A 114056-nucleotide genomic window follows, 5' to 3' on the forward strand; every position below is an offset into this window, starting at 1 on the left:
ACCTCGACGACGCCGTCAAACGCCTCGCACAGCAAGCCCACGGGCGCATTCTCGACCTGCCCGGGCTCGCGCTGATCTACTGAAAGGCCGCGTCTGCGGGCCTTTTGACATCATTCATATATAAAACGCGATACATAGACCATATCGATCTATCGCGTTTTGACTGCTGCTGCGTTTCTACTACATGTGAATAACTCTTATTTGCTTTAGTGAGGCCGGTTTTGCAGATGCAACAGAACCACAAGAAGCGCAAGGCAACCCATCGCACTCGGCTGAGCCTGGGGATTCAGCTCGCCGTGTTCGCGCTGGCCGCCGACGCCGCCGACATCCATCCGCTGCAAACTCGCCCGGCCAACAGCGCGGCCCAGGTGCAACCCCAAAGTACGTATCACGACTTCGACGTTCCCGCCCTGTCACTGGACGAAGGCCTGGTCCTGCTGGCGCGCCAAGCCGGCGTCGAGGTGTACCTGGGCAGCAATGACCTCACCGGCACCTACGGCAACCCGGTCAAGGGCCGGCTATCGCTGGAAGCCGCGCTGCAACAACTGCTCGCCAACCAGGCGCTGACCTACAGCCTGGGCAACCAGCCCGAGCGGCCGATCATCCAGGTGCAACCCGCGCCGGGCATGAGCGGCATCCAGCAAGGCGACCTGCACCCGATCTACGTGCACGGCCTGGATGGCAAGGAGTCCCGCGACGAAAAAGGCTACAACGACATCTACGATCAGGACGTGTCCTCGGTGTATTCCGGCAAGGAACAGATCGAACGCTACAAAGGCGCCGCCCCCGCCGATATGTTCAAGGGCATGCTCAACGTCTACAGCGGTGACGGTCGCAACAGCGGCGCACTGGACCCGAACGTGCGTGGCATCCAGGGCCCCGGCCGCGTGCCGCTGACCATCGATGGCACCGAGCAGGCGCTGACGGTGTATCGCGGCTACATGGGCGCCAACAACCGCAATTACATCGACCCCAACCTGATCGGCAGTATCAAGGTGCTCAAGGGCCCGAACCTGGAGCGCAACGTCTATAGCGGCGTGGGTGGCGCGGTAGTTGCCAACACCCTGAACGTGGATGACATCCTCAAGGACGGCCAGGCATTCGGCGGCGAGCTGAAGGTGGAAGGCAGCAACAACTCGGTGTCGCCCAAGCTGCCGCACTTGATGACCGGCCAAAGCCCGCCCGCCGACTATCAGTACATCCCGATCTCGTCCTACTACGACCCGTCGTTGTACAAGCACCCACGCACCAGCCGCGACAACAACCTGATCACCGGCGGCGACTCGGCCTATCGCCTGGCCCTCGGCACCCGCCAGGAAAAATTCGAACTGCTCGCCGCCTACGCCTACCGCGAAAAGGGCAACCACTACGCGGGCAAGAACAAAAGCGGGTTCTACGCCACCGGCGAACAGGTCAACGGCCAGTTCGACTACATCCCCAATCTGGCCAACATCTACAAGCCGGGCGATGAAGTGCCCAACACCTCCAGCAAGATGGAGTCCTGGCTGGCCAAGGCCAAGCTCAAGATCGACGACGACCAATCCCTGGAGTTCGGCTACCGCGACACCGATTCGCTGTACGGCGAAATCCTGCCGTCACGCATTTCGTTCTTCCGCCCCGGCGACCAGTTCGATGCCGAATCCAGCGGCGTGCCGCAGTGGCCCCTGAGCCATGTGCAGAGCAAAGCCTACAACCTGGAATACAACCTCAAGCCCGAGGGCAACCCGTGGGTGGATTTCTATTCCAACCTCTGGGCCACCAATACCCAAAGCGACACCTACTCAAGTGGCGGCGTGCCCAACGCCACCAGCGCCGCCGACCCGGTGTTCAGGAATACCGCTGTCGCCAATGCCCAACATGACCGGGCCGGGGTGACCGTCAGCAACAAACTCAAGTTGATCGACAGCCTGAACCTGACCCTGGGCGCGAGCTACCAACATGAGAAGTTGGGTTCCAAAGACAACTATTACGACGCAGCGATCTTCGACACCTTGCGCATGAACCCGCGCGCGGGACGCCGTGAAGAAAAGGAATACAACTTCAATTTCGAGTGGCGACCGGTGAGTTTTGCCAAGTTCACCGCAGGCGCGCGCTATTCATCGTATTGGGCGTTTGATGACTACTTGAAAGAAACCCAAGACAAAAGCGGCGCAACCACGCAGTGGGTCAATACGGCCTATCGCGTGGATTACACCACGCGCAAAACATTGACGGATGCTGAATGGAATGCCGCCGTTGATAAGAAAGTTGCCGACCTCAACGCCGCATTTGATCTGTTTGGCATTCCGCCGGAGTTCCGCATCATTGATGTAAAGCAGTTGCAGGCAGAAACGCCGCGGGTTGAAGACACCCAACTTCGGGCTGTGTGGAATGCGGATGATAAAGGGCGCCTCGCCCGTTATAACGACCCGTGCATTCTGGCGGCCAATGCGGGCCAGAATGTCGTGTCTTGCGGCGTGTCCGATACCGGCATTGGCTACCAAAAAGACGTGACGGCCAAACATCAGAAAGACAGCGCCTGGGCGCCGACACTTTCCGGTACGTTCTACACCTCCGACAACGGTCGGGTTTACATCCGCTACAGCGAGGCCATCCGCTACCCGAGCATGTTTGAAAGTACCTTGGGCTTTTCCTCCTCTCTCAACCCATGGGGGCTTGAACCCGAACACGCCTATAACTATGAGGCCGCGTATATCCATAACCTGGCCGGGTGGGGCGGCAGTGAACGCGCCGACGTCAAACTGACCTATTACCACAACACCACCAAAAACGTGATTGAACGCAGCCCGGAACTGGTGTTCAGCAACGTTGAAAAACAGACCACATCCGGCCTTGAGTTTCAGGGGCGTTATGACAGTGGGCGGTTCTTCACTGACCTGAGCGTCGCCCATGTGTTGAAGAACCGGGTGTGCGATGAGAGGTCGGCCATCACTATTACACCCGACGGCAGTACACCAAACTGCGTAGATGACGGCTTTGTCGGTGGTTACCTGGCGAGCATGTCGCAACCCGAATGGTCGGCCAACCTCGGGCTGGGCGGTCGATTTTTCAACCGTAAGCTGGAAGTTGGCGGGCGCGCCATTTATTACCGCCAACACGAAAACAAGTTTAATAAAAACTACCCCAACAGCCCCATGGTCAGTTACTACATCAATACACCGATGTCGTGGGACAAGATTGTCACGTATGACGCTTATATCAATTACAAGTTAACCGACGACGCCTCGATCGAACTCACCGGCACCAACTTGAGCAATCTCTATTACGTCGACCCACTGACACGCTCGGCCATGCCCGCGCCGGGGCGCACATTAAAACTCGGCTTTACCACTACGTTCTAACTTATGAGGTGCACCATGGGAGGCTAAAGAAGAAATTGGCAAATGCTCTACGTGTTGACTTAATTAAATTCACTCAATGGAACATGAAATGAAAACTTTTAACTACACCGTACTGGCAGTGGCTTTTCTTGGTTTGGCTGGCGTTGCTCAAGCAGATACTTCTTCCGGTCAAAGTTATGACGGCACCATCGTTGTAGATGGCTCCAGCGGCACGGGCACTACCAATCACCCGGGTGCAGCGGGCCAACCTGCCGTGGGCGTAAAAGCCTTTTACAACGGCGCAAAAGTGACGTTTGCCGGCCTGAAAGGCATGGTCCCCACCGACACCAACGGCGTCACCACCATTACCCCGGCAATGATGCCAGCCTCCCACTCTGCACTGGGCAATTTCGACTTCAAGCAAGTCGCCAGCCAGCAGGTGTACTACGGCGAGTGGTCGCAGAACGGCACCCACAACGATCCGACTCGCGTCGTGTACTACTCCGGCGACACCACCGGCCGTGTGCTGCCCACCACCAGCGTGACCTACGCGGTGCAGGGCATCAACAACTACTCCGGGGCTAACCTGCTGTCCGGCGACCTGACCGCTACCTTCGGCACCGCATCGCCCACGCTCACCGGTTCGCTGACCAACGCCGCGCTGAAAGTCGGGATTTCGGCCAACATCAACACCGCCACCGCCGGTTTCAGCGGCAGCGCCATTGCCCAGAACCCGACCACCAGCGCAGTGCTGGCAGCCGGCACCACCCAAGGCAGCTTCTTCGGTGCAGGCTCCACCGCGTCGCTGGCCGGTATCGCCAAGTTCACCAACCGCAACTACGACACCGCTTTCGGCGGCGTAGCCAAGTAACTGCGGCTTGCACTGACGTAGCACCACGAAGCAAGTGCCTGGCCTCCAGGCACTTGCTTTTGGCGTTTTGAAGCGATCTCGAGAGCCCGGTAATGCCCCAGCCCTACTGCAAGCGATCCCTCACGTTGCATGTTTTGCCCCTTTCCCTGCTGCTGTTCACGGCCCCGACGGTGTTCGCCGCCGACCAGGACACCAACCTGCGCCTGAACCAGAGCATCGAATACCGCGCCAACAAGCAAGAGCGCGAGTTGCTCAAGGATGAACTGCCGAGTGACGGTGCCGCGCCGTCGCTGACTATCGACGGCCAGGTCTACAGCGTCGGCAACAACCTCGACGAGCTGGGCCGCGCGGTGTACCTGAGCGTCGAGCGCCAGCAATGGCCGCAAGCCCGCGACTATCTCAAGCGCTACACCGCCCTGCCCGGCCACGACCCGATGCTCACCGCCTACGCCAACGGCGGCCTGGCCCGCGCCGATGGCGACCTGGAAACCGCCGAACGCTATTACCAGGACCTGCTGGCTATCCAGCCCGATTTCCTGCCCGGTCGCCTGGAGTTGGCACGGGTACAGTTCGAGAACCGCAAGGATCGCGACTCCAAAGCCGTGTTCGAACAGATCAGCAGCAGCCTCAGCCCGTCGGACGCCCAAGCCATGGGCCTGGGCAAGACCGTCGACAGTTTCATCCAGGCCCTGGACCATCGCGAAGACTGGCAAGGCTCATTCGCCATCGGCCCGACCTGGAGCGACAACCTCAACCAGTCCTCCGAAGGCAGCGTGACCTACCGCTATGAGACCGCTGAAGAGACCTACGTGGTCAAGCAATCCCTGCCCAAGGCGGTGTCGGCCCACGGCCAGGACTATGAGGCCACGCTCAACAAACGCATCTCCATCAGCGGCCATCACGGGCTGTTCGTGCGTTCGCTGCTGTACGGCCAAGCGTACGAAAAAGAGAGCAAGTACAACGAAGCCACCGTGATCAACAACGCCGGCTACAGCTACCACGATGCGCGCAACCAGTACGCATTCGGGCCCTCGTACGAGTTCAACACAATCGGCGACAACGCCATGTACAGCGCCTGGGGCCTGCGCGGCGAGTGGATTCACACACTCTCGGCCACACGTATGTTCAAACTCGAAGGCGAGTACAAGGACATGACGTACAAACACTCGATCAACAGTAACCTCGACGGCGGTATCAGCTCGGTCTACGCCACCCTGTGGCAAGTCTTGCCCCAGCAATGGACGCTGTTCGGCGGCGTCGACATCACCGAACGCGACGCCCGGGACCGCGTCGCGGCGTACCTGCAAAAAGGTGTGCGCCTGGGCATCACCAAGGACTTCGATATAGGCGTGAGTGCCGTGCTGTTTGCCTCGTACCGTAAGCGTCAATACGATGCCTACAGCGCAATCGTCGATGGCACACGGGAAGAGAATGAGCAGGGCTACACCTTCATCCTACGTGCGCCAAGACTGGCGGTGTACGACGTGGTTCCCAGCATCACCGTCAAGTACAACAAGGTGCAGAGCAACATCGACTGGATTTATTCCTACGACAAAAACAGCATTAGCCTAAAGCTGGAGAAACAGTTCTAATCCGCCGCTGTCACAGGGATTGTGCTTGTGCCGGAATATCTATTTCACGGTTGCACTTATAGCGAGCTACTGTATAAAACGCCCCTATAAACCGCGCCATCAGCAAGAGGATCCCGGCCGTGGAAGAAATCATCGAACAATTGCGTGAAGCCAACGAACCGGTCCCGGTTCCTCTGGAACTGCCTGACGAAGACCAACTGGTGGAAATCGAAGAACAACTGTTCATCGACATCCCGTTTGTCTTCCGTGAATTCCTGCTGACCGTCAGCGACGTGGTGTACGGCAGCCTGGAGCCGGTGACCGTCACCGACCCGCAGTCCCACACCTACCTGCCGGACGTGGCCGCCAACGCCTGGGACGCCGGCGTCGATCGCAGCATGATCCCGATCTGCCAGGACGGCGACGACTACTACTGCGTCGAGGAAGACGGCACCGTGGTGCTGTGGTCCGGCGAAGAAGAACTGGTCACCGAAGAAACCTGGGAATCGGTCTGGCACTGGGCGCGGGACGTCTGGCTGGAAAGCTGATCCAGAGCGTGCTTGTGGCGAGGGAGCTTGCTCCCGCTGGGCTGCTTTGCAGCCCCCCGACATTAGCCACTAGTGCTGCGCCGTATCCTTATGGTTATCCAGCGTCTCCAGCAAGGCGACCTGCATCCGCGTATGCACGCGGATGAACCAACGCCAGAGCACGGCCGCCACCGCCGCCGTGACTACGGCGATCAACACCAGCAACTTGTTGGTTGGCAGAATACTGGCCGATAAGGCTGCCAATAGCAGGAAGATCACCAGCAGCGACAGGATCGGGATCAACTCCGCAATCACCCGCCGCACGCGCTGGGTATGCCGCCCGGCCATTTCCGGCTTCACGCTCATCTCCGCCAACAGCATCGACAGCGCCTTGAGCTTGCGATAAGCCGCAATCAAAAACGGCAGCGATAACAGCAACGCCCCGCCCCAGATCAACGCCTTCTGCCAGCTTGGATCACTGATCCAGCTTTGCAGATAACCGCCAATGCGCACTGCAAAAAAGCTGCCGGCGAAGAAGATCGCCACCACCAGCGCCAGGTTCACCCCCACTTGCAGGATGATCTTGCGGATCATCGACGCCAGCATCGCGCCCTCACCCTGGGGCTGAATGCTGCGCAGCCACTCGCCGTACAGGCCGAACACCCGGCTCATGCGCTTGGGCATCACCGCCGCGATCTTCAACGACAGTGGGTCGGCACCCCGGATCAGGTAAGGCGTCAGCAAGGTTGTGATCGCCGAAACCGCCACCGCCACCGGGTAGAGGAAGTCGCTGGTCACCTGCAGCGTCATCCCCAACGCCGCGATAATGAAGGAAAACTCACCAATCTGTGACAGCCCCATACCTACTCGCAACGAGGTTCGGCCATCATTGCCGGCGATAAATGCCCCCAGGCCGCAGGACAACATCTTGCCCAGCACCACCGCCACCGTGATCACCGCAATCGGCCAGGCGTATTGCAGGAGGATCTGCGGGTCGATCATCAGGCCGATGGCGACAAAGAAGATCGCACTGAACATGTCGCGAACCGGCTCGATCAGGCGCTCGATGTCAAGCAACTGCTTCGATTCGGCCATGATCGCGCCAATCAGGAACGCGCCCAGCACCATGCTGTATTCCAGCTTGACCACCAGCAGACAGAAACCGAAACACAGGCCCAATACGGTGATCAGCAACATCTCGTTGCTTTCGAACTTGGCCACGTAGGCCAGCAGGCGCGGTACCAGCAGGATGCCAATGACCAGCGCGACGATCATGAACAGCGACAGCTTGCCAACGGTGGAGAACACCTCGCCGGAGCTGACCGTGCCACTGACGGCGATGCTCGACAGCAAGGCAATGATGCCGATGCCAAGGATGTCTTCGACGATCAGCACGCCGAAAATCAACTGGGCAAAGCGTTGGTTCTTCATCTTCAGGTCGTTGAGCGCCTTGACGATGATGGTGGTGGAAGAGATTGCCAGGATCGCGCCGAGGAATAGCGAGTCCATGGTCTTCCAGTCGAACCAGCGGCCGATCTCGTAGCCGATCCAGATCATCAGGATGATCTCCAGGAACGCCGCGATAAACGCCGTGGCCCCGACCTTGAACAGCTTGCGCAGGCTGAACTCCAGGCCCAGGCAGAACATCAGGAAGATCACCCCCAGCTCGGCGAGGGTCTTGATCGTGTCTTCGTCGTGGATCAGGCCAAACGGCGGGGTATGCGGGCCGATGATGAAGCCGGCGACGATGTAGCCCAGCACCACCGGCTGCTTGAAGCGATGAAACAGGATGGTGACCACCCCTGCCACCAGCATGATCACGGCCAGGTCCTGGATAAAGCTGATGGCGTGCATGGCGAGGGGCTCCTTGAGGGTACTGGTGCTTTTCCCACTTCCGTTCGCGCCGCTGAAATGTCGCAAAGCGCGGAAGGAAAAGTCTGCCGAAATCGTAAGAAATGCCCTGAGACGGGCTTTTGCAGGTTAACACCGCGACTTCCGGCAGAAAGCCGGTGCAATATATGGAAACAGATCGGCCAGCGCGTGACGGCAAGCCGCCCGCCGGCGTCCCGTTATGGATGGCGCAGTAAAGATTCCAGCACCCGCAGAGGTGCCCCCCAACAGATGCCTACAACCCGTGAGTGTGCTATGGAACCCGGAAACGCCCAGCTGTCGATGACGGTGCTGATGACCCCTGATATGGCCAACTTCTCTGGCAATGTCCACGGTGGCACCCTGCTCAAGTACCTCGACGAAGTGGCCTACGCCTGCGCGAGCCGTTATGCCGGTCGCTACGTAGTGACATTGTCCGTAGACCAAGTGATTTTTCGCGAGCCGATCCATGTCGGTGAGCTGGTGACCTTCCTCGCCTCGGTCAACTACACCGGCAACACCTCGATGGAGGTCGGTATCAAGGTGGTGACCGAAAACATCCGCGAGCGCTCAGTGCGCCACACCAACAGCTGCTTTTTCACCATGGTGGCTGTGGACGACCAGCGCAAACCGGCCGCCGTGCCGCCGCTGCAACCGCACAACAGCGAAGACAAGCGCCGTTTCGTGCAGGCCCAGCAACGTCGGCAGATTCGCCAGGAGCTGGAAAAGCGTTATCAGGAAATCAAAGGCTGAGGCGCTGACAATCCCAGGGTGTAAACCGGGTCAAATGTGGGAGCGGGCTTGCTCGCGAATACGGTGGTTCAGTTGGAACATCTTTGACTGACACACCGCTTTCGCGAGCAAGCCCGCTCCCACATTTTTGCTGTGCGGTGTTACAGGCCTATCGGCGTGGCTTCAAAACGCACACGCGGATGCGCAATCCGATCCTGAGCCCGCACCAGTTCCAACTCGTAACTGGCACACGCCTGGGTTTCCAGCAGCACTTCATGCACCGCCGCTGCGGTGAACTCGAAGGCCGCCACCAGGCTGTCACCCAACAGCACCCGAGCCAGGAACAACCCGGAAGTCAGATCCCCCACCCCCACCGGCTGACGCGGAAACGCCAGCAATGGCCGACGCAGGTGCCAGCTGCCATCAGTCGTCACCAACAACATCTCGAAACCGTCCGGCAACTTGCCCGGGTAATCCAAATGTTTCACCAGCACAGCCTTTGGCCCGCGTGCCAGCAACGCCTTGGCCATTGCCAGGCAGTCGAACAGCGATTGCGGCTTGCGCCCGGCAAAACTGTCCAGCTCCAGTTGGTTGGGGCACAGGAAGTCGGCCATGGCAGCCGCTTCGTCGAGCAGGAAATCGCTGACTTCCTGGGGCACGATGCAACCTTTCTCCGGGTGACCCATCACCGGGTCGCACAGGTAAAGGGCCTTGGGGTTGATGGCCTTGATGCGCGCCACGCCGGTCAGAATCGCCCGGCCCTGATCCGCACTGCCCAGGTAGCCAGACAGCACCGCATCGCAGTTGCCCAGTTCGCCAATCGCGGCGATGCCTTCCACCAGCGCCGGAATTTGCTGCGGCGCCAACACTTCGCCGGCCCACTGGCCATACTGAGTGTGGTTGGAGAACTGCACCGTGTTCAACGGCCAGACGTTTACCCCGACCCGCTGCATGGGGAACACGGCGGCGCTGTTTCCGGCATGGCCAAAAACCACATGAGACTGGATCGCAAGCAGATGAGGTGTGCGTTTCATGCAGGGGATTTCCGTAAAACCGATGAAATTCTGGCCGCGCAGTATGCGACTAAACGCAGCCTGTACGACAGACCGGCGACACAGTTAAGCTGCTCTCACTTTGTTGGAGTTTTTCGCATGCTGACCCTGGGAAATATCTTCGTGTTGATGCTGCTGGCGACCGCTGCCGCCTGGGTGTGGCACAACCACGGCCTGCGCGAGCGCGCGTTGGAGCGGGTCAAGCAGCATTGCGCCAAGCTCGACATCGAACTGCTCGATGGCGCCGTGGCGCTCAAGCGCATCGGGTTTGTGAAGGATGCCAAGGGGCGGCGACGCTTGGCGCGCATCTACAATTTTGAATTCACCGTGACCGGCGAAACCCGCCATCCGGGGACCATCACCCAATTCGGCGCCCACAGTGCGCAGATCGAACTGGCCCCCTACCCGTTCGAGATCAAGACGCCGCTGCCCAGCGCCGATGTGATCGAGCTCAGCCAATGGCGCCAGGACCACGCGAGCAAGAACCGTCACTGACGGCAGGCAGCCAGCGCGGCCTGTAGCGTCGCCACGTCCTGTGGCGCGCTGAAGATCAATTCGATACGTGAATCGCGGCGCCATTCGCTGGGCTGCCAGGCGACTGGGCTGTTATCCACAGCGTTGGCGCTGACCCAGCCTTCGGCGCTGTGGATAACCAGCTTGGCACGACGCCAGCTCAGGGATGACAGCCATTGATCAAGGCGCTCGGCACTGAATATCTGACTCGGATGCCAGCGCCAGCCGATACTCCAGCCGCCTTCTTGAGCCTGGCTGAGGCAGATGGGCAGCGTCGGGTCGCTCCAGATCGCCGGCATTTGCGCGAGCCCCTTGGGCACAGTGAAGTTATCCACAGCCGCGCCAGCCTTGATAGTCAGCCCCGGCAACTGCGCCAGCGGCAACTGCGCCTGGCGGGTCCAGTAGCGTGCGCAGTCGGGCAATTGCCGTTCGATGGCCTCACGCTGTGCAGCGTCCAACCCTTCATCCTTGTTCAAGACCAACAGCCCGGCACCGGCCAGCGCTTGCTGCTGGGCTTGCGGCAAAGGTTTGCCCGCGGCCAGGGCTTGGGCATCCAGCACCAGTACGCAGGGCTGCACCGCCAGCACGTTTTGCCACGGCGCCTCCTGTAGCTGCTTGAGCAACTGCGCGGGATGGCCCAGGCCCGACGGCTCGATAAACAACCGATCCGGCTTGGCCTTACGCAGCAAGCGGCCCAGGCCTACCTGGAACGGCGCACCATTCACACAACACAAGCAGCCGCCGGCCACTTCGCCCAGGGCAATGCCATCGTCATCCAGGGTCAACAGCGCAGCGTCCAGGCCGATCTGCCCGAACTCATTGATCAGCACGGCCCAGCGCTCGTCCGCCGGGCGCTGGGTGAGCAGGTGCTTGATCAGGCTGGTCTTGCCGGCCCCCAAAGGGCCGGCAATCACGTGGGTGGGAATGTTCTGCAACATGGAGGGCATCGTTCAGGCCGTGTAGAGGGTTTGATCCTACGCGGTTATGCGAGCCAATCCAGCGTCAGGATCAAGCGTCGCTCATCGGCTTTTAATGCCGGCGAACGGTGGATCAAACCGTAGCCTTCGTTACCGTGCCATTTGGTGCCCTTGAGCAGGGCGACTTCGCCGCAGTGGATCTGCTCGATGCGCTCGCTGGGCTCGGCGTCCGCCTGGCTCAGTTTGCGGCGATCCATCACGCCTTCGCGCAACCACTGGCTGCCGATGCCAGCGTAGGTGGTGATCAGCCGCACCGGCACGTGATCGACGTGAAAACGCGGGCACATGGCCTTGTCCAACAGGCGCAGGCGCACGCCAATGCGCTTGGCGCCCAGCAGGCAGGCAAACGCGCTGATCAGCCATGACACGTCGGCGATAAAACCTTCGTAGCCTTCAAGATCGCGACAACTGGCCGCCAAACCGTGCAAGTTCACCGTGGCATCTTCGCTGTTGAGCTCGATGACCATGGAATCCGCCAAGGGCTCGTTGAGCGCCACCAGCAAGGCGCCGAATTCGGCGATGTGCAGCGGCAACTGCCGCTGCCACAGCGCCAGGTTGACGCCATCTTCAAGGATTTCAGCGAGCACCAGCGGGGTTTCACCAGCGGTCTGGCGAATCACGGGGCGCAGGGCAATTACCGGGGCCAGCATCAGGCTGCCTGCTCAAACCAAGGGCCAAAAGGGTCGGCCAGCAAGCGCCAACCTTCGACGCCCAGGGCCATTTCTTCGTCAGTGAGCAAGCACGCGTCCAGCTCGGCGCGCATGTGTGCGAAGTCGATGTTCTGGCCGATAAACACCAGTTCCTGGCGGCAGTCGCCGGTGCTCGGCTGCCAGTTACCCATGATCGCCGCGACGCTTTCTTCGTCCTGGGGCCACTGGCTTTTTGGCACGAAGCGCCACCAGCGCCCGGCAAACCCATGGCGCATCAAGCCACCGGCCTGGGACCAACTGCCGGCGTCCTGGTGCTTGCTGGCCAGCCAGAAAAACCCCTTGGAGCGCAGCAGTTTGCCGTTCACCCAAGGGCGGTCGATGAAGTCGAAAAAACGCTGCGGATGGAACGGCCGACGCGCACGGTAGGCGGTGGAGGCGATGCCGTACTCTTCGGTTTCCGGCACATGTTCACCACGCAGTTCCTGCAACCAACCCGGAGCCTGGGCGGCGCGTTCAAAGTCGAAACGGCCGGTGTTGAGGATCTTGTGCAACGGCACTTCACCCATGACCATCGGGATGATCTCGGCCTGGGCGTTGAGGCGTTCAAGGATCGCCATCAGCTCTTCGCGTTCGCGACTGCTGATCAGGTCGATCTTGCTGATGAGGATCACATCGGCGAACTCGATCTGCTCGATCAGCAGGTCGGTGATCGAGCGTTCATCCTCTTCACCGAGGGTTTCACCGCGCGAGGCGAGGCTTTCGGCGGCCTGGTAGTCGAGCAGGAAGTTCATGCCGTCGACCACGGTGACCATGGTGTCCAGGCGGGCGATATCGGCCAGGCTTTGTTCGTTTTCATCGCGAAAGGTGAAGGTTTCGGCCACGGGCAGCGGTTCGGAGATGCCGGTGGATTCGATCAGCAGGTAATCGAAGCGACCTTCCTTGGCGAGTTTTCCGACTTCCAGCAGCAAGTCTTCGCGCAAGGTGCAGCAGATGCAGCCGTTGCTCATCTCGACCAGTTTCTCTTCGGAACGGTTGAGGGTGACGTCGCGCTGAACTTCGCTGCCGTCGATGTTGATTTCACTCATGTCGTTGACGATCACCGCCACCCGCAGGTTTTCGCGATTGCGCAGGACGTAGTTGAGCAGCGTGCTTTTACCGGCGCCGAGAAAGCCGGACAACACAGTCACGGGGAGACGATTGGACATCAGGTATTCCTCATCAGGGTTGGCCGGTCAAATCGCCCGTTTATGGCGTTCGCGCAGCTCTTCACGTTCTTTGGCTTCGATACACAGGGTGGCGGTAGGACGTAACAACAAGCGCTGTAGGCCGATAGGCTCGCCGGTTTCACGGCACCAGCCGTATTCACCGCGGGCCAGCCGTTCGAAGGCCTCGTCGATCTTGTCCAACAGCTTCTTTTCCCGCTCCAGCAGGCGCAGTTGCCATTGGCGCTGTTCTTCGGCGCTGCCGACGTCCGCCGGGTCGCTGTTGGGTTCCTGCTCGCGCAGCAGCTGGAACTCGGCGTCGATGCGCGCTTGCAGCTCATTGCGCTGAGCCAGCAACAGCTCGCGGAAGAAGCCTTGCTGGACTTCGTTCATGTAGTCGGCGGGCGGTTGGGCCAGCAGGTCTTGTTCAGTCATGGGGAGCGGTTCACGGGTCAGGCTGTGGCTTAATGTTATAGTATAACAATACAAATAAGCCAATCCCCCTTGCTCGACATGACGAAGGGCGCAATGCTTGAGCATCTGCGCCCCTGAGAAGCCTTATGAAATATCTGGTATGCGCCCTGTTGTTGGCAGCGGCAGGACCTGCCTGCGCCCAAGCGCCGAGCCTGCTGGCGAAATGCTCGCGCAGCGCCAATCTGCTGGCCTGTGTAGACCCCCAGGGCAACGCCTATAGCGTGGCGACGGTCGGCAGCACCACCTATCTGCGCGGCTTCGAGGTGATCGGCAAACGTCGGTGGGCACAGACCAACAGCCGTTATGGGCAACTGACGTTTTTTACCGGGCTGGCTTCGGATGGTGAGGCGTGGGTCGGCTACACGCGGCGCGTGGGCTGGACCACCATAAACAGGTTCTCCAGTTCCGGTGGGAGCAGCGCCAAATTCACCTGTAGCCGGATAACGGGCTGTTAGACCTGGCCACTCTTCTGTTCCTGGGCCCAGGCCATGTAGCTGTTCATCGGCGGGTTCTTCTCGAAGTACTTTTTCAAGCCGTCGAACAAGCCGTCTGCAACCGCCTGTTGATGACGCGCCGTGACCAGCCGCTCAGCGTCCCTGGCATTGGAGATAAACCCGGTCTCCACCAGGATCGACGGCACGTCCGGTGATTTGAGCACCGCAAACCCGGCCTGCTCCACGCGCTTCTGATGCAGGGTGGTGATGCCTTCCAGGCTGCCCAGGATCGAGCTGCCCAGTTGCAGGCTGGAGGCGATGGTGGCGTTCATCGACATATCCAGAATCACCCCGGCCAGCATCGGGTCCTTGTCCTTGAGATTGAGCAGGGTGGTAGCCCCCAACAGGTCGGCACCGTTTTCGCGCTGGGCCATGAAACGTGCGGTGGCAGACGTCGCGCCGCCTTCAGACAACGCATACACCGAGGCGCCCGAGGCGGTGAGCCGTGGCGCCGCATCCGCATGCACCGAGATGAACATGTCGGCCTTGTGCTGACGGGCGATGTCCACACGTTTGCGCAGCGGCACGAAGAAGTCGTCGTTGCGTACCAGCTTTACGTCGAAACCTTTCTCACGCTTCAAACGCTTGGCCAGCAGTTGGGCGATGGACAGCACCACGTCTTTTTCACGCTGGCCTTTGGAGCCGATGGCGCCGGGGTCTTTGCCGCCGTGGCCGGGGTCGACCACCACGATGATGTCGCGCTTGGGGTGTGCCTTATCTACGGACCGTGCCGGTTCGGCGGCGATTTGACGAGGTGCCTGGGTGGCGCTGGTCAGGTCCAGCACCAGGCGATGGCCCTGGCCGTCCTGCGGCGGCAGTAGAAAGCTGTTGAGCCGCATCGGTGCCGCCAGGTCCAGCACGATGCGGGTATCGGCCTTGCCGAAATGCCCCGAGCGGATCGAGGTGATGCCGCTGTTCTTCAAGGCCAACTGCGAGAAATCTCCGCTCAGCCCCGCGCCACTGAGGTCGATGATCAAGCGTTCCGGCGAGGTCAGGGAAAAGGTCTTGTACTGCACCGGACCGCTGAGGTCGAACACCAGCCGCAGCTTGTCTTCCGAGCGCCATAGGCGTGCATTGCTGATCTGCGTGGCGTGGGCCGTAAACGGCAAGGTGAACAACGGGCTGACCAGCAGCAGGTTAAGGAGCTGACGTCTGTGCATGAAAAATACCGCAGATAAAAGGAGCGTCCCTACTCGACATGACTGAAAAAAGACCGGAGCAGAAAAATCATCGTCGACTCAATAGTTATAATATAACATGTCTTTTTACTTCCAACGATGGACCTGCCCATGAATGCGCTGACTCTGCCGGATATTGCCGCGCAGGCTTCACGCCAAGCCGTGCCACTCGACTGGGTCGGCATGTGCGGCATCGCCCTGCCGATCCTCGTCGACGGCCAACGCCTCACCGCCAGCGCGGATGCCGGCGTCAGCCTGGACGATGGCGAGGCCCGTGGCATTCATATGTCACGTCTGTACCTGGCGCTGGAGATGCTTGAGCAGCAGCCCCTTACGCCGGCACTTCTGCGTAATGTACTGCAGCGTTTCCTCGACACACATGAAGGTTTATCTAAGAACGCCTACCTGCGCATCCACAGCGATTTGCTGCTCAAACGCCCGGCATTGGTCAGCCCGCTGGCGGGCTGGAAAGGCTACCCGGTAAGCATCGAAGCGCGCCTGGAAAACCAGATGTTCCACGTGGAACTAAAAATTGACGTTACTTACTCCTCAACCTGCCCCTGCTCCGCCGCCCTCGCCAGGCAGTTGATTCAGCAGCAATTTCTTGAGGATTTCGGCAACGCCCCGCTCAAGCACGAAGACCTACTGACCTGGCTCGGCAGCGCCAACGGCATCGTCGCCACACCCCATAGCCAGCGCAGCAGCGCGCAACTGCACATCCATCTGCAAGGCGATCAACTGCCCTTCACCGACCTGATCGACAGCGCCGAAGCCGCCCTCGGCACCGCTGTGCAAACCGCCGTAAAACGTGCGGACGAACAAGCCTTCGCCCTGGCCAACGGGCAGAACCTGATGTTCTGCGAAGACGCCGCACGCCGCCTGAACCTCGCCTTGAAACGCTCGGATGCCGTCAAAGCCTTCCACCTGAAAGTGATCCATGCCGAAAGCCTGCACGCGCACGATGCCGTGGCTGAAAGCCGCTGGACGAGACACCCCGCATGATTACCTGCACCGCATTACGTTGGGGCGCCCCAGGCCAGCCGCTGACTCCCGCCCTGGACCTCACCCTGGAAAAAGGCAGCCTCACCGGGATCATCGGCGCCAACGGCACCGGCAAAAGCAGCCTGCTCAAAGTCATCGCCGGCCTGCAAAAACCGCTGGCGGGCAAAGTCAGCGTGGAGGTTCCACGGCGCGGTGGCCTGTCGTTCCTGCCGCAGCAACAACACCTCGACCGCCAGTTCCCCATCAGCCTGCAAGAGCTGGTCGCCGCCGGCTTCTGGGGCTCGCAGCTCACCCCGCAACAACGCAGCCAACGCCTTGAGGCGGTCCTGGAAGACTGGTGCCTCAGCGGCCTGCAACAGCGCCCGTTGATGGCGTTGTCCGGCGGCGAATTGCAGCGCGCCCTGCTTGCCCGCATGAGCCTCGCCGAAGCGCCCATCCTGCTGCTCGACGAACCCCACGCCGCCCTCGACGAAGACGGCCAGGCACTATGCTGGAAACACATCCACGCCTGGCACGCTGCGGGCCGCACGCTGATCGTGGTCTGTCACGACCTGGCCTCCGTGCGCCAACACACCCAGCACGTGGTGCAAATCAAAAGCAGCGGCTGCGTGTTCGGCGACAGCAAAACCCTGATCCGCCCCCAAGCGCATATGCAGGTGGCCTGATGCACCTCGCCGCCCACCTGTGGATGCCCTTCGTCGACTTCGTATTCATGCGCCGCGCACTGCTCGGCGGGCTCGTCCTCGCCTGCAGCACCGCGCCGCTCGGTGTGTTCCTGATCCTGCGGCGCATGAGCCTGATCGGTGACGCCGTGGCCCACGGCATCCTGCCCGGCGCGGCCCTTGGTTTCTGGTTCGCCGGCCTCAGCCTACCCGCGTTGACGATCGGCGGCCTCGGCGCCGGGCTGAGCATGGCTGGCCTGTCCGCGTGGATCACCCGCCGCACCGGCCTGCGCGAAGACGCCAGCCTCGCCGCCATCTACCCCATCTCCCTGGCCGCCGGTGTGCTCATCCTCGGTCTGGCGGGCAAACGCCTGGACCTGCTGCACCTGCTGTTCGGCTCCGCCCTGGCGGTGGATCAGACCACCCTCACCGGCATGCTCTGGGTCACAGGCTTCAGCCTGATCGCCATGGCGGCGATCTACAAACCGCTACTGCTGGACACCCTCGACCCGCTGTTCCTGCAAACCGTCAGCCGCCTCGGCCCACTCGCCCACGGGCTGTTCCTCACGCTGGTGGTGCTGAACCTGGTCATCGGTTTCCAGGCCATCGGCGCCTTGATGGTGGTGGGCCTGATGATGTTGCCGGCCATTGCTTCACGTTTCTGGAGCCGGCGCCTGCCGGTGTTGATCGCGGTATCGGCGGTGCTGGGATGCCTGTCGGTGTGGCTTGGCTTGTTGCTGTCGTTCTACTACTCGTTGCCCAGCGGCCCGGCCATCGTGCTGGTGGCTGGCGCCGGGTATCTGCTGTCCGTGGTCTTCGGTCCGGTGCACGGCCTGCTGCGCCGCCCGCCCTTGCTGTCATCCCAATGAGGTGTTTCCCGATGCGCGCTTTACTCGTACTGTTCAGCCTTCTGCTGCCGCTGTCGATGGCCCAGGCGGCCGACAAACTCCAGGTGGTCACCAGCTTCAGTATTCTCGATGACATCACCCACCAGATCGGTGGCGAGCACATCCAGATCAGCAACATGGTCGGCCCGGACGCCGATGCCCACACCTACGAGCCGTCACCGGACGACGCCAAGGCGCTGCTCAAGGCCAAGATCATCATCAAGAACGGCCTGGGCTTCGAGCCGTGGCTGGACCGCCTGGTGACCAGCACCGAAACCAAAGCCACCGTAGTGACCGCCAGCAAAGGCGTGATTTCCCACACCATGGACGAAGACGGCGAAACCATCCCCGACCCGCACGCCTGGCACAACCTGGCCAACGCTGAAATCTATGTGAACAACATCACCAAGGCCCTGATCGCCGCCGACCCGGCCAACAAAGCCGACTACCAGCGCAACAGCCAAACCTACCTGAAAGAAATCTACCGCCTGCTCGCCGAAGCCAAGGCCAAGTTCGGCGCGCTGCCAGCCGGCAACCGCCGCATCGTCACCTCCCACGACGCCTTCGGCTACCTGGGCCAGGCCTACGGGATTCAGTTCCTCGCGCCCCAAGGCCTGTCCACCGAACGTGAGCCATCCGCCGCCGAAGTTGCCGCGCTGATTACCCAGATCCGCAAAGACAAGGTCAAGGCCGTGTTCATGGAAAACATCAAGGACTCGCGCCTGCTCAAGCAGATCGCTGACGAAAGCGGCGCGCAGATCGGCGGCACGCTGTACTCCGACGCCCTCGCCGCCGAAGGCCCGGCCAGCACCTTCACCGGGCTGTTCGAATACAACCTCGACACCCTGTGCGCCGCCCTGGGCAAGCCATGAGCCTGCGCATGCTCGACCTGGAAGGGGCTGCCCTCGGCAGCCGCTTTCCACTCGATCAGGTGCTCGATGCGTTAGCGTGGAACAGCGACGGCCTGATCGCGGCCATCGCCCAGCAATACGGCAGCGGCGAAGTGCTGATGCTGGCCTGGATGAACCGCCAGGCCCTCGACGAAACCCTCGCCACCGGCCAGGTCTGCTACTGGTCGCGCTCGCGCCGGCGGCTGTGGCGCAAAGGCGAATCTTCCGGCCACAGGCAACAGTTGGTGCAAGCGCGCCTGGACTGCGACGGCGATGCCGTGCTGCTGATCGTCGATCAACAAGGCCCGGCCTGTCACACCGGTCGACCCAGTTGCTTCTACAACGCTATCGACGGCGACCACATCCACATCATCACGGAGCCCTCAGCATGATCCGCAAAAACCCTTCCGGCGATCTGCCAGTGATTGCCGAATCGGCCTACGTCGACAAGACCGCCATCATCTGCGGCAAGGTGATCATCGGTGAGAACGTCTTCGTCGGCCCCTACGCCGTGATCCGCGCCGACGAGGTCGACGCCAGCGGCGCCATGGACCCGATCACCATCGGCGCCAACTCCAACATCCAGGACGGCGTGGTGATCCACTCCAAGTCCGGCGCCGCCGTGACCATCGGCGAGTTCACCTCCATCGCCCACCGCTCCATCGTCCACGGCCCCTGCACCGTCGGCGACCGCGTGTTCATCGGCTTCAACAGCGTGCTGTTCAACTGCGCCGTGGGCGATGGCTGCGTGGTGCGCCACAACTCGGTGGTCGACGGTCGCGACTTGCCCGACACGTTCTACGTACCCTCCACCACTCGTATCGGGCCGAACACCGACCTGTCGCAGTTTCCGCCAGTGAGCGTCAGCGCCTCGGAATTTTCCGAAGACGTCGCGCGCACCAACGTCGACCTGGTGCGCGGCTACAAAGCCCTGCAAAACGAGTTCTGAGCCATGAGCCGCCTGCTGATCCGCAACGCCCGCCTGGTGAATGAAGGCCAGCAATTCGACGCCGATGTGCTGATCGCCAATGGCCGCATCGAGAAAATCGCCGGCAGCATCGAAGGCTGCAACGCGCCCGTGGCCATCGATGCCCAGGGCCAGTGGCTGCTGCCGGGCATGATCGATGACCAGGTGCACTTTCGCGAACCCGGCGCGCCGGACAAAGGCAGCTTCTACAGTGAATCCCGCGCGGCGGTGGCCGGCGGTATCACCAGCTTCATGGACATGCCCAACACCAACCCGGCCACCCTCACCCTCGAGGCCCTGGCCGATAAAAAACGCCGCGCCGCGCTGCACTCGGTGGCCAACTACGCCTTTCACTTCGGCGTAAGCAACGACAACCTCGACACCGTCGCCGCCCTCGACCCGCGTGAAGTGGCCGGCGTCAAAGTGTTCATGGGTGCCTCCACCGGCAATATGCTGGTGGACGATCCGCGTATCCTCGAGCGCCTGTTTGCCGAAGTACCGACCCTCCTGCTGGCCCACTGCGAACACACGCCAAGCATCCTGGCCAACGAACAGCGCCTGCGCGAGCGCTTTGGCGAGCACATCCCCGCCGTCGCCCACGCGCTGATCCGCGATGCGCATGCCTGCTATCGCTCGTCGTCCTTTGCGGTGGAATTGGCCAAGCGCCACGGCACCCGCCTGCATGTGCTGCACCTGACCAGCGCCCGTGAGCTGGCGTTGTTCGAAGACAAACCGCTGTCGGAAAAGCGCATTAGCGCTGAAGTCTGCATCCACCACTTGCTGTTCGACGACCGCGACTATCACCGCCTCGGCCACCAGATCAAATGCAACCCGGCGATCAAGACCCGCGCCGACCGTGACGCGCTGCGCCTGGCCTTGTTGAGTGAACGTCTGGATGTGATCGGCACTGACCATGCGCCGCATACCTGGGCGCAAAAACAGTTGGGGTATCGTGAGGCGCCGTCGGGTTTGCCCCTGGTGCAGCATGCACTGCCGGCGTTATTGGAGTTGGTGGCCGATGGGCATCTGCCCCTGACCACCCTGGTGGCGAAGACCAGTCATCGCGTGGCCGACCTGTTTGCCATCCCCGATCGCGGCTACCTGCGTGAAGGTTATTGGGCCGACCTGGTGTTGATCCAGCCCGAACCTGCCGGCAAGCCGGTGAGCAGCCAAGCGATCCTTGGCCGCTGCGGCTGGACGCCCTTCGCCGGGCGCAGCTTTCGCCACAGCGTCAGCACCACCCTGGTCTCGGGCCACCTGGCGTGGCACAACGGCCAGGTGGTCGACAGCTGCCAGGGCTTGCCCCTGCACTTTTTGCGTTAAGCGCGGGGTTTGACCGTACCGCAATCGTTGCCCAGCCACTGTGCGTGGCTGTCCAGGCTGCCCTTCTGCTGGATGCCGGTAGCATTGAAGGTGCCATTGACGGTGGTGGTGAATTCCTTCTGGCTCTGGAAGGTCGCCACGCCAGTGCCCTGGGCTTTCGGGCAACTGAAGCGGAACTTCCACTGGTTGCCGGTCTTGTCGGTCACTTGCTGCTTGCAGCCCGATTGCGGGTCGGTCAGGGGGATCGAATCCGAGGCGACCTGCGCCGGAGTCAGGCACACCTGCACGCCTTTGCCGGCCATGGTGATGCCCTGCTTTTCCAGCATGGCGCGCTGTTCGGGGGTCATCTGTTGCTTGAGCTGACCGAGGATCAGCGACAAGTCCGGCAGCTCCTGGTTATCGACTTTCATATTGCTGGTGGTCAATTCCCACAAGCCTGGCGCCAGCATCTGCGCCTGTGCTGCCACCGGCAGCGACAAACCAACAACCATGGCTAAGCAGAGCAGACGTGCATTCATCGGGTAACTCCTGGGTAATTGTGGGCGTTAGACGCCGCAAAGCGGTCAGTGTTGCACGGCAAAGAAAATAGCGACATTCGGCACCAGACATGGTCTGTTAGGCATTGGATTGTCTGGAGTAACGTCGTCCATGGATTTCTTTGGCCCACACCTGCTCGCCTACGTCATCGCCACGCTGCACTTTCTCGGGACCCTCGCCGCGCTCCACGCGGTGCTGACCGTCCGGACCGCGCAAGGCTCGATCGCCTGGGCCTTGTCGCTGATGTTCATGCCTTATCTCACGCTGATCCCCTACCTGATCTTTGGCCGCAGCACCTTCGACGCCTACATCCAGGCACGCCGCCAGGCCAACCAGGAAATGCACACCGCCATCACCGAGCTGAACTGGCGCCCGTGGGTCGAGGAAGCCCTCGCCGCGCGCAACTCCAGCGCCTACGCCTCGCTGCGCGCCATGCCCAAACTGGGACGCATGCCGTGCCTGGCCAACAACGAAGTGCGCTTGTTGATCAATGGCGACGCCACATTCAGCGCGATTTTCGACGCCATCCGCCAGGCAAAAACGGCGGTGCTGTTCCAGTTCTTCATCATTCATGACGACGAGCTTGGCAGGCAGTTGCACGCTCTATTGAAGGAAAAGTCCGCTCAGGGCGTAGCCATTTACGTGCTGTACGACCGCATCGGCAGCCACGCCTTGCCCCACCGCTATGTGCAATCCCTGCGTGACGCCGGGGTACAGGTCAAGGCCTTCGCCACCCGCAGCGGCTGGCTCAATCGCTTCCAGGTCAACTTCCGCAACCATCGCAAGATCGTGGTGGTGGACGGTGTCACCGGGTTTGTCGGCGGGCATAACGTCGGCGATGAATACCTCGGCCAAAAGCCGCCGCTGGCACCCTGGCGCGATACCCACGTGCAGGTCACCGGCCCGGTGGTGGCGTGCATGCAGGAGTCGTTTGCCGAAGACTGGTTCTGGGCCGCACGGGAACTGCCGCCATTGATCCTGCCGGACACCTACCCGGAAGACGGCGTGCTTTGCCAACTGCTCGCCAGCGGCCCGGCCGACCCGTATGAAACCTGCTCGCTGTTCTTCGTCGAGGCCATCCACGCCGCCACCGAACGCGTGTGGATCACCAGCCCGTACTTCATCCCCGACGAAGCGGTGTTCGCCGCCCTGCGCCTGGCGGTATTGCGCGGCGTCGACGTGCGCCTGCTGCTGCCGTCGCGCCCCGACCACCGCATCGTCTACGCGGCCTCCAGCCTGTATGCGATCGAAGCGGTACGCGCCGGCGTGCGTGTGTTCCGCTACACGCCGGGTTTTCTGCATCAGAAGGTGGTGTTGGTGGACAGCGAAATCAGCGCCATCGGCAGTGCGAATATGGACAACCGTTCATTCCGGCTGAATTTTGAAGTGATGTTGCTGACGGTGGATGAAGCCTTCGCCCATGAAGTAGAACGGATGCTGCTGGACGACTTTGCCCTGGCTCACGAGGTCAGCCAGGAAGAAAGCCGCGAGACTCGGCGCCTGCAACAATTGGGCATGCGGGTGGCGCGGCTGATTTCGCCCATTTTGTAAGTGACAGCGGCAATTGGCCTGGAAAATGTCTCGATACGACAAACGGCGTCTTCTCCAGCCTCCTCTGCTCTAGGCTTCAACCTGTCACTTATGACAATTGGAGCCCTTCATGAAAGCCACCCAAAGCGCCCCCTCGATCGTCGTGGAGATCGGCAAGCCAACCGACATCCTGTATTTGCACTACAAAGTGCTGTACCCAGACAAGCCCTTCGACCGGGCAGCGGTCTATCTCTACGACAATGGCATCTACCTGATCCTCTCACCCGGCGAACGCCATTGGGGCGTCTTCGTGATCGTCGGCGATATGAGCGATCCACGCTGGGGAATATCTTTTATCTCACTGCCGTCCACCGACTGGGGCGCATACCTGGCTCGCCATGATTTAACCTTCAGCCAGGCAACCAACGTATTTACCCAGCAGCTGTATATACAAAACGATCAAAACCCAGCCAAACAGCACGGCGTCTTCCACCGTTACAAAAATACCGTGGAAGACCCCACAACATTGACCTGGGAAAACATCCCTCACCCTCGATAAATATCGTCACGCGTCCAAGGCAGTTCATGGCTGCCATCTGCATGGGGCTTGAGTGCAAGGATTTGATGCAGATTTATCCAGCCCCGGGCAAACGCATAGGCGCACCCGGCCAGGTACAACCGCCAGATCCGCAACGCCTGCTCCGGCACCATCTTCGCCGCGGCCTCCAGGTTGTCCTCCAGGCGCTCGCTCCAATGGTCCAGCGTGCGTGCGTAGTGCAAGCGCAGGCTTTCGACATCGACCACTTCCAGCCCGGCCTCACTAAGCTCGGCGGTCATCATCGCCAAATGCGGCAACTCGCCATTGGGGAACACATACCGCTCGATAAACTCGCCGGCGCCGCGCCCCACCGGGCGGCCGTCGGTGTGCTTGGCGGTGATGCCGTGGTTCATCACCAAGCCGCCTTCGCGCACCGCGCCAAACAGGGTCTGGCAGTACTGCGCCAGGTTGGCGTGGCCGACGTGTTCAAACATGCCCACGCTGACCACTTTGTCGAAACGCCCGTCCTGGGGCAGGTCGCGGTAATCGAGCAGTTGCAGGTCGACCTGGTCCGCCAGGCCTTCGGCGCTCACCCGCTCGCGGGCCAGTTCCAGTTGCTCTTTGCTCAGGGTGATGCCAAATACCTTGACCCCGAACTCCCGCGCCGCAAACCGCGCAAGCCCGCCCCAGCCACAGCCGACGTCGAGCAAGTATTCGCCCGGCTGCAAGCGCAACTTGCGGCACAGGTGGCGGAATTTGTCTTGCTGGGCCTGATCGATGGATTCGCTGCCGGTTTCGAAATAACCGCAGGAGTACGCCATGTCCTGGTCCAGCCACAGCTGGTAGAACGCGTTGGACAGGTCGTAATGGTAGGAAATCGCCGCCGCGTCTGTAGCCTTATCGTGGATCGAGCGCACCGGGCGGGTGCCCTCGTCATCGTCGACCAGGGCAGAACTCAACTCATCGCATACCCGGATCACTTCGCTGATGGAGCCTTCCAGCTCCAGTTTGCCCTCGATAAAAGCTTCGCCCAACAGGTCGAGCGTCGGATGGGTCAGTTTCGGCACGACCGTGGGGTCCTTCACCACGATGGTCACACTGGGCTCGGGGCCCAAGTTGAATTCATGGCCATCCCAGAGTCGAAGACGCAGCGGCAGCTGAAGATTCTGTAAGGCCGGTGGAAGTTGCGCGAGCATGAGTAGTCCCCCCTTGTTTCAGACGTCTGAAAAGAGGGTAGACCATCCCAAGACAAGTAGGAGGCTATCGATCTGATAGTCCGTCGCTATGGCGCCCGGCGCTCGAGCAAGCCCTCCTCGACCCACTGTTTCAACCATGTAACAGCCTGTAGCGGCGCGCCCTCCGAGTAGGTGACAGCCAACTCGCCGCACAGCTCGGAAAAGCTCCAGCCGGTGCTCACCATCCCCGCCAAGGCGCACGCTTCGGCCGGTTCCAGGCTGCGATAGCGGCACACATTCTGGTGGCGCCACACCAGGCAGATGTGCGCCGTGTCCAAGGCTTGGCTGCCAGGGAAATCCCCTTGATCCTTGCTCGCACGCCAGATCGCCACGCTATTGAAGTGGCAAATCAGCTGTTGCACCGAAGGCGCCAGGCTGACGCGCAAATCCGGCCAGTCCTCAGGTGGCAGCAGCGCCATCGTATTCAGGCTCAGCGGTTCGCCCTGGGGCGCATCGAACGCCAGGGTGAACGCCCATTCCAAACGCGCCAGCTCGGCCAGTGGCGCACTCTGTTCGGCCACCAAGTGCTCGACGATAAACGCGGCAAAACGCTCGCCAAACCAACGCAGGCTGTAATGGGCCGATGGATAGCGCCGTACGTAGGCCTCGGCGAGCAACACAAACTCCTCATCCCCCAGCCAATACCAGATTGCGCCGAAGTCATGGCGCAACACTTCGTGCAACCGCGCACGATAGGCGTTGTGATAAATCGCCAGGCCCGTGTCTACGTCCAGGCTCGGCCCGCCCAGCAACGTGGCGGCGAAGCCGGTGTCGGCGACTGAAGTGTCGGCAAGCAGGTGCTGCTCAAAGGCCAATTGCCATTCGGTCAGGCGCATAGCGGCCTCCCGGCCAGGGCGCTGGCCCCCAGTTCACGGGCCTTGCCCAGCTCGGTGAGCAGTTCTTCGAACGGCGGGAAATGATCGTCGCGCTCCAACAGCGTCGAAACCGGCCCCAAGTGCTGCAGAGTCTGCTGATACAGCGCCCATACCGGATCGCACACCGGATGATCATGGGTATCGACCACATAGTCGCCGTAGTCCATATGCCCGGCCAGGTGCAATTGCCGGATACTCTGCGGCGGCAGGTTGCGAATAAACGTCCACGGGTCAAAGCCATGGTTACGCGAGCTGACATACACATTGTTCACGTCCAGCAACAACTGGCAGCCCGACATGTGGGCCAGGGCATTGAGGAATTCCCACTCGGTCAACTCATCCGCCTGGGCGCGCACATAGCTGGAGACATTTTCCAGCACCAGCGGACGCTGCAACACATCCTGCACTTGGCGCACGCGGGCGGCGACGTGGTAGAGACTCTCTTCGGTGTAAGGCAGCGGCAACAGGTCATGCAACTGGTGCGCGCTGCCGCGGCTCCAGCACAGGTGATCGGACACCCACGCCGGCTGGATACGCTCGGCCAGTTGCTTGATCTGTTTCAGGTAATCGAGATCGAGGGCGTGGGGCCCGCCGATGGACAGGGACACACCGTGCATCACCAACGGATAACGCTCGGCGATCGCGTCCAGGTAGTACAAGGCCTTGCCGCCTTGCACCAGATAATTCTCGGAGATCACTTCGAACCAATCCACGGCCGGCGACTGTTCAAGGATCTGTTGGTAGTACTGGTTGCGCAGACCCAGGCCGTAACCGAGGCTCGCAAGGGAAGTGGACATAAGACACTCCTGGGCAAAGTGTCCGCAGCGGTGGACGGCAACCGCTGCGGGTGCGCTCGTTTACTCGCCGACTTTACCGCCCGCCGCATCGCACGCGGCCTTGGTCATGGCCTTGAAACCGTGGCCCTTGCAGACGGCCTGGCCTTTACAGGCGTTTTCCGCGGTCTTGCAGTCGTTCATGCCTTTGCAGGAAGTCACGCCGTAGCAGTGCACAGTTGCGTCGGCGGCTTGAGCCTCGATGGCGACACCGGCAAACATGGCGGCGGCAGCGATAGCCAGGGCAGCACCGGAAAAGGCCTTCTTGAAGTTCATTGTCGTAGTCCTCAAAAGATCAGTAGGGGTGTCGGTCCGAACGGAATGTGCGGTCTCGACACACCACTAGAGAGAGGTGCCCGGCTGGCGTTACAACAAGCTCGAAATTTATTCTTCGAGCGTCAACAACGGCTCCTGGAAGCGCAGCAAACGCCCGGCGTTGCCCAGTACCAGCAAGGTGCTGAGGTTATGCAACACCGCAGCGATCATCGCCCCGGCAGCGCCCAGCCAGCCAAACGCGGCGAACACCACGATCGCCAGCGTCCAGCCCAGGCCGATGATCACGTTGACCTGCAACGTCTGCCGGCACTGGCGACTCAAGCGCACACAGGTGCCCAGGCGCCGCAGGTCGCTGCCGATCAGCACCACGTCCGCCGAGGCCAGCGCGATGTCGGCGCCGCCTGCCCCCATGGCCACGCCGACCACACCGGCCTTGAGCGCCAGGGAATCGTTGATGCCGTCGCCCACCACCATCGGGCGAAAGCCGCTGCCGATCTCACCCAGCACGCGGTTGAGCTTGTCTTCCGGCAGCGCCTGGGCTTGGACGTCGCTGATGCCCACGTCCAGCGCCAGGCTGTCGGCCACGCTCTGACGGTCGCCGGTCAGCAGCAGTTGGCGGCCCAGGCCCAGGTCGCGCAACTCTTGCAGCGCCTGGCGCGCTTCCGGTTTGACGCGGTCGGCCAGCAGCAGCCAGGCGAGGAACTGGCCATCCAGCGCCAACCCGGCAATCGGGCCGTCGTGAGTCGGCACCGGTGTGGTGACGATGCCCAGCTGTTCGAACAACTCCGGCCGCCCCAGAGCCGCTTCGCCCTGCGCGGTCTGCGCCACCACGCCCAGGCCCTGGCGTTCACGAATATCGGTCAGCCCCGGCAATTGTTCCTGCGTCGCCAAGCCCGCCAACGCGCGGCTGACCGGGTGGCTGCTGGCCGAGCCGAGGCTGGCGGCCAGGTTCAGCAACCGTTGCCGATCCGGCGCAGTGGTCTCGATGGATTGCAGGCGCAGGGTGCCATAGGTCAGGGTGCCGGTCTTGTCGACCACCAACGAGGTCAGGTCCGCCAGCTCCTCCAGAAACGCCGAGCTGCGAATCAAAATCCCATGCCGCGCCGCGACCGCGATCCCGGCAATCGCCGTGGCCGGCGCCGACAGCACCAACGCACACGGACACGCCGCCACCAGCACCGCCAGCATCGCCTGCGCGTCGTTGGTGACAAACCAGGTGACCGCCGCCAGCAGCAGCACCAACACCATATAGCTGCCGGCATAGCGCTCCAGCAGCCGCGTGATCGGCGGTTTGGAGCGCTCGGCGTTCTGCATCAGCGCGATGACTTTGCCCAACGTGGATTCATGCCCGGTGCGCGTCACTTCCAGGCGCAGCAAGCCGTCGAGGTTGATCGCGCCGCCAAACACCTGCACGCCGGCACTCGCTTCCAGCGGCACCGACTCGCCGGTAATCGGCGCGGTGTCCAGGCTCGCCTGGCCCGACAGCACCACGCCATCGGCGGGCACACGGTCGCCGGCGCGCACTTCGACAATATCGCCGGTGTGCAGCGTGCCGTTATCCACCTCGACGATGCTGCCATCGGCCTGCACCAGCCGCGCATGGCTGCGGGTCAGTTTGCCCAGGGCGTGGATCGCCTCCTGGGAGCCGATCACGCTGCGTTCTTCGAGCACGTGGCCGAAGATCATGATGATCGGCAACAGTGCGGCCGTCAGCAGATCTCCAGTGGCCCAGGCCCCAAGCATGGCCAGGGCGATCAGTTGGTCGGTGATCCCATGCAGGCTCGGAAAGCGCAGGCTGTACCACGCCGAACGCATCACCGGCACGGCCACCAACAGCGAGGCAACCCCCAGCAGCAACTGGCTGACCCCGCTTTGATCCGGCGCCAGCCAGCGCCACGCCAGGCCCAGCACCAGCAAACCGAGGGCCAGCATGGCCAGGGTCAATTGCCGCGCAGCACTGCGCTGCTCGGCGGAGGTCAGCATGGGTGCGCTCATTGTTCGGCTCCCTGAATGATCAAACGGGAGTCGTCTTTCGGATCGACTGTGGTCACGGAACCGGCCTGGCCGAGAATCTTCGGCAGGCGTTCGCGGTACAGGCGCAGCAGCAAGCCAGGGTCTTTGACCTGGGCCAGGCTGGCGACGGTGGCGGTTTGCGCCCGGGCATTGGCCAAGCGTTCGCTGGCCTGGGCGTGGGCGACTTGCACCACGCGGTCGGCCTGCTGGTTGGCGGCCTGGGTGAGTTTTTCTGCGTCGGTGCGGGCGTTGGCCACGGCTTTGTCAGCCTGCTGGCTGGCGGTCAACACTGCGTTGAAAGCATTCACCGCCGGGCCCGGCAGGCTCGATTGCACATCCACCCGGGTGACTTCGATGCCCAGGCCCAAACCGCTGGAGGTCAACTCCGCCAGGCGTTTATTGATGCCTTGCACCAGATCGCCACGCAGCCGTTCGCGACGTTCGGCGGCGCCGTTGTCGGTGCCGATCAGCTCGGGGCGCGCCACCAGGATCGTGTCCAGGTCCCGCGCCGCCGTAAGGGCCACGGCGCTGCGCGTCACCAGTCGATCCAGCGCTGGCAGCACATGCCCGCCCTGGAGCACAAAGGCATAGGGCTCGGTGACTTTGTAGAACACCCGCACATCCAGCTGCACCACCCCGGCATCGCCGGTCAGCAGGTAACCGGAGCCGGCCAGCGCATCACTCAATGGCGTGGCGAAACTGGCCACGCGGTCAGCCTGGGTCGCCGCCTCGGAGCGCAACAGGTTCTCGACCCGGCGCTCGATCACGCGATCGGCCGCGGGCAACAACACCACTTGCTCGAACGGCTGCGGCCAGGCCAGCAACAGCCCGGCATTCTGGATACGGTCGAGGGCGCCGAAGTGCAACACCACGGCACGGTTCTGCGGGTCGATCTGGCGCACATTGGAAAGCGCCCAGGCCAACGCGGCCAATACGGTCACCGCGTACAGCGCCAGGAACGTCAGGCGCCCGGCCTGGACCCATGGGCTGTCCGGGCTGTCACGCTCGGTCATGGCTGGACGTCCTTCGGCCCGTCCACCAGGGCGCGGAACGGCGCCGCGTCGGTGCGCAGGATGATCCTGGTGCCTGGCGAAACCACGGTACCCAAGGTGTCCAGCGAACGCAGCAGGTTATACAGCTGCGGATTACCGGCGTAGGCACGGCCGTAGATCTGCGCGGCTTCGACCCGCGATTGCGCCTCGATGTCGGCGGCTTTGACCGTGGCATCGGCCTGCACGATGCGCGCGTCACGCTCGGCGGCGGAGCGGATCTGCGCCGCTTCACGCTTGCCCACGGCCGTGCGCTCGGTGGCGATGGTTTCACGCTCGGCGCGCATGCGGTCGACGGTGGCGGTGAGCGTCACCGACGGCAAGGTCAGCCGTTCGATACCGACTTGGGCCACGCGCACGCCGTAGGTGGTGAGCAATTGTTGATCAATCTGTTGGCGCAACTGCGCTTCAAAATCAGCAATGCGCACTTGGCTGGCATCGGTATTGATCAAGCTCGACAGGTCAAAGCTGGCTGCGGTGGTTTCCAGCGCCGAACCGACAAAGGTACGAATCTGCCGCGCCGCTTCATCCGGCTGGTTCTGCACGGCGCGCATAAAGCGCTGCACGTTGTCGGCATCGCCCTGCACCTGCCACGCCACGTACGCCTGCACGATGATGCGCAGGCCATCGCGGGTGCCCACGTCCTGCAAGCCGCTGGAGGTGGTGCGCAGGCGCAGGTCCACCGGGATCGCCGCTTCGAACGGCGCCGGCCAGCGCCAGCCCAGGCCCGGCTCCAGCAGCACCCGCGCCGGGTTGCCGAAACGGGTAATCACCGTGGCTTCGCCGGAGCGCACTTGCACCAGGCTCGCGGCCGCGACCGCAAACAGCACCAGCAGCACCGCCCAGGCCATGCGCCGCCATGGGAACGGGCCGGCGGCGGGTTCGTCGCCATGATGATGGTGGTGGTGGTGATGGCCATGATGATGACCGTGATCGTGAGAATGAGCGCTCAACAGACCGACTCCTTATTGAACGGCTTTGCGCGGCAGCGACGGATCGGCCGGCAAGGAAAAAGAACGCAGATCGATCGTCGGCGCACTGTCGGCGCCCAGGCGATGATCCAGAATCAACAGCTTGGCGTGGGCCAGGCCCTGGCTCAGTTGGCCGAGGTACTGTTCCAGCACGAAGGCTTTGCCCGCGCTGGCGTAGGCCTTTTGTTCGGCGGCGAAACGCAGGTCGGCCGCCTGGGCACCGGCATTCACTTCGCGCGCGGTGGCCGTGGCCTGGTCACGGGCGCTGCTGGCTTGCAGCAGGGCCAGGTTGGTTTGTTCGCTGGCGGCGCCGCGTTCGCGGGAGATCAGCGCCTGTGCACCGATCTGCGCAGCTTGCACGCCGTGATAGGCATTAGCGGCGCCGGCCGGTGGGTGGATCGCTTCCACCACCGTGGCGAGGATTTCCACGCCGCTGTCGAGGTGATGCAGATCGGCCTGCACGGCGCGGCCGATCTCGTCAGCGAGGCTGGTGCGTTGCTCGCCGAGCAATTCGTCAAGGGTGCGCGAGGCAAAGTCGTGGACCAGGATGCGGCTGGCGGTGCTGCGGATCAGGGTCGGCACATCCGCGCTGTTGTAGGTGGCGGCCAGCGCGGCGTGGTCGTTGAGGCCGATGCGGTAGACGAAACGCACGTCCATGTTGACGATCTGGAAGCCCTGCTTGTCGCCGCTGCTGCTGGCGATGACCTGGGATTTGTCATTCACGTGGCTGGCGTCCCACAGGCGGTTGGCGATCAGCGGCGCCGGGCCTTCAGCGGCGGCCAGCTCCGGGGCGGCGGCCTCACTGACGCTGGTGGCGAGTTCATGCACCACGCCGTTTTCCACACTGATCACGCGGCCCAGCGGCCAGGGCAGACCGGCATGCAGGCCAGGGCCGAACACCTCCACCGGCTTGCCGAAGCGCTCATAAATCCCACGACCTTGCAGGGGCACTTCGTGCACACCAGTAAGCGCCCAGCCTACCGCCAGCACCACCAGCAACACCGGCAGAAATGCGCGGCGGATGTAGGTAAACGCCCAGATCTGGCGCAGGTCGATGCCGAAGCGGTTGTGCAATTCGTGCTGCAAGGCGAGCAAGGGTTGCGGTGGCCAGCGCAGCAGCCCGGCGATAACGCTTTGCGCCATCAGCCGCGGTTCGAGGCGTGGTTGGCGCGGACTGAACAGCGAAAGGATGGCCCTGAGCAGAAACTCGATGGCGACCAGCGCGGGTAACCCGCCGATCAGCACCGCGAGCCGCAACGGCCAGACCGCTTCGGCACTGGCGAACAGCAGGCAAATTCCACTGAGCACCAGGCAGATAATCGCCACCCGGCTCAACTGCGCCAGCTGCGCGGCTTCCGGCCATTGCACGGCGGTTTCCTGGGCGAGGCGGCGTTCGAACACCAGCAGGCCAAACGCCAAGGCCAGTGCCAACGCGGCACCGATGCTGGCGGATTGACCGACTGCTGCAGCGGGCAGGGCCAGGTTCCAGAACTCGACGACACTGACCAGCGCCAGCAGCGACCAACCGCCGAGCCACACCACCGGCGTACCGATCTGCTGGGCGAAGCGCTCGGTGAAGCGGGCGTAGCGGCTGGTGTCCTCAACCGGCACTTGCGCCGCAGGTTCTTCCAGCGCCTGGGCGCGCCAATCGGCCACCCACCACGCCGACTGCAAACCGGCCACCAGCAACAGCAACGCCGACGCACAGTTGATCAACACCACCGGCCAGATCGACAGCGGCGCGAACAGCGCGACGAACAGCGCCAGTACCCACCCGCACAGCGCCACCGCCGTCAGGCTGATCCCGGCCTGGCGCAATCGACGGGCATGGAACAGCCCCTGCTGAAAACGCGGCAGGCCTTCCACCGAAGCGCCGTCAGCCTCTAGATCCACTTGCATCCACTTACGTCCGCTTGCACACAATTGGTTACGATATAACACGGGGCGTGAAATTTTTGTCCGGTGAATGTCGCTTTCAAACCCAACCACCGATTCCCTGTGGGAGCTGGCTTGCCTGCGATGCTGACAACAAGGTCTTCCAGCAAAACCGAGGTGATTCAATCGCAGGCAAGCCAGCTCCCACATTGATCGTTTCCACTTCTATACCTCGTTGTGCTCGGGAGCGTGACTAAACCCCCATAAACACGCGCCATCACTGGTACAGGCCAGGATTAAGCGGCACACTCCAAGCCAGTTTTTCGCGGGCTCACGGACAAGGAAGCGTCACCTCCCATGATTTCGATCTATCAGCTCAAACCGCGTTTTCAAAACCTGCTGCGCCCCCTCGTGCAGCGCCTCTACGACAACGGCACCACCGCCAACCAGATCACCGTGCTGGCCGGCGTGGTTTCCCTGCTGGTCGGCCTGCTGATCGCCAGCTTCGCCCAACACCTGTGGCTGTTTGCGCTGATCCCGCTGTGGATGATCCTGCGCATGGCCCTCAACGCCATCGACGGCATGCTCGCCCGGGAATTCGGCCAGCAGTCGCGCCTGGGTGCCTACCTCAATGAGTTGTGCGACGTGATTGCCGACAGCGCGCTGATCCTGCCGTTTGCATTGATTCCCGGCGTGAGCCTGGCGCCGGTGCTGCTGGTGGCGTTGCTGGCGGTGTTCAGCGAATACGCCGGGGTGCTCGGGCCGATGGTGGGCGCATCGCGGCGCTACGACGGGCCGATGGGCAAGAGCGATCGGGCGTTTGTGCTCGGCGTGCTGGCCACTGGTGTAGCGCTGGGTTGGCTCGGCGCCAGCTGGGTGGATGGGGTGATGTGGCTGGTCGCCGCCCTGCTTGCCTACACCCTGGTCAACCGGGTGCGCCAAGGCCTCAAAGAACAACAAGACTCCCCTTCTGCATAAGGATTTTGCGATGCGCGAACAACAAGCACACACCTTCAGTACCCACGATGGCGTCGAGCTGTTCTACCGGCACTGGCCGGCCACCGCGGGCGACGGGCCACGCAAGGCCATCGTGTTGTTCCATCGCGGCCATGAGCATTCGGGGCGCATTGCCCATCTGGTCGATGAACTGGACCTGCCACACTTCGACTTCTTCGCCTGGGATGCCCGTGGCCACGGCCAGTCTCCCGGCGAACGCGGCGACAGCCCCAGCTTCGCCACCAGCGCCCGCGACGTGCAAACCTTCTGCGACCACATCGGCGCCACCTATGGCATCGAGGAAGAGAACTTCGCCGTCATCGCCCAAAGCGTCGGCGCGGTGATCGCGGCCACCTGGGTGCATGACTACGCGCCAAAGATCCGCGCGCTGGTGCTCGCCTCGCCGGCGTTCAAGGTCAAGCTCTACGTGCCGTTCGCCCGGCCGGGCCTGGCGTTGATGCGCAAGTTTCGCGGCAACTTTTTCGTCAACAGCTACGTCAAGGCCAAGTTCCTCAGCCATGACCCCGAGCGCGTGGCGTCCTACGACAGCGACCCGCTGATCACCAAGGCGATCTCGGTAAATGTGCTGCTCGGCCTGTACGAAGCGGCCGACCGGGTTGTGGCCGATGCCCAGGCGATCCAGGTGCCGACCCAATTACTGGTGTCCGGCTCGGACTTCGTGGTGCACCGCAAACCCCAGCAGCAATTTTTCGACCGCCTCGGCAGCCTGAAAAAAGAGCTGCACATCCTCCCCGGTTTCTTCCACGACACCCTCGGCGAACGCGACCGCGCCACCGCCGTGAGCAGCGCCAAGCGCTTTATCCTGCAGAACTTCGAACACCCGCTGGACCGCGCCTCGCTGCTCGACGCCGACAAGATCGGCGCCACCTGCGCCGAATCCGAAGCCCTCGCCGCGCCGTTGCCGCGCAACTCCCTGCGCGACCTGTACTGGCGCCTGACCCGCGCCAGCATGGGCCTGGGCAAGAACCTGTCGGACGGGGTCAAGCTGGGCTTCGACACCGGTTTCGACTCCGGCAGCACCCTGGACTACGTGTACCGCAACAAGCCCACCGGCAAGGGCGGGCTGGGGCGGATGATCGACACCAACTACCTCAACTCCATCGGCTGGCGCGGCATCCGCCAGCGCAAGCTGAACGTCGAGGAACTGCTGCGCCTGGCCATGGCCAAGTTGCGTGCCGATGATCGCGAAGTACGCATCGTCGACATCGCCGCCGGCCACGGTCGCTACATTCTGGAAGCCTTGCAGGGCGTTTCGCCGCTGCCGGAGTCGATCCTGCTGCGCGACTACAGCGACATCAATGTGCGTGACGGTGGCGCGCTGATTCGCGAGAAGGGCCTGGGCGACATTGCCCAATTCGTCAAAGGCGATGCATTTGACCGTACGGACCTGGCCGCGCTGGCGCCCAAGCCGACGCTGGCGGTGGTGTCCGGGCTGTACGAATTGTTTGCCGACAACGCCATGGTCGGCGGCTCGCTGGCCGGGCTGGCTGAAGCGGTAGAGCCCGGCGGTTATCTGGTCTACACCGGCCAGCCATGGCACCCGCAACTGGAGCTGATCGCCCGTGCGCTGACCAGCCACCGCCAGGGCCAGGCCTGGGTAATGCGCCGGCGCAGCCAGGCGGAGATGGATCAACTGGTCGAGGCGGCGGGCTTTCGCAAGATCACCCAGCGGGTGGACGAATGGGGCATTTTCACCGTGTCCGTGGCACAGAAGATCTGAACATGCGCGAACCCGGTCTGCTCAAGCCCGCCGTCCTCTGGCTGCTGCTGTTGGCGCCGCTGTTCTTCAGCACCTACGGCTTCGCCACCTGGGTCACCAGCCAGCGCAGCGACGTCGGCACGTTGGTGTTCGACTGGGAAACCCACATGCCCTTCCTGGCGTGGAGCATCGTGCCCTACTGGTCCATCGACCTGCTTTACGGGTTCTCCCTGTTGCTGCCCAACAGCCGGCATGAACTGAAGCAACATGCGCTGCGGCTATTGAGTGCGCAGGTGATTGCCGTGAGTTGCTTCCTGATCTGGCCGCTGCGTTTCACCTTCGAGCGGCCCGAACTGGATGGCGTGTTCGGCTGGCTGTTTGCCGTGCTGGCCGGGTTCGACAAACCGTTCAACCAGGCGCCGTCGCTGCACATCGCGCTGCTGGTGATCCTGTGGGTCATGTACCAGCGCCACACCCAGGGTGTCTGGCGCTGGCTGGTACACGGCTGGTTCGCGTTGATCGGTCTTTCGGTGCTGACCACTTATCAACATCACTTTATCGACTTACCCACAGGCGCCCTCGCCGGCTGGATCTGCGTGTGGCTATGGCCGGTGGAACATCCGAGCCCGCTGCTGAATGCGCGGCTGACGCGGGACCCCAAGCGCTGGCGGCTGGGCGCGCGTTACGGCCTGGGCGCGTTGCTGCTGGCGGTGCTTGCGTTGGCCCTGGGCGGCGGCTGGCTGTGGCTACTGTGGCCGGCGGTGTCCCTGGCCTTGATCAAGGCGAACTACTTCGTGCTGGGCGCCGCAGGCTTCCAGAAGCGCGCCGATGGTCGACTGACACCGGCCGCGCGCTGGCTGTATGCGCCTTACCTGGCGGCGGCGTGGATCAACTCGCGCCTGTGGACACGCAAACATCCACAACCGGACCGGATTGTGGATAACGTCTGGCTCGGGCGCATTCCCACGACCCGCGAGCAGGAGCCCTTCAAGGCCATCGTCGATCTCTGCGCCGAATTGCCGATTAATCCACAGGGACGTGCCTATCAGGCCATCCCCGTGCTGGACCTGATCGCCCCGACGCCCGCCGAATGCCTGCTCGCCGCCGAGGCCATCGAACGCCTGCGCGCCAGTGGCCCGCTGCTGGTGTGTTGCGCCCTGGGCTATTCGCGCAGCGCGACGGCGGTTGCCGCGTGGCTGCTGCACAGCGGGCGGGCCACGACGGTGGAGGATGCGCTGACTATTATTCGTACAGCGCGGGCCGATGTGGTCCTGCACCCCGCTCACCGTGAAGCTTTGGAGGGTTTGCCCCATGCCCGCTGATATGGAACTCCAGGTCGTCGCCAGCCTGCTGCGCCGCGGCCGTTCGCTGGATCAGTTATCCACAGGCCTGACCCTGCTCGGCGTGTTGTTCGGCCTGGCCCAACTGCTGATGGCCAGCATTACGCCAATCTGCCTGCTGCTCAGCCTGTGGATGATTATCCTTGGGCTGCTGCAAAAGTACTGGGCGCTGCGCGTGGCCTTCGATGCCGACCTGTTCGCCCTGCTCGCCCGCGACACCGAACGCACCGCCGACCTCGACCTGGCCCTGCAAACCCTTGGCCTGCAAGCGCCCAAACGCGCCGGCCGGCCCTGGACCGAACGCCGTCGCGGCGCCCTCAAACTGCTGCGCAAACAAGCCTGGTTGCTGGGTGCACAAACGCTGCTGACCCTGGGCGTGATCCTCGCCAGCCCCTGGCTGCCTTTCGCCGGATAAGGAATTCCCATGTTCGAACCCGTGGTCGCCACGCTGATTACCTCCATGGCCCGCACCGTTACCGGCGCCCGCAGCCTGTGGCTGGGCTGCGCACCTGTGCCGGTGCAACGCATCTACTTCGCCAACCACAGCAGCCACGGCGACTTCGTGCTGCTGTGGGCCTCATTGCCGCAAAACCTGCGCAAATTCACGCGCCCGGTGGCCGGTAGCGATTACTGGAGCAAAAGCGCCTTGCGCCGCTACATCATCAACCGTGTGTTCAACGGCGTGCTGATCGACCGCGAGCGCAAGGACCCTGTGGATAACCCGTTGCAGCCCATGTTGACCGCATTGGAAGGCGGCGACTCGCTGATCCTGTTTCCCGAAGGCACGCGCAATCTGGAAGACGGCCTGCTGCCGTTCAAAAGCGGCTTGTATCACTTGGCAAAAAGTTACCCACAGGCCGAACTGGTGCCTGTGTGGATAGCCAACCTCAACCGGGTCATGCCCAAGGGTCGCGTGTTGCCGCTGCCCCTGCTGTGCACCACCAGCTTCGGCACGCCGTTGCATTTGGAAGAAGGCGAAGACAAGACCGCGTTCCTCGCCCGCACCCGTGACGCCCTGCTCGCCCTAGCCCCGGAGCATTCCTGATATGCATAGCCAGACCATAATGCTGTTCGGCGGCATCGGCGCGATCCTGGTGCTCGCCTCGCTGATCGGCCTGATCCTCAAGCTGCGCACCCGTGGCACGCCTAACGCGGTGATCGACAACCTCAACGCACGCATCAACGCCTGGTGGGTGATGGTGGTGGTCATCGGCATCGCCTTCTGGCTCGGCACCGGGGCGGTGATCCTGCTGTTCTACGCGGTGTCGTTCTACGCCCTGCGCGAATTCCTCACCCTCACCCCCACCCGCCGCAGCGACTACCCGGCGCTGGTGGCCGCGTTCTACCTGGCGCTGCCGCTGCAATACCTGCTGATTTACTCGGACTGGTACGGGCTGTTCTCGATCTTCATCCCGGTGTACGTGTTCCTGCTGCTGCCGATCCTCGCCTCCCTCGGCGGCGACAGCACACACTTTTTGGAACGGGCGTCGAAGGTGCAATGGGGCCTGATGATCGCCGTGTTCTGCGTGTCGTTCGTGCCGGCCCTGCTGACCCTCGACATTCCCGGCTACGAGGGCCGCAACCTGCTGCTGATCGCCTACCTGGTGATCGTGGTGCAACTGTCGGACGTGCTCCAGTACGTGTGTGGGAAGTTGTTCGGCAAACACAAGATCGCGCCCAACCTGTCGCCCTCCAAAACCGTGGAAGGCTTTGTCGGCGGGATCTTGCTGTCCTCCCTGATCGGCGCAGCCCTGTGGTGGACCACGCCGTTCAACCCATGGCAGTCGTTCCTGATCGCGCTGTTGATCAACCTGCTGGGGTTTGCTGGCGGCATCGTGATGTCGGCGATCAAGCGCGACCGGGGCGTGAAGGATTGGGGGCACATGATCGAGGGGCATGGCGGCATGCTGGATCGCTTGGACTCGGTGTGTTTTGCCGCGCCGATTTTCTTTCACCTGGTGCGGTTCTGGTGGACCTGAGTCCACCATTCTCCAGCCATCCAAAAATCAAAAATGTGGGAGCGGGCTTGCTCGCGAAGGCGGTGTTTCAGCCACTTGATAGGTTGGCTGACACACCGCCTTCGCGAGCAAGCCCGCTCCCACATAGGCTTTGCGGTGACACCTAAAAACTTTTATGCCTACAGGCTTACAAGGGTCGGTAATTTGTAAGCCTATAGGCTTACAAATCGTGCCAAACTCCGTCAGCAAACCTGCGTGCATTTGTTCTGCGGCAAAGTCTGAAACAAGCACTCCTACCACTCGCGTCCCTTTCTTTCGCAGGACATTTCCGAGAGAATCCCTGCCGCTTGTGCCCTGCCTTTTCGGTAGCTAGTCTGCGTTCGTCACTGCCCATTCAGTGACCGGGTTTAGCAGCTCGAATGTTCAACATTGGGCGCACAAGCGCCATCTCAAGCATGGCGTTTTTTTCTGCCAACGCTTTATGGTGGCTGTGCGCAGGGCACCTTCGGGTGCGTCGGATTCCCAATGTTCCGGCCTGCTAACCTGCGTACAGCTGCCACCCATTGTTTAGCAGCGATGGCTGTCAGCTCCAATTTTCTACATTGGAGTTAACGCAATGAGCAAAGTAAGGCCCGACCCACCCCATCCCTTTTTCATCACCCATCCCGAACTCAGCTTCGAAGACGCCCTGGCTTACGCCTCAGACCTGCTCCAGTGCGCTGAAGCATTAGGTGACTCACCCAAAACCGCCAGCTATCTGGCGAAAATGGCCAAAGTCATGGTGGATCGCTCGCTGGAATGTATGACCCCTTCGTAACATTCCCTCGCCACAAATAATGCGGCGTATCGGTGTCATCTTTTGTATCAAAGACACTGTAAGATACGCCGCACTTAGCCAGGGATGCTCACCATGTTCGACTCGTTCAAAACGATCTGTCGCCGTTTGTACGGTGCATTAACGACTGTGGTGGGCGCCTTGTTCGGCCAATGGAGCCCGCCGTTCTGGCTGCGCGCCATCGGTGATGGCGTGCTGGCGCTCGGTCAGAAGGCCCGCGCTTATCCGCGCCAGGCCGGGGCCGGCGTGCTGGGCCTGGTGCTGCTGGGCGCTGCCGGGTTCTACGGCTGGCAGTGGTATTCCCACCTGCCCAAGCCCCACACCGTGAGTTATTCGCTGCACAAGCCCAACCTCACCGATTACACCCAGCCAACGCCGGTTGTGGATAACTTGCAGGTGCGTTTCGCCGAGTCCGTGGCCCCACTGGCGGCGATTGGCAAGCCGGTGAGCGAAGGCATCACCCTCAAGCCGAGCGTGGCGGGTACGTGGCGCTGGTCCGATGACCGCACCTTGCTGTTCGTGCCGGAGAAAGACTGGCCGATCGACGCCGGTTACACCCTGGACCTGGCGAAGAAAAACCTGCTGGCCGACGGCGTACTGCTCGACCAATACAGTGCCCAGTTCTCCACCCAACCGTTCCGCGCCACCCTGGCGCAAAACGAGCTGTACCAGGACCCGTCCAATCCAACGCTGAAACAGCTGGTGGCGACCTTCCACTTTTCCCACCCAGTGGATGAAGACAGCCTACGCAAACGCGTGACAGTGACCCTTGGCAAAGGCCTGGCCTACCGCGACGCCCAGTTGCCCAATCGGCCGGAAGTGACGTTCGACGAGAAAAAACTCAACGCCTACGTGCGCTCCGCCGCCCTGGCTACACCGCTGGAAAGTACCCCGGTCAGCGCCAAGCTCGACGAAGGCCTCAAGGCCCGCGACGGCGGCAACGCCAGCAACGCGCCGCTGGTGGCGCAAGTCACGGTGCCCGGGCGTTATCGCCTGACATTCACTGGCGCCGAAGTCAGCTTTGTCGACAACCAGCGCGGCGAACCCGAGCCGGTGCTGATGTTCAGCAGCTCTAGCGCCGTAGCCGATGACACCATCGCCGGTAAGGTGCAGGCCTGGCTGCTGCCGGAAAAAGCCGAGGACGATACGCGCCCCTACAACAGCAACGACATCGACGATGCCCTGCTCGCCCGCAGCACCAAGGTCAACCTGACCCACGTGCCCAGCGTCGAACCGTTGAACACCCTGCATGCCTTCAAGTTCAAGGCCCCGGCCGGCCGGGCTATCTATGTGCGCGTGCCCGCCAACCTGGAAGCCATCGGCGGTTATCTGGCGAAGAATCCTACGGCGTCGCTGATCAGCATGCCGGCGTACCCGCGCACGTTGCAGTTCCTGTCTGACGGCGCCCTGCTCAGCCTCAACGGCGAAAAACGCCTGGGCTTCATGGCCCGTGGCGTGCCCGGCGCCCATGTGGAAATCGCCCGCCTGCTGCCCAACCAATTGCAGCATCTGGTGGACCAGAGCAGCGGTAGCTTTGCCCGGCCGAATTTCGGCAACGAGTACTTCGACCGCATGGTGGAACGTCAGACGCTGGACATTCCACTGTCGTCCAATGACCCGGCGAAAACCGTCTACGACAACGTCGACCTCAGCCACTACCTCACCGCCAACGGCGGCCGTCGTGGCATTTTTGTACTCAAGCTCAGCCCCCAGGACGAGCCGGTCGAGCGCACCTTCGAGTACGACCGCAGCAGCACCAGCGACCTGCGCTTTATCGTAGTGACCGACCTGGGCATCATCGCCAAGCGCTCCAGCGATGGCAGCCATGATGTGTACGTACAGTCCATCGGCAACGGTTCGCCGGTGGCCGACGCACAGGTCGACATCATCGGCCGCAACGGCTTGCCCGTGAGCAGCGGGCGCACCGATGGCGAAGGCCACGCGCATTTCGCCAAGCTGGATGAATTGCGCCGTGAGAAAACGCCGCTGATGTATGTCGTCACTCGCGGCAATGACCAATCCTTCCTGCCGATTGCCCGTCAGTCCCAGCAACTGGATTTGTCGCGCTTCGATGTAGGCGGTTTGGAAGAAGACGGTGCGGTTGATCGCCTCAGCGCCTACCTGTTTACCGACCGCGGCCTGTACCGCCCAGGCGAGACCGCGCACCTGGGCATGATCGTGCGCAGCGGCAACTGGAAAGGTGCCCTGCAAGGCCTGCCGGTAGAGTTGCAAATCACCGACCCACGCGGCCTGGAAGTGATTCGCCAGCCGCTGAAGCTGTCCGCCAGTGGTTTTGAAACCTTTGATTTCCCCAGCAGCGAAGTCGCCCCCGCCGGGGACTACACCGCGACCTTGCAGTTGATTGGCCAGAAACAGACCCGCACCGACCTGGGCAGCGTCAGCTTCAAGGTCCGCGACTTTGAACCGGACCGCATGAAAGTCAGCCTGAGCCTGCATGACACTCCCGTGCAGGGCTGGATTCCACCGGACCAAGTGGTCGCCAAAGTCACCGCGATGCACCTGTTCGGCGCCCCGGCGGCCGGGCGTCGGGTGACCGCGAAAATGTCCCTGAGCCCAACGCTCGCGGCATTCGAGCGCTATCCCGATTACCGCTTCCGCCTCAACGATTCCCTGGAAGAGGCCAGCACCGAAGACCTCGCCGAAACCACCGTGGATGACAACGGCCAGGCTCTGCTCGACCTCAACCTGCAACGCTTCGCCAACAGCACCTATCGCCTGCAGGTCATGACCCAGGTGTTCGAAGCCGAAGGCGGGCGCAACGTGGCGGCGCAAAGTGCCTTGTTGGTGTCGTCTGCGCCTTACCTTGTGGGTGTGAAAAGTCAGGACTCGCTGTCGTACGTCGCCAAGGATGCGCCACGCGAGGTGCAATGGCTGGCCGTGGCGCCGGACCTTTCGCCGCTGGCAGTGGAGGGCCTGACCAGCGAAGTGGTCGAGCACCGCTATGTGTCGGTGCTGGTGAAACAGTCCAACGGCACCTACAAGTACGAGTCGCGCATCAAGAACATCAGCCAGCCGGCATCCAAGCTGGTGATGACCCAGGACGGCGCCAGGCAGAGCCTCAACACCGGCACGCCGGGTGATTACACCCTGCAACTGAAAGACGCCAACGGCAACCTGCTCAACCAGATCGACTACAGCGTGGCCGGGCGTGGCAACACCTCGCGCTCCCTGGAGCGCAACGCCGAACTGCAACTGCGCCTGGATAAACGCAGCTACGCCACCGGCGACGAGATCGCCATCAGTATCCGCGCGCCGTACACCGGGGCCGGCTTGATCACCATCGAACGGGACAAGGTCTATACCCAGCAGTGGTTCAGGGCTGACAGCACCAACAGCGTGCAACATATCCGCGTGCCTGCGGGGCTTGAAGGCAATGCCTACGTCAACGTGCAGTTTGTGCGCGACATGGGCTCGGCCGAGGTGTATATGAGCCCGCTGTCCTCCGGCGTGGTGCCCTTCAGTATCAACCTGGATGCGCGACGCATGGCGCTGAAAGTCGAGGGCCCGGCGAAGGTCGAGCCGGGGCAAATGCTCGACATCAAGGTCAACGCCGACCGCCCGGGCCGCGCCGTGGTGTATGCGGTAGACGAAGGCATCCTGCAAGTGGCGCGCTACCAGACGCCGGACCCGTTGGGTTTCTTCTTCCAGAAGCGCGCGCTGGAAGTCGGCACCAGTCAGATCCTTGACCTGATCCTGCCGGAATTCAGCCGCTTGCTCAGTGGGGCAGCGCCCGGTGGCGATACGGAAGGCGCCCTGGCCAATCACCTCAACCCGTTCAAGCGTAAACATCAGCCGCCCGTGGCGTGGTGGTCCGGGTTGGTGGACCTGCCGGCCGGTGAGACTGTGCTGCATTACCAGGTGCCGGACAGTTTCAACGGCAAGCTGCACCTCTTCGCGGTGGCGGTGGACAGCGACAGCGTGGGTGTCAGTGAGGCCAACACCGAGGTGCGTGGGCCGATCGTGATCACACCGAACGTGCCGGCCTTCGTGGCGCCTGGGGATGTGTTCAATGTCAGCGCCGGGGTGTTCAGCAACCTCGACGCCGCGGCCAACGTGAAGTTTGAGGTGCAAACCAGCGACGGCCTCAAGGTGCAGGGCGACAAGGGCAGCACCTTGGCCCTGCAACCGCGCAAGGAAGGCACCGCCGAGTTCAAGATCAAGGTCGGTGAAACCCTGGGTTCGGCCGACCTGCGCTTTGTCGCGGTACTGCCGGATGGCAAGCGTATCCAGGTGGCGGAAACCACTTCGATCCGCCCCCTGAGTGAGCACCGTGTGGCCTTGAGCCTGGGCCGCTTCGACAGCGCCAGCAAAGAGCTCAAGCCAACCCGCGAGCTGTTCAGCCAACTGCGCGACGTACAACTGGGCGTCGCCGCCTCGCCGCTGGTGTGGGCCAACGGTCTCAAGCATTACCTGGATGACTACGGCTACGCCTGCACCGAGCAATTGGTGTCCAAGGCCATGCCCGCGCTGATCTGGGGTGGCAACGCCCCTGAAGCCGAGCAGGCCTTCAGCAGCGCGGTGCGCATGTTGCGCCAACGCCAGAACCAGGCCGGCGGCTTTGGTTTGTGGGCGGCCAACCCGGATGTGGCGCCGTACGCCAGCCTGTATGCCACCGACTTCCTGATCGAAGCCAAGGAGCGTGGGTTGCCGGTGCCGGAAGACCTGCTGGTACGCTCGAACGCGTATCTGACAGATTTGGCCAACGGTCCTAGCGAAGGCCTGTCGGAATTGCGCAACCGTGCCTACGCCAGTTACCTGCTGAGCCGTCAGGGGATTCTGGTGAGCGGTGCCTTGAGTGACATTCGCGAGCGCTACGAGAGCTACTTCAAGGACAGCTGGCAGAACGACCTCGGTGCCGCTTACCTGGCCGCCAGCTACAAGTTGCTCAAGCAGGATCGCCAGGCCGATACCTTGTTCCGCAAGATCCCTTGGCGCGCCCTTGTGGATAAGTGGACCAGCGACGGTATGTACTACGACCCGCTGGTGCACGACGCCGAACACTTGCACCTGCTGGCGCGGCATTTCCCGGAGCTGATGGACGACGTGCCAACGGCGCTGCTGGATAAACTCGGTAAACGCTTGAACGAACAGCGCTACAACTCGCTGTCGGCGGCACTGTTGCTGCGGGCTTTGGATAACTATGGCCAGCGTGCGCAAAGCGACATGACGCTCAAGGCCACGGCCTGGTTGGGCGACAAGCAACAACAGTTGCTGGAAATGGCTGGCCAGCCGCCGCGCGCCGCCGTTCCCGGGGCCACGCAAAAACTGGTCATGGAAAAATCCGACGGCCCGGCCGCGTTCTACATGCTCAGCGAAGCCGGTTTCGACAAGGGCGCCAAGCTCAAGCCGATCAACAACGGCCTGGAGATCATCCACGAGTACCTCGACCTCAAGGGCGACCCGGTGAGCAAGGTCGCAGTGGGCGATGAGTTCCTGGTGCGCTTGCGTCTGCGCGCCACCGATCGCGACCAGGTGCAGCAAGTGGCGGTGGTCGACCTGCTGCCGGGTGGCGTCGAGCCTGTGTATAACTTGCCGCCGGAGCCGGAAGCGGCCAGCAGCGAAGAGAGTGAAGGCGAAGAGTCCGAGTATGTGGAAGAAGACAGCCAGGAAGCCGAAGCCTGGCAAGCGCCCATCGGCGAGACCGAGCTGAGCAACTGGCAGCCGGACTACGTGGATGTACGCGATGATCGAGTGGTGTTGTACGGCACTGCACTGCGCGATGTAGGTACCTTCGTGTACCGCGTGCGCGCCACCAACGCGGGGACGTTCAATACGCCACCGGCCTACGCCGAAGGCATGTACGAAACCACCCTGCAAGGGCGCGGCAAAGTAGGCCATCTTGAAATTACCAAGCCTTAAACGCCTGGCGCCGCCGCTGCTGCTAGCGGCGGTGGTGCTGGCGGGGCTGCGCCTGTGGCCCCACGCCCCGCTGGAACAGGCCGTGACCTCGTCACGGCTGGTGCTGGCCGACGACGGCTCGCTGCTGCGCATGACCTTGGCGGATGACGGCCAATACCGCTTATGGCTACCGCTGGAGCGGATGTCTCCTTCACTGGTCGAAGCCTTGCTGCTCAAGGAAGACCGCAATTTCTACTGGCACCCGGGGATCAATCCCCCGGCTTTGCTGCGTGCGGCCATGGCCACCTACAGCGGTGGCCAGCGTCAGGGCGGTTCGACCTTGAGCATGCAACTGGCGCGGCGCCTATGGGACCTGAACACCCGCCAGGTGCCCGGCAAGTTGCAGCAGATGGCCTTGGCGCTGTGGTTGGAAACGCGCTACAGCAAACACGACATCCTCGAGGCCTACCTGAACCTGGCGCCGATGGGTGGCAATATCGAAGGCGCCGAGGCGGCGAGCCGCATCTACTTTGGCAAGGCCGCCGCGCAATTGTCGTTGTCCGAAGCGCTGGCGCTGGCGGTGATTCCGCAACAGCCGGGGCGGCGCGCGCGTTTCGGGGCGTCGCTGCAAAATGCGCGGCTGCGCTTGATGGCCGACTGGCGCGAGACTTATCCACAAGACCCGCGTAACGACAGTTTGCTGGACTTGCCGCTGGAGGCGCGTAACCGCCAGCAGATCCCGTTTTTGGCGCCGCATTTGAGTGAGCAACTGCTGGCGTCCCAGCCCGGCAATGAGCTGAACAGCACCCTCAACCTGCCGTTGCAGCAACTGCTCGAACGCCTGATCAGCGGCTTTATCGCCGAGCGGCGCAGCACCGGCGTGGAAAATGCCACGGCGATCCTGATCGACAGCCGCGACCAGAGCGTCAAGGCGCTGGTGGGTTCGGCGGATTACTTATCCACAGGCATCCACGGTCAAGTCAACGGCGTGCTGTCGCGGCGCTCGCCGGGCTCCACGCTCAAGCCGTTCCTGTATGGATTGGCGTTGGACCAGGGGGTGATCCACCCCATGAGCATCCTCAAGGACTTGCCCAGTAACTTCGGCTACTTCCAGCCGGAAAATTTCGACGGCAGTTTTGTCGGCCCGCTGACGGCGCGCGATGCATTGATCCGTAGTCGCAATATCCCGGCAGTGTGGCTGGCCAGCCAGGTGAAATCGCCGTCCTTGTATGGATTGCTGCAACGCGCCGGTATCAAGGGCCTGCGTGACGAAAGTCATTACGGCCTGGCTCTGGCCCTCGGCGGCGGCGAGATGACCCCGGAGGAGCTGGCGCGGCTGTACGTGATGCTGGCCGGTGACGGGCATTTGCGGCCGCTGCGTTATTTGCAGGAGCAGCCGCAATCCACCGGGGCGCAACTGCTCACGCCCCAGGCCGCGTTCATGGTGCGCGACATGCTGCGTCGCAACCCGCGCCCGGATGGCTTGCCCGGCCGCCATTGGCGCACCGCGTGGAAAACCGGCACCTCCTGGGGTTTTCACGATGCCTGGAGCGCCGGCCTGGTCGGCCCCTACGTGCTGGTGGTGTGGGTGGGCAACTTCGACGGCCGGCCGAACCCGGCGTTTATCGGCGCCAAGACCGCCGCGCCGCTGTTCTTCCGCATCGCCGACGCCCTGCCCCTGGCGTTGCCCAATGTGGTGATCAAGCCCGACAAGCCGCCCGTCGGGCTGGTACGCATCGACGTCTGCGCCGCCTCCGGCGATTTGCCCAACCGCTGGTGCCCGCAAACCCGCAAGACCTGGTATCTGCCCGGCGTGTCGCCGATTCGAGTATCCAACCTGCATCGCCCGGTGCTGATCGACACGCGCACCGGCAAGGCCGCGTGCCCGCCCTTCGAGGCGCAGTACACCCGTGAAGAAGTCTTCGAATTCTGGCCCAGCGACATACAGCGCCTGTACCGCGCCGCCGGCCTGCCCCGGCGCACGCCGCCCAGCGTGATGAAAAACTGCCAGCCCAACCGCATCAGCGACCAGAGCGAAGCGCCGCAGATCCGCTCACCGCTGACCCAAGTGAGCTATCAACTGCGCCTGTCGCAACCCCAGGAAAGCATCCCGCTGAATGCCAACGCGGCCAGCGATGCGGCGACGCTGTACTGGTTCGCCGATCAAACCTTGATCGGCCAGGGCCCGCCGCAGACCACGCTGAACTGGCGACCGGGCAAATCAGGGGAGTATCGGCTGCGGGTCAGCGATGATCAGGGGCGCAGTGCGAGCCGGGGGTTGCGGGTGGAGTTTGTGCCGTGATCAGCCGCTATGTGACAAGCTCGGTGTAGCTGGACTCCCCACCTCCCGTCGCCCCCGACAACCAACCCCATACAAACGCCAGCGTAGTGCGCCCGGCAGCATCAACGCCGACCGTGCCGCGAGACCAGCCGGCCAATAACTCGCCCTGTGTGGTCACGCACTGAAACAGCAACTCGATCGTATCCTCGCCGGTTACACGCCCGACCTGCTGGCCGATACGAATCCGCCCGCCTTGGTAGGTGCCCCAGATGGCTTCGCCTTCGACTTGGTAATGAAAAACCGTGCCGGCGCCAGAGAGACCTTGGGTGTTGTTTGCGACCGCAAACCGGCGATTGTGCAAACGCTCGCCGATTTGGGAAAGAGGGGTTGGCATCGAGGTCGAATCCTTTCGTCGTGCTGATCCTGGAGACCCGAGGGGCCTCCAGGCTACGCGGGGTTACTCCACCGTCACCGACTTTGCCAGGTTGCGCGGCTGGTCGACGTCGGTGCCTTTGAGCACGGCGACGTAGTACGACAGCAGTTGAAGCGGGATGGTGTAGAGGATCGGCGACAGGATGTCGTGGATGTGTGGGATGTTGATGACGTGGGTGCCTTCGCCGTTGGTCATGCCGGCTTTTTCGTCGGCGAACACCACCAGTTGGCCGCCACGGGCGCGCACTTCCTGCAGGTTGGACTTGAGCTTCTCCAGCAGTTCGTTGTTCGGCGCGACGGTCACCACCGGCATGTCGTCATCCACCAGGGCCAATGGGCCGTGTTTCAGCTCACCGGCTGGGTAGGCTTCAGCGTGGATATAGGAGATTTCCTTGAGCTTGAGGGCGCCTTCCATGGCGACCGGGTATTGCGCGCCACGGCCGAGGAACAGGGTGTGGTTTTTGTCGGCAAACAGTTCGGCGACTTTTTCCACGGTGCTGTCCATGGCCAGGGCTTCGCCCAGACGGGTAGGCAGGCGACGCAGCTCTTCGACCAGGGTGGCTTCGACGCCGGCAGCAAGGGTGCCGCGGACTTGGCCGAGGGACAGGGTCAGCAGCAGCAGGCCGACCAACTGGGTGGTGAAGGCTTTGGTCGAGGCCACGCCGATTTCACGACCGGCCTGGGTCAGCAGGGTCAGGTCGGATTCGCGCACCAGGGAGCTGATGCTGACGTTGCAGATCGCCAGGCTGGCGAGGAAGCCCAGTTCCTTGGCATTGCGCAGGGCGGCCAGGGTGTCGGCGGTTTCGCCGGACTGGGAGATGGTCACGAACAGGGTATCGGGCTGCACCACGACCTTGCGGTAGCGGAACTCGCTGGCGACTTCGACCTGGCACGGGATGCCGGCCAGTTCTTCCAGCCAGTAACGGGCGACCATGCCGGCGTGGTAGCTGGTGCCGCAGGCGACGATCTGCACATTGTGCACTTTGGCGAACAGCTCGGCCGCTTGCGGGCCGAAAGCGTTGACCAGCACCTGGTGCTGGCTCAGGCGCCCTTCCAGGGTGCGTTGCACCACGGCTGGTTGCTCGTGGATTTCCTTGAGCATGAAGTGGCGGAATTCGCCCTTGTCGGCAGCCTCGGCACCGTCGCGGTACTGCACGGCTTCACGCTCGACGGAGTTGCCGTTTACGTCCCAGATCTGCACGCTTTCACGACGGATGTCGGCAATATCGCCTTCTTCCAGGTACATGAAGCGGTCGGTGACCTGACGCAGGGCCAGTTGGTCGGAAGCGAGGAAGTTTTCCCCCAGGCCCAGGCCGATCACCAACGGGCTGCCACTGCGGGCGGCAACGACGCGGTCCGGTTGGCTGGCGCAGACCACGGCCAGGCCGTAGGCACCATGCAGTTCCTTGACCGTGGCCTTGAGGGCGGCGGTCAGGTCGCTGTGGTCCTTGAGTTTGTGGTTGAGCAGGTGGGCGATGACTTCGGTGTCGGTGTCCGAGGTGAACACGTAGCCCAGGCCCTTGAGTTGGTCGCGCAGCACTTCGTGGTTTTCGATGATGCCGTTGTGCACCACGGCCAGGTCGCCGGAGAAATGCGGGTGGGCGTTGCGTTCGCACGGAGCGCCGTGAGTGGCCCAGCGGGTATGGGCGATGCCCAGGCGGCCAACCAGCGGCTCGCCGTTCAAGGCTTGTTCCAACTCGCTGACCTTGCCCGGACGGCGCGTGCGCTCCAGCTTGCCGGCGTTGGTGAAGACGGCTACACCGGCGCTGTCATAGCCACGGTATTCCAGGCGCTTGAGGCCTTCGATCAGGATCGGGGTGATGTTGCGTTCAGCGACTGCGCCTACGATGCCACACATGGTGTTTCTCCTAGATGATTGCCGCGCATATCAGCGTAATGCCGCGGGCTTGGATCTGGTCGCGGGCCTCAAGCGGCAGGCGATCATCGGTGATCAGGGTATGGACGCTGCTCCAGGGCAGTTCCAGGTTGGGAATCTTGCGGCCGATCTTGTCGGATTCGACCATCACCACCACTTCACGGGCGACCTCGGCCATCACACGGCTCAGGCCCAGCAGTTCGTTGAAGGTGGTGGTGCCGCGCTGCAAATCGATGCCGTCGGCGCCGATGAACAGCTGATCAAAGTCATAGGACCGCAGCACCTGTTCGGCGACCTGGCCTTGGAACGAGTCCGAATGCGGGTCCCAGGTGCCGCCGGTCATCAGCAGCACGGGCTCGTGTTCCAGTTCGCTCAAGGCGCTGGCCACGTGCAGGGAGTTGGTCATCACCACCAGGCCGGGCTGGTGGCCCAGTTCAGGGATCATCGCGGCGGTGGTGCTGCCGCTGTCGATGATGATGCGTGCGTGCTCACGCAGGCGCATCACGGCGGCACGGGCGATGGCGCGCTTGTACACCGAAATGGGCTGAGCGGCATCGCCTACCAGTTCCTGGGGCATGGTGATGGCGCCACCGTAGCGACGCAGCAACAGGCCGTTGCTTTCGAGAGCGGCCAGGTCCTTGCGGATGGTCACTTCCGACGTTTCGAAATGCTTGGCCAATGCGTCCACGCTGACTTCGCCCTGTTCATTGAGCAAAGCCAGGATATTGTGGCGGCGTTGGGGTGTATTTCGTTTCGACATGGTGATGATAAGTTTCGTTTCGAAAGATAACGAAGGCAATCAAAACCTATTGGCGAAAGATCGTCAAGCGGGGCGTGGTAAATTTCTGGAAAAATCCCCAACCAGATGTGGGAGCTGGCTTGCCTGCGATAGCGGTGTATCAGCTTGCACATCAGTGGCTGATAGATCGCTATCGCAGGCAAGCCAGCTCCCACAGGGGATCGCGCTGGCCAGGCGAGCTGTGGATAACTCAGCTCTTTTTGATTTTGACCGGGCGTTTCCAGCCATCGATGTTGCGCTGGCGAGCGCGGGCGACGCCGAGCTGCAAGTTATCCACATCCTGGTTGATGGTGGAGCCGGCCGCGGTGGTGGCGCCATCGCCGACTCTCACCGGGGCAACCAACGAGTTGTTGGAACCAATGAACACGTCTTCGCCCAACACAGTCTGGTGCTTGTTGGCGCCATCGTAGTTGCAGGTGATGGTGCCCGCGCCGATATTGGTGCGCGCGCCGATCACGGCATCGCCCAGGTAAGTCAGGTGACCGGCCTTGGCGCCCTCGCCCAGGTGGGCGTTTTTCAGTTCGACGAAGTTACCCACATGGGCCTTGGCCTCCAACACGCTGCCCGGACGCAAGCGTGCGAACGGGCCGGCATCGCTGCCCTCGCCCATCACGGCACCTTCCAGGTGGCTGTTGGCCTTGATCACCACGCCTTTGCGCAGGGTGCTGTCCTTGATGACGCAGTTGGGGCCGATGATCACGTCGTCTTCGATGATTACGCGGCCTTCGAGGATCACGTTGATGTCGATCAGCACATCGCGGCCCACGGTGACTTCACCACGCACATCGAAGCGCGCCGGGTCGCGCAGGGTCACGCCCTGGGCCATCAGGCGGCGGCCTTCGCGCAGTTGGTAGTGACGCTCCAGTTCGGCGAGTTGCTTGCGGTCGTTGGCGCCCTGCACTTCCATCGGGTCGTGGGGTTGCTCGGTGGCGACCAGCAGACCATCACTCACGGCCATCTCGATGACGTCGGTGAGGTAGTACTCGCCCTGGGCGTTGTTGTTGGACAGGCGGCTCATCCAGTCGGCGAGCTTATTGCCAGGCACCGCCATGATTCCGGTGTTGCCTTCGGTGATGGCGCGCTGGGCTTCGCTGGCGTCTTTATGCTCGACGATGGCCGCGACCTTGCCGTCAGCGTTGCGCACGATACGGCCGTAGCCGGTCGGATCAGCCAGTTCGACTGTGAGCAGGCCCATCTGGCCGGGTACCACGTGCTTGAGCAGGCGTTGCAGGGTTTCCACTTCGATCAGCGGCACGTCGCCGTAGAGGATCAGCACGGTGTCGGCCGTGATGAACGGCACGGCTTGCGCGGTGGCGTGGCCGGTGCCGAGTTGCTTGTCTTGCAATACGAAATTCAGGTCGTCCGCAGCCAGGCGTTCACGTACCACATCGGCACCGTGGCCGATGACCACGTGAATACGCTGCGGATCAAGTTGCCGGGCGCTGTGGATAACATGGCCAAGCATGGAGTTGCCGGCAACCGGGTGCAGCACCTTGGGCAGTGCCGAACGCATGCGAGTGCCCTGGCCTGCGGCGAGAATGACGATTTCAAGAGACATGAATGGCTACCAATCCTGAGCGGTCCGGCGTCAGACCAAAGAAGTGTTTTGCAAAAAAAGAAAAAGGGTAGCCGAGGCTACCCTTTTTAATCAAATCACACATGAAGCATGACGGCTGGGCCGCTTACTTCTTGCGGATCTGCTGGAGCGTGCGCAGCTGGGCTGCAGCCTCGGCCAGACGTACAGCAGCAGCGCTGTAGTCGAAGTCCGCACCCTTTTCATTCAGGGCCTTCTCAGCAGCCTTGACGGCTTCCTGAGCGGAGGCTTCATCCAGGTCGCCAGCACGTTGCACGGTGTCGGCAAGTACCTTGACCATGTTCGGCTGAACCTCGAGGAAACCACCGGAGATGTAGAACACCTCCTTTTCCCCGCCTTGCTTGGTCAGAGTGATCGGACCTGGCTTCAAGCTGGTGATCAACGGCGCGTGACCCATGGCAATACCAAGGTCACCGAGTTCGCCGTGTGCAATCACCATCTCTACCAGACCGGAGAAGATTTCCCCTTCCGCGCTGACGATATCGCAATGGACTGTCATAGCCATCTGATTGCCTCAACCTGATGAGCGCCCGTTTCCGGGCGCTTGGATTACAGTTTCTTGGCTTTCTCGATCGCTTCTTCGATGCCGCCGACCATGTAGAACGCTTGTTCTGGCAGGTGGTCGTAGTCACCGTTGAGGATGCCTTTGAAGCCAGCAATGGTGTCTTTCAGGGAAACGTATTTACCCGAAGCACCGGTGAAGACTTCAGCCACGAAGAACGGCTGCGACAAGAAGCGCTGGATCTTACGAGCACGGTTTACCAACTGCTTGTCGGCTTCCGACAGCTCGTCCATACCCAGGATCGCAATGATGTCCTTCAGTTCTTTGTAACGCTGCAGCACGTACTGAACGCCGCGAGCGGTGTCGTAGTGCTCCTGGCCGATCACGTTCGGGTCCAGCTGGCGCGAAGTCGAGTCGAGTGGATCGACCGCTGGGTAGATACCCAGGGAAGCGATGTCACGGGACAGAACGACGGTGGCGTCCAAGTGGGCGAAGGTGGTCGCTGGCGACGGGTCGGTCAAGTCATCCGCAGGTACGTATACCGCTTGGATCGAAGTGATCGAACCTTCCTTGGTCGAAGTGATACGTTCTTGCAGAACGCCCATCTCTTCAGCCAGGGTCGGCTGGTAACCTACTGCCGAAGGCATACGGCCCAGCAGTGCGGATACTTCAGTACCGGCCAGGGTGTAACGGTAGATGTTGTCGACGAACAGCAGAACGTCGTTACCTTCGTCACGGAACTTCTCGGCCATGGTCAGGCCAGTCAGTGCTACGCGCAGACGGTTTCCCGGCGGCTCGTTCATCTGACCGTAAACCAGTGCCACTTTGTCCAGAACGTTGGAGTCCTTCATCTCGTGGTAGAAGTCGTTACCCTCACGAGTACGCTCACCCACACCGGCGAACACGGAATAACCGCTGTGCTCGATGGCGATGTTACGGATCAGTTCCATCATGTTTACGGTCTTGCCTACACCGGCACCACCGAACAGACCGACTTTACCGCCCTTGGCGAACGGGCAAACCAGGTCGATAACCTTGATGCCGGTTTCCAGCAGGTCGTTGCCGCCAGCTTGTTCGGCGAACGAAGGTGCTGGACGGTGAATGCCCCAGCGCTCTTCGGTGTCGATCGGGCCGGCTTCGTCGATTGGGTTGCCCAGTACGTCCATGATCCGGCCCAGGGTCGCTTTACCGACCGGTACGGAGATGGCTGCGCCAGAGTCGATAACGTCCAGACCGCGCTTCAAGCCTTCGGTGGAACCCATCGCAATGGTACGAACTACGCCGTCGCCCAGCTGTTGCTGAACTTCCAGAGTAGTTTCCGCGCCTTGTACTTTCAGCGCGTTGTAGATGCTCGGTACGCTGTCGCGTGGAAATTCCACGTCGATAACGGCGCCGATGATTTGAACGATACGTCCGCTACTCATAGCTGGATCCTCTGAATATTTGAACCGTTAAACCGCGGCAGCGCCGCCGACGATTTCCGAGATCTCTTGGGTGATCGCAGCCTGACGCGCCTTGTTGTAGATCAGCTGCAAATCGCTGATCAGATCACCGGCGTTGTCGGTAGCGTTTTTCATCGCGATCATCCGCGCCGCTTGTTCAGCTGCGTTGTTCTCGACCACCGCCTGGTACACCTGCGACTCCACGTAGCGCACCATCAAGCCGTCAAGCAGCTCTTTGGCGTCTGGTTCGTAGAGGTAGTCCCAGTGGTGCTTGAGTTCCTGATCCGGAGTCGCCACCAGTGGAATCAATTGCTCCACGGTTGGCTGCTGGGTCATGGTGTTGATGAACTTGTTGGATACCACGGAGAGGCGGTCAATCCGGCCTTCCAGGTACGCATCCAGCATCACCTTCACACTGCCGATCAAATCATTGATCGACGGCTCTTCACCCAGGTGGCTGATAGCTGCTACGACGTTGCCGCCGAAGTTACGGAAAAAGGCCGCACCCTTGCTACCAACAACACACAGATCGATCTCGACGCCGTTTTCGCGGTTTACCGCCATGTCCTTGACCAGGGCCTTGAACAGGTTGGTATTCAAACCACCGCACAAACCACGGTCACTGCTCACAACCACATAACCGACGCGCTTAACTTCGCGGTCGATCATGAACGGGTGGCGGTATTCCGGGTTGGCGTTGGCCAGATGCCCAATTACCTGGCGGATACGCTCCGCATAAGGACGGCTAGCAGCCATGCGCATTTGTGCCTTGCGCATTTTGCTGACCGCCACTTTTTCCATGGCGCTGGTAATTTTTTGCGTGCTTTTGATGCTCGCAATCTTACTGCGAATCTCTTTTGCGCCTGCCATGTAACACCTATCAGGTTAGCAAGCGGGAGCCTTGCGGCTCCCGCTGCGGCTTACCAGGTTTGGGTGGCCTTGAACTTCTCGATACCGGCTTTCATGCCAGCGTCGATATCGTCATTGAAGTCACCCTTCACGTTGATCTTCGCCATCAGTTCGGCGTGATCGCGGTTGAAGTAAGCAATCAGCGCTTGTTCAAAGCTGCCGACCTTGGCGATTTCAACGTCGGTCAGGAACCCACGCTCAGCGGCATACAGCGACAACGCCATGTCAGCGATCGACATTGGGGCGTATTGCTTCTGCTTCATCAGCTCGGTAACGCGCTGACCATGCTCAAGTTGCTTACGGGTCGCTTCGTCCAGGTCAGAAGCGAACTGGGCGAATGCGGCCAGTTCACGGTACTGAGCCAGAGCGGTACGGATACCACCGGAGAGCTTCTTGATGATCTTGGTCTGAGCGGCACCACCCACACGGGATACCGAAACACCGGCGTTCACTGCAGGGCGGATGCCCGAGTTGAACATGGCCGATTCCAGGAAGATCTGACCGTCGGTGATGGAAATCACGTTGGTCGGAACGAACGCGGAAACGTCGCCAGCCTGGGTTTCGATGATCGGCAGTGCGGTCAGGGAACCGGTTTTGCCGGTCACTGCGCCGTTGGTGAACTTCTCTACGTACTCTTCCGAAACGCGGGATGCGCGCTCCAGCAGACGGGAGTGGAGATAGAACACGTCGCCTGGGTAGGCTTCACGGCCTGGTGGACGGCGCAGCAGCAGGGAAATCTGGCGGTAAGCCACTGCTTGCTTGGACAGATCGTCATAAACGATCAGCGCGTCTTCACCGCGGTCGCGGAAGTATTCACCCATGGTGCAACCGGAGTACGGTGCCAGGAATTGCAGCGCAGGAGATTCCGAAGCACTGGCAGCCACGATGATCGTGTTGGCCAGGGCGCCGTTTTCTTCCAGCTTGCGAACCACGTTGGCGATGGTCGATTGCTTCTGACCGATGGCTACGTAGACGCAGAAAATGCCGCTGTTCTTCTGGTTGATGATCGCGTCGATCGCCAGGGCGGTCTTACCGATCTGACGGTCACCGATGATCAGCTCACGCTGGCCACGGCCGACTGGGATCATGGCATCGACAGCCTTGTAGCCAGTCTGTACAGGCTGGTCTACCGACTTACGCCAGATCACGCCTGGAGCAACTTTCTCGACCGCGTCGGTCTCGGTGTTGCCCAGTGGACCTTTACCGTCAACAGGGTTACCCAGTGCGTCGACTACGCGACCCAGCAGTTCCTTACCAACCGGAACTTCCAGGATGCGGCCAGTGCACTTGGCGCTCATGCCTTCAGCCAGACTGGTGTACGCGCCCAATACAACGGCACCTACGGAGTCTTGCTCCAGGTTGAGGGCCATACCGTAGACGCCGCCCGGAAACTCGATCATCTCGCCGTACATTACGTCGGCCAGACCGTGAATCCGCACGATACCGTCAGATACGCTGACGACAGTGCCTTCGTTACGGGCTTGGGAGGTCACATCGAGCTTGTCGATGCGGCCCTTGATAATTTCACTTATTTCGGAAGGATTGAGTTGCTGCATTGCTCTGCTGCCCCTTCAAACTCAAGATTTCAATGCTTCGGCAAGATTCGCGAGTTTGCCGCGAATCGAGCCATCGATAACCAGGTCGCCGGCGCGAATGACAACACCCCCAATGAGGGATGGGTCTTCCGCAACTTGCAGGCGCACTTCCCGGTCGAGTCGTGCACTGAGAACCTTGGCGAGTTTGTCTTGCTGTTCTTGGTTCAATGCAAAAGCACTGGTCACTTCAACGTCTACCGATTTCTCTTGCTCGGCCTTGTACAGGTCGAACAGAGCGGCAATCTCCGGCAGAAGCAGGAGACGGTCGTTTTCGGCAATGACGTTGATGAAGTTCTGTGCCTTCACATCAAACTTGTCGCCGCACACTTCAATAAAAGTGGCGGCCTTGTCTGCGCTCGTCAGTCGCGGGGCCTTGAGCACGCGCTGCATGGTGTCGTCTTGCGACACTGCTGCAGCCAGGCCGAGCATGGCTGACCAAGAGGCCAGCTGCTGGTGGGCCTGGGCGTGCTCGAAGGCTGCCTTAGCGTAAGGTCGGGCCAACGTGGTCAATTCTGCCATGATCGCCCTCGCTTAAATTTCAGCAGCCAGTTTGTTAACCAGCTCCGCGTGCGCGTTTTGATCGATTGTGGCACCCAGGATCTTCTCAGCACCGCCAACGGCCAGAGCACCCAGTTGGGCACGCAGCGCGTCTTTGACACCGTTCAGTTCCTGCTCGATCTCGGCCTGAGCCTGAACCTTCACACGGTCAGCGTCGATACGGGCTTTTTCAACAGCCTCTTCAACGATCTGGTTACCGCGTTTCTTGGCTTGCTCAATGATTTCGGCTGCTTGAGCTTTCGCTTCGCGCAGTTGTTGACCCGCTTTATCTTGGGCCAACTCCAGGTCGCGAGCTGCTCGTGCTGCAGCGTCCAGCCCATCCGCGATCTTCTTCTGACGTTCGTGCAGAGCTGCGATGACCGGAGGCCATACGAACTTCATGCAGAAAACGACAAAAATCAAGAACGCTAAGGACTGACCAATAATGGTTGCATTAATGTTCACGCCAATACCTCGCTCATTCGTTGCACAACACACCAATCACTCGAAAAGACGAGTGATTAACCGGCGAGTTGACCAACGAAAGGGTTCGCGAAGGTGAAGAACAGAGCGATACCAACACCGATCATGGTCACGGCGTCGAGCAGGCCGGCGACGATGAACATTTTAACTTGCAGCATTGGAACCATTTCTGGCTGACGCGCTGCGCCTTCCAGGAATTTGCCGCCCAGCAGGCCGAAACCAATGGCAGTACCCAGGGCGCCCAGGCCGATCAACAGTGCAACAGCGATAGCGGTTAGACCAACTACAGTTTCCATCTTTCCTCCCGACTTTTACGTCGTATGGTTTAGGTTTTTTAGATTTTAAAGCGGTAAAACAAATCGTTTCATAGCCCGGTAGGGCCTACCTTCCCGTTTTACCGGGAAGGACATCAGACTAGTCGAGACTGGTCTTAATGGTTCTCTTCGTGCGCCATCGACAGGTAGACGATGGTCAGCATCATGAAGATGAAGGCCTGCAGGGTGATGATCAGGATGTGGAACACAGCCCACGCCCACTGCAGAACAATGCCCAGGCCGCTAAGCCAGAGCAGGCCGCTGCCGAACATCACAGCGATCAGAATGAACACCAGCTCGCCGGCATACATGTTGCCGAACAGTCGCAGAGCCAGGGAAATCGGCTTGGCAACCAGAGTCACGAATTCCAGCAGGAAGTTCACCGGGATCAGCAGGGCTTGAACGAAGATGTTCTTGCTGCCGAACGGGTGCAGGGTCAGTTCGCCGATGAAGCCGCCGATGCCCTTGATCTTGATGCTGTAGAAAATGATCAACGCGAATACCGACAGGGCCATGCCCAGGGTAGCGTTAGGGTCCGTGGTGGAAACCGCACGGAAAGGAATGTGGTGATCGCCGGAGATCAGGATGGCCAGCTGAGGAATCCAGTCGACCGGGATCAGGTCGACGGCGTTCATCAGGAACACCCAGACGAAGATGGTCAGTGCCAGCGGTGCAATCACCGGGCTACGGCCATGGAAGCTGTCTTTCACGCTGCCATCGACGAATTCGACCAATACTTCAACGAAGTTCTGCAAAGCACCTGGCTGACCGGAAGTCGCCTTCTTTGCCGCCATGCGGAAAATGAAGACGAAGATCAGACCCAATGCGACCGACCAACCCAGAGTGTCCAGGTGGAAAGCCCAGAAGCCCATTTCTTTGGCCTCTGCTGCGGAGTGGGCAAAGCCCCAGCCGCCATTAGGAAGCTGACCGAAGGTCAGGTTCTGCAAGTGGTGCTGGATATAGCCCGAAGCGGTTGTTTCTGCCATGGTTGCCTCAAACGCCCTAAGGTTTCGAAAGTCTTGTTTTCATTAGCAGGGGAGCGAACCAGCTGACCAGTTGGGTCAACACGAAGACGCCGAATACAGCCAGCGGCGCCAATGGCTTCACACCTGCAAAGGTCAGTGCAAACAGCACTGCCGTCAAAATCAGTTTCCCTGCTTCGCCGGCATAAAATGACCGGACGATCGCCTGGGCTGCTCGGGCGCCGGAAAACCGAAAGGCCCTGTGAGCAAAATACATATTGGGCAGCAAGGCTATCAGGCCTCCGCAGAGTCCTGAATATCCGGCTACGACTCCATGCCAGTACCAAAGCGCCAAAGCGGCGATCAGCAAAATGACAAATTGAGCCAATAAAACCGGAAATACGGCCAAGCGATGGAACGGCAACGTGTTTGGCGTGCGGGTTTCCATCACTCTTGCTCCTCAATGGTCGGCTGCCGGAAATCAATAACTTGGCATAATTTGTGCCGACAAAATGCGCGCAGAGTATAGGGGCGGTTCTGCCCCTATTCAACTGTCGGGTAGTGATTTCCGATCACACGCTACATAAGCAAATGTTTCAGCGGATGTGGGCAAGGACGCCCTGAAGCTCATCGAGAGAGTTATAGCCGATGACCAATTGGCCTTTGCCCTTCTTGCCGTGGCGAATTTGCACCGCAGAGCCCAGCCGCTCGGCCAGGCGCTGTTCAAGACGGGCAATATCCGGATCAGGTTTGGCCGTTTCGACCGGTGCAGGTTTGCCGCTCAACCACTGGCGAACCAGGGCCTCGGTCTGACGAACGGTGAGCCCTCGTGCGACAACGTGTCGCGCCCCTTCAACCTGTTGATTTTCGGGCAAACCGAGCAAAGCGCGGGCATGCCCCATTTCCAGGTCGCCATGGGACAGCATGGTCTTGATGACTTCCGGCAGCGCGATCAGGCGCAGCAAGTTGGACACGGTCACGCGGGACTTGCCCACGGCCTCGGCCACTTGTTGCTGAGTCAGCTGGAATTCCTGCTGCAAACGCTGCAACGCGATCGCTTCTTCGATCGGGTTGAGGTCTTCACGCTGGATGTTCTCGATCAAGGCCATGGCGATAGCGGTTTCATCCGGCACATCGCGGACCATCGCCGGGATGGTCTCCTTGCCGGCCTGCTGGCTGGCACGCCAGCGGCGTTCACCGGCGATGATTTCAAAACGTCCGCCACCGATCGGGCGGACCACGATCGGCTGCATCACGCCCTGGGCCTTGATCGAATTGGCCAGTTCTTCCAGCGCCTGGGGGTCCATGTCCCGGCGTGGCTGGTATTTGCCGCGCTGGATCAGGTCCAGGGGCAGGTGCTGCAGCTCGCGCTCGTCGGCCTGCACCGCTTGTTCTTCAAGCGATGTGACGGTCGGACCACTCAACAGTGCATCCAGTCCACGTCCGAGACCTCGTTTCTTGACGGCCATGGGGATTCCTTAAGTTGGCTGGGCTGCAGCGGTGCGTGAGTTGCGGCGTTGACGACGAACCATCTCGCCGGCCAGGGCCAGGTAGGCAATGGCGCCACGCGAGGATTTGTCGTACGCCAGCGCGGGCATGCCGTAGCTTGGCGCTTCGGCCAGACGGATGTTGCGCGGGATAACGGTGTCGTAGAGCTGGTCGCCAAAGTGTTCCTTGAGCTGCGCCGACACATCGTTCATCAGGCTCAGGCGCGGATCGAACATCGTGCGCAGCAGGCCTTCGATCTGCAGGTTCGGGTTGAGCAACTCAGCGATACGCTTGATGTTATCCACAAGGTCGCTCAAGCCTTCCAGCGCGTAGTACTCGCACTGCATGGGGATAATCACCCCATCGGCGGCCACCAGTGCGTTCAGCGTGAGCATCGACAGCGACGGTGGGCAGTCGATCAAGATGTAATCGTAATTCTCGCGGATCGGCGCCAGGGCGCTGCGCAGACGGCTTTCTTTCATCTGCATTTCCAGCAGCACCACTTCCGCCGCGGTCAAGTCGCGGTTGGCCGGCAGCAGTTGATAACCGCCGTGTTCGGAAAAGTGCATGGCCTGGGCCAGGTCGCACTCGCCGATCAGCAAGTCATAGACCGAGTTTTCCAGGCCGTGTTTATCCACACCGCTACCCATGGTGGCGTTGCCCTGTGGATCGAGATCGATCAACAGCACCCGGCGCTTGGTGGCGACCAGGGATGCTGCGAGGTTGATGCAGGTGGTGGTTTTGCCCACGCCACCTTTCTGGTTCGCTATCGCGAATACCTTAGCCATTCTTGCTTGTGTTCCCAATCATGCCGTGCGGCGCAGTATCAGCAGATGGCGTTGGCCTTGGCAACCGGGTACGGCCAAGGCGTGTTCGCTATCGAGGTGGAAGTCTGCCGGCAATGCTAACAGCTCGTCGCTTGGATGGACGCCCTTCATTGCCAGCCAGCGGGTGTCACGGTCGCCCAGGTGGCGAGTCCAGTTGCTGAAGTTGTCCATGCTGCTGAAGGCCCGGGAAACAATTCCGTTGAAAGGCTGTTCAGGCGTGAAGGCTTCGACGCGACTGTGGATAACTTGCAGGTTATCCAGCTTGAGTTCGAGTTTGACCTGGGTCAGGAAGCGGGTTTTCTTGCCGTTGCTGTCCAGGCAAGTCACTTGCGACTCGGGAAACAGGATGGCCAGGGGAATGCCCGGCATGCCACCGCCACTGCCGACGTCGAGCCAGCGGCCGTTTTCGATAAACGGCATCACACTCAAGCTGTCGAGCAAATGACGCGAAACCATTTCGTCCGGATCGCGCACAGCGGTCAGGTTGTAAGCCTTGTTCCATTTGATCAACAGGGCCAGGTAGCCCAACAGCAATTCGTGCTGGGCCGGGGTCAGGTCGACACCCAACTGGCGCGCACCTGTGGATAACTCTTCGGCATGTTGCGAGGTGACAGACGAACTCAAGCGCTTTGCTCCAACTGACGGCCCGCGCCGCGTTTTTTCAAATGAATCATCAACAGCGAAATGGCTGCCGGGGTCACACCGGGGATACGTGAAGCCTGGCCCAGGGTTTCCGGGCGAGTTATCCCCAGCTTGCTTTGGATTTCTTTCGACAGCCCGGAAATCCCGGTGTAGTCGATGTCCACAGGCAGCTTGGTATCTTCACTGGCGCGCAGACGAGCGATTTCGTCCTGCTGACGGTCAATGTAACCGGCGTATTTGGTCTTGATCTCGACTTGCTCGGCGACCTGTGGATCTTCTGCGCCACCGCCCGTCACTTCGACCAGACCAGCGTAGTCGATTTCCGGACGGGACAGCAGGTTCAGCAGGTTGTACTCGTGGGTCAGCGGCGTGCCGAATTTTTCGGCAATTGCGTCGCCCTGCTCGGTACCCGGGCGAACCCAGGTACTTTTCAGACGCTGTTCTTCCAGCGCAATGCTTTCGCGTTTTTTGCAGAAGGCTTCCCAACGTGCGTCATCGACCAGGCCCAGCTCGCGACCTTTTTCGGTCAGGCGCAGGTCGGCGTTGTCTTCGCGCAGGATCAGACGGTACTCCGCCCGGGACGTGAACATCCGGTACGGTTCCTGGGTACCGAGGGTAATCAGGTCGTCAACCAGCACGCCGATGTATGCCTCATCGCGACGCGGGCACCAGCTGTCTTTGCCCTGCGCGCGCAGCGCAGCGTTGGTTCCGGCCAGCAAACCCTGGGCGCCGGCTTCTTCGTAACCAGTGGTGCCGTTGATCTGGCCGGCGAAGAACAGGCCGCCGATGACTTTGGTTTCGAGGCTGTACTTGAGGTCACGCGGGTCGAAGTAGTCGTACTCGATGGCGTAGCCCGGACGCACGATGTGTGCGTTTTCCATGCCGCGAATCGATTGCACGATCTGGATCTGCACGTCGAAAGGCAGCGAAGTGGAAATACCGTTCGGGTAAAGCTCGTGGGTAGTCAAACCTTCGGGCTCGATGAAGACCTGATGGCTTTCCTTGTCGGCAAAGCGGTGGATCTTGTCTTCGATCGACGGGCAATAACGCGGGCCGATACCTTCGATCACCCCGGAATACATCGGCGAACGGTCGAGGTTCGCAGCAATGATTTCGTGGGTACGGGCATTGGTATGGGTAATCCAGCAGCTCACCTGTTTCGGATGCTGCTCTTTGGAGCCCATGAACGACATCACAGGTATCGGCGTATCACCGGCTTGTTCGGTCATCACCGAAAAATCCACAGAACGCCCGTCGATACGCGGCGGGGTCCCGGTTTTCAGGCGGCCGACACGCAGCGGCAATTCACGCAGGCGTTTTGCCAGGGCAATCGACGGCGGATCACCGGCGCGACCACCGGAATAGTTCTGCATACCGATGTGGATAAGTCCGCCCAGGAACGTACCAGTGGTCAACACCACGGATTCTGCGAAGAAACGCAGGCCCATTTGGGTGACAACACCGCGCACCTGGTCCTGCTCGACGATCAGGTCGTCCGCGGCCTGTTGAAATATCCACAGGTTCGCCTGGTTCTCCAGGGTTTCGCGCACGGCCGCCTTGTACAGGATGCGGTCGGCTTGTGCCCGGGTAGCACGCACGGCCGGGCCTTTGCGGCTGTTGAGCACGCGAAATTGAATACCACCCTTGTCGGTAGCCATGGCCATCACGCCGCCGAGGGCGTCGATTTCTTTGACCAAGTGGCTTTTGCCGATCCCGCCAATGGCGGGGTTGCAACTCATGGCACCGAGGGTTTCCACGTTGTGCGTAAGCAACAGGGTTTTTACGCCCATACGTGCTGACGCCAGTGCTGCCTCGGTACCGGCATGACCGCCGCCGATGACGATCACTTCAAAACGGGAAGGGAAATCCACCACGCACCTCGTGCCTGCTTATGTAGGTAATCAGGAATTGTCTGTTGAAAGAGATTTAGAGCTTTGGCGGCAAGTATAGGGACTTAGCCCTTCCTAAAGAACCCTTTGCACAAAATTTAACCAGCTGTGGATGAATCACAGACAATAGAAATTAAAAGAGAGAAATTTATTAAATCTTTGTTTTTATGTTTATTTCTACTGAGCCACCTTTCTGTGGATAGATCTCTACAGGCCTTTATTTACTTTGTGTACAGCGATTCAAAAGTCTGTGGTCATGTGCCAATGAGGCCGTTGGATAAGTGCTTTAAGCCTGTGGATTAAACAGGTGGTTATCCACAGATGGGTTTATCTTCAGTTTTCAAGCCCTGTTATCAACTGGGCACAGGGGCGGTTATTCACAGGGCTTAATCCACAGAAACAGACGAATCGCGGCATATTTGGCGCATGGGGAAGCCACCGAAATCTTTCGATTCGGTGAGAGTTCTGGAAAAAGAGACCTATTGTGAGAAACCACAGTGCAGTTAATAATAGCGATTATCATTAACCTGTCTTGTCGCGCCCTATGTCCCCTCCTTCACACATGGCCGCCGTCCAACACATCTACGAGCAGCACCATTCGTGGTTGCAGGGATGGCTAAAAGGCAAATTGCATAACGCCTGCGATGCGGCCGACGTGGCACACGATACGTTCGTGCGTATTCTGGGTGGACGACATGCGGCACAGATCCTGGAGCCGCGAGACTATCTAGCGACCATCGCACGGGGCTTGGTGATCGATCGTTATCGCCGCCACGCCATCGAACAGGCCTACAAACAAAGCCTGGCCGAACGCCCTGAAACCTTCGCAATCAGTGAAGAAGACAAGGCAATCATCATCGAAACCCTAGTGGCTGTGGATAAAGCCCTGTCTGGCCTGGGGGAGCGAGCACGTCGGATTTTCATGCTGTCACAAATACAGGGCCTGACTTATCAACAGATCGCCGATCAACTGCAGGTTTCCCTGACCACTGTGAAAAAGCACATGATCCGTGCGCTGACCGAGTGCGCGCTGATCATGGCCAGCCTCTGATGTCCGCCCCCGACCGCGAGGCCTTCGAGGCAGCCGCCAGTTGGTATGTGCAGTTTCAGGCACAGCCGCCGTCCCCTAGCGAACGACATGCCTGGCAACAATGGCTCAATGGCGATCCTTCCCACCAGGCCGCGTGGAACCAGATGGAACGGTTACAACGCAGCCTCGGTGCCCTGCCCCAGGACGTTAGCCACCGCGCATTGTCGACCCTCGAACAACGACGACAGGTACTCAAGTGGATGCTGGTACTTGGCGGTACGGGGTATGTCGGCTGGAACGTTCAGCAACACACTGACCTGCGGAATATCTGGGCCGACTACCGTACGACCCTGGGCGGCCGGCGGCGTATCGAACTGGCTGACGGCACACGGATCGATCTCAATACCAGCACCGCCATTGATGTGGCATTCGATGGGCGCCAGCGTTTGATTCGCCTGCGCGAAGGTGAAGTACTTATCAACACCGGCAAGTCGGGTGGGCAGACACCGTTCTATGTTGAAACCCGCCAAGGACGAGTGCAGGCATTGGGGACGCGATTTACCGTGCGCCAACTGGCGGGCTCCACACGAGTCGGTGTGCTGGAGGACAAGGTGAACATCTCGCCTGCGGATCAACCTGAACACAGCCGATTGCTTGGCGCCGGCGAAAGCGCTGACTTCGATCGACAAAATGTCGGACCCAACCAACGCTATCTTCGTACACAGACCGCTTGGGTCGACGGCCAGTTGATCGTCTTGGACGCACGGCTCGGTGACGTCATCGACGAACTCGCCCGCTATCGATCCGGTGTCATCAGATGCGATTTGGCGTCGCAACACCTGCGCGTTTCCGGGACTTTCCGACTGGATGCCACCGACGCAGTGCTGGCTAACCTGCAGGCGACATTGCCGATCCAAGTGAAGTACTTCACCCGTTATTGGGTGTCGGTGCAGCGAATCGGCTGACTGAAAAATAATCCACAAGGGGGTTATCTTTTTTCAATCTGTCGCGGCCCTACAGGTAATTACGACGCAACCTTCAGGGCTTACCCACACATGCGCCTTCCTTCCCAGCTTCGCCAGCGACTGTCCCGCCACGGCTTTTCATGCGGTTTACTGTTAAGTACTGCCAGTGCCGTCGGTGTTTTCCTGCCTACCTGTGTGATGGCCGCGAGCGCGACGCAGCACTACAGCATTGCCGCTGGCCCGCTGGATAACGTCTTGAGCCAATTTGCCGCCAGGGCCAATGTCATTCTCTCTTTCTCCCCACAACAGACTGCGCATTTGCGCAGCCCTGGATTGGATGGGGATTACTCAACAGAACAGGGTTTTGCACTGTTACTCCGCGAATCTGGCCTACAGGCCGTCGCGCAGGCGCCTGACAGTTATGTATTACAAGCCGCGCCGACCGGGGAATTGACGTTGGCACCTACCACCGTCAGTACTTATCAACAGGGTGGTTTTTATCAGGAGATTGCCGGGGACGTCGGTTACAAAGCGCAAAACAGTCGAATCGGCACCAAGACCAGTACGCCTTTGTCGGAAACGCCGCGTTCTGTATCGGTGGTCACCGGCCAACGTATCAAGGACCAGAAATCCCAGACCCTGACTGAAGTCCTTGGTTATGTACCCGGTATCTTCGCGCCGCCTTTTGCCGCAGGCGATGGTCTGGCGGGTGACCTGTTCTTCATTCGCGGGTTTAACGCCACCGATTACGGCTACGGCTTGCTGCGCGATGGCCTTCGCGTACAAGGCAACCGGTACGACACCACCAGTGAGCCCTATGGCCTGGAGCGTGTGGAAATCTTCCGGGGGCCCTCTTCCCTGCTCTATGGCGAAAACGCCCCCGGCGGCCTGGTGAATCTGGTGAGCAAACATCCAACCGCCACGCCACAGGGCGAGGTGCAACTGGGTTACGGTTCGAATAACCGCCGCCAACTGGGTGTGGATATTTCCGGCCCACTCACTGACGCCGGCAATATCCTGGGGCGCGTGGTGATGCTTGGTCGCAAGTCCGACACCCAGACCGACCATGTGCCAGATGATCGCCTCTACATTGCGCCGTCCCTGACCCTGAATTTCGACGATTACAACACCTTGACGCTGTTGGCCAACTACCAGAAAGACCACACCAACCTGGAACTCGGCCTACCCGCCGCCGGCACTCTGCTGACCAATCCAAATGGGAAATTGTCCAAGCACACCCTGCTCGGCGATCCGGACTGGAACACGTTTGAGCGGGAAGCCTGGAGCACCGGATACGAATTCAGCCACAGCTTCAACGACGAATGGCAGTTCCGCCAGAATTCGCGTTACATGCAGTCACGCATCAACCGTCATGAGACCTGGCCCGGAGAGTTGAACAACCGCGGCTTCGGCACCCAGTTGAACATGAATGCCTACGACCGCTACAACAAGTCGATGGTGTATTCCCTGGATAACCAGTTGGAGGGGAAATTCCAGCTGGGCGACCTGGAAAATACTGTGCTGTTCGGCGCGAGCTACGATCGCACCTCGTTCAACCAGGACTGGGACGCCGGGTTTGCCGGGACCATCAATGTGTATAACCCGGTGTACCTGCGCGAACCGACCACACCGCTCGCCATCCAGAACACCTTGCTGGAACAGCAGATGAAAGGGGTTTATGCACAGATCCAGAGTAAGTATGACCACTGGTTGTTCTTGCTCGGCGGCCGTCAGGACTGGGTCGACAGTGATTTCCGCGACAAGGTGAAGCCCTCGACCGACTCCAGCACCACGGAACAGAAGTTCACCTACCAGGGTGGCGTGATGTACCAGTTCGACAACGGCCTGACGCCCTATGTCAGCTATTCCACAGCATTCGTGCCGGTGCAGCAGATCTCGGTGGCGGGCTCACCGCTCAAGCCGATCACCAGCCGGCAATACGAAGTGGGTGTGAAGTACGAGCCGATTGGCTGGGATACGGCGATGACATTATCGGTGTATGACTTGCGCAAGGAGGACGATACCTACCTCGATTCCACCACCAACACGTACCGCCAGGTGGGTGAAAGCCGTGCCAAAGGTGCCGAGGTCGAGATCAACAGCAACATCTCGCCCAACCTCAACGTGACAGCGGCCTACACCTATACCGATGCACGGATTACCAAGGATTTCGCCGGTTCGCTGGTTGAGGGGCGCCAGATGACGGGTGTTCCGCGCAATCAAGCCTCGGTGTGGGGCAAATATCGCGTCCTCGATGGCCAGCTCAAAGGCCTGTCCTTTGGTGGCGGTGTGCGTTACTTCGATAGCGCGTTTTCCTACAGCAAGCCGAGCTTGTACGGCAAGCTCGACCCTGGAAGCGTCACATTGGTGGATGCGGTTGTGGGTTATCAGATCGACCCGCACTGGTCGGTGGACCTGAACGCCAAGAACCTGTTCGACAAGGAATATGTGTCGGGTTGCAACGATGCGGGGCGTTGCTATTGGGGTGACAGCCGTACCTTGCTCGGTACGGTGTCCTATAACTGGTAAACCGCTGTGGATAACTCGGCTATTTGCCGATGCAGAAACTGGAAAAGATCCGTCCCAACAAATCATCGGAGCTGAATGCGCCGGTGATTTCCCCCAACAGCTGCTGCGCCTGGCGTAAATCTTCGGCCAGCAGCTCTCCGGCACCCGCCAGGGTCAACTGCGCGCGACCGTGCTCCAACGCCGCGCTTGCATGGCGCAACGCCTCCAGGTGCCTACGGCGCGCGCTGAAGCTGCTTTCGGAGGTCTGCTCGTAGCCCATGCAGGCCTTGAGATGTTCGCGTAGCAACTCGAGGCCATCACCCGCCGACTTGGCGCTCAAGCTGATAGTGACGTGGCCATCCTCGCTGGTTTCCATGGCAATCGCCTCACCCGTGAGGTCGGCCTTGTTACGGATCAACGTGACCTTGGCCGGGTCCGGCCGCTGTTCGAGGAATTCAGGCCACAGTGCAAAAGGGTCCACAGCTTCAGGTGCGGTGGCATCCACAACCAGCAACACGCGGTCTGCTTCACTGATGGCCTTGAGTGCCCGTTCCACGCCGATCTTTTCCACCTGGTCATCGGTATCACGCAAACCGGCAGTGTCGACCACGTGCAACGGCATGCCATCGATGTGGATATGTTCACGCAGGATGTCGCGGGTAGTGCCGGCGATCTCGGTGACGATAGCTGCTTCGCGCCCCGCCAGGGCGTTCAGCAGGCTGGATTTGCCCGCATTCGGGCGCCCCGCGATAACGACCGTCATGCCATCACGCAGCAAGGCGCCCTGCCCGGCTTCGCGCAGCACTGTGGATAACTCTTCACGGACTTTATCCAGCATCGCCAGTACGTGGCCATCGGCAAGAAAGTCGATTTCCTCTTCCGGGAAATCAATCGCCGCCTCGACATAGATGCGCAGGCTGATCAATTGCTCGGTCAAGTTATGCACACGCAGGGAAAACGCCCCCTGTAACGAGCGCAGCGCATTGCGCGCCGCCTGTGCAGAACTGGCCTCGATCAAGTCGGCAATCGCCTCGGCCTGCGCCAGGTCGAGCTTGTCATTCAGGAACGCACGCTCGCTGAACTCCCCCGGCCGGGCCAATCGGCAACCCAATTGCAGGCAGCGTTGCAACAGCATGTCCAGCACCACCGGGCCACCGTGGCCCTGCAATTCCAGGACATCCTCGCCGGTGAACGAATTCGGCCCCGGGAAGTAAAGCGCCAGGCCTTCGTCCAACACACTGCTGTCAGCATCCAGGAACGGACCGTAATGGGCATAACGCGGTTTCAGCTCCCGCCCGCTGATGGCTTGGGCCGCCACGCCAGCGAGTGGCCCGGAAATACGCACAATACCGACGCCGCCGCGACCTTGAGCGGTAGCGACAGCAGCGATGGTTTCACGAGGAGCGCTCATCGGCAGGTTCCAGAACAAAAGTGACGGAAAGCAAAACGCCCCACTAGGGGGCGTCTTGAGTGGTTATCCACAGAGTAAATTACGCCTCGGCTTTTTTGGTAGCCGCTTCGATTTTACGCGTGATGTACCACTGTTGAGAGATCGACAATACGTTGTTGACCACCCAGTACAGCACCAGACCAGCTGGGAACCACAGGAAGAAGAAGGTGAAGATGATTGGCATCATTTTCATTACCTTGGCCTGCATCGGGTCCGGCGGAGTCGGGTTCAGACGCTGCTGGATGAACATGGTCGCGCCCATGATGATCGGCAGGATAAAGAACGGGTCTTTGATCGACAGGTCAGTAATCCACAGGATGAACGGCGCCTGACGCATTTCCACGCTTTCCAGCAGAACCCAGTACAGCGACAGGAACACCGGCATCTGTACCAGAATCGGCAAGCAACCACCCAACGGGTTGATCTTCTCTTTCTTGTACAGCTCCATCATGGCCTGCGACATTTTCTGCCGGTCATCACCATGCTGTTCTTTCAACGCGGCCAGTTTCGGGGCCACGGCACGCATGCGCGCCATCGACTTGTAGCTGGCTGCCGACAGTGGGAAGAAGATCCCCTTGATCAGCATGGTCAAGAAGATGATCGAGAAGCCCCAGTTGCCGACGATGCTGTGGATATGTTGCAGCAACCAGAAAATCGGTTGGGCAATGAACCACAGGATGCCGTAGTCCACAGTCAGTTCCAGACCTGGGGACAACTCTTTGAGTACAGCCTGGCTTTTCGGCCCGGCGTACAGAGTGGCGCTGGTTTCAGCCTTGGCACCTGGTGCGACGGTCAACGCCGGGCCAGTGTAGCCAATGATGTAGTTGCCTTTGGTGTCCTTGCGCGCCGCGACCAGGTTGTTCTGGCCAGGCTGGGGAATCCACGCGGTCACGAAGTAGTGTTGCAGCCATGCAACCCAGCCACCGTTCACGTTGTAGGTGATCGGTGCCTTTTGCTTGTCTTCGGCTACCTTGTCGATATCTTTCATCGACACTTTTTTGTACGGCTCCGAACTTGTCCACAGGGCAGCGCCCAGGTAAGTCGCGGTGCCAGTCGCGGTGCTGGAAGACGGATCGGAGCTGGCATCACGCTTGAGCTGGGCAAACATCGCACCGGTCCAAGGTTGAGCGCTCTGGTTGTCGATCAGGTAAGTGACAACAATGTCGTACAGGCCGCGTTTGAGTGTGAACCGCTTGATGTAGTTGACGCCGTCCTTGCTGAACTTCAAGTCAACGACCAATTGGTTCTGGCCATCGGCCAGTTGATAACTCTTCTTCTCCGAGGAGAAAACCGGACGACCGGTAGCGCTTGCATCGGGACCGTTGGTGCCGATCAAGCCACTTTGAGCCTGGTAAACGCGCTCGCCACCGTTATCGAACAACTGGAATGGAATTTCCGGGTGATCCTGACGGCGTGGGTACAGCGGAAGTGTCAGCTTGGCAACATCGCCACCTTGCGGGTCGATAGCCAGGTCCAATACATCCGTTTTGACCTGGATGAGGTCCGTGCTAGCGGCAACTGGCACTTCGGCAGGGGCATTGGTTTCGCCCGCGGCACGTGGAATGTCATCACTGGCGGCAGTGTTGGTGCCACTCACTGTATCGGGAAGCCCCGCTGGAACAGCATTGGCAGCAACATTCTGAGTCGGCAGGGCAGCTTGGCCGTAGTCCTGGTTCCAGTTAAGGACCATGACGTAGGACACGATTGCCAGGGCGACGATCAGGATCGTGCGTTTAATATCCATGATTACTCGGCCATCGAAGAAGAACGGGAGGTAGGGATAGGTGGAACCGGGTCATAACCACCGGCATTCCACGGATGACAGCGACCTAAACGACGAAAGGTCAGCCAGCCACCGCGCAGAAGACCATGATTTTCTATGGCCTCTAACGCGTAGCAGGAACAACTGGGGTAGAAACGACAGTGGTTGGCCATCAGAGGACTAATGGCATAGCGATAAAACTGGATCGGAACGATTGCCAGTTTACGCATCAAGGCTGTCTACCCCTACAGTTTCGGTGCTGACTGCTGGTGCTGGCTTGCTGGTGCGAGCCAAACGTTTCCAGAGCTTGCCGAAATGCTGAATCAATTCGGGGTTTTCTACATCCCCCAAGCCTTTGCGCGCGACGATAACAATATCCCAACCAACCAGAGTGTCCTGGTGGAGGCGAAACGATTCGCGCATCAGACGCTTGAGGCGATTGCGCTCAACGGAGAGCTTTACGCTCTTCTTGCCGATCACCAACCCGAGACGGGGGTGATCCAGATCGTTGTTACGCGCAAGGAGCAGGAGATTTTTCCCCGGAACCTTGCCGGTGGGGGAGTCAAAGACTGCCTTGAAGTGCCGGGGGGTAAGCAAACGCTTTTCCCGACTGAAGTCCTGACTCACCGCAGGTACCGGATTATCAAACTGCCAGACGTGCACGACCTTTGGCGCGACGACGCGACAGGACAGCACGGCCGTTCTTGGTAGCCATGCGAGCACGGAAACCGTGGGTGCGGGCGCGTTTGATGGTGCTTGGTTGGAAAGTACGTTTCATGGCGTTGTTACCTGGTTCGTCCACAACGGGCCGGAATGGCCCCCGTTTTAAGAGACCGGCGATTCTAGAGAAAGCAAGCCTCTAGGTCAATTTCCAACCAGCTTTTCCTTCAATTAGATCTCTATAGGCCAATTCGCCGTTTCCTGTTCGCCAGGCGTTCATGAGCAATGCCATAGATATAAAAATAAAGAAGGAAGTTATTTAAAGCTTTTCTGTAAAGCTTATAAAAGCTAGGCACGCCATCCTCTGTGGATAACTGTCTCCAGGCCATATTCCACCTGATGTACAGAGAATGACAACACGGGGGAGAAACTGGGCTCTGCCTGTGCTGCACTGTCGGATAAGCTGTGGGTGGAATGGGTTGTTATCCACAGGCCAGTTACCCACAGACTTTCGCCCCCACTTGTACAACGAGCTTAGGCACGCTTATCCACAGAGCTTATGCACAGACCATTGGTCGCATTTTTTGTGCTTAACACGTTGATTTTGGCTGCCCTGTGCGCAACCTACATGTGGATAAGTGGGCGGCTCGCCGCTACAATGGCGGCTGTTTTTGCCTCACCGGCTTTCAACTTAGGGGATATCCGTGTCAGTGGAACTTTGGCAGCAGTGCGTGGAGCTTTTGCGCGAGGAGCTGCCTGCCCAGCAATTCAACACCTGGATCCGTCCGCTACAAGTCGAAGCCGAAGGCGACGAGTTGCGTGTCTACGCACCCAATCGTTTTGTTCTCGACTGGGTCAACGAGAAGTACCTGGGCCGCGTTCTCGAATTGCTCGACGAACATGGCAACGGTGTTGCCCCTGTGCTCTCCTTATTAATAGGAAGCAAGCGTAGCTCCGCGCCTCGCGCTGCACCGAATGCGCCGTTGGCTGCCGCTGCCTCGCAAGCCCAGGCCGTGACGGCACCGCCGGCGCCTGCGCCAGCTCCCGCGCCATCCAAGGCCTCTGCGCAGAAAAGCGCGCCGGAGAACGAAGAGCCGTCACGCGACAGCTTTGACCCGATGGCCGGTGCCAGCTCCCAGCAAGCACCGGTTCGCGCCGAACAGCGCACCGTGCAAGTTGAAGGCGCGCTCAAGCACACCAGCTACCTGAACCGCACTTTCACCTTCGAGAACTTTGTCGAAGGTAAATCCAACCAGCTGGCCCGAGCGGCCGCCTGGCAGGTCGCCGATAACCCCAAGCATGGTTACAACCCACTCTTCCTTTATGGCGGCGTTGGCTTGGGTAAGACTCACTTGATGCACGCTGTGGGTAACCATCTATTAAAGAAGAACCCGAATGCCAAGGTTGTGTACCTGCATTCGGAGCGCTTCGTGGCTGACATGGTCAAGGCCTTGCAGCTAAACGCCATCAACGAGTTCAAGCGGTTCTACCGTTCCGTTGATGCCTTGCTGATCGATGACATTCAATTCTTCGCACGCAAGGAACGTTCACAGGAAGAGTTTTTCCACACCTTCAACGCCCTGCTCGAAGGCGGCCAACAGGTCATCCTGACCAGTGACCGCTATCCGAAGGAAATCGAAGGCCTGGAAGAACGCTTGAAGTCGCGCTTCGGCTGGGGCCTGACCGTTGCGGTAGAGCCGCCGGAACTGGAAACCCGCGTCGCGATCCTGATGAAAAAGGCCGACCAGGCGAAAGTCGACCTGCCCCACGATGCAGCGTTCTTCATTGCCCAACGCATTCGCTCCAACGTGCGTGAGCTGGAAGGCGCACTCAAGCGGGTCATCGCGCACTCGCACTTCATGGGGCGCGACATCACCATCGAGCTGATTCGCGAATCCCTGAAAGACCTGCTGGCCCTGCAAGACAAATTGGTGAGTGTGGATAACATCCAACGCACTGTCGCCGAATACTACAAAATCAAGATTTCCGACCTGTTGTCCAAGCGCCGTTCGCGCTCGGTGGCACGTCCACGGCAAGTGGCCATGGCGCTCTCCAAGGAGCTGACCAACCACAGCCTGCCGGAAATCGGCGATGTATTTGGCGGTCGTGACCACACCACCGTGTTGCACGCGTGCCGCAAAATCAACGAACTCAAGGAATCCGACGCGGATATTCGCGAGGACTACAAGAACCTGCTGCGTACACTGACCACTTGATGACACCAGCGCAGCTTATTAAGGCAAGGGACTAGACCATGCATTTCACCATTCAACGCGAAGCCCTGTTGAAACCCCTGCAACTGGTCGCAGGCGTCGTCGAGCGCCGACAGACCTTGCCGGTGCTTTCCAACGTATTGCTGGTGGTCGAAGGCCAGCAATTGTCCCTGACTGGTACCGACCTGGAAGTCGAACTGGTCGGTCGTGTGCAGTTGGAAGAGCCTGCCGAACCTGGCGAGATCACCGTTCCAGCGCGCAAGCTGATGGACATCTGCAAGAGCCTGCCGAACGACGCGCTGATCGACATCAAGGTTGATGAAGCCAAGTTGGTGGTCAAGGCTGGTCGTAGCCGCTTCACCCTGTCGACCTTGCCGGCCAATGACTTCCCAACCGTGGAAGAAGGCCCGGGCTCGCTGACCTGCAGCCTGGAGCAGAGCAAGCTGCGTCGATTGATCGAGCGCACCAGCTTCGCCATGGCGCAACAGGACGTGCGTTACTACCTCAACGGCATGCTGCTGGAGGTATCTGAAGGCATCATCCGTGCCGTAGCCACCGACGGCCATCGCCTGGCCATGTGCTCGATGAAAGCCGACATCGGCCAGCCGGACCGTCATCAGGTCATCGTGCCGCGCAAGGGTATCCTCGAACTGGCGCGTCTGCTCACTGAGCCGGATGGCAATGTCAGCATCGTGTTGGGCCAACACCACATCCGCGCGACCACCGGCGAGTTCACCTTTACCTCCAAGCTGGTTGACGGCAAGTTCCCGGATTACGAGCGCGTACTGCCCAAGGGCGGTGACAAATTGGTGCTCGGCGATCGCCAGGCGTTGCGTGAAGCCTTCAGCCGTACCGCGATTCTTTCCAACGAAAAGTACCGTGGTATCCGTCTGCAACTGGCCAACGGTCAGCTGAAAATCCAGGCCAACAACCCGGAGCAGGAAGAAGCCGAAGAAGAAGTGGGCGTCGACTACAACGGCGGTTCCCTGGAGATCGGCTTCAACGTGAGCTACTTGCTGGACGTGCTGGGGGTGATGACCACTGAACAGGTTCGCCTGATTCTGTCGGACTCCAACAGCAGTGCCCTTGTGCAGGAATCCGACAACGACGACTCGGCTTACGTTGTTATGCCGATGCGCCTGTAATAGACGCTAGATGTCCCTCAGTCGCGTCTCGGTCACCGCGGTGCGCAATCTGCACCCGGTGACCTTCTCCCCCTCCCCCCGCATCAATATCCTCCACGGCGCCAACGGCAGTGGCAAAACCAGCGTGCTGGAAGCCATCCACTTGCTGGGGCTTGCCCGTTCCTTTCGCAGTGCCCGCCTGTTGCCGGTGATCCAATACGAACAACTGGCCTGCACGGTATTTGGCCAAGTCGAATTGGCTGAAGGGGGACATAGCGCCTTGGGCATATCCCGTGATCGCGGTGGTGAGTTTCAAATCCGTATTGATGGTCAAAATGCGCGTAGCGCAGCGCAGCTGGCGGAAATCCTGCCGCTGCAACTGATCAACCCAGACAGCTTCCGTTTGCTGGAAGGTGCGCCAAAAATCCGCAGGCAGTTCCTCGATTGGGGAGTGTTCCACGTGGAACCGCGTTTCATGGCCACCTGGCAGCGCTTGCAGAAGGCCCTGCGGCAGCGGAACTCATGGCTGCGGCATGGTACACTTGACGCCGCTTCGCAAGCGGCTTGGGACCGGGAACTGTGCCTGGCCAGCGACGAAATTGATGAATACCGCCGCGCCTATATCAAAGCCTTGAAACCAGTCTTTGAGCAGACCTTGAGTGAGTTGTTGGATCTCGAAGGGCTGACGCTGAGCTACTACCGTGGCTGGGACAAAGAGCGAGAACTGAGTGCCGTACTCGCGACGTCCTTGCAGCGGGACCAGCAAATTGGCCATACCCAGGCCGGCCCCCAACGTGCCGATTTGCGCCTTAGATTAGGCGCTCATAATGCCGCAGACATCTTGTCCCGTGGCCAGCAGAAGTTGGTGGTGTGCGCGCTGCGTATCGCCCAGGGGCATTTGGTTAGCCAAGCCCGACGCGGTCAGTGTATTTATCTGGTGGATGACTTGCCGTCTGAACTCGACGAGCAGCATCGCCGCGCGCTATGCCGCTTGTTGGAAGACTTACGCTGCCAGGTGTTTATCACCTGTGTAGACCACGAATTATTGAGGGAAGGCTGGCAGACGGAAACGCCAGTCGCTTTGTTCCACGTGGAACAGGGCCGTATCACCCAGACCCACGACCATCGGGAGTGAAGGCATGAGCGAAGAAAACACGTACGACTCGACCAGCATTAAAGTGCTGAAAGGTTTGGATGCCGTACGCAAACGTCCCGGTATGTACATTGGCGACACCGATGATGGTAGCGGTCTGCACCACATGGTGTTCGAGGTGGTCGATAACTCCATCGACGAAGCGCTGGCCGGTCACTGCGACGACATCAGCATTATCATCCACCCGGATGAATCCATCACCGTACGCGACAACGGTCGCGGCATTCCGGTCGATGTGCATAAAGAAGAAGGCGTTTCGGCGGCAGAGGTCATCATGACCGTGCTCCACGCCGGCGGTAAGTTCGATGACAACTCCTACAAAGTATCCGGCGGTTTGCACGGTGTAGGCGTATCCGTAGTGAACGCACTGTCCGAAGAACTGATCCTGACCGTTCGCCGCAGCGGCAAGATCTGGGAACAGACCTACATCCACGGCGTTCCGAAAGAACCGATGAAAATTGTCGGCGACAGCGAAACCACTGGTACGCAGATCCATTTCAAGCCATCGGCTGAAACCTTCAAGAATATCCACTTCAGCTGGGACATCCTGGCCAAGCGTATTCGTGAACTGTCCTTCCTCAACTCCGGTGTGGGTATCGTCCTCAAGGATGAGCGCAGCGGCAAGGAAGAGCTGTTCAAGTATGAAGGCGGCCTGCGTGCGTTCGTTGAATACCTGAACACCAACAAGACTGCGGTCAACCAGGTGTTCCACTTCAACATCCAGCGCGAAGACGGCATCGGCGTGGAAATCGCCCTGCAGTGGAACGACAGCTTCAACGAGAACCTGTTGTGCTTCACCAACAACATTCCACAGCGCGACGGCGGTACTCACCTGGTGGGTTTCCGTTCCGCACTGACGCGTAACCTGAACACCTACATCGAAGCCGAAGGCTTGGCCAAGAAGCATAAAGTTGCCACAACCGGTGACGATGCCCGTGAAGGCCTGACCGCGATTATCTCGGTAAAAGTGCCGGACCCTAAGTTCAGCTCCCAGACCAAAGACAAGCTGGTGTCTTCCGAAGTGAAGACCGCAGTGGAACAGGAGATGGGCAAGTACTTCTCCGACTTCCTGCTGGAGAACCCGAACGAAGCCAAGCTGGTCGTCGGCAAGATGATCGACGCAGCACGTGCCCGTGAAGCCGCGCGTAAGGCCCGTGAGATGACCCGCCGCAAAGGCGCGCTGGACATCGCCGGCCTGCCGGGCAAACTGGCGGACTGCCAGGAGAAGGACCCTGCCCTCTCCGAACTGTATCTGGTGGAAGGTGACTCTGCTGGCGGTTCCGCCAAGCAGGGTCGTAACCGTCGCACCCAGGCCATCCTGCCGTTGAAGGGTAAGATCCTCAACGTCGAGAAAGCCCGTTTTGACAAGATGATTTCTTCCCAGGAAGTCGGCACCTTGATCACGGCATTGGGCTGCGGTATTGGCCGTGATGAGTACAACATCGACAAGTTGCGCTACCACAACATCATCATCATGACCGATGCTGACGTCGACGGTTCGCACATCCGCACGCTGCTGCTGACCTTCTTCTTCCGTCAGTTGCCGGAGCTGATCGAGCGTGGCTACATCTACATCGCCCAGCCGCCGTTGTACAAAGTGAAAAAGGGCAAGCAAGAGCAATACATCAAAGACGACGACGCCATGGAAGAGTACATGACGCAGTCGGCCCTGGAAGATGCCAGCTTGCACCTGAACGACGAAGCTCCGGGCATCTCCGGTGAGGCGCTGGAGCGCCTGGTCAACGACTTCCGCATGGTGATGAAGACCCTCAAGCGTTTGTCGCGCCTGTACCCTCAGGAACTGACCGAGCACTTCATCTACCTGCCAGCCGTGAGCCTGGAACAGCTGGGCGATCACGCAGCGATGCAGGATTGGCTGGCCCAGTACGAAGTGCGTCTTCGCACTGTCGAGAAGTCTGGCCTGGTCTACAAGGCCAGCCTGCGCGAAGACCGTGAGCGTAACGTCTGGTTGCCAGAGGTCGAACTGATCTCCCACGGCCTGTCGAACTACGTCACCTTCAACCGCGACTTCTTCGGCAGCAACGACTACAAAACCGTGGTCACACTGGGCGCGCAATTGAGCACCCTGCTGGACGATGGCGCATACATTCAGCGTGGCGAACGCAAGAAGGCAGTCAAGGAATTCAAAGAAGCCCTCGACTGGCTGATGGCCGAAAGCACCAAGCGTCACACTATCCAGCGATACAAAGGTCTGGGCGAAATGAACCCGGATCAGCTGTGGGAAACCACCATGGACCCAAGCCAGCGTCGCATGCTGCGCGTGACCATCGAAGACGCCATTGGCGCAGACCAGATCTTCAACACCCTGATGGGTGATGCGGTCGAACCTCGCCGTGACTTCATCGAGAGCAACGCATTGGCGGTTTCCAACCTGGATTTCTGATCCAGGCTACCGCTAAACCAAAAAGGCCAACGCTATGCGTTGGCCTTTTTTATTGGGTGAAACTACGCATTTTGAAAATGCTCCACGTGGAACATCCCAACTTTCAACCCTGTGAAGTTGCCGCCACACTCTCCAACCGATAGCCGTACCCATAGATCGTCAACAGCTGCCAACCCCTATCCGCCGTCAGCCCCAGCTTATTGCGTAGCCGATAGATATGCGTGTCCAGTGGGCGTGATGAGACCATTTCTTCATGGGTCCAAAACCGTTCATACAGGTACTCACGGGACAGTGGTCGCGCCAAGTTGGCAAACAGGCAGCTGGCCAGGCGGTATTCCCGCTCGGTGAGGTTGATGGGTTTCCCGGCGCGGGTCACCGTCAATTCGGCATCGTCAAAGGTCAGGTCGTTGAAGCTCTGCACTTCATGGGTAGCTGACTTTTGCAGGCCATGACGGCGCAACACTGCACTGACCCGCGCCTTGAGTTCGTTGGGCCGAAAAGGTTTGCTGACGTAATCATCGGCGCCACTGTTCAACGCGGTGACGATGTCGCTCTCGGCATCCCGGCTGGTGAGCATGATGACGGCGGGTGGCGACTCCATGTGCTCACGGGTCCAGCGCAACAGGGCAATGCCGGAGATGTCCGGGAGCTGCCAGTCGAGGATCAGCAGGTCAAAAGTTTCCCGACGCAATTGGCGCAGCAGGTCCTCACCGCGCTCGAAGCAATGCAGGGTCCAAGGCTGTTCGGCGGTGCTGGGGATTTGTCGCAGTGTCTGTTCCACCCGACGCAGCTCGGCGGGCTCGTCATCCAGTATTGCGACACGCATGGGTAGTCCTTTTTTGTGGAGAGTACGGCAGTCGTCTGAGGGTACGTACTGCGCAGATGCCAGCCGTTGAATCTGAAGAATTGTGCCTGGATTCATCGACCCCTTGGATCTCTCGGTACGCTGAGATCAGTGAGCGGTTAAACCCATGAACGCCCTCGGTACCAATGTGGGAAAGATACCGACTCCCGACCGTAAGGAAAAGGATCAGCCGACGCGTGAGCTGCCGTAAACTCCTGTGCGTCGATGTCGGATGCCTTTCCTTATGAACACCCAGCAGCGGAACTGTTCCAACCTGCCGAAAATGAGCTTCACTGGCTTTACCACCCATCAACCACACAGGCGCGCTGACCTATGATGCTCTGGGGCAAGCCCGAGAAACGCCAACCCACCCATGCCCAACGCTTGTTCCACGGCCTGGTGCGCGAGTGGTTATGGATTGGTTTGCTGCTGCTGCCCATCACTGCCTACCTGTCGTTGAGCCCCGGTCTGGCCTTGAACAACCCGCTCTACGACAGCCTGCGCCGCCTCACACCGTTGCCAGTAGACCCCCGCATTCTGCTGGTGACCATCGACGGCCCGAGTCTCAAAAAACTAGGCCAGTGGCCCTGGCCGCGCAGTTTGCATGCCGATCTCATTGATCGCTTGAGCGCCGCTCAGCCGGCCGCGATTCTGTTTGATGTGATCTTCAGCGAGCCCGCTGACCCCACCCATGACAAACGCCTGGCCGATGCGGTTTGCAACGCCGGCAACGTCTTGCTGCCGCTGGTGCGTGAGGGTCCGGGGGGCTACAGCCAACCAGGGCCGCAAATGCTACCGCTGCTCAAATGCGCCAAGGGGCTGGGGCACATCAACGTCGAGGCGGACAGCGACGGCGTGGTGCGCAACCTGTACCTGCGTGAAGGCCCGGTGGGCGCGAAGGTGCCGCAACTGGCCTGGCTGGCGTACACGATGAGCACCCCTGAACCCGGGCCTATGCCGGGAACGTCCCACGGGAAGATCACCGAACAATGGCATCGCGAACACGGCATCCGCATCCCGTTTATCGCGACCGACAGTCATTTTCCGAGTGTGTCTTACGCCAGCGTGTTACGGGGTGAAGTGGCCCCCGAGCTACTGCGTGATCGTCTGATACTGGTCGGCGCGACCGCGTCCGGCATGGGGGATCGTTTTGTCACACCCATTTCCGCCACTGTCGGCACCACGGCGGGTGTGGAGGTGCAGGCGAATGTGCTCAACGGCCTGCTGCAGGGTCGCAGCATTGTTGATCTGCCTGGCTGGCTGGCGGCACTGATGGCGTCCTCCCTGGTGGCCTTGCTGCTGGGTTTGCTGCTCTATCGTCCCCGCTACGCGCTGTGGATGACCTTAGGCTGTATGGCCACCGCGTTGATCACTGCGTGGGCGTTGTTGCGCCTGGGCCACTGGTGGTCACCAGCCGCATGCCTGATCGGTTTGCTGCTCAGCTACCTGATCTGGAACTGGCGGCGCCTGAGCGTGATCCTCGCCTACTTCGGCTGGGAATTGGCCCGCCTGGACAACGAGCCCAAAGTGCTGCCCGAACGCCGCCGAGCGCCTGCCAGCAAGGGCGATGTGTTGCAGGGCCGTATCTTCGCCCTGGAACAAGCTGTAAGCCGAACGCGTGATACCCGGCGCTTCATGGCCGATGGCTTGGAGTGCCTGCCGGTGGCGACGCTGATTACCGATCCCAGGGGCAATATCCTGCTGGCCAACCGCGTCGCCCGAGAAGTGTTCGGCAATGATCTGGTCGCCGACAACCTGCTGGAGCAACTGGCCGACCTGGGTTATCCACCCCTGCACAATGGCGTGCGCCCTGCCCTCTCGGCGCTGGAACTGGTTGAGTTCCGGGACATCCGCCAGCGTAGCCTGCGCATGGAACTGGCGCCTCTGCTGCCGGCTGAAGGCGACGTGGCGCTTGGCTGGCTGCTGAGCCTGACGGACCTGAGCAAGGAACGTGAAGCCCAGCAGCATCGCGAAACCATGCTGCGCTTTCTTTCCCACGACCTGCGTGCGCCCCACTCCGCGATCCTCGCGTTGCTGGATGTGCATGGCAGCGAGTCGCCGGTGTTTGCCCAGGTCGAGCAGCAGGTACGTCGCGCCTTGAGCCTTACCGAATCTTTCGTGCAGTTGGCAAAGGCCGAGGCGGACGGTTACCAGTTCCAGCCGACGCTGTTTGCCATGCTGGTGATGGACGCGTTTGACCAAGTGGCGTTGATTGCCCAGCTCAAGGGTATTCACCTGGTACACGATCTGGACGAAGCCGACGAGGGCATGGTGTCAGCCGATCAATCGCTGCTGACCCGTGCGTTGTTCAACGTGTTGGAAAACGCCATCAAGTATTCGCCCTCAGGAACAACCGTCAGGTTGCGCCACCACACCGCGCAGGGCTGGTTGGAATGCCGCATCAGCGACCAGGGCCCCGGTATCGCCGCCGAGGACTTGCCGGAGTTGTTCAGCCAATACCGCCGCTTTGAGTCGGCCCAGGGCAGCGAGGGGTTGGGGTTGGGGCTGACCATGGTCAAGGCCGTCGTGGAGCGCCATGGTGGGCGGATCAACTGCGAAAGCACGCTGGGCAAGGGCACCACGCTCAGCCTGCAATTGCCGTTGCTGGACAACTGAAAAACGTATTTTTCGTTGTGCATAAAAAACCGGTCACAAGGACCGGTTTTTTTATACGGGGAAAAACTTATGCACCTTTTTCCGGATTTTATGCGCTCGGGAAATATGTAAGTAAATCAGCTTGTTATGAAGCAAAAATGCTAATTCGCCAACAATCCGTGCACAGGTTATCCACAGATGCTCACGCCACCGGCGTCTCCACCACAACCGGCTCTGGCGGCAGTGAACCCATAGCGCGTTGCTGAGCCTCATTCCACGCCGCAGCCCGGTCATTCAGCGCGGCGATAGCCCGTGGGCCTTCACCTTCGGCGTACATCGGCTTACCGATCACCACGGTGATGGTGCCCGCACGCTTGGCCCAACCTTCCTTGGGCCAGAACTTGCCGGCGTTGTGCGCAATCGGCAACACCGGCAGTTGGGCGTTGACCGCCAATGCCGTACCGCCCCGGGAGAACTTACCCACGGTACCAAACGGCACCCGCGTACCTTCCGGGAAGATCAGTACCCACACGCCGTCCTTGAGCAGCTCGTCGCCCTTCTTGGCCACGTGCTTGAGTGCGGCCTTGGGGTTGTCACGGTCGATCGCGATCGGACGCAACATGGCCATGGCCCAGCCGAAGAACGGCACGTACAGCAGTTCGCGCTTGAGCACCTGGCTCAGGGGCGAGAAGTACGCAGAGAGGAAGAACGTTTCCCAGGTGCTCTGGTGGTTCGACAGAATCACGCAGGGCTGGTCCGGGACGTTTTCAGCGCCTTTGACTTCGAAGTGAATGCCCAGGAACACCTTGGACAGCCACAACGCACAGCGGCACCAATAAACGTTGATAAAGCGATAGCGCGCCTTGAACGGCAAAAACGGCGCAATAAAAAAGCTCAGGGTGCACCAGAGAAACGAACTGGTGCCCAGCAGCAGGTAAAAGAAAAAGGTTCTGATGGCCTGCAAGATCGACATGGCGGCATTTACCGTTGCGGGGCATGGCCCGCCTGTTAAAAGCGCACTCCCGAACACTCCTTGGTCAGGAAGTCGAGGGCGACTAGTTGTTGATAAGTTCTGCGGCAACCGCCGCCAGATCGTCAAAAATCAAGGTGCCCACCGGCAGGTTTTTCGCCTGGGTCTTTTCGCCTTTCCCGGTCTTAACCAAAACTGGCTGAGAGTCGACGGCTTTGGCCGCCTCCAGGTCACCGAGGCTGTCCCCGACGAACCATATCCCAGCCAGTGGCACCTTGTAATGTTCTGCAATGATTTTCAACATGCCAGGCTTGGGCTTGCGGCAATCGCAGCCCTCGTCCGGCCCGTGGGGGCAGTAGACCACCAGCCCCACCTCACCGCCCTGCTCGGCCACCAACGTGCGCAAGCGCGCATGCATGGCGTCCAGGGTGGCGATGTCGTAGTAACCGCGAGCGATGCCGGACTGGTTGGTGGCGATGGCCACGGTCCAGCCGGCTTTGCTCAACTGCGCGATGGCCTCGATCGAACCGGGCAGTGGAATCCACTCCGCCACCGACTTGATGTAAGCGTCGGAGTCGTAATTGATCACCCCGTCCCGATCGAGAATCAGCAGTTTCAACATGATCAGCTCAGCGTCGAGATGTCGGCGATATTGACGAACAGACCGCGCAGACGCGCCAGCATGGCGTAGCGGTTTTTACGCACACCTGCATCTTCGGCATTGATCATCACGGCCTCGAAGAACGCATCCACTGGGTCGCGCAAGGTCGCCAGGCGCGCCAGGGCTTCGGCGTAATTGCGTTCGGCGATCAGCGGCTTCACCGCAGTTTCTGCCTTGGCAATGGCCGAGTTCAGCGAGAACTCCTTGGCATCGGCAAACAGGCCAGGATCGACGTCTGTATTGCCCAGGCCTTCAGCCTTGCTCAGCAGGTTCGACACACGCTTGTTCACGGCGGCCAGGGCGTCGGCTTCCGGCAACTTGCGGAAGGCCTGCACGGCTTGTACACGCTGGTCGAAATCCAGCGCCGAACCCGGTTGCAGGGCACGCACTGCCAGGTACACCGACACGTCCACGCCTTCGTCTTCGTAACGCGCACGCAGACGGTCGAACACGAATTCCAGGACCTGCTCGGCCAGGCCGGCTTGCTTGACCTTGGCGCCGAACTGGCCGACGGCGAACACCACGGCCTGGGTCAGGTCGAGGTCCAGTTTCTTGTCGATCAGGATACGCAGCACGCCCAGGGCCGCACGGCGCAGGGCATACGGATCTTTGCTACCGGTAGGCAACATGCCGATACCGAAGATGCCGACCAGGGTGTCCAGCTTGTCGGCGATGGCCACGGCCGCACCGGTCAGGGTGCTTGGCAACTCGGCACCGGCACCGCGCGGCATGTACTGCTCGTTCAGGGCCAGGGCCACATCGTCCGGCTCGCCGTCGTTGAGGGCGTAGTAGTAGCCGGCAACACCTTGCATCTCCGGGAACTCGCCGACCATCTCGGTGGCCAGGTCGCACTTGGACAGCAGGCCGGCACGTGCGGCCCAGGCGGAATCACCACCGATGCGCGGCGCAATGTAGGCCGCCAGCTTGGAAACACGCACGGCCTTGTCGTAGACGCTGCCGAGTTTTTCCTGGAACACCACGTTCTGCAGGCGCAGGTTGAAGTCTTCCAGCTTCTGTTTCTTGTCTTGCTTGAAGAAGAACTCGGCGTCGGTCAGGCGCGGGCGCACGACTTTCTCGTTACCGGCGATGATCTGCTGCGGGTCCTTGCTCTCGATGTTGGCCACGGTGATAAAGCGCGGCAGCAACTTGCCGTCCACATCCAGCAGGCAGAAATACTTCTGGTTGTCCTGCATGGTGGTGATCAGCGCTTCTTGCGGCACATCGAGGAAGCGTTCTTCGAACGAGCACACCAGCGGCACCGGCCATTCAACCAGGGCGGTCACTTCGTCGAGCAGGCTTGGCGGCACGATGGCGGTGCCTTCCTGCAGGCGCGCCAGTTCTTCGGTGCGCTTGCTGATCAGCTCGCGACGCTCGTTGGCGTCGGCCAGCACGTAGGCGGCACGCAGGTCGGCGGCGTAGTTGGCCGGCGAAGTGATGCGCACGGCTTCAGGATGATGGAAGCGGTGGCCACGGGAATCACGACCGGCTTTCTGGGCGAGGATGGTGCAATCGATGACCTGGTCACCGAGCAGCATCACCAGCCATTGGGTCGGACGCACGAACTCTTCCTTGCGGGCACCCCAGCGCATGCGCTTGGGGATCGGCAGGTCGTTCAGGGAATCTTCAACGATGGTCGGCAACAGGCTGGCGGTCGGCTTGCCGGTGATGACCTGGCTGAAGCGTAGCTTCGGGCCACTCTGGTCGATCTCGCTCAGCTCGACGCCACACTTCTTGGCGAAGCCCAGTGCGGCTTGAGTCGGGTTGCCTTCAGCATCGAAAGCCGCCTGGCGCGGTGGGCCGTCGAGGTTGATGCTGCGGTCCGGCTGCTGGGTTTCCAGCGCGGTCAGCAACACCGCCAGGCGACGTGGCGCGGCGTAGACTTTTTTCGCGGCGAACTTCAGGCCAGCGCTGTGCAGGCCTTTTTCGATACCGGCCAGGAACGCGTCGGCCAGGGTGTTGAGTGCCTTCGGTGGCAGCTCTTCGGTGCCCAGTTCAACCAGGAAATCTTGAGCACTCATTGTGCAGCCTCCAGCTTAGCCAACACTTCATCACGCAGGTCCGGGGTAGCCATCGGGAAGCCCAGCTTGGCGCGAGCCAGCAGGTAGGCTTGGGCGACGGAACGCGCCAGGGTGCGCACACGCAGGATGTATTGCTGACGCGCAGTCACCGAGATCGCCCGGCGCGCATCCAGCAGGTTGAAGGTGTGGGACGCCTTCAACACCATTTCATAGCTTGGCAACGGCAGCGGCTGGTCGAGTTCGATCAGGCGCTTGGCTTCGCTTTCATAGAAGTCGAACAGTTCGAACAGCTTGTCGACGTTGGCGTGTTCGAAGTTGTAAGTGGATTGCTCCACCTCGTTCTGGTGGAACACGTCGCCGTAGGTCACCTTGCCGAACGGGCCGTCAGCCCAGACCAGGTCGTAGACCGAGTCCACGCCTTGCAGGTACATGGCCAGGCGCTCCAGGCCGTAGGTGATTTCGCCGGTGACCGGGTAGCACTCGATGCCACCGGCCTGCTGGAAGTAGGTGAACTGCGTGACTTCCATGCCGTTGAGCCAGACTTCCCAGCCCAGGCCCCAGGCGCCCAGGGTCGGCGATTCCCAGTTGTCTTCGACGAAGCGGATGTCGTGGACCAGCGGGTCCAGGCCGACATGCTTGAGCGAGCCCAGGTACAGTTCCTGGAAGTTGTCCGGGTTCGGCTTCAGTACCACCTGGAACTGGTAGTAGTGCTGCAGACGGTTCGGGTTCTCGCCGTAGCGGCCGTCAGTCGGGCGACGACTGGGCTGCACATAAGCGGCGTTCCAGGTTTCCGGGCCGATGGCCCGCAGGAATGTTGCGGTGTGGAAAGTGCCGGCGCCTACTTCCATATCGTAGGGCTGAAGTACCACACAACCTTGCTCGGCCCAGTACTGCTGGAGGGCGAGGATCAAGTCTTGGAAGGTACGCACGGCTGGCGTAGGCTGGCTCACGAAATTCACCTGTTACTTGGGCTGCGATTTAAAGAGCGGGAGTATACCCGATTCGGCCCTGCCACCACTCCCTGGAGCCTTATGCCACGCTGCTTTTGGTGTTCTGAAGATCCGCTGTACATGGCTTATCACGATCAGGAGTGGGGAACGCCGCTGCGCGATGCGCAGGGTTTGTTCGAGTTGCTTTTACTCGAAGGGTTCCAGGCAGGCCTTTCCTGGATCACCGTTTTACGCAAACGCGAGCATTATCGAAAGGTCTTGTTCGGTTTTGATGCCCAGCGCCTGGCGCGGCTGAGCGATGCCGAAATCGAAGCGTTGATGTTGGACCCGGGCATCGTGCGCAATCGCCTCAAGCTCAACGCCACCCGGCGCAATGCCGCGGCCTGGCTGGCGCTGGAAGACCCGGTGGGGTTGCTCTGGTCGTTTGTCGGCGGCGCGCCCAAGGTCAATCACTTCAAGGACCGCAGCGAAGTCCCGGCGATCACCCCCGAGGCGCAGGCCATGAGCAAAGCGCTGAAAAAGGCCGGTTTCACCTTTGTCGGCCCGACCATTTGCTACGCGTTCATGCAGGCGTCCGGCATGGTCATGGACCACACCCAGGACTGCGACCGTTACGCGGACTTGGCCAACGCCGGTTAGAATGCCCGCTTTGCGCACCACACACGATCAGGAGTGACCTGTGGAAAAGTTAAAAGGCGCCTTGCTGGTAGGGGCTCTGCGGTTGTTCGCCCTGCTGCCCTGGCGCGCTGTCCAGGCCGTCGGCACCGCGATTGGCTGGATCATGTGGAAAACCCCCAACCGCTCCCGCGACACCGTGCGGATCAACCTCTCCAAGTGCTTCCCGGACATGGACCCGGCCGCCCGCGAGCGCCTGGTCGGCCAGAGCTTGATGGACATCGGCAAATCCCTGACCGAAAGCGCCTGCGCCTGGATCTGGCCGGCCCAGCGTTCGATTGACCTGGTCCGCGAAGTCGAAGGCCTCGACGTGCTGCATGAAGCCCTGGCCTCGGGCAAAGGCGTGGTCGGCATCACCAGCCACCTGGGCAACTGGGAAGTGTTGAACCACTTCTATTGCAGCCAGTGCAAACCGATCATTTTCTACCGTCCGCCCAAGCTCAAGGCGGTGGATGAACTGCTGCGCAAACAACGCGTGCAATTGGGCAACCGCGTGGCGGCGTCGACCAAGGAAGGCATCCTCAGTGTGATCAAGGAGGTGCGCCGGGGTGGCCAGGTGGGCATTCCTGCCGACCCGGAGCCGGCTGAATCCGCCGGGATCTTCGTGCCGTTCTTTGCCACCCAGGCGCTGACCAGCAAGTTCGTGCCGAACATGCTTGCCGGCCACAAAGCCGTGGGCGTATTCCTGCATGCCCTGCGGCTGCCGGACGGTTCGGGTTACAAAGTGATTCTGGAAGCGGCACCGGAAGACATGTACAGCACCGACACTGCCACGTCCTGCGCGGCGATGAGCAAGGTGGTGGAGCGGTATGTCGGCGCTTATCCGAGCCAGTACATGTGGAGCATGAAACGCTTCAAGAAGCGCCCGCCGGGTGAGGAGCGGTGGTACTGACTAGCCGCTGACCTCTCTGCCAATGGAGGTCGAATGTGGGAGCTGGCTTGCCTGCGATAGCATCACCTCGGTGTAACTGACAGACCGAGTTGCCAGCATCGCAGGCAAGCCAGCTCCCACAGGAATTACTTCAGGCCTGGCGGTCGAGTTTTTTCAGGAACACCGTCATTTCTTTCTCCGCCTGCTTATCGCCATGGGCCTGGGCCGCTTCTATCCCCTTCTCCCATGCCTGCCGTGCGGCAGCTGAATCACCTGATCCAGCCTGCGCCTTGCCCAACAGCTTCCACGCCGCCGAATACTTCGGGTCGAACTCCACGCACTTTTGCAAATGCTCCGCCGCCTTGGCGTTGTCCTTCAAGTCCAGATAACCCTTGCCCAAACCAAAGCGCAGCAGCGAGTTATCCACACCCTTGGCGAGCATTTTTTCCAGGGATTCGAGCATGGCGGTGTGTCCTTTTGGCTATCCAGGATTTCAATATCGTCATCGCGGGCAAGCCCGCTCCCACTGTTGGAACGCGATCTCCTGTGGGAGCGGGCTTGCCCGCGATAACGGCGGCAGGCTCACCCAATCTTTCTCAGAAAAAACTCAGCCCCACGTGGAACAGTTTCTCCACATCGCGGATATGTTTTTTATCCACCAGGAACAGGATTACATGGTCCCCGGTCTCGATCACCGTATCGTCGTGGGCAATGATCACCTCTTCATCGCGAATAATCGCGCCGATGGTGGTACCCGGCGGCAGGCCGATATCGCGGATGGCCTTGCCGATCACCTTGCTCGATTTTGCATCGCCATGGGCAATCGCCTCGATCGCCTCCGCCGCGCCTCGGCGCAGGGAGTGCACGCTGACGATGTCGCCGCGGCGCACGTGGGCGAGCAAGGTGCCGATGGTCGCCAGTTGCGGGCTGATGGCGATGTCGATGTCGCCGCCCTGGATCAGGTCGACGTAGGCCGGGTTGTTGATGATCGTCATCACCTTCTTTGCCCCCAGCCGCTTGGCCAGCAGCGACGACATGATGTTGGCCTCGTCGTCGTTGGTCAGGGCCAGGAAGATGTCGGCGTCGGCGATGTTCTCTTCCATCAACAGGTCGCGGTCCGAGGCGCTGCCTTGCAGGACGACGGTGCTGTCGAGGGTGTCGGACAAATGCCGGCAACGCGCCGGACTCATCTCGATGATCTTGACCTGATAGCGGCTTTCGATCGCCTCGGCCAAGCGCTCGCCAATCTGCCCACCACCGGCGATGACGATGCGTTTGTAACTCTCATCGAGCCGACGCATTTCGCTCATGACTGCACGAATATTCGCCTTGGCGGCGATGAAAAACACCTCGTCGTCGGCCTCGATCACCGTATCGCCCTGGGGCAAAATCGGTCGGTCGCGCCGGAAGATCGCGGCGACGCGGGTCTCCACGTTCGGCATGTGCTCCCGTAACTGGCGCAGTTGCTGGCCCACCAGCGGCCCGCCGTAGTACGCCTTGACCGCCACCAATTGCGCCTTGCCTTCGGCGAAGTCGATCACCTGCAAGGCCCCCGGGATCTCGATCAGGCGCTTGATGTAATGGGTCACCACTTGTTCCGGGCTGATCAGCACGTCCACCGGGATCGCGTCGTTGTCGAACAGGCCGGCGCGGGTCAGGTAGGCGGCTTCGCGCACGCGGGCGATCTTGGTCGGAGTGTGGAACAGGGTGTGGGCAACCTGGCACGCGACCATGTTGGTCTCGTCGCTGTTGGTCACCGCCACCAGCATGTCGGCGTCGTCGGCACCGGCCTGGCGCAGCACCGTCGGGAACGACGCACGGCCTTGCACGGTGCGGATGTCGAGGCGGTCGCCAAGGTTGCGCAGGCGTTCGCTGTCGGTGTCGACCACGGTGATGTCGTTGGCTTCGCTGGCCAAATGCTCGGCCAGCGTGCCGCCGACCTGCCCTGCCCCGAGGATGATGATTTTCATCCGGTCACTCCCTTAAACCCGTTTCAGCCGCGCGCGGCGGCGATCTTGATCAGTTTGGCGTAGTAGAAGCCATCGTGTCCGCCTTCTTGCGCCAGCAACTGGCGGCCGTGGGGCTGCTTGATGCCAGCCGACGTGGCGAGGTCCAGCTCCCGTGCACCGCTGGTGCGGGCGAGGAAGGCTTCGATCACTTCGGTATTTTCCGTCGGCAAGGTGGAGCAGGTGGCGTAGAGCAGGATGCCGCCGACTTCCAGGGTTGGCCACAGGGCGTCGAGCAACTCGCCTTGCAGCACGGCCAGGGCGGCGATGTCGTCGGGTTGGCGGGTGAGCTTGATGTCCGGATGGCGGCGGATCACGCCGGTGGCGGAGCACGGTGCGTCGAGCAGGATGCGCTGGAAGGGTTTGCCGTCCCACCAGCTGGCGGTATCGCGGCCGTCGGCAGCGATCAACTCGGCGCTGAGACCCAGGCGGGCGAGGTTTTCACGCACGCGCACCAGGCGCTTGGCCTCCAGGTCGACGGCGACTACACCAGCGAGGTCTTTTTCGACCTCCAGGATGTGGCATGTCTTACCGCCAGGCGCGCAGCAGGCGTCGAGTACACGCTGTCCCGGCGCGAGGTCGAGTAGGTCGGCGGCCAGTTGCGCCGCTTCGTCCTGCACGCTGATCCAGCCGTCGGCAAAGCCCGGCAGGCCGCGCACATCGGTAGCCGCTTCGAGCACGATGCCGTCGACGCTGTACACGCACGGTGTGGCGGTGATGCCGGCGGCCGTGAGCAGTTGCAGGTAGGCGTCACGGCTGTGATGGCGGCGGTTGACCCGCAGGATCATCGGCGGGTGCGCATTGTTGGCGGCGCAAATGGCTTCCCATTGCTCTGGCCAGAACGCCTTCAGGGACTTTTGCAGCCAGCGCGGGTGGGCGGTGCGCACCACCGGGTCATGCTCCAACTCGGCCAGCAGCGCTTCGCTTTCACGCTGGGCGCGGCGCAGCACCGCATTGAGCAGGGCCTTGGCCCAGGGCTTTTTCAGCTTGTCGGCGCACCCGACCGTCTCGCCGATGGCGGCGTGGGCCGGCACGCGGGTGTAGAGCAACTGATAGAGGCCGACCAGCAGCAGTGCTTGCACATCCGCGTCCGCTGCCTTGAACGGCTTTTGCAGCAACTTGGCCGCCAGCGCCGACAAGCGCGGCTGCCAGCGGGCAGTGCCAAAGGCCAGGTCCTGGGTGAAACCGCGATCACGGTCTTCGACTTTATCCATCTGCGTAGGCAGCGAACTGTTCAGCGAAGCCTTGCCGTTGAGGACTGCGGCGAGCGCCTTGGCGGCGGCCAGACGTGGGTTCATTGCGCGGCCCCGAGGACGGTGCCAAGGGCAAATTTCTCACGACGGCTGTTGAACAAGTCGCTGAAATTCAACGCCTTGCCACCAGGCAATTGCAGACGGGTCAGACACAACGCCTGCTCCCCGCAAGCGACCAGCAGGCCGTCCTTGCTGGCACCGATGATTTCACCGGGGGCGCCTTTACCGTCGGCCAAGCTCGCAGCCAGCACTTTCAGGGCTTCGCCGTTGAGGGTGCTGTGGCAGATCGGCCACGGGTTGAAGGCACGCACCAGGCGCTCCAATTCCACGGCGGGGCGGCTCCAGTCGATGCGCGCTTCGTCTTTGTTCAGCTTATGGGCGTAGGTGGCCAGGCTGTCGTCCTGCACTTCACCGTCCAGGGTGCCGGCAGCGAGGCCGGCGATGGCCTGGAGCACGGCGGGCGGGCCCAGTTCGGCGAGGCGGTCGTGCAGGCTGCCGCCGGTGTCCTGGGCGGTGATCGGGGTGGCGACCTTGAGCAGCATCGGGCCGGTGTCCAGGCCCAACTCCATGCGCATCACGGTCACGCCGCTTTCGCTGTCGCCCGCTTCAACGGCACGTTGGATCGGCGCCGCACCGCGCCAGCGTGGCAGCAGCGAGGCGTGGCTGTTGATGCAGCCCAGGCGCGGAATATCCAGCACCACTTGCGGCAGGATCAAGCCGTAGGCCACCACCACCAGCAGGTCCGGCTGCAACGCGGCCAGCTCGGCCTGGGCTTCGGCATTACGCAGGGTCGGCGGTTGCAGCACAGCAATGTTGTGCTCAAGCGCCAGTTGCTTGACCGGGCTCGGCATCAGTTTTTGCCCGCGACCGGCCGGGCGATCCGGCTGGGTGTACACCGCGACGATGTCGTAAGGGCTGGCAAGCAGGGCCTTGAGGTGTTCGGCGGCAAATTCGGGAGTGCCGGCAAAAACAATGCGCAGTGGCTCGGTCATGGGAGGTCTCGGTTAAAAGCAGTCACAAAAGAAAAAGGCTTGCCGCAGCAAGCCTTTGGAAGAAGGGCATCAAGCTTGCTGGCGATGCTTTTTTTCCAGCTTCTTCTTGATCCGGTCACGCTTGAGCGTGGACAGGTAATCGACAAACAGCTTGCCGTTGAGGTGGTCGCATTCATGCTGGATGCACACCGCCAGCAGGCCTTCGGCGATCAGCTCGAACGGCTTGCCGTCGCGGTCCAGCGCCTTGATCTTCACGCGCAGCGGGCGTTCGACGTTCTCGTAGAACTCCGGCACCGACAGGCAGCCTTCCTGGTATTCGCCCATCTCTTCGGTCAGCGGTTCGAACTCGGGGTTGATGTACACCATCGGTTCGCTGCGATCTTCCGACAGGTCCATGACCACGACACGCTGATGCACGTTGACCTGGGTCGCGGCGAGGCCGATGCCCGGGGCTTCATACATTGTTTCAAACATGTCATCGACCAACTGACGAACCTTGTCGTCCACTACGGCCACCGGTTTGGCGACAGTGCGCAGGCGCGAGTCGGGGAATTCGAGGATGTTCAAAATAGCCATAAGCGTAATTGCTGCACATGTGAGGTAAAGGCAAATCGGCGGTGGGATGGACCCAGCCAGCCGGTGTGAAACGCCCAAAAGCCGCGAAGGCCAAGGCATTTCACGCGAACGCACATAATAAAGGAGATTCACCCCATGAGGAAATCGCTACTCGTCTTGCTGCTGTGGGCCCCGTTCGCAACCGCCCTGCTGCCCTCGTCCGGCCAGCGCCTGGATCAGGCGACACAGCAGGCCATCCAGCGTTTTTTACTGAACAACCGCATTCTTGATACACCGCAGGATCTGGACACTGCGCCCTACATTGTCGCCGCCGATACCGGGCGCGTGCTGGGCGCCAATGGTGAGCGCGTGCATGCCCGGGGCGTCCTCGACCCGACCCAGCCGGACTACGGCATCTTTCGCCGCGGCAAGGCCTACACCGACCCCGACACCCGCGAACTGCTGGGCATCAACGCCGACGCCATCGGTACTGCGCGCTTTGTGACCGCGGGCGACCTCACCACGCTGGCGGTGCAGCAGGTAACCCAGGAGGTCCGTCCCGGCGACCGCTTGCTTCGCGCCCAGCCACCGGTCGATCCGGCCAGCCTGCCAGTGCAGCAATCGGCCCCGTTCATTGCAGGAAAAATCATCGACGTCCCCAAGGGCGTCACCCAGATCGGCGTGCTGGACGCCGTGACCCTGAACAAAGGCCGCCGCGACGGCCTGGTCGAGGGCCGATTGCTGGCGGTGATCAAGACCGGCGCTACCGTGCGCGATCCCCTCAGCGGTGCCCCACAAAAACTTCCCGATGAACGCGCCGGCACCCTACTGGTGTTTCGCACCTACGAAAGACTCAGCTACGGCCTGGTGCTGAACGCCTCGCGAGCACTGGCGGTGTTGGACCGTTTCGAGACTGCCCATCAAAGGCAATAAATAGCCTGCTAAATAAGTTACCAACAGAGTTATCCACAGCTTGTTCCGATCAAGGATGATCAGATGTATCCGACAAACAGCCATGAAATATCCCCGGCAGAACTGGAAGCGCGATTACGCTTGCACAGGCTGCCGGAACTGGGTCCCAAGCGATTTCACCGATTGATCGAAGCCTTCGGCAGCGCGTCAAAAGCCATCAGCGCCCCCGCCAGTGCGTGGCGCTCCCTTGGCTTGCCGGCCATCAGCGCGGATGCGCGGCGCAACCATGAAGTGCGCGACGGAGCCAGTGCGGCATTGGCCTGGTTGGCGGCTCCAGCCCAGCAATTGCTGATGTGGGACCAACCCGAGTACCCCGCCTTGCTCGCCCAGATCGACGATGCGCCGCCGTTGTTATTCGTCGCCGGCGACCCCTCGATCCTGGAAAAACCGCAACTGGCGATCGTCGGCAGCCGGCGTGCTTCGCGTCCTGGGATGGACACGGCGGCCGCTTTTTCCCGCAGCCTGGCCGGTGCCGGTTTTGTCATCACCAGCGGCTTGGCGCTGGGCATCGACGGTGCTGCGCATCAGGCCGCTCTGGAGGTGGGGGGGCAGACAATCGGCGTGCTCGGCACCGGGCTGGAAAATTTTTATCCACAGCGCCATCGGCGGCTCGCAGCGGCAATGATTGAGCAGGGCAGCGCGGTGGTTTCCGAGTTTCCGCTGGACGCTGCGCCCCAGGCCGGCAACTTTCCGCGACGCAACCGCATCATCAGCGGCCTGTCCCTCGGCGTGCTGGTGGTGGAAGCCAGCATGGCCAGCGGTTCACTGATCACCGCCAAACTCGCTGCCGAGCAAGGCCGCGAGGTGTATGCGATCCCGGGCTCGATCCACCATCCCGGCGCCAAGGGTTGTCATCAGTTGATCCGCGAGGGCGCGGTGCTGGTGGAAACCATCGAGCATATCCTTGAAGGCTTGCGCGGCTGGCAGGCGCTGTCGCGCCCGGCGCCGGTGCCGGTGACACACCCATTGGTGGCGCTGCTGCACGCGGCGCCCCACACCAGCGAGGCCCTTGCGATGGCCAGCGGGCAGCCGTTGTCCCAGGTGCTGGCGACCCTCACCGAGCTGGAACTGGACGGCCGGGTGATCTGCGAAAGCGGGCGCTGGCTCGCGCGCCGCTAGGTTTTGTAACAGAGATCGGTAAACTGCCCAGAGCTTTAGTCTGGAGAGTAAACAATGGCCAACAGGTGGCGTGTGCTGGAAGCCGCACGAGAAATTCGCGCAGGCGCGGTGATTGCCTATCCAACCGAGGCGGTGTGGGGACTGGGCTGCGACCCTTGGAATGAAGAAGCGGTGGATCGACTGTTGGCGATCAAGACCCGTTCGGTGGACAAGGGCTTGATCCTGGTGGCGGATAACATTCGCCAGTTCGACTTTTTGTTCGAAGACTTCCCGCAAGACTGGATCGACCGCATGGCCAGCACCTGGCCGGGGCCGAACACGTGGTTGGTGCCCCATCAGGGCTTGCTGCCGGAGTGGGTCACCGGTGTGCATGACACCGTGGCGTTGCGGGTCAGCGATCACCCGCTGGTGCGGGATTTGTGCGCGCAAGTGGGGCCGCTGATTTCCACTTCGGCCAACCCGCAGGGCCGCCCGGCGGCACGTACGCGGATTCGCGTGGAGCAGTATTTCCGTGGCCAGGTGGACCTGATATTGGGTGGGGCCTTGGGGGGGCGCAAGAACCCGAGCCTGATTCGCGATCTGGCCACGGGCCAGGTGGTGCGCCCGTCCTGAAACCGAGGTGTAACCATCGTGGGCAAGCCCACTCCCACACTTGACCGCGTCCCTCCAGTTGGAACCCGATCAACCTGTGGGAGCGGGCTTGCCCGCGATGAGGCCCTCAAAGCCTTAGAAATCCCAAAACCTTACGGCAACAGAATCGTCGACCCCGTCGTGCGCCGTGCCGACAACTCTGCCTGCGCCTTCGCTGCATCTGCCAGCGAATAGCGCTGGTTGATGTCGATGCGCACCTTGCCGCTCTTGATCATCGAGAACAGATCATCCGCCATCGCCTGCAGGTTCTGCGGGTTGTTGGCGTAGGTCGCCAGGGTTGGGCGGGTCACGTACAGCGAGCCTTTCGCCGACAGAATCCCCAGGTTCACCCCCTCCACTGCGCCCGAGGCATTGCCGAAGCTCACCACCAGCCCGCGGGGTGCCACGCTGTCCAGCGAGGTCAGCCAGGTGTCCTTGCCGACGCCGTCGTACACCACTGGCACTTTTTTACCGTCGGTCAATTCCAGCACACGCTGTGCGACGTTTTCCTTGCTGTAGTCGATGGTTTCCCATGCGCCAAGGGATTTGGCCAGGGCGGCTTTTTCCGGCGAACTCACGGTGCCGATCAGCTTTACGCCCAAGGCCTTGGCCCACTGGCAGGCCAACGAACCCACACCCCCGGCAGCGGCGTGGAACAGGATGGTTTCGCCACCCTTCAACTCATAGGTCTGGCGCAGCAGGTACTGTACGGTCAGGCCCTTGAGCATGGCCCCGGCGGCTTGTTCGAAGCTGATCTCGTCCGGCAGGTGCACCAGGTTGGCGGCCGGCAGCACATGCAGTTCGCTGTACGCGCCCAGCGGCCCGCTGCCGTAGGCCACGCGGTCGCCGACCTTGAACTGGGTGACTTCACTGCCGACGGCGTCGACAACCCCCGCGCCTTCCGCGCCCAACCCCGATGGCAGCGCGGGTGGTGCATACAAACCACTGCGGAAATAGGTGTCGATAAAATTCAGGCCAATCGCCTCGTTACGTACGCGAACCTGCTGTGGGCCGGGTTCCGCTGGCGTGTAGTCCACATACTCAAGCACTTCGGGGCCACCATGGGCGCTGAACTGGATACGTTTTGCCATCTGCCTTCTCCTTTGGTCGAATTCGCGTAGTCGGCTATCGAACTCCTAAGCTTGATCTTCGTCAACTGCGGTGCAACCGGGTGCGGTGGTATCCTGTGCGCCCATTTGCCGCCGACGCCCAATGGCCTCGCGTAGCTTTGCCCGATTCAAGGTGATGCCATGACTACCCGCACCGAGGCTGTAAAGGCCTACCTGCTTGACCTGCAAGACCGCATTTGCAGCGCCCTGGAAACCTTCGAGACGGACACTCGCTTTATCGAAGACGCCTGGACCCGGCCTGCCGGCGGCGGCGGTCGCACCCGTGTGATCGAGAACGGTACGGTGATCGAAAAAGGCGGCGTCAACTTTTCCCACGTGTTCGGCAGCGGTCTTCCGCCGTCTGCCAGTGCCCATCGTCCTGAACTGGCCGGTCGCGGTTTTGAAGCCTTGGGCGTGTCGTTGGTGATCCACCCGCATAACCCTCATGTTCCGACTTCCCACGCCAATGTGCGCTTTTTCATCGCCGAAAAAGAAGGTGAAGAGCCGGTGTGGTGGTTTGGCGGCGGCTTCGACCTCACGCCTTACTACGCCAATGAAGAAGACTGCATTCACTGGCACCGCGTCGCCGAGCAGGCTTGCGCGCCATTCGGCGCGGACGTGTACTCGCGCTACAAGGCCTGGTGCGACACCTACTTCCACATCAAGCACCGCAATGAACCGCGTGGCATCGGCGGCCTGTTCTTCGATGACTTGAACGAGTGGGACTTCGACACCTGCTTCGCCTTCATCCGTGCCATCGGCGACGCCTACATCGACGCCTACCTGCCGATCGTGCAGCGCCGCAAGGCCACCGCCTACACCGAGCAACAGCGTGAATTCCAGGAATTCCGCCGTGGCCGCTACGTTGAATTCAACCTGGTCTACGACCGTGGCACGCTGTTCGGCCTGCAATCGGGTGGGCGTACCGAGTCGATCTTGATGTCGCTGCCGCCCCAAGTGCGCTGGAGCTACGACTGGAAAGCCGAAGCCGGCAGCGAAGAGGCGCGCCTCACCGACTACTTCCTGCAAGACCGTGACTGGCTGGGCCTTGCCGCGCCAAAGGCGGCGGTCTGATGGATCGTTATGTGGTATTCGGCAACCCCATCGGGCATAGCAAGTCGCCGCTGATTCACCGGATGTTCGCCGAACAGACTGGCGAGCAGTTGGACTACAGCACCTTGCTCGCACCCTTGGATGATTTCATCGGCTGCGCCCGTGAGTTCTTTCAGCAAGGCCGTGGTGCCAACGTCACCGTGCCGTTCAAGGAAGACGCGTACCGCCTGGCCAACACCCTCACCGAACGCGCCCTACGTGCTGGCGCGGTGAACACCCTGAGCAAGCTCGCCGATGGCACGCTGCTGGGGGACAACACCGACGGCGCCGGCCTGGTGCGCGACCTTACGGTCAACGCCGGGTTGAGCCTGCACGGCAAACGCATCCTGCTGCTGGGCGCCGGTGGCGCGGTACGTGGCGCGTTGGAGCCGTTGCTGGCGCAGCAGCCGGCATCGTTGATCATCGCCAACCGCACCGTGGAAAAGGCCGAGATGCTCGCCGAGCTGTTCGACGACCTGGGCCCCGTGTCTGCCAGCGGTTTCGACTGGTTGCGTGAGCCGGTGGACGTGATCATCAACGCCACCTCCGCCAGCCTGTCAGGCGATGTACCGCCGATTGCCGGCAGCCTGATCGAACCGGGCAAGACGTTTTGCTACGACATGATGTACGCCAAGGAGCCGACGGCATTCTGCCGCTGGGCGACCGAACAAGGCGCGTCTGTGGCGATGGATGGCCTGGGTATGTTGGTGGAACAGGCGGCGGAAGCGTTCTTCCTGTGGCGCGGTGTGCGCCCTGAATCAGCGCCCGTATTGGCTGAACTACGCCGCCAACTGGCTTGACACAAACCCAGTGTGGGAGCTGGCTTGCCTGCGATAGCGGTGTATCAGTGCCAGATGTGCAAGCTGACACACCGCTATCGCAGGCAAGCCAGCTCCCACAGTTTTGACCGTATTCAGTCTTCGAAGTGAATGGGGCACCTGTCGGCCCCTTCCAGTTTCTTCAATTCCTCCACGACTTGAGGCCTTGCCCGACGCAAGGTCAAACTCCTCCCCAACCCCCGCAACCTGCGCGCCTCCTGGTGCAGCATCTCCACCCCGGAGTAGTCGATAAAGTTGATCTGCTGCGCCTCGATCACCACCCGCTCGCCCTGCAGCCGTTGCAGGCGCACTTGCAGGTAATGGCTGGCGCCAAAGAAGATCGAACCGCCCACCCGCAGCACATCCTCATCACCGTCGCGCCAATGCTGCACCCGTGGCTGCGAGGTGCGCTTGAGGTAGAAAAACAACGACGCCAGCACCCCCGCATAAATCGCCGTTTGCAGTTCCAGCAGCAGGGTGGCGACGCATGTGAGAGCCATCACCAGGAATTCGGCGCGGCTCACCCGGAACAAGGCGCGAATGCCGCGACGGTCCACCAGCCCCCAACTGATCAGCAGGATGCTCGCGGCCATGCTCGGGATCGGGATTTGGGCGATCAAGGCTGCGCCAAACAGCGCAAACAGCGCCACCCACAACGCTGAAAACACCCCGGCCAGCGGCGAGCAGGCGCCGGCTTCGTAACTCAGGCCAGAGCGGGTAAAGGAACCGGCTGACAAGTACCCGGAGAAAAATCCGCCGACGATATTGGATAAACCCTGCGCCCGGACTTCCTGATTGGCATCGAGCAACTGCTGCGAGCGCGCCGACAGCGAGCGCGCAATCGACAGGCTGGTCACCAGCCCGAGCATGCCCACCGCCACGGCGCTGGGCAGCAGGCGCAAGATCATATCCAGGTCCATCGGCAACGGGCTGAACGGCGGCAGCTTGCCGATAAACGAACTGACGCGCGCCACATGCCCGAACATCGCCGGCCACAGCCAGGCCACCAGGCTGCCCAGTGCCAGCGCGATCAGCAGCGTCGGCCAGCGCGGTACCCGGTATTTCAGCAGCGCCCCTACCAGCAACGTACCCAGGCCCAGGGCCAGTGACGCGTGGTCCCATTCCCCGCTGTGATCCACCAGCGCCATCAGGCTCTTGATCGCCGTGGCCTGGCTGGGCAGATCCAGCCCCAACAGGTTCGGCAGTTGCCCCAGGGCAATGACCACGGCGGCGCCCAGGGTGAAACCCAGCACCACCGAGTGGGACACGAAATTCACCAGCGCGCCGAAGCGCAGCATGCCCAGCAACCACTGGAAAACCCCGGCGAGGAATGTGAGCAGCAGGATCAGGGTGATGTAGTCCTGGGAACCCGGCACGGCCAGTGGGCTGACGCTGGCGTACAGCACGATGGAAATCGCCGCCGTCGGGCCGCAGATCAGGTGCCAGGATGAACCCCAGAGGCAGGCGATCAGCACCGGAATGATCGCGGCGTAGAGCCCGTATTCCGGTGGGAGGCCGGCAATCAGTGCGTAGGCAATCGACTGCGGCAAAGCCAGTACGGCGCCGCTGAGTCCCACCATCGCATCCCGGCCGACGCTCGCGCGAGTCTGGCGCGGGAGCCAGCTGAGGAAGGGGAAAAGTGTGTGGCGGTTGGGCCGGGGCATCAGGGTCTCGGTCTTGAAGTTTGGCGCAGAATATCAGCACACACTGGACCTTGTGGGAGCGGGCTTGCTCGCGAATGCGGTGGTTCAGCTAAGCAATCGTTGGCTGACACACCGCATTCGCGAGCAAGCCCGCTCCCCCATTTGGATTGCATCAGGTCTTAGAGTTTTGCTTTTACTGCCGATAGTGCATCTTTGCCATCCACGGTCTTCACCCCCTCCAGCCACTTATCCAACACCGCCGGATTGGCCTTGATCCACGCCTTCGCCGCATCCGCATTGCTGACCTTGTTGTTGGTCACCTCGGCCATGATGCTGTTCTCCATCTCCTGGGTAAAACTCAGGTTGGTCAGCAGTTTCCCTACGTTCGGGCAGGCTTGTGCGTAGCCTTTGCGCGTCAGGGTGTACACGCTGCCGGTGTCGCCGAAGTACTTCTCGCCGCCCTTGAGGTAATGCATTTTCAACTGCACGTTCATCGGGTGCGGGGTCCAGCCGAGGAAGGTCACGAATTTCTGCTTCTTAACCGCCCGCGATACTTCGGCGAGCATCGCCTGTTCGCTGGACTCGATCAGTTTCCATTGGCCCAGGTCGAAGTCGTTTTTCTTGATGATGTCCTGCAACGAGATATTTGCCGGCGCGCCGGAGCCGATGCCGTAGATTCTCTTGTCGAACTTGTCGGCAAATTTGTTCAAGTCGGCAAACTCATGCACACCGGCGTCCCACACGTAGTCCGGCACGGCAAGGGTGAACTCGGTGCCTTCGAGGTTTTTCGCCAACTGCACCACTTCGCCATTGGCGATGAACTTGTCATAGAACCCCTGCTGCGCCGGCATCCAGTTACCGAGGAACACATCCACCTGGCCGTCCTTGAGCCCGCCAAAGGTGATCGGCACCGCCAGGGTGTCGACCTTGGCCTTGTAGCCCATGCCCGTCAGCAGAAAGCTGGTGATGGCATTGGTGGCGGCGATGTCGCTCCAGCCCGGATCGGCCATTTTCACCGTGTCACAACGGGTGTCCGCATACACATTGGCGCTGCTCAACGCCAAGATGCCCAGCACCGCAGTCAACTTTTGCATGGCCTTCCCTCTGTCTGTTTATTGGTTTTGGCAGGGTTGTGGATAACGTGCCTTGCGCTCCAGGTCGTCGAGGTCGATGTGGTTGCGCATGTATTGCTGACTGGCGTCCACCAGTGGCTGGTGATCCCAGCTCTTGAGCTTGCCCTGGGTCAGTGCGTCAAACACCAGGCGACGGCGGCGTTGGCTGGCGAGCACCTGCTGGTGGATCGCCGGGATGTCCCATTTGGCCCGCGCCTCACTTAAAAACGCCTCGAACAGCGGCCGGTGTTCCGGTGACTGGCTGAGGTTCTCCCGCTCGTGTGGGTCGTTGTGCACATCAAACAGCAGGCACGGATCGTCCTCGCTGTAGATGAATTTGTAGCTGGCGCGGCGAATCATCATCAGCGGGCTGATGGTGCCTTCGGCCATGTATTCGCCAAACACTTCGTCGTGCCCGCCCTGCCCCTGCAAGTGCGGGACCAGCGAGCGGCCGTCCAGTGGCAAGCGTGGGTCCAGCGCGCCGCCAGCCAGTTCGACCAGCGTGGGCAGCAGGTCGGCAGTGGACACGGCGTTGCTGACCCGCCCCGGCGCAAATTGCCCCGGCGCGCTGACCAGCAACGGCACACGGGCGGCCATTTCAAACCAGTGCATTTTGTACCAGAGGCCGCGCTCGCCGAGCATGTCGCCATGGTCGCCGGAGAAGATGATGATGGTGTCATCGGCCAGGCCAGTGTCTTCCAGGGTTTGCAGCAGTTTTCCGACATTGCTGTCGATGTAACTGCACGCGCCGAAGTAGGCACGCCGTGCATCGCGGATCTTATCCACGGGCAGTGGCTTGCCCCATAGGTCGTAGACCTTGAGCAGACGCTGGGAGTGCGGGTCGAGATCCTCCTGTGCAGGCGTTGCAGGCAAGGGGATTTCGGCGTCGTCGTACAAATCCCAGAACGGCTTGGGAATCGTGTACGGATCATGGGGATGGGTCATCGACACGGTCAGGCAGAACGGCCGGTCGCCGTCTTCGCGAATGTGGTCGAACAGGTATTGCTGGGCCTTGAACACCACCTCCTCGTCGAAATCCAGCTGGTTGGTGCGCACGCATGGCCCGGCTTGCAGCACCGAGGACATGTTGTGAAACCAACTGGGGCGCACGTCCGGTTCATCCCAGTTCACCGCCCAGCCGTAGTCGGCGGGATAGATGTCACTGGTCAGGCGTTCTTCATAGCCGTGCAACTGGTCGGGGCCGCAGAAGTGCATCTTGCCTGACAGCGCCGTGCGGTAGCCGAGGCGACGCAGGTAGTGGGCATACGTCGGTATATCGGCGGGGAAATCGGCCGCGTTGTCGTAGGCGCCGATCTTGCTCGGCAACTGGCCACTGACCAGGGTGAAACGCGACGGTGCGCACAGCGGGCTGTTGCAATAAGCGGCGTCAAATACCACGCCCTGGACGGCGAGGCGGCTCAAATTCGGCAATTGGATCGGCGAAGAACCGTAGAACGGCAGCAACGGTGCGGCCATTTGATCGGCCATGATAAAAAGAATGTTCTTGCGCTTCATGGGTTCTCGGCATTCCATAGGCGGTGTTTATGCGAATGAGCATGCGGCCCATGGAAATTGGGGTAAAGCCCATGAAAAGCAATGTCTAGGATAAGCACAGCTTATGTATGAAGCCCTAGGGGATTTGTCCCTCGACCTGCTGCGCGCCTTTGAAGCGGCCGCGCGTCACCGCAGTTTTACCGCTGCCGCGATGGAACTGGGCACCACCCAGCCGGCCATCAGCCAGCAGATCAAGCGCCTGGAGGAACAGCTGGCAATCCGCCTGTTTGATCGTATCTATCGCGGCATCGAACTGACCGACGCCGGCGCGCTGCTGTTCGAGCACGTGCAAGGCGGTTTGCAGAACATCAACCAGGGCTTGAGCGCGATCACCCAGCAGGATCAGCACGAAGTGCTGCAAGTGGCCACCGACTTCGCCTTCGCCGCCTATTGGCTGATGCCGCGCCTGCATCGCTTCCACCAGGCCAACCCGCAGGTCGATGTAAGCCTGGTCACCAGCGAGCGCAACCACGCCAGCCTGCGCAGTGACATCGACGTGGCGGTGCTGTTCGGCGACGGCCGCTTCAAGCAGGGCGAAAGCCTGTGGCTGTTCAACGAGGAAGTGTTCCCGGTGTGCAGCCCGCAGTGGCTCAAGGCCCAGGCCACGCCGCTGACTGTACAGAATCTGCACGATTTTCCCTTGCTGCACCTGCGCCAGGAAAACAACAGCCAGTGGTTCGACTGGAGCGGCGTGTTCCGCGAGCTGGGCATCAGCGCCGCGCCGACGCCCGGGCAACTGCGTTTCGACAACTACACCCTGCTGATCCAGGCGGCCATTGCCGGCCAGGGCGTGGCCATCGGCTGGCGCCACTTGGTGGACAACCTGCTGGAGCAGAACTGGCTGTGTCGACCGTTCAGCGACACGGTGGTCTCGCGCTTCGGCTACTACGTGGTGCAGCCCCAGCGCAAACGTCGCGGGCAGTTGGTCGAGCGCTTTGTCCAGTGGCTATTGGCCGAACAGGCCAGCAGCGCGCAGTCGTTGACCGGGCTGGCCCTCCCGTCGATTGCGGTCTAGGATTTGGCGCTTACTGGATCCGGAGTCCGTCATGCAACGTATCAAGGGCTACCACGCCCATGTCTACTTCGACGCGAGCACCCTCGAACAGGCGCGCACCTTGTGCGAAGACGCCGCCAGACTTTTTCCGCTGCGCATGGGCCGCGTGCATGAACGGCCGGTGGGCCCGCACCCGGATTGGAGCTGCCAGCTGGCGTTCGATCCCGAATACATCGGTGTGGTGCTGCCGTGGTTGGTGATTCATCGCAACGGTCTGGTGGTGTTCCTGCACCCCGATACCGGCGATGACCTCAAGGATCACACCGACTACGCGGTCTGGATGGGGGCGATGCGAGAGTTGAATTTGTCAGCATTTTCTTAAATTAAATCCCTAAATATGGGATTGATATTTATATATTGAGACTTTCCTCCGCGTAGGTTTATATTCGTCGCATCCGCTCAGAACTCAGGTGAAGCGATGCAGGCGCAATTGATCGCGCTCGATTGGGGAACCAGCTCCCTTCGTGCTTACAAACTCGGCCCGGCAGGCGTCGTGCTGGAACACCGCGCGCTGGCGTGCGGGATCATGCATTTGCCTGACGAGCCCCGGGACATTGCCGGTGTGCGCTGCAGCGATGGCTTCGAACTGGCCTTCGACACGGCCTGCGGCGATTGGCTCGACGCCCAGCCAGGCGTGCCGGTGATCGCCTGCGGCATGGTCGGCAGCGCCCAGGGCTGGAGCGAAGCGGCCTATCGCAATACCCCCGTCGACGTCGCCAGCCTCGGCCAGGCTTTGCACCGCGTGCGCAGCCTGCGCGGGGTGGACGTGCATATCGTGCCGGGCGTGATCGAGCAGGCCGGCTTGCCCAACGTGATGCGCGGCGAAGAAACCCAGGTGCTGGGCGTGCTGCAAGGGCTCGGCGCCGACGTGTTGATCGGCCTGCCGGGCAGCCATTCCAAATGGGTCGAGGTGGTCGATGGCTGCATCACCCATTTCGATACCTTCATGACCGGGGAAGTCTTTGCGGTGCTGAGCAAACACAGCATCCTCGGGCGCACCCAGCAGATCACCGAACAGTTCCAGGCCGAAGCCTTCGACCGTGGCGTGCAGGTGGCGCTGTCGGAGGACGGCCGGCGCGGTGTGCTGTCGACCCTGTTCAGCGCCCGCACCCTGGGGCTCACGGCCGAACTTTCGCCGCCGCAGCAGCCCGACTACCTGTCCGGCCTGCTGATCGGCCATGAACTGATCGGGCTGCCGGAGCGCGCCAAACAGCAGCCGATCATCCTGGTGGGCGCAGCGCCATTGTGCGCCCGCTACGAACGCGCCCTCGCCCTCTGCGGTTTCGCCCACGTCAGCCTCGCGCAGGAGGCCACCGCGCGCGGCCTGTGGCAGTTGGCCGTGGCCGCCGGGCTCACTCAACCAGCATTGCAGGTCTGACATGCTCAAGCACGCACTCGCACAAAACGGTTTGATCGCCATCCTGCGCGGTATCCGCCCGGACGAAGCCCAGGCCATCGGTCAGGTGTTGTACCAGGCCGGGTTTCGCGTCATTGAAGTCCCGCTCAACTCGCCGGACCCTTACACCAGCATCCGCACGCTGCGCGACAGCCTGCCCGCCGATTGCCTGATCGGTGCCGGCACGGTGCTGACGCCGGAACAGGTCGAGCAGGTGAAAGCTGCCGGTGGCCAGGTGATCGTCATGCCCCACAGTGACGCCAAGGTCTTGCGTGCCGCAAAAGCGGCAGGGCTGTTGTTGTCGCCGGGCGTTGCCACGCCTACCGAAGCCTTCGCCGCCCTGGCCGAAGGGGCCGATGTATTGAAACTGTTCCCCGCCGAGCAAATGGGCCCGGCGGTGATCAAGGCGTGGCTGGCGGTACTGCCGGCGGGCACGCTGCTGCTGCCGGTGGGCGGCATTACCCCGGACAACATGCAGGTGTTTATCGACGCCGGCGCCAAGGGGTTCGGGCTGGGTTCCGGGTTGTTCAAACCGGGTATGACAGTGGATCAGGTAGCGAGCCGCGCCCAGGCTTATGTCGCCGCCTGGAAAGCCCTGAGCTGAGATCAAGTCTTGCGCCCACAGGCGCCGCATCTATAAGAGAGATAACAGATGAAAATCACCAAACTGACGACCTTTATCGTCCCACCGCGCTGGTGCTTCCTGAAAGTCGAGACCGACCAGGGCGTGACCGGCTGGGGCGAACCCGTGGTCGAAGGCCGCGCCCACACGGTGGCGGCGGCGGTTGAAGAACTGTCCGACTACCTGATCGGCAAAGACCCACGCAACATCGAAGACATCTGGACCGTGCTCTACCGCGGTGGCTTCTACCGCGGCGGCGCCGTGCACATGAGCGCCCTCGCCGGCATCGACCAGGCGCTGTGGGACATCAAGGGCAAGGCCCTCGGCGTGTCGGTCAGCGACCTGCTCGGCGGCCAGGTGCGTGACAAGATCCGTGTGTATTCGTGGATCGGTGGCGACCGCCCGGCCGACACCGCCCGCGCGGCCAAAGAGGCCGTGGCCCGTGGCTTCACCGCAGTGAAAATGAACGGCACCGAAGAGCTGCAGTTCGTCGACAGCTTCGAAAAAGTCGACCTGGCCCTGGCCAACGTCGCCGCCGTACGTGACGCGGTGGGCCCGAACGTCGGCATCGGCGTCGACTTCCACGGCCGCGTGCACAAGCCTATGGCCAAAGTGCTGATGAAAGAGTTGGACCCGTACAAGCTGATGTTTATCGAAGAGCCGGTGCTCAGCGAAAACTACGAAGCGCTCAAGGAACTGGCGCCGCTGACCAGCACCCCGATTGCCCTCGGCGAACGCCTGTTCTCGCGTTGGGACTTCAAGCGCGTGCTCAGCGAAGGCTACGTCGACATCATCCAGCCGGATGCGTCCCACGCCGGCGGCATCACCGAAACCCGCAAGATCGCCAACATGGCCGAAGCCTACGACGTGGCCCTGGCCCTGCACTGCCCACTGGGCCCGATTGCCCTGGCGGCGTGCCTGCAACTGGACGCGGTTTGCTACAACGCGTTTATCCAGGAGCAAAGCCTGGGCATTCACTACAACGAGAGCAATGACCTGCTCGACTATGTGCGTGATCCGGGTGTGTTCGACTATGACCAGGGCTTCGTGAAGATCCCCAACGGGCCAGGCCTGGGCATCGAGATCAACGAGGAATATGTGATCGAACGCGCGGCCATCGGCCACCGCTGGCGCAACCCGATCTGGCGCCACGCCGACGGTAGCTTTGCCGAGTGGTGATATTTCACTGAAGAAATGCGGTTGAAAATGTGGGAGCGGGCTTGCTCGCGAATACGGTGTGTCAGTCAACACATCTGGGGCTGAACTACCGCATTCGCGAGCAAGCCCGCTCCCACATTTTGATCCGGTTTCTTCAGTCAGCTCCTTTCCAGACCTCAATAAACATAAGAAGAGGCAACCCCCTCATGCATCCTGAATCCTTCACCGGGCAGGCTTCTTTAGTCACGCCTACCAGAAAGCGTTTCTTCATCATGGTGCTGCTGTTCATCACCGTGGTGATCAACTACCTCGACCGCAGCAACCTGTCGATTGCCGCCCCCGCGCTGACCAGCGAACTGGGGATCGACCCGGTACACGTCGGCCTGATCTTTTCTGCGTTCGGCTGGACCTACGCCGCCATGCAGATCCCCGGCGGCTGGCTGGTAGATCGCGTGCCACCGCGCATTCTCTACACTGCCGCGCTGTTGTTGTGGTCCATCGCCACCGTGATGCTCGGCTTTGCCGCCAGCTTTATCGCGCTGTTCGTCTTGCGCATGGCGGTGGGCGCGCTGGAAGCCCCGGCCTACCCGATCAACAGCCGCGTGGTCACCACCTGGTTCCCCGAGCGCGAGCGCGCCACCGCGATTGGTTTCTACACCTCCGGGCAGTTTGTCGGGCTGGCGTTCCTGACGCCGGTGCTGGCGTGGCTGCAACACGCATTCGGCTGGCACATGGTGTTTGTGGTCACAGGTGGCGTGGGTATTTTGTGGGCGGCAATCTGGTACGCGGTGTACCGCGAGCCAAAGGATTTCAAAGGTGCCAACACCGCTGAAATCGAGCTGATCCGTGAAGGCGGCGGCCTGGTGGATATGCAGGAAAAAACCGCGAAGACGCCGTTCAGTTGGGTCGACCTGGGGATAGTGCTGAGCAAGCGCAAACTCTGGGGCATCTACCTGGGGCAGTTCTGCCTGAACTCCACGCTGTGGTTTTTCCTGACGTGGTTCCCGACCTACCTGGTGAAATATCGCGGCATGGACTTCATCAAGTCTGGCCTGCTCGCGTCGCTGCCGTTTCTCGCCGCATTTGTGGGGGTGTTGTGTTCCGGGATCTTTTCCGACTGGCTGATTCGCCGGGGCGCCTCGGTGGGCTTTGCGCGCAAGTTGCCGATCATTGGCGGGCTGCTGATTTCCACGGCGATCATCGGCGCCAACTATGTGGACTCGACGGCGTGGGTGATCGCGTTCCTGGCGCTGGCGTTCTTTGGTAATGGCTTGGCGTCGATCACCTGGTCGCTGGTCTCGACCCTGGCCCCGGCACGGCTGCTGGGCTTGACCGGTGGGGTGTTCAACTTCATCGGTAACCTGGCGGCGATTGCCACGCCGATCGTGATTGGCTTTTTGGCCAGTGGTGATTCGTTTGCGCCGGCGATTACCTACATTGCGGTGCTGGCGTTGCTTGGGGCGCTTTCCTACATATTGCTGGTGGGTAAGGTCGAGCGCATCGAGCTGTAAGAAAAACGGGCGACCTGGCGGTCGCCCGTTTCGTCTGGCTTACGGTACTGACATCTCGTTACGGAACACATTCAACGGGTCCCAACGCTGTTTGGTGCGCCGCAGACGGCTTTCGATCATAAGGTCAGGGAAGTAGATCTTGTACCACTGCGGGTTCGGCCCCTTGCTGGGGTCGCCGTCAATAAACAGCATGTCGCGGTCGGGGTAGTTGATGTAGCACCCCTGGAATTGCGCATTGACCGGAGCGCCGCCGTCATTGGCGAAGGCCGCGAAAAACAGCCCTTGAATCCATTGTGCGTGTGCCTGATCCGACGCGCTGCTGTCATCTCGCCAATAGCATTGGGGTTGCCACTTCAAGTACGACGAACGCTGTGCCACCGAGGACTCGCGGCGCACCGCGGCGTTGGCTTCATTGACTTGCCCGCCGAATGACTGGATCTGGATCAGGCTTTGGGTCAGCAGCTTATTCGGGTCATTGCGCGTCAGCGTATCCCAGATTGCCTGCAACACCGTTGGGGTAAAAATACCCATCTGATAAGCCGATTTATACCGGCCACGCTGGTTTGGCCCCGAACCGTTGAGGGTCTGCTGGCAGTGCAGCCAATCCATTTGGCGTGCCGCCGCCAGCGCCGTCGGCAGTGAGTTTATCGTGCGTCCTTTCGGGTTGCTGGGGGGCAGATGGGTGGTGGGCGATTGGCTAAGGCATTCGGTGGCGGGAATGCCGATGGCATTGAGCATGGTGCTCACGAAGTCCTCGAAGGCAGCCAGGTCATTCACCCCGCCATTCTTATCTACGTAATGAATATCCATCGTCATGTTGCCGGTGTTCTGGTGACGCATCTCCAACTTGGTCGCCAGGCCCCAGGTATCCGGGTTGCTTTGGTTGCGTGCAAACCAGTCTTGATACGCCGCCAGCAGGGCGTCGAGCCGAGGCTTGGTCAGCAGTGCCCAGTCCCACTCCAACACCAGCCAAAGAACCTCATTCGGCGCGTCAGGCAAATTTTCGAAGTAATAACTGGTGATGATTCCGAACTGCCCTCCGCCTGCGCCGCAACATGCGGCAAACAGATCCCGCTCGTCCTGATGGGTACTGTTGCGCGCGACATGCACCGGTAACAGGCCATTGCCTTGGGCGTTCGGCACCAGCATATCGACACCGCTCAACCAGTCGCACACCAGGCCATCCTTGCGCGACAACAACCCGTAGCCGCCGCCGCAAATATGCCCACCCAGCCCGACCGAATAACACGAACCACCGGGCAGGCTCTTGTTCGCCAGTTTGTACAGCGCGACGTAGGCATCCCAGTTCTGGCCGCCCGCCTCAAGGCGAAAGCTGTAGCGATGAGGCGAAGCTGGCACCAGGTCGGAGCCTATCTGCCCGTTGGCGTCGTACTGCACTTGGTTGATCTGGCTGATATCCAGAATCGACAGCACTTCATTCGGGTTGCCGGGCATTTTGTTGGCAACGAAGCCTTCGTAGCAGTGGCCGCCACTGCGCACGGTGATGCGGCCATTGGGCACGGCCAGCGCCTGGGCGGCAGCAGCGACGATGTCTTGGGGGCTGTGACAGAGGTAAATCAGGTTGGCGCCATTGGGCGAGGATTGGCCCTGCACGTTGCCCAACGGCCAGCGCAGGTTGAAGCCTTTTTGCAGGGTCGAGTGACGGCGGTCCGAGGCGGTGACGAGATCAAATGCCATGATGTACTCCAGGGAGCAGAGGATGACTTCTGATGCGGCTAACTTAACAACCGGATGGCAAGGAATGCGGGGCTTGCAGGGGTGGTTAGACGGCAATAGGCATGAAGTGAGTTAAGGGGGAGCGCAATGTTCACCCCCTCAAGCCTAGTGCAGGAACTGAAAGCGTTGCGCAATCAATTCAACACGCCATCCAGGATCTCGTAAACGATGCCTGTTCCTACGGCAATCAACACCACATCCGGCCCCGAACGGCGCCATTCGTAACCCTGGTACACCGGCAAGCGCGCCAGGGCACGGCTGTCCAGGCGTTCGCCGTAGTAGCCATGGGGCAGTGGCTTGCCGCGCTCCAGGCGCACATTGCGCGGTGGCGGTGCGCCACGGGAAAACTGGTCGTGATGGTCGCGGATCACCTGGCGTACCGGGCCGAAGTCCTGGGGCGGACCGCCGCGACGGTTGTCCTGCGGGCCGCGGTGGTCGTCGCCACGCTGCTGCTCGTGCTGGCCTCCACGGTCAGGTCCGCCCTGATCATTCGGCGCGGCCTGCACCAGGGCGCTGGCGCCAAGCACTAGCACGCCAAGGCCGGCAATCACGGATTTAGGCATTTTCATCGGGTATTCCTCAGGGCACACAAACAAAAAAGGGATCTCGAACGAGGTTCGAAATCCCTTGGTCTTGTCAGTTTAGGTACTGAGTTTTCAGTTTGATTCCTGTGTATCAGGAACTTTACCTACCACTTACGAGCCGCTTACTTACGCGCGTTACGGACGCCTTCCGACAATGCCGCGCACAGGCCGAGCACGCCGTCGATGGCTTGCTGATCATTTTTCGCAGTGGCGATGTGATCAATCAACGCCGAACCCACCACCACGCCGTCAGCCAAACGGGCGATCGCCGCTGCTTGTTCCGGGGTGCGGATACCGAAACCGATGCTGATCGGCAGGTCGGTATGCCGACGCAGGCGGGTCACGGCTTCTTCAACGTGTTCCAGGGTGGCGGCACCGGCACCGGTCACACCGGCCACCGACACGTAGTACACAAAGCCGGAGCTGCCATTGAGTACGGTCGGCAGGCGCACGTCATCGGTGGTCGGCGTGGTCAGGCGGATAAAGTCGATGCCTGCAGCCTGGGCCGGGTCGCACAGCTCGCCGTTATGCTCTGGCGGCATGTCGACCACGATCAGGCCGTCGACGCCCGCCTCTTTCGCATCGGCGATGAACTTCGGCACGCCGTATTTGTGGATCGGGTTGAAGTAGCCCATCAACACCAGCGGGGTGTCGCGGTTGTCCTTGCGGAACTCGCGGACCATTTGCAGGGTTTTCAGCAGGTTCTGCTTGGCTTGCAGCGCGCGGATGTTGGCCAGCTGGATCGCCGGGCCGTCGGCCATCGGGTCGGTGAAGGGCATGCCCAGCTCGATCACGTCGGCGCCAGCGGCAGGCAAGCCTTTGAGGATCGCCAGTGAGGTGTCGTAGCCAGGGTCGCCGGCGGTGACGAAGGTCACCAGGGCAGCGCGGTTTTGTTCTTTGAGTTGGGCAAAGCGGGTTTGCAGGCGGCTCATCAGTGTTTCTCCTGCTGCGACTGTTCCATGTGGTGCATCACGGTTTGCATGTCTTTGTCGCCACGGCCGGAAAGGTTAACCACCATCAGGTGATCTTTCGGCAGGGTCGGTGCGCGTTTGAACACTTCGGCCAGGGCGTGGGCGCTTTCCAGCGCAGGAATGATCCCTTCCAGGCGGCAGCATTTGTGGAAGGCGTCGAGGGCTTCAGCGTCAGTCACCGAGGTGTACTGGACGCGGCCGATGTCATGCAACCACGCGTGTTCCGGGCCGATGCCCGGGTAGTCGAGGCCGGCGGAGATCGAGTGAGCGTCGATGATCTGGCCGTCGTCGTCCTGCAACAGGAAGGTGCGGTTACCGTGCAATACGCCAGGTACACCGCCGTTGAGGCTGGCGGCGTGCTTGCCGGTTTCGATGCCGTGGCCGGCCGCTTCAACGCCGATGATTTCCACGCTCTTGTCGTCAAGGAATGGGTGGAACAGGCCCATGGCATTGGAGCCACCGCCGATGCACGCCACCAGGCTGTCCGGCAGGCGGCCTTCCTGGGCTTGCAGCTGGTCGCGGGTTTCTTTGCCGATCACGGCCTGGAAGTCGCGCACCATGGCGGGGTACGGGTGGGGGCCGGCCACGGTGCCGATCAGGTAGAAGGTGCTGTCGACGTTGGTTACCCAGTCACGCAGAGCTTCGTTCATGGCGTCTTTCAGGGTGCCGGTGCCGGCGACCACCGGGATCACTTCAGCCCCCAGCAGCTTCATGCGGAACACGTTGGCCTGCTGGCGCTCGATGTCGGTGGTGCCCATGTAGATCACGCATTGCAGGCCGAAGCGCGCCGCCACGGTGGCGGTGGCCACGCCGTGCATGCCCGCGCCGGTCTCGGCGATGATGCGTTTCTTGCCCATGCGCCGCGCGAGCAGGATCTGGCCGATGCAGTTGTTGATCTTGTGCGCGCCGGTGTGGTTCAGCTCTTCGCGCTTGAGGTAGATCTTGGCGCCGCCGCAGAATTCGGTCAGGCGTTCGGCGAAATACAGCGGGCTCGGACGGCCGACGTAGTCGCGCTGGAAGTAGGCCAATTCCTCGTTGAAAGCCGGATCGATCTTGGCCGCTTCGTATTCGCGGGCCAGGTCGAGGATCAACGGCATCAGGGTTTCAGCGACGTAACGGCCGCCGAACGCGCCAAACAGGCC

At 61.1% G+C, this 114056-nt stretch carries 103 protein-coding genes (2 of these 103 cut by a window edge); 47 read left to right on the forward strand and 56 right to left on the reverse strand.

The annotated features are described in order from the left end of the window. From IB241_RS09100 to IB241_RS09120, 5 genes are all read left to right on the forward strand, one after another. Positions 1-83: the 3' end of a FecR family protein gene (locus IB241_RS09100; protein WP_318652591.1), read on the forward strand. 892 nt of this gene lie to the left of the window's left edge; the window shows 83 of its 975 coding nt (coding positions 893-975); the start codon falls outside the window, past its left edge; its stop codon occupies positions 81-83. A 144-nt stretch (positions 84-227) separates the two neighbouring features. Continuing rightward, the gene (locus IB241_RS09105; RefSeq protein ID WP_225595367.1) at positions 228-3341 is read left to right on the forward strand and encodes a TonB-dependent receptor domain-containing protein; all 3114 of its coding nucleotides are present in this window, start codon (positions 228-230) and stop codon (positions 3339-3341) included. Positions 3342-3429: 88 nt separating this feature from the next. Further along, entirely contained in the window at positions 3430-4191 is a 762-nt protein-coding gene (locus IB241_RS09110) for a Slam-dependent surface lipoprotein (RefSeq protein ID WP_192298083.1), read from the forward strand. 134 nt (positions 4192-4325) lie between these two features. Next, positions 4326-5783, forward strand: coding sequence for a porin family protein (locus IB241_RS09115; protein ID WP_225595369.1), 1458 nt, complete (start codon positions 4326-4328; stop codon positions 5781-5783). Positions 5784-5902: 119 nt separating this feature from the next. Next, positions 5903-6310 (forward strand): SMI1/KNR4 family protein, encoded by a 408-nt coding sequence (locus tag IB241_RS09120; protein WP_017739032.1) that lies wholly within the window; start codon positions 5903-5905, stop codon positions 6308-6310. A gap of 69 nt (positions 6311-6379) precedes the next feature. On the opposite strand, the gene IB241_RS09125 is transcribed toward IB241_RS09120, so the two are convergent. Then, a complete protein-coding gene (locus IB241_RS09125; RefSeq protein ID WP_192298085.1) occupies positions 6380-8143 on the reverse strand; it encodes a cation:proton antiporter in 1764 nt (587 codons plus the stop codon). A gap of 291 nt (positions 8144-8434) precedes the next feature. On the opposite strand from IB241_RS09125, the gene IB241_RS09130 reads away from it, so the two are divergent. Next, positions 8435-8911 (forward strand): acyl-CoA thioesterase, encoded by a 477-nt coding sequence (locus IB241_RS09130; protein WP_017739034.1) that lies wholly within the window; start codon positions 8435-8437, stop codon positions 8909-8911. A gap of 140 nt (positions 8912-9051) precedes the next feature. Here the strand turns inward: IB241_RS09130 and pdxY are convergent, their stop codons facing one another. Further along, a complete protein-coding gene (gene pdxY, locus IB241_RS09135; RefSeq protein WP_192298086.1) occupies positions 9052-9924 on the reverse strand; it encodes a pyridoxal kinase PdxY in 873 nt (290 codons plus the stop codon). Positions 9925-10041: 117 nt separating this feature from the next. Here pdxY and IB241_RS09140 point away from each other — a divergent pair, with 117 nt between their 5' ends. Continuing rightward, positions 10042-10437, forward strand: a complete 396-nt coding sequence (locus tag IB241_RS09140; protein WP_192298087.1) for a DUF3301 domain-containing protein — start codon at positions 10042-10044, stop codon at positions 10435-10437. Here IB241_RS09140 and IB241_RS09145 read toward each other — a convergent pair. The 4 genes from IB241_RS09145 to dksA are packed head-to-tail and all read right to left on the reverse strand — an operon-like array spanning position 10431 to position 13719. Continuing rightward, positions 10431-11393 (reverse strand): CobW family GTP-binding protein, encoded by a 963-nt coding sequence (locus tag IB241_RS09145; RefSeq protein ID WP_192298088.1) that lies wholly within the window; start codon positions 11391-11393, stop codon positions 10431-10433. The genes IB241_RS09140 and IB241_RS09145 overlap by 7 nt on opposite strands. Positions 11394-11437: 44 nt before the next feature. Next, complete coding sequence (locus tag IB241_RS09150; RefSeq protein ID WP_192298089.1) at positions 11438-12082, reverse strand: DUF1826 domain-containing protein; 645 nt, start codon at positions 12080-12082, stop codon at positions 11438-11440. Next, positions 12082-13287 (reverse strand): zinc metallochaperone GTPase ZigA, encoded by a 1206-nt coding sequence (gene zigA / locus IB241_RS09155; protein WP_192298090.1) that lies wholly within the window; start codon positions 13285-13287, stop codon positions 12082-12084. Before zigA ends, IB241_RS09150 begins: the two co-directional genes overlap by 1 nt. Positions 13288-13314: 27 nt before the next feature. After that, entirely contained in the window at positions 13315-13719 is a 405-nt protein-coding gene (gene dksA / locus IB241_RS09160; protein ID WP_192298091.1) for an RNA polymerase-binding protein DksA, read from the reverse strand. A 125-nt stretch (positions 13720-13844) separates the two neighbouring features. Between dksA and IB241_RS09165 the strand changes: the two genes are divergently transcribed. Further along, positions 13845-14213, forward strand: coding sequence for a glutamine synthetase (locus IB241_RS09165; protein ID WP_192298092.1), 369 nt, complete (start codon positions 13845-13847; stop codon positions 14211-14213). Here IB241_RS09165 and IB241_RS09170 read toward each other — a convergent pair. Further along, positions 14210-15412, reverse strand: coding sequence for an N-acetylmuramoyl-L-alanine amidase (locus tag IB241_RS09170; protein WP_192298093.1), 1203 nt, complete (start codon positions 15410-15412; stop codon positions 14210-14212). The two genes, IB241_RS09165 and IB241_RS09170, sit on opposite strands and share 4 nt — an antisense overlap. A gap of 129 nt (positions 15413-15541) precedes the next feature. On the opposite strand from IB241_RS09170, the gene folE2 reads away from it, so the two are divergent. The 7 genes from folE2 to IB241_RS09205 are packed head-to-tail and all read left to right on the forward strand — an operon-like array spanning position 15542 to position 21161. Further along, positions 15542-16432 carry a GTP cyclohydrolase FolE2 gene (gene folE2, locus IB241_RS09175; protein WP_192298094.1) on the forward strand — a complete coding sequence of 297 codons (891 nt, stop codon included), beginning with the start codon at positions 15542-15544 and terminating at the stop codon, positions 16430-16432. Further along, a complete protein-coding gene (locus IB241_RS09180) occupies positions 16429-17097 on the forward strand; it encodes a metal ABC transporter ATP-binding protein (RefSeq protein WP_192298095.1) in 669 nt (222 codons plus the stop codon). Before folE2 ends, IB241_RS09180 begins: the two co-directional genes overlap by 4 nt. Then, entirely contained in the window at positions 17097-17963 is an 867-nt protein-coding gene (locus IB241_RS09185) for a metal ABC transporter permease (RefSeq protein ID WP_192298096.1), read from the forward strand. The genes IB241_RS09180 and IB241_RS09185 overlap by 1 nt, the downstream gene beginning before the upstream one ends. Positions 17964-17974: 11 nt before the next feature. Then, positions 17975-18853, forward strand: coding sequence for a metal ABC transporter substrate-binding protein (locus IB241_RS09190; protein ID WP_192298097.1), 879 nt, complete (start codon positions 17975-17977; stop codon positions 18851-18853). Then, entirely contained in the window at positions 18850-19263 is a 414-nt protein-coding gene (gene hisI / locus IB241_RS09195) for a phosphoribosyl-AMP cyclohydrolase (RefSeq protein WP_192298098.1), read from the forward strand. Before IB241_RS09190 ends, hisI begins: the two co-directional genes overlap by 4 nt. Continuing rightward, positions 19260-19820: a DapH/DapD/GlmU-related protein gene (locus tag IB241_RS09200; RefSeq protein WP_192298099.1), complete on the forward strand. Its 561-nt coding sequence runs from the start codon at positions 19260-19262 to the stop codon at positions 19818-19820. The genes hisI and IB241_RS09200 overlap by 4 nt, the downstream gene beginning before the upstream one ends. A gap of 3 nt (positions 19821-19823) precedes the next feature. After that, positions 19824-21161: a dihydroorotase gene (locus IB241_RS09205; RefSeq protein ID WP_192298100.1), complete on the forward strand. Its 1338-nt coding sequence runs from the start codon at positions 19824-19826 to the stop codon at positions 21159-21161. Here IB241_RS09205 and IB241_RS09210 read toward each other — a convergent pair. Continuing rightward, on the reverse strand, positions 21158-21679 hold the full coding sequence (locus tag IB241_RS09210; protein ID WP_192298101.1) for a DUF3617 domain-containing protein: 522 nt from the start codon (positions 21677-21679) through the stop codon (positions 21158-21160). The two genes, IB241_RS09205 and IB241_RS09210, sit on opposite strands and share 4 nt — an antisense overlap. A gap of 130 nt (positions 21680-21809) precedes the next feature. Here IB241_RS09210 and cls point away from each other — a divergent pair, with 130 nt between their 5' ends. Together cls and IB241_RS09220 are read left to right on the forward strand one after the other, a co-directional pair. Then, positions 21810-23249, forward strand: coding sequence for a cardiolipin synthase (gene cls, locus IB241_RS09215; RefSeq protein WP_192298102.1), 1440 nt, complete (start codon positions 21810-21812; stop codon positions 23247-23249). A 109-nt stretch (positions 23250-23358) separates the two neighbouring features. Next, positions 23359-23787 carry a hypothetical protein gene (locus IB241_RS09220; RefSeq protein WP_192298103.1) on the forward strand — a complete coding sequence of 143 codons (429 nt, stop codon included), beginning with the start codon at positions 23359-23361 and terminating at the stop codon, positions 23785-23787. Here the strand turns inward: IB241_RS09220 and cfaB are convergent. From cfaB to hflK (IB241_RS09260), 8 genes are all read right to left on the reverse strand, one after another. Then, positions 23775-24962, reverse strand: a complete 1188-nt coding sequence (cfaB, locus tag IB241_RS09225) for a C17 cyclopropane fatty acid synthase CfaB (RefSeq protein ID WP_192298104.1) — start codon at positions 24960-24962, stop codon at positions 23775-23777. The genes IB241_RS09220 and cfaB overlap by 13 nt on opposite strands. Before the next feature lie 86 nt (positions 24963-25048). After that, entirely contained in the window at positions 25049-25837 is a 789-nt protein-coding gene (locus tag IB241_RS09230; protein WP_192298105.1) for a DNA-binding domain-containing protein, read from the reverse strand. Beyond that, positions 25828-26673 carry a DUF692 domain-containing protein gene (locus tag IB241_RS09235; protein ID WP_192298106.1) on the reverse strand — a complete coding sequence of 282 codons (846 nt, stop codon included), beginning with the start codon at positions 26671-26673 and terminating at the stop codon, positions 25828-25830. The genes IB241_RS09230 and IB241_RS09235 overlap by 10 nt, the downstream gene beginning before the upstream one ends. A 60-nt stretch (positions 26674-26733) precedes the next feature. Then, the gene (locus IB241_RS09240; RefSeq protein WP_192298107.1) at positions 26734-26985 is read right to left on the reverse strand and encodes a hypothetical protein; all 252 of its coding nucleotides are present in this window, start codon (positions 26983-26985) and stop codon (positions 26734-26736) included. Positions 26986-27093: 108 nt separating this feature from the next. Next, on the reverse strand, positions 27094-28980 hold the full coding sequence (locus IB241_RS09245) for a cation-translocating P-type ATPase (protein WP_192298108.1): 1887 nt from the start codon (positions 28978-28980) through the stop codon (positions 27094-27096). Then, a complete protein-coding gene (gene hflK, locus IB241_RS09250; protein WP_192298109.1) occupies positions 28977-30011 on the reverse strand; it encodes a protease modulator HflK in 1035 nt (344 codons plus the stop codon). Before hflK (IB241_RS09250) ends, IB241_RS09245 begins: the two co-directional genes overlap by 4 nt. Next, a complete protein-coding gene (gene hflC / locus IB241_RS09255) occupies positions 30008-31003 on the reverse strand; it encodes a protease modulator HflC (RefSeq protein WP_192298251.1) in 996 nt (331 codons plus the stop codon). Before hflC ends, hflK (IB241_RS09250) begins: the two co-directional genes overlap by 4 nt. Positions 31004-31012: 9 nt before the next feature. Next, the gene (gene hflK, locus IB241_RS09260) at positions 31013-32917 is read right to left on the reverse strand and encodes a protease modulator HflK (RefSeq protein ID WP_192298110.1); all 1905 of its coding nucleotides are present in this window, start codon (positions 32915-32917) and stop codon (positions 31013-31015) included. Positions 32918-33250: 333 nt separating this feature from the next. Here hflK (IB241_RS09260) and IB241_RS09265 point away from each other — a divergent pair, with 333 nt between their 5' ends. The 9 genes from IB241_RS09265 to pbpC all read left to right on the forward strand — a co-directional run bounded on the left by IB241_RS09265 (position 33251) and on the right by pbpC (position 47903). After that, entirely contained in the window at positions 33251-33871 is a 621-nt protein-coding gene (locus IB241_RS09265) for a CDP-alcohol phosphatidyltransferase family protein (RefSeq protein WP_192298111.1), read from the forward strand. Positions 33872-33881: 10 nt separating this feature from the next. Further along, positions 33882-35630 carry a bifunctional alpha/beta hydrolase/class I SAM-dependent methyltransferase gene (locus IB241_RS09270; RefSeq protein ID WP_192298112.1) on the forward strand — a complete coding sequence of 583 codons (1749 nt, stop codon included), beginning with the start codon at positions 33882-33884 and terminating at the stop codon, positions 35628-35630. A 2-nt stretch (positions 35631-35632) separates the two neighbouring features. After that, positions 35633-36931: a phosphatase PAP2/dual specificity phosphatase family protein gene (locus IB241_RS09275; protein WP_192298113.1), complete on the forward strand. Its 1299-nt coding sequence runs from the start codon at positions 35633-35635 to the stop codon at positions 36929-36931. Continuing rightward, positions 36921-37364: a hypothetical protein gene (locus IB241_RS09280; RefSeq protein ID WP_192298114.1), complete on the forward strand. Its 444-nt coding sequence runs from the start codon at positions 36921-36923 to the stop codon at positions 37362-37364. Before IB241_RS09275 ends, IB241_RS09280 begins: the two co-directional genes overlap by 11 nt. 9 nt (positions 37365-37373) lie before the next feature. Then, positions 37374-37994, forward strand: a complete 621-nt coding sequence (locus IB241_RS09285; RefSeq protein WP_192298115.1) for a lysophospholipid acyltransferase family protein — start codon at positions 37374-37376, stop codon at positions 37992-37994. A 1-nt stretch (position 37995) separates the two neighbouring features. Continuing rightward, the gene (locus IB241_RS09290; protein ID WP_192298116.1) at positions 37996-38928 is read left to right on the forward strand and encodes a phosphatidate cytidylyltransferase; all 933 of its coding nucleotides are present in this window, start codon (positions 37996-37998) and stop codon (positions 38926-38928) included. Positions 38929-39523: 595 nt separating this feature from the next. Further along, positions 39524-39724: a DUF3077 domain-containing protein gene (locus tag IB241_RS09295; protein WP_192298117.1), complete on the forward strand. Its 201-nt coding sequence runs from the start codon at positions 39524-39526 to the stop codon at positions 39722-39724. Between the two features lie 93 nt (positions 39725-39817). Then, on the forward strand, positions 39818-45622 hold the full coding sequence (locus IB241_RS09300) for an alpha-2-macroglobulin (RefSeq protein ID WP_192298118.1): 5805 nt from the start codon (positions 39818-39820) through the stop codon (positions 45620-45622). Further along, positions 45603-47903, forward strand: a complete 2301-nt coding sequence (gene pbpC / locus IB241_RS09305) for a penicillin-binding protein 1C (protein WP_192298119.1) — start codon at positions 45603-45605, stop codon at positions 47901-47903. The genes IB241_RS09300 and pbpC overlap by 20 nt, the downstream gene beginning before the upstream one ends. A gap of 7 nt (positions 47904-47910) precedes the next feature. Here the strand turns inward: pbpC and IB241_RS09310 are convergent, their stop codons facing one another. The 17 genes from IB241_RS09310 to mnmG form a co-directional block, all read right to left on the reverse strand. Beyond that, a complete protein-coding gene (locus tag IB241_RS09310; RefSeq protein WP_192298120.1) occupies positions 47911-48276 on the reverse strand; it encodes a hypothetical protein in 366 nt (121 codons plus the stop codon). A gap of 63 nt (positions 48277-48339) precedes the next feature. Further along, a complete protein-coding gene (gene glmS / locus IB241_RS09315) occupies positions 48340-50172 on the reverse strand; it encodes a glutamine--fructose-6-phosphate transaminase (isomerizing) (protein ID WP_192298121.1) in 1833 nt (610 codons plus the stop codon). A gap of 10 nt (positions 50173-50182) precedes the next feature. Further along, entirely contained in the window at positions 50183-50950 is a 768-nt protein-coding gene (locus IB241_RS09320; RefSeq protein WP_192298122.1) for a DeoR/GlpR family DNA-binding transcription regulator, read from the reverse strand. Positions 50951-51179: 229 nt separating this feature from the next. Continuing rightward, the gene (gene glmU, locus IB241_RS09325) at positions 51180-52547 is read right to left on the reverse strand and encodes a bifunctional UDP-N-acetylglucosamine diphosphorylase/glucosamine-1-phosphate N-acetyltransferase GlmU (protein ID WP_192298123.1); all 1368 of its coding nucleotides are present in this window, start codon (positions 52545-52547) and stop codon (positions 51180-51182) included. A 124-nt stretch (positions 52548-52671) separates the two neighbouring features. After that, a complete protein-coding gene (locus tag IB241_RS09330; RefSeq protein ID WP_003177061.1) occupies positions 52672-53088 on the reverse strand; it encodes a F0F1 ATP synthase subunit epsilon in 417 nt (138 codons plus the stop codon). A gap of 44 nt (positions 53089-53132) precedes the next feature. Further along, positions 53133-54509 (reverse strand): F0F1 ATP synthase subunit beta, encoded by a 1377-nt coding sequence (atpD, locus tag IB241_RS09335; protein ID WP_003177062.1) that lies wholly within the window; start codon positions 54507-54509, stop codon positions 53133-53135. A 27-nt stretch (positions 54510-54536) separates the two neighbouring features. Then, positions 54537-55397 carry a F0F1 ATP synthase subunit gamma gene (atpG, locus tag IB241_RS09340; RefSeq protein ID WP_010565870.1) on the reverse strand — a complete coding sequence of 287 codons (861 nt, stop codon included), beginning with the start codon at positions 55395-55397 and terminating at the stop codon, positions 54537-54539. A gap of 50 nt (positions 55398-55447) precedes the next feature. Beyond that, complete coding sequence (gene atpA, locus IB241_RS09345) at positions 55448-56992, reverse strand: F0F1 ATP synthase subunit alpha (RefSeq protein WP_192298124.1); 1545 nt, start codon at positions 56990-56992, stop codon at positions 55448-55450. 21 nt (positions 56993-57013) lie between these two features. Continuing rightward, positions 57014-57550, reverse strand: a complete 537-nt coding sequence (locus tag IB241_RS09350) for a F0F1 ATP synthase subunit delta (protein ID WP_017528669.1) — start codon at positions 57548-57550, stop codon at positions 57014-57016. A gap of 12 nt (positions 57551-57562) precedes the next feature. Next, entirely contained in the window at positions 57563-58033 is a 471-nt protein-coding gene (locus IB241_RS09355) for a F0F1 ATP synthase subunit B (RefSeq protein ID WP_008439543.1), read from the reverse strand. A 56-nt stretch (positions 58034-58089) separates the two neighbouring features. Next, complete coding sequence (gene atpE / locus IB241_RS09360) at positions 58090-58347, reverse strand: F0F1 ATP synthase subunit C (protein WP_002555987.1); 258 nt, start codon at positions 58345-58347, stop codon at positions 58090-58092. Between the two features lie 134 nt (positions 58348-58481). After that, positions 58482-59351 carry a F0F1 ATP synthase subunit A gene (atpB, locus tag IB241_RS09365; RefSeq protein ID WP_192298125.1) on the reverse strand — a complete coding sequence of 290 codons (870 nt, stop codon included), beginning with the start codon at positions 59349-59351 and terminating at the stop codon, positions 58482-58484. A 16-nt stretch (positions 59352-59367) separates the two neighbouring features. After that, complete coding sequence (locus tag IB241_RS09370; protein ID WP_010565865.1) at positions 59368-59775, reverse strand: F0F1 ATP synthase subunit I; 408 nt, start codon at positions 59773-59775, stop codon at positions 59368-59370. A gap of 148 nt (positions 59776-59923) precedes the next feature. Continuing rightward, positions 59924-60796, reverse strand: a complete 873-nt coding sequence (locus IB241_RS09375) for a ParB/RepB/Spo0J family partition protein (RefSeq protein WP_016970690.1) — start codon at positions 60794-60796, stop codon at positions 59924-59926. A 9-nt stretch (positions 60797-60805) separates the two neighbouring features. Further along, positions 60806-61603, reverse strand: a complete 798-nt coding sequence (locus tag IB241_RS09380; protein WP_017736233.1) for a ParA family protein — start codon at positions 61601-61603, stop codon at positions 60806-60808. Positions 61604-61621: 18 nt separating this feature from the next. After that, positions 61622-62266, reverse strand: coding sequence for a 16S rRNA (guanine(527)-N(7))-methyltransferase RsmG (gene rsmG, locus IB241_RS09385; protein WP_192298126.1), 645 nt, complete (start codon positions 62264-62266; stop codon positions 61622-61624). Further along, positions 62263-64155 (reverse strand): tRNA uridine-5-carboxymethylaminomethyl(34) synthesis enzyme MnmG, encoded by a 1893-nt coding sequence (mnmG, locus tag IB241_RS09390; protein ID WP_192298127.1) that lies wholly within the window; start codon positions 64153-64155, stop codon positions 62263-62265. The genes rsmG and mnmG overlap by 4 nt, the downstream gene beginning before the upstream one ends. Positions 64156-64717: 562 nt before the next feature. On the opposite strand from mnmG, the gene IB241_RS09395 reads away from it, so the two are divergent. The 3 genes from IB241_RS09395 to IB241_RS09405 all read left to right on the forward strand — a co-directional run bounded on the left by IB241_RS09395 (position 64718) and on the right by IB241_RS09405 (position 68697). Then, positions 64718-65224: a sigma-70 family RNA polymerase sigma factor gene (locus IB241_RS09395; RefSeq protein ID WP_192298128.1), complete on the forward strand. Its 507-nt coding sequence runs from the start codon at positions 64718-64720 to the stop codon at positions 65222-65224. Then, the gene (locus IB241_RS09400; protein ID WP_192298129.1) at positions 65224-66168 is read left to right on the forward strand and encodes a FecR domain-containing protein; all 945 of its coding nucleotides are present in this window, start codon (positions 65224-65226) and stop codon (positions 66166-66168) included. Before IB241_RS09395 ends, IB241_RS09400 begins: the two co-directional genes overlap by 1 nt. A 198-nt stretch (positions 66169-66366) precedes the next feature. Next, entirely contained in the window at positions 66367-68697 is a 2331-nt protein-coding gene (locus IB241_RS09405; RefSeq protein WP_412547867.1) for a TonB-dependent siderophore receptor, read from the forward strand. Positions 68698-68716: 19 nt separating this feature from the next. Here IB241_RS09405 and mnmE read toward each other — a convergent pair whose 3' ends face one another. From mnmE to rpmH, 5 genes are all read right to left on the reverse strand, one after another. Next, positions 68717-70087 (reverse strand): tRNA uridine-5-carboxymethylaminomethyl(34) synthesis GTPase MnmE, encoded by a 1371-nt coding sequence (mnmE, locus tag IB241_RS09410; RefSeq protein WP_192298131.1) that lies wholly within the window; start codon positions 70085-70087, stop codon positions 68717-68719. A gap of 79 nt (positions 70088-70166) precedes the next feature. After that, positions 70167-71870, reverse strand: a complete 1704-nt coding sequence (gene yidC / locus IB241_RS09415) for a membrane protein insertase YidC (protein ID WP_192298132.1) — start codon at positions 71868-71870, stop codon at positions 70167-70169. Between the two features lie 2 nt (positions 71871-71872). Beyond that, positions 71873-72118, reverse strand: a complete 246-nt coding sequence (gene yidD / locus IB241_RS09420) for a membrane protein insertion efficiency factor YidD (protein WP_192298133.1) — start codon at positions 72116-72118, stop codon at positions 71873-71875. Continuing rightward, complete coding sequence (rnpA, locus tag IB241_RS09425) at positions 72111-72515, reverse strand: ribonuclease P protein component (protein WP_226454760.1); 405 nt, start codon at positions 72513-72515, stop codon at positions 72111-72113. The genes yidD and rnpA overlap by 8 nt, the downstream gene beginning before the upstream one ends. Before the next feature lie 16 nt (positions 72516-72531). Beyond that, positions 72532-72666, reverse strand: a complete 135-nt coding sequence (rpmH, locus tag IB241_RS09430; protein WP_003213577.1) for a 50S ribosomal protein L34 — start codon at positions 72664-72666, stop codon at positions 72532-72534. A 586-nt stretch (positions 72667-73252) separates the two neighbouring features. On the opposite strand from rpmH, the gene dnaA reads away from it, so the two are divergent. From dnaA to gyrB, 4 genes are read left to right on the forward strand one after another with little or no spacing between them, the layout of a single operon-like run. Then, positions 73253-74764: a chromosomal replication initiator protein DnaA gene (dnaA, locus tag IB241_RS09435; protein ID WP_192298135.1), complete on the forward strand. Its 1512-nt coding sequence runs from the start codon at positions 73253-73255 to the stop codon at positions 74762-74764. Positions 74765-74802: 38 nt separating this feature from the next. Further along, a complete protein-coding gene (gene dnaN / locus IB241_RS09440) occupies positions 74803-75906 on the forward strand; it encodes a DNA polymerase III subunit beta (protein ID WP_122485322.1) in 1104 nt (367 codons plus the stop codon). Between the two features lie 10 nt (positions 75907-75916). Further along, positions 75917-77020: a DNA replication/repair protein RecF gene (gene recF, locus IB241_RS09445; RefSeq protein ID WP_101265038.1), complete on the forward strand. Its 1104-nt coding sequence runs from the start codon at positions 75917-75919 to the stop codon at positions 77018-77020. 4 nt (positions 77021-77024) lie between these two features. Then, positions 77025-79442 carry a DNA topoisomerase (ATP-hydrolyzing) subunit B gene (gene gyrB, locus IB241_RS09450; RefSeq protein ID WP_192298136.1) on the forward strand — a complete coding sequence of 806 codons (2418 nt, stop codon included), beginning with the start codon at positions 77025-77027 and terminating at the stop codon, positions 79440-79442. 103 nt (positions 79443-79545) lie between these two features. Here gyrB and IB241_RS09455 read toward each other — a convergent pair whose 3' ends face one another. Beyond that, positions 79546-80268 carry a response regulator transcription factor gene (locus IB241_RS09455; RefSeq protein WP_192298137.1) on the reverse strand — a complete coding sequence of 241 codons (723 nt, stop codon included), beginning with the start codon at positions 80266-80268 and terminating at the stop codon, positions 79546-79548. Between the two features lie 351 nt (positions 80269-80619). Between IB241_RS09455 and IB241_RS09460 the strand changes: the two genes are divergently transcribed. Then, positions 80620-82902 carry a CHASE2 domain-containing protein gene (locus tag IB241_RS09460; RefSeq protein WP_192298138.1) on the forward strand — a complete coding sequence of 761 codons (2283 nt, stop codon included), beginning with the start codon at positions 80620-80622 and terminating at the stop codon, positions 82900-82902. A 181-nt stretch (positions 82903-83083) separates the two neighbouring features. Here the strand turns inward: IB241_RS09460 and IB241_RS09465 are convergent, their stop codons facing one another. From IB241_RS09465 to glyQ, 4 genes are all read right to left on the reverse strand, one after another. Further along, positions 83084-83854, reverse strand: coding sequence for a lysophospholipid acyltransferase family protein (locus IB241_RS09465; RefSeq protein ID WP_192298139.1), 771 nt, complete (start codon positions 83852-83854; stop codon positions 83084-83086). A gap of 82 nt (positions 83855-83936) precedes the next feature. Continuing rightward, positions 83937-84476, reverse strand: coding sequence for a D-glycero-beta-D-manno-heptose 1,7-bisphosphate 7-phosphatase (gene gmhB, locus IB241_RS09470; RefSeq protein ID WP_173670281.1), 540 nt, complete (start codon positions 84474-84476; stop codon positions 83937-83939). Then, the gene (gene glyS, locus IB241_RS09475) at positions 84476-86530 is read right to left on the reverse strand and encodes a glycine--tRNA ligase subunit beta (RefSeq protein ID WP_192298140.1); all 2055 of its coding nucleotides are present in this window, start codon (positions 86528-86530) and stop codon (positions 84476-84478) included. The genes gmhB and glyS overlap by 1 nt, the downstream gene beginning before the upstream one ends. Continuing rightward, positions 86527-87480, reverse strand: a complete 954-nt coding sequence (gene glyQ, locus IB241_RS09480; RefSeq protein ID WP_003187265.1) for a glycine--tRNA ligase subunit alpha — start codon at positions 87478-87480, stop codon at positions 86527-86529. The genes glyS and glyQ overlap by 4 nt, the downstream gene beginning before the upstream one ends. 81 nt (positions 87481-87561) lie before the next feature. Between glyQ and IB241_RS09485 the strand changes: the two genes are divergently transcribed. Further along, positions 87562-88119: a DNA-3-methyladenine glycosylase I gene (locus IB241_RS09485; protein WP_192298141.1), complete on the forward strand. Its 558-nt coding sequence runs from the start codon at positions 87562-87564 to the stop codon at positions 88117-88119. 40 nt (positions 88120-88159) lie between these two features. Beyond that, positions 88160-89047 (forward strand): lysophospholipid acyltransferase, encoded by an 888-nt coding sequence (locus IB241_RS09490; protein ID WP_192298142.1) that lies wholly within the window; start codon positions 88160-88162, stop codon positions 89045-89047. Positions 89048-89177: 130 nt separating this feature from the next. Here IB241_RS09490 and IB241_RS09495 read toward each other — a convergent pair whose 3' ends face one another. The 5 genes from IB241_RS09495 to def form a co-directional block, all read right to left on the reverse strand. Beyond that, positions 89178-89489 (reverse strand): tetratricopeptide repeat protein, encoded by a 312-nt coding sequence (locus IB241_RS09495; protein ID WP_192298143.1) that lies wholly within the window; start codon positions 89487-89489, stop codon positions 89178-89180. A gap of 133 nt (positions 89490-89622) precedes the next feature. Further along, on the reverse strand, positions 89623-90996 hold the full coding sequence (gene trkA, locus IB241_RS09500) for a Trk system potassium transporter TrkA (RefSeq protein WP_192298144.1): 1374 nt from the start codon (positions 90994-90996) through the stop codon (positions 89623-89625). A gap of 23 nt (positions 90997-91019) precedes the next feature. Further along, a complete protein-coding gene (gene rsmB / locus IB241_RS09505) occupies positions 91020-92330 on the reverse strand; it encodes a 16S rRNA (cytosine(967)-C(5))-methyltransferase RsmB (protein WP_192298145.1) in 1311 nt (436 codons plus the stop codon). Then, complete coding sequence (gene fmt, locus IB241_RS09510) at positions 92327-93277, reverse strand: methionyl-tRNA formyltransferase (RefSeq protein ID WP_192298146.1); 951 nt, start codon at positions 93275-93277, stop codon at positions 92327-92329. The genes rsmB and fmt overlap by 4 nt, the downstream gene beginning before the upstream one ends. 69 nt (positions 93278-93346) lie before the next feature. Further along, positions 93347-93853, reverse strand: coding sequence for a peptide deformylase (gene def, locus IB241_RS09515; protein WP_017736259.1), 507 nt, complete (start codon positions 93851-93853; stop codon positions 93347-93349). 135 nt (positions 93854-93988) lie between these two features. Between def and IB241_RS09520 the strand changes: the two genes are divergently transcribed. The 3 genes from IB241_RS09520 to IB241_RS09530 all read left to right on the forward strand — a co-directional run bounded on the left by IB241_RS09520 (position 93989) and on the right by IB241_RS09530 (position 96535). Beyond that, on the forward strand, positions 93989-94765 hold the full coding sequence (locus tag IB241_RS09520) for a peptidoglycan-binding protein (RefSeq protein WP_192298147.1): 777 nt from the start codon (positions 93989-93991) through the stop codon (positions 94763-94765). 63 nt (positions 94766-94828) lie between these two features. Then, entirely contained in the window at positions 94829-95923 is a 1095-nt protein-coding gene (gene dprA, locus IB241_RS09525; RefSeq protein WP_192298148.1) for a DNA-processing protein DprA, read from the forward strand. 54 nt (positions 95924-95977) lie between these two features. Continuing rightward, the gene (locus IB241_RS09530) at positions 95978-96535 is read left to right on the forward strand and encodes an L-threonylcarbamoyladenylate synthase (protein WP_192298149.1); all 558 of its coding nucleotides are present in this window, start codon (positions 95978-95980) and stop codon (positions 96533-96535) included. 131 nt (positions 96536-96666) lie between these two features. Here the strand turns inward: IB241_RS09530 and IB241_RS09535 are convergent, their stop codons facing one another. Continuing rightward, positions 96667-97644, reverse strand: coding sequence for a quinone oxidoreductase family protein (locus tag IB241_RS09535; protein WP_192298150.1), 978 nt, complete (start codon positions 97642-97644; stop codon positions 96667-96669). Positions 97645-97803: 159 nt separating this feature from the next. Here IB241_RS09535 and hemF point away from each other — a divergent pair, with 159 nt between their 5' ends. Next, positions 97804-98736 carry an oxygen-dependent coproporphyrinogen oxidase gene (hemF, locus tag IB241_RS09540; RefSeq protein WP_192298151.1) on the forward strand — a complete coding sequence of 311 codons (933 nt, stop codon included), beginning with the start codon at positions 97804-97806 and terminating at the stop codon, positions 98734-98736. Beyond that, complete coding sequence (aroE, locus tag IB241_RS09545) at positions 98736-99554, forward strand: shikimate dehydrogenase (protein ID WP_192298152.1); 819 nt, start codon at positions 98736-98738, stop codon at positions 99552-99554. The genes hemF and aroE overlap by 1 nt, the downstream gene beginning before the upstream one ends. 113 nt (positions 99555-99667) lie before the next feature. On the opposite strand, the gene IB241_RS09550 is transcribed toward aroE, so the two are convergent. The 3 genes from IB241_RS09550 to betC form a co-directional block, all read right to left on the reverse strand. After that, the gene (locus tag IB241_RS09550) at positions 99668-101236 is read right to left on the reverse strand and encodes a SulP family inorganic anion transporter (protein ID WP_192298153.1); all 1569 of its coding nucleotides are present in this window, start codon (positions 101234-101236) and stop codon (positions 99668-99670) included. A 158-nt stretch (positions 101237-101394) separates the two neighbouring features. Beyond that, positions 101395-102309 (reverse strand): choline ABC transporter substrate-binding protein, encoded by a 915-nt coding sequence (choX, locus tag IB241_RS09555; protein WP_192298154.1) that lies wholly within the window; start codon positions 102307-102309, stop codon positions 101395-101397. Positions 102310-102327: 18 nt separating this feature from the next. Further along, positions 102328-103842 carry a choline-sulfatase gene (betC, locus tag IB241_RS09560; protein WP_192298155.1) on the reverse strand — a complete coding sequence of 505 codons (1515 nt, stop codon included), beginning with the start codon at positions 103840-103842 and terminating at the stop codon, positions 102328-102330. A 103-nt stretch (positions 103843-103945) separates the two neighbouring features. On the opposite strand from betC, the gene IB241_RS09565 reads away from it, so the two are divergent. From IB241_RS09565 to IB241_RS09590, 6 genes are all read left to right on the forward strand, one after another. Continuing rightward, positions 103946-104896, forward strand: a complete 951-nt coding sequence (locus IB241_RS09565; RefSeq protein WP_192298156.1) for a choline sulfate utilization transcriptional regulator — start codon at positions 103946-103948, stop codon at positions 104894-104896. Positions 104897-104927: 31 nt separating this feature from the next. Next, positions 104928-105257, forward strand: a complete 330-nt coding sequence (locus tag IB241_RS09570; RefSeq protein ID WP_192298157.1) for a DOPA 4,5-dioxygenase family protein — start codon at positions 104928-104930, stop codon at positions 105255-105257. A 96-nt stretch (positions 105258-105353) separates the two neighbouring features. Next, the gene (locus tag IB241_RS09575) at positions 105354-106313 is read left to right on the forward strand and encodes a 2-dehydro-3-deoxygalactonokinase (RefSeq protein ID WP_192298158.1); all 960 of its coding nucleotides are present in this window, start codon (positions 105354-105356) and stop codon (positions 106311-106313) included. A gap of 1 nt (position 106314) precedes the next feature. Then, complete coding sequence (locus tag IB241_RS09580) at positions 106315-106935, forward strand: 2-dehydro-3-deoxy-6-phosphogalactonate aldolase (protein WP_192298159.1); 621 nt, start codon at positions 106315-106317, stop codon at positions 106933-106935. A 48-nt stretch (positions 106936-106983) separates the two neighbouring features. Further along, positions 106984-108132 (forward strand): galactonate dehydratase, encoded by a 1149-nt coding sequence (dgoD, locus tag IB241_RS09585; protein WP_003170741.1) that lies wholly within the window; start codon positions 106984-106986, stop codon positions 108130-108132. A 185-nt stretch (positions 108133-108317) separates the two neighbouring features. Further along, the gene (locus tag IB241_RS09590) at positions 108318-109622 is read left to right on the forward strand and encodes an MFS transporter (RefSeq protein ID WP_192298160.1); all 1305 of its coding nucleotides are present in this window, start codon (positions 108318-108320) and stop codon (positions 109620-109622) included. Between the two features lie 39 nt (positions 109623-109661). Here the strand turns inward: IB241_RS09590 and IB241_RS09595 are convergent, their stop codons facing one another. The 4 genes from IB241_RS09595 to trpB all read right to left on the reverse strand — a co-directional run. Then, positions 109662-111320 carry a BBE domain-containing protein gene (locus IB241_RS09595; protein WP_192298161.1) on the reverse strand — a complete coding sequence of 553 codons (1659 nt, stop codon included), beginning with the start codon at positions 111318-111320 and terminating at the stop codon, positions 109662-109664. Between the two features lie 173 nt (positions 111321-111493). After that, a complete protein-coding gene (locus IB241_RS09600) occupies positions 111494-111928 on the reverse strand; it encodes an anti-virulence regulator CigR family protein (RefSeq protein WP_192298162.1) in 435 nt (144 codons plus the stop codon). 137 nt (positions 111929-112065) lie between these two features. Continuing rightward, complete coding sequence (gene trpA / locus IB241_RS09605; RefSeq protein ID WP_192298163.1) at positions 112066-112875, reverse strand: tryptophan synthase subunit alpha; 810 nt, start codon at positions 112873-112875, stop codon at positions 112066-112068. Then, positions 112875-114056: the 3' portion of a tryptophan synthase subunit beta gene (gene trpB, locus IB241_RS09610; RefSeq protein WP_192298164.1), read on the reverse strand. 45 nt of this gene lie beyond the right edge of the window; 1182 of the gene's 1227 nt are visible here — the last part of the coding sequence; the start codon falls outside the window, past its right edge; its stop codon occupies positions 112875-112877. The genes trpA and trpB overlap by 1 nt, the downstream gene beginning before the upstream one ends.

Source organism: Pseudomonas sp. PDM05, assembly GCF_014851685.1.
Taxonomy (GTDB): domain Bacteria; phylum Pseudomonadota; class Gammaproteobacteria; order Pseudomonadales; family Pseudomonadaceae; genus Aquipseudomonas.

What these genes read in the sequence shown, in the direction of transcription:
- IB241_RS09105 (WP_225595367.1), top strand. Translation starts at nt 228, where the DNA reads ATGCAACAGAACCACAAGAAGCGCAAGGCAACCCATCGCACTCGGCTG.
- IB241_RS09110 (WP_192298083.1), top strand. Translation starts at nt 3,430, where the DNA reads ATGAAAACTTTTAACTACACCGTACTGGCAGTGGCTTTTCTTGGTTTG.
- IB241_RS09125 (WP_192298085.1), bottom strand. Translation starts at nt 8,143, where the DNA reads ATGCACGCCATCAGCTTTATCCAGGACCTGGCCGTGATCATGCTGGTG.
- IB241_RS09130 (WP_017739034.1), top strand. Translation starts at nt 8,435, where the DNA reads ATGGAACCCGGAAACGCCCAGCTGTCGATGACGGTGCTGATGACCCCT.
- pdxY (WP_192298086.1), bottom strand. Translation starts at nt 9,924, where the DNA reads ATGAAACGCACACCTCATCTGCTTGCGATCCAGTCTCATGTGGTTTTT.
- IB241_RS09140 (WP_192298087.1), top strand. Translation starts at nt 10,042, where the DNA reads ATGCTGACCCTGGGAAATATCTTCGTGTTGATGCTGCTGGCGACCGCT.
- IB241_RS09145 (WP_192298088.1), bottom strand. Translation starts at nt 11,393, where the DNA reads ATGTTGCAGAACATTCCCACCCACGTGATTGCCGGCCCTTTGGGGGCC.
- IB241_RS09150 (WP_192298089.1), bottom strand. Translation starts at nt 12,082, where the DNA reads ATGCTGGCCCCGGTAATTGCCCTGCGCCCCGTGATTCGCCAGACCGCT.
- zigA (WP_192298090.1), bottom strand. Translation starts at nt 13,287, where the DNA reads ATGTCCAATCGTCTCCCCGTGACTGTGTTGTCCGGCTTTCTCGGCGCC.
- dksA (WP_192298091.1), bottom strand. Translation starts at nt 13,719, where the DNA reads ATGACTGAACAAGACCTGCTGGCCCAACCGCCCGCCGACTACATGAAC.
- IB241_RS09165 (WP_192298092.1), top strand. Translation starts at nt 13,845, where the DNA reads ATGAAATATCTGGTATGCGCCCTGTTGTTGGCAGCGGCAGGACCTGCC.
- IB241_RS09170 (WP_192298093.1), bottom strand. Translation starts at nt 15,412, where the DNA reads ATGCACAGACGTCAGCTCCTTAACCTGCTGCTGGTCAGCCCGTTGTTC.
- folE2 (WP_192298094.1), top strand. Translation starts at nt 15,542, where the DNA reads ATGAATGCGCTGACTCTGCCGGATATTGCCGCGCAGGCTTCACGCCAA.
- IB241_RS09180 (WP_192298095.1), top strand. Translation starts at nt 16,429, where the DNA reads ATGATTACCTGCACCGCATTACGTTGGGGCGCCCCAGGCCAGCCGCTG.
- IB241_RS09185 (WP_192298096.1), top strand. Translation starts at nt 17,097, where the DNA reads ATGCACCTCGCCGCCCACCTGTGGATGCCCTTCGTCGACTTCGTATTC.
- IB241_RS09190 (WP_192298097.1), top strand. Translation starts at nt 17,975, where the DNA reads ATGCGCGCTTTACTCGTACTGTTCAGCCTTCTGCTGCCGCTGTCGATG.
- hisI (WP_192298098.1), top strand. Translation starts at nt 18,850, where the DNA reads ATGAGCCTGCGCATGCTCGACCTGGAAGGGGCTGCCCTCGGCAGCCGC.
- IB241_RS09200 (WP_192298099.1), top strand. Translation starts at nt 19,260, where the DNA reads ATGATCCGCAAAAACCCTTCCGGCGATCTGCCAGTGATTGCCGAATCG.
- IB241_RS09205 (WP_192298100.1), top strand. Translation starts at nt 19,824, where the DNA reads ATGAGCCGCCTGCTGATCCGCAACGCCCGCCTGGTGAATGAAGGCCAG.
- IB241_RS09210 (WP_192298101.1), bottom strand. Translation starts at nt 21,679, where the DNA reads ATGAATGCACGTCTGCTCTGCTTAGCCATGGTTGTTGGTTTGTCGCTG.
- cls (WP_192298102.1), top strand. Translation starts at nt 21,810, where the DNA reads ATGGATTTCTTTGGCCCACACCTGCTCGCCTACGTCATCGCCACGCTG.
- IB241_RS09220 (WP_192298103.1), top strand. Translation starts at nt 23,359, where the DNA reads ATGAAAGCCACCCAAAGCGCCCCCTCGATCGTCGTGGAGATCGGCAAG.
- cfaB (WP_192298104.1), bottom strand. Translation starts at nt 24,962, where the DNA reads ATGCTCGCGCAACTTCCACCGGCCTTACAGAATCTTCAGCTGCCGCTG.
- IB241_RS09230 (WP_192298105.1), bottom strand. Translation starts at nt 25,837, where the DNA reads ATGCGCCTGACCGAATGGCAATTGGCCTTTGAGCAGCACCTGCTTGCC.
- IB241_RS09235 (WP_192298106.1), bottom strand. Translation starts at nt 26,673, where the DNA reads ATGTCCACTTCCCTTGCGAGCCTCGGTTACGGCCTGGGTCTGCGCAAC.
- IB241_RS09240 (WP_192298107.1), bottom strand. Translation starts at nt 26,985, where the DNA reads ATGAACTTCAAGAAGGCCTTTTCCGGTGCTGCCCTGGCTATCGCTGCC.
- IB241_RS09245 (WP_192298108.1), bottom strand. Translation starts at nt 28,980, where the DNA reads ATGAGCGCACCCATGCTGACCTCCGCCGAGCAGCGCAGTGCTGCGCGG.
- hflK (WP_192298109.1), bottom strand. Translation starts at nt 30,011, where the DNA reads ATGACCGAGCGTGACAGCCCGGACAGCCCATGGGTCCAGGCCGGGCGC.
- hflK (WP_192298110.1), bottom strand. Translation starts at nt 32,917, where the DNA reads ATGCAAGTGGATCTAGAGGCTGACGGCGCTTCGGTGGAAGGCCTGCCG.
- IB241_RS09265 (WP_192298111.1), top strand. Translation starts at nt 33,251, where the DNA reads ATGATTTCGATCTATCAGCTCAAACCGCGTTTTCAAAACCTGCTGCGC.
- IB241_RS09270 (WP_192298112.1), top strand. Translation starts at nt 33,882, where the DNA reads ATGCGCGAACAACAAGCACACACCTTCAGTACCCACGATGGCGTCGAG.
- IB241_RS09275 (WP_192298113.1), top strand. Translation starts at nt 35,633, where the DNA reads ATGCGCGAACCCGGTCTGCTCAAGCCCGCCGTCCTCTGGCTGCTGCTG.
- IB241_RS09280 (WP_192298114.1), top strand. Translation starts at nt 36,921, where the DNA reads ATGCCCGCTGATATGGAACTCCAGGTCGTCGCCAGCCTGCTGCGCCGC.
- IB241_RS09285 (WP_192298115.1), top strand. Translation starts at nt 37,374, where the DNA reads ATGTTCGAACCCGTGGTCGCCACGCTGATTACCTCCATGGCCCGCACC.
- IB241_RS09290 (WP_192298116.1), top strand. Translation starts at nt 37,996, where the DNA reads ATGCATAGCCAGACCATAATGCTGTTCGGCGGCATCGGCGCGATCCTG.
- IB241_RS09295 (WP_192298117.1), top strand. Translation starts at nt 39,524, where the DNA reads ATGAGCAAAGTAAGGCCCGACCCACCCCATCCCTTTTTCATCACCCAT.
- IB241_RS09300 (WP_192298118.1), top strand. Translation starts at nt 39,818, where the DNA reads ATGTTCGACTCGTTCAAAACGATCTGTCGCCGTTTGTACGGTGCATTA.
- IB241_RS09310 (WP_192298120.1), bottom strand. Translation starts at nt 48,276, where the DNA reads ATGCCAACCCCTCTTTCCCAAATCGGCGAGCGTTTGCACAATCGCCGG.
- glmS (WP_192298121.1), bottom strand. Translation starts at nt 50,172, where the DNA reads ATGTGTGGCATCGTAGGCGCAGTCGCTGAACGCAACATCACCCCGATC.
- IB241_RS09320 (WP_192298122.1), bottom strand. Translation starts at nt 50,950, where the DNA reads ATGTCGAAACGAAATACACCCCAACGCCGCCACAATATCCTGGCTTTG.
- glmU (WP_192298123.1), bottom strand. Translation starts at nt 52,547, where the DNA reads ATGTCTCTTGAAATCGTCATTCTCGCCGCAGGCCAGGGCACTCGCATG.
- IB241_RS09330 (WP_003177061.1), bottom strand. Translation starts at nt 53,088, where the DNA reads ATGGCTATGACAGTCCATTGCGATATCGTCAGCGCGGAAGGGGAAATC.
- atpD (WP_003177062.1), bottom strand. Translation starts at nt 54,509, where the DNA reads ATGAGTAGCGGACGTATCGTTCAAATCATCGGCGCCGTTATCGACGTG.
- atpG (WP_010565870.1), bottom strand. Translation starts at nt 55,397, where the DNA reads ATGGCAGGCGCAAAAGAGATTCGCAGTAAGATTGCGAGCATCAAAAGC.
- atpA (WP_192298124.1), bottom strand. Translation starts at nt 56,992, where the DNA reads ATGCAGCAACTCAATCCTTCCGAAATAAGTGAAATTATCAAGGGCCGC.
- IB241_RS09350 (WP_017528669.1), bottom strand. Translation starts at nt 57,550, where the DNA reads ATGGCAGAATTGACCACGTTGGCCCGACCTTACGCTAAGGCAGCCTTC.
- atpE (WP_002555987.1), bottom strand. Translation starts at nt 58,347, where the DNA reads ATGGAAACTGTAGTTGGTCTAACCGCTATCGCTGTTGCACTGTTGATC.
- atpB (WP_192298125.1), bottom strand. Translation starts at nt 59,351, where the DNA reads ATGGCAGAAACAACCGCTTCGGGCTATATCCAGCACCACTTGCAGAAC.
- IB241_RS09370 (WP_010565865.1), bottom strand. Translation starts at nt 59,775, where the DNA reads ATGGAAACCCGCACGCCAAACACGTTGCCGTTCCATCGCTTGGCCGTA.
- IB241_RS09375 (WP_016970690.1), bottom strand. Translation starts at nt 60,796, where the DNA reads ATGGCCGTCAAGAAACGAGGTCTCGGACGTGGACTGGATGCACTGTTG.
- IB241_RS09380 (WP_017736233.1), bottom strand. Translation starts at nt 61,603, where the DNA reads ATGGCTAAGGTATTCGCGATAGCGAACCAGAAAGGTGGCGTGGGCAAA.
- IB241_RS09395 (WP_192298128.1), top strand. Translation starts at nt 64,718, where the DNA reads ATGTCCCCTCCTTCACACATGGCCGCCGTCCAACACATCTACGAGCAG.
- IB241_RS09400 (WP_192298129.1), top strand. Translation starts at nt 65,224, where the DNA reads ATGTCCGCCCCCGACCGCGAGGCCTTCGAGGCAGCCGCCAGTTGGTAT.
- IB241_RS09405 (WP_412547867.1), top strand. Translation starts at nt 66,367, where the DNA reads ATGGCCGCGAGCGCGACGCAGCACTACAGCATTGCCGCTGGCCCGCTG.
- mnmE (WP_192298131.1), bottom strand. Translation starts at nt 70,087, where the DNA reads ATGAGCGCTCCTCGTGAAACCATCGCTGCTGTCGCTACCGCTCAAGGT.
- yidC (WP_192298132.1), bottom strand. Translation starts at nt 71,870, where the DNA reads ATGGATATTAAACGCACGATCCTGATCGTCGCCCTGGCAATCGTGTCC.
- yidD (WP_192298133.1), bottom strand. Translation starts at nt 72,118, where the DNA reads ATGCGTAAACTGGCAATCGTTCCGATCCAGTTTTATCGCTATGCCATT.
- rpmH (WP_003213577.1), bottom strand. Translation starts at nt 72,666, where the DNA reads ATGAAACGTACTTTCCAACCAAGCACCATCAAACGCGCCCGCACCCAC.
- dnaN (WP_122485322.1), top strand. Translation starts at nt 74,803, where the DNA reads ATGCATTTCACCATTCAACGCGAAGCCCTGTTGAAACCCCTGCAACTG.
- recF (WP_101265038.1), top strand. Translation starts at nt 75,917, where the DNA reads ATGTCCCTCAGTCGCGTCTCGGTCACCGCGGTGCGCAATCTGCACCCG.
- gyrB (WP_192298136.1), top strand. Translation starts at nt 77,025, where the DNA reads ATGAGCGAAGAAAACACGTACGACTCGACCAGCATTAAAGTGCTGAAA.
- IB241_RS09455 (WP_192298137.1), bottom strand. Translation starts at nt 80,268, where the DNA reads ATGCGTGTCGCAATACTGGATGACGAGCCCGCCGAGCTGCGTCGGGTG.
- IB241_RS09460 (WP_192298138.1), top strand. Translation starts at nt 80,620, where the DNA reads ATGATGCTCTGGGGCAAGCCCGAGAAACGCCAACCCACCCATGCCCAA.
- IB241_RS09465 (WP_192298139.1), bottom strand. Translation starts at nt 83,854, where the DNA reads ATGTCGATCTTGCAGGCCATCAGAACCTTTTTCTTTTACCTGCTGCTG.
- glyS (WP_192298140.1), bottom strand. Translation starts at nt 86,530, where the DNA reads ATGAGTGCTCAAGATTTCCTGGTTGAACTGGGCACCGAAGAGCTGCCA.
- IB241_RS09485 (WP_192298141.1), top strand. Translation starts at nt 87,562, where the DNA reads ATGCCACGCTGCTTTTGGTGTTCTGAAGATCCGCTGTACATGGCTTAT.
- IB241_RS09495 (WP_192298143.1), bottom strand. Translation starts at nt 89,489, where the DNA reads ATGCTCGAATCCCTGGAAAAAATGCTCGCCAAGGGTGTGGATAACTCG.
- trkA (WP_192298144.1), bottom strand. Translation starts at nt 90,996, where the DNA reads ATGAAAATCATCATCCTCGGGGCAGGGCAGGTCGGCGGCACGCTGGCC.
- rsmB (WP_192298145.1), bottom strand. Translation starts at nt 92,330, where the DNA reads ATGAACCCACGTCTGGCCGCCGCCAAGGCGCTCGCCGCAGTCCTCAAC.
- fmt (WP_192298146.1), bottom strand. Translation starts at nt 93,277, where the DNA reads ATGACCGAGCCACTGCGCATTGTTTTTGCCGGCACTCCCGAATTTGCC.
- def (WP_017736259.1), bottom strand. Translation starts at nt 93,853, where the DNA reads ATGGCTATTTTGAACATCCTCGAATTCCCCGACTCGCGCCTGCGCACT.
- IB241_RS09520 (WP_192298147.1), top strand. Translation starts at nt 93,989, where the DNA reads ATGAGGAAATCGCTACTCGTCTTGCTGCTGTGGGCCCCGTTCGCAACC.
- dprA (WP_192298148.1), top strand. Translation starts at nt 94,829, where the DNA reads ATGTATCCGACAAACAGCCATGAAATATCCCCGGCAGAACTGGAAGCG.
- IB241_RS09530 (WP_192298149.1), top strand. Translation starts at nt 95,978, where the DNA reads ATGGCCAACAGGTGGCGTGTGCTGGAAGCCGCACGAGAAATTCGCGCA.
- IB241_RS09535 (WP_192298150.1), bottom strand. Translation starts at nt 97,644, where the DNA reads ATGGCAAAACGTATCCAGTTCAGCGCCCATGGTGGCCCCGAAGTGCTT.
- hemF (WP_192298151.1), top strand. Translation starts at nt 97,804, where the DNA reads ATGACTACCCGCACCGAGGCTGTAAAGGCCTACCTGCTTGACCTGCAA.
- aroE (WP_192298152.1), top strand. Translation starts at nt 98,736, where the DNA reads ATGGATCGTTATGTGGTATTCGGCAACCCCATCGGGCATAGCAAGTCG.
- IB241_RS09550 (WP_192298153.1), bottom strand. Translation starts at nt 101,236, where the DNA reads ATGCCCCGGCCCAACCGCCACACACTTTTCCCCTTCCTCAGCTGGCTC.
- choX (WP_192298154.1), bottom strand. Translation starts at nt 102,309, where the DNA reads ATGCAAAAGTTGACTGCGGTGCTGGGCATCTTGGCGTTGAGCAGCGCC.
- betC (WP_192298155.1), bottom strand. Translation starts at nt 103,842, where the DNA reads ATGAAGCGCAAGAACATTCTTTTTATCATGGCCGATCAAATGGCCGCA.
- IB241_RS09565 (WP_192298156.1), top strand. Translation starts at nt 103,946, where the DNA reads ATGTATGAAGCCCTAGGGGATTTGTCCCTCGACCTGCTGCGCGCCTTT.
- IB241_RS09570 (WP_192298157.1), top strand. Translation starts at nt 104,928, where the DNA reads ATGCAACGTATCAAGGGCTACCACGCCCATGTCTACTTCGACGCGAGC.
- IB241_RS09575 (WP_192298158.1), top strand. Translation starts at nt 105,354, where the DNA reads ATGCAGGCGCAATTGATCGCGCTCGATTGGGGAACCAGCTCCCTTCGT.
- IB241_RS09580 (WP_192298159.1), top strand. Translation starts at nt 106,315, where the DNA reads ATGCTCAAGCACGCACTCGCACAAAACGGTTTGATCGCCATCCTGCGC.
- dgoD (WP_003170741.1), top strand. Translation starts at nt 106,984, where the DNA reads ATGAAAATCACCAAACTGACGACCTTTATCGTCCCACCGCGCTGGTGC.
- IB241_RS09590 (WP_192298160.1), top strand. Translation starts at nt 108,318, where the DNA reads ATGCATCCTGAATCCTTCACCGGGCAGGCTTCTTTAGTCACGCCTACC.
- IB241_RS09595 (WP_192298161.1), bottom strand. Translation starts at nt 111,320, where the DNA reads ATGGCATTTGATCTCGTCACCGCCTCGGACCGCCGTCACTCGACCCTG.
- IB241_RS09600 (WP_192298162.1), bottom strand. Translation starts at nt 111,928, where the DNA reads ATGAAAATGCCTAAATCCGTGATTGCCGGCCTTGGCGTGCTAGTGCTT.
- trpA (WP_192298163.1), bottom strand. Translation starts at nt 112,875, where the DNA reads ATGAGCCGCCTGCAAACCCGCTTTGCCCAACTCAAAGAACAAAACCGC.